The sequence below is a fragment of the Aestuariivirga sp. genome, from assembly GCF_020252405.1.
Lineage (GTDB): Bacteria > Pseudomonadota > Alphaproteobacteria > Rhizobiales > Aestuariivirgaceae > Aestuariivirga.
In genome coordinates, this window is sequence record NZ_JADCDA010000018.1 from 55475 (window position 1) to 136604 (window position 81130).

Consider the following 81130-nt stretch of genomic DNA (forward strand, 5'->3'; position numbering starts at 1 on the left):
GTGTCGCCGCGCGCGAAGCTGCCTTCCACCTTCTTCACCCCCGCCGGCAGCAGGCTCTTGCCCCTGGCAAGCGCCGCCGCGGCGCCCTCGTCGACCACGAGATGGCCGATCGGCTGCAGCGTGCCGGCAATCCAGCGCTTGCGCGATTGCAGGGCGGAGGCATTGGCCAGGAACCATGTGCAGCGCCCGCCATCCGCGATGCGCCTCAGGGGATGCATTTCGTGGCCGGACGCGATCACCATGTTGCAGCCCGCGCCCAGCGCGATCTTGGCGGCCTCGATCTTGGTGATCATGCCGCCGGAACCGACGCCGGACACGGGCTTGCCCGCCATGGCCTCGATCTCCGGCGTGATCTCCCCGACCACCGGCAGGAAGGCCGCGCCCTTCCGGTTGGGGGGTGCGGTATAGAGCCCGTCGATGTCCGAGAGCAGCACGAGGCAATCCGCGCTCATCATGGAGGCGACACGCGCGGCGAGGCGGTCATTGTCGCCATAGCGGATTTCGCTCGTCGCCACCGTGTCGTTCTCGTTGATGACGGGCGCCGCACCCTGTTCGAGCAGGGTGGAGAGCGTGGCGCGCGCATTGAGGTAGCGGCGGCGCTCCTCGGTGTCGGTCAGTGTCACCAGCACCTGGGCCGCCACGATGTTCCGTGTGCGGAGCGCTTCCGTCCAGGCCTGGGCCAGCGCGATCTGCCCCACGGCGGCAGCCGCCTGCTTCTGTTCGAGGCGCAGCGTGCCCCTGGGGAGACCCAGCGTGCGGCGGCCAAGCGCGATGGCGCCCGACGAGACGACGATGATCTCCGCCCCCTTCACCCGCCGGTCGGCCAGGTCGTCGATGAGCGAGGAGAGCCACGACGCCTTGATCGTGCCGGTCTTGTCGTCCACCAAAAGCGCCGAGCCGATCTTGACGACGATGCGCCGCGCCTTTTCGAGGCGGGACTTCACGGCCGCCACTCCTCCGTCGTGACGCCCGCCCCGTCATGAGCCTGGCCCGCACGGCGTGAGGCGCCGATCACCCCGAGCAGCTTCTTCATCGCCTCCGGCACGTTCTTCGTCGTGGCGCCCGAAATCAGCATCGGCGTTTTGCGAACGCGGCGCCTGAAGTCCCTGAGCTTCGCCTCGATCCCGTTCTCTGGCAGAAGGTCGGTCTTGTTGAAGGCGATGATCTCGGGTTTTCCGGCGAGTTCCGGCGAATAGCGCTTCAGCTCCTTGCGGATCACGCGATAGGCGGCCACGGGGTCATCGCCCGTCACGTCGATCAAATGCAGCAGCACCGCGCAACGCTCGACATGGCCAAGGAAGCGCGTGCCCAGGCCGTGGCCTTCGGAAGCGCCCTCGATCAGGCCGGGAATGTCGGCCAGCACGAAGCTCTGCATGCCAACGCGCACGACGCCAAGCTGCGGGTGCAGCGTGGTGAAGGGATAATCCGCGATCTTGGGCTTCGCCGCGGAAACGGCGGCGAGCAAGGTGGACTTCCCCGCATTGGGCAGGCCCAGCAGGCCCGCATCGGCGATCAGCTTGAGGCGCAGCCAGATCCAGCGCTCCTCGCCCTCCTGGCCGGGGTTGGCGTGGCGCGGCGCGCGGTTGGTGGAGGACTTGAAATGGGCATTGCCGAAGCCCCCATTGCCGCCCCTGGCGATGCGGAAGCGGTCGCCCAGCCTGGCGAGGTCCGCCACCATCGTCTCGTTGTCTTCCTCGAAGACCTGGGTGCCCACCGGCACCTTGAGCACGATGTCGCCGGAATTGGCCCCCGCCCTCAGGCGCCCCATGCCGTGACCGCCGGTCGCCGCCTTGAAATGCTGCTGATAGCGATAGTCGATCAGCGTGTTGAGGCCATCCACCGCCTCGATCCACACATCGCCGCCCTTGCCGCCGTCGCCGCCGTCAGGTCCGCCCATCTCGATGAACTTTTCCCTGCGGAACGAGACAGAGCCCGCCCCGCCGTCGCCGGAACGCACATAAACCTTTGCCTGGTCGAGGAATTTCATAGCGAAGCCTTGTAACGCGGGTTGGCGCGGGAGCTTAGCGCATGTTCCGGTCAGGTGGAATCACCTGGTCGGAACATGCGCCAGATCAACAGCTTGAGCATGATCTTATCGCAAAAGCGGTTCCACTTTGCGGATCATGCTTCACTCCCCTGTGGCCCATCGGCCACGTTTGCGCGCTGCTGTTGCATTGCACCATTTTGGCCCCCTTGAGAACACATTTGGCAGTTTTACGGGTGGTCCGCCCAGAACGGGTGAATATCCGGGGAAGATGATCGCAAGCATCCACAAGCCCATCCCGGCATTTACTGTGCAGAACGAAAGGCAAGAGATGAAGAAAAGACTGATCGCAGGATTGCTGTCCGCCGCTGTACTTTCTGGCGTTTCCGTTATACATGCCGAGGCGGCCTGCAAGGGCGCCACGCACTGCTATGGCGCCACCACGAAGACCACCCTCACCTCGAAGTCCACCGCGGCCCACCGGCGCCTGGCCCCGCCGAAGACGGCCTCCACCCAGCCGCGCAAGCGCGTGCAAGCCGCGTCGAAGGCCAATGCCGGAACGCGGCGCATCTCGGCCATCCGCCGCGGCAACACCGATGCGGCGGCGATCGTCATTCCCGCCAGCGCCACCGCCGCGCAGGGCAATGTCATCGCGCTGATCAAGGCCATGGCGCCGGGGCAGGGCGTTCCCACCTGGTTCGCGCTGCGCATTGCGCATGTCGAATCCAACTACAATCCCCACATGCGCGGCGCCCATGGCGAATATGGGGTGTTCCAGATGAAGTGTTCGACCGCCAGGGACATCGGCTTCAGCGGCGCCTGCGCGGCCTTGCTCGATCCGCGCACCAACATTCACTGGGGCCTCCGCCACCTGGCGATCGCCATCGGCAAGGCCGACGGCAACCTGCGGCTTGCAGCCTCCAAGCACAATGCGGGCTTGAGCCGCCGCACCATCGTGGCAAGCTACGTCGCCAAGGTGTTTTGATGCGCCGAGGGGGCGGGGGCTCATCGCCGCCGCCCCTTCGCCTCTTTCCAGGCTTGGCGCGTGAGCCGAAGCTTCATGTGCGGAACATCCGCCTGCCGCGCATTCGAATAGGCCGAGCCCTCTTCCGTTTCCACGAAGCCCAGACCCAGCAGAATGCGCCGCGAGGCGGCATTGCCGACATGATGGCTGGCAAGGAGTTCCTCGCGTTCCAGCATTTCGAAGGCATGGTCCGCCACGGCGCGCGCGGCCTCCGTGCCATAGCCCTGGCCCCAGTGCGGCTCCGCCAGCCAATAGCCCAGTTCGCCTTCGAGACCTATGACGCCGATCATCGCGTCACTCCGGGTGATCGCAAGGACCAGCGTATCCTCCGGCTTCCGCCGCAAATAGACGAAGAAGGCTTCCGCATCCTCGGGTCCGTAGGGGTGGGGGATACGGCCCGTCCAGCGCGACACATTCAGATTGTTCAGAGCCGGGATCAGCGCTTGCCGGTCCCGCTCCTCAAGCGGACGGAGCATCAGGCGGTCAGTCACGAGAATTGTCATGGGAGCCATCCAAACGAAAAGCGGAGAGGTGGTTGCCACCTCTCCGCTTCAACAGTTTCCAGGCGTGCCGGATCGGTGGATCCGGCGGATTTATATGTCCTGAGCCCGCCGGTTACTCAGCAGCGACGGCTGGGATCACGGACACGGTCTGCTTGTCGCCCTTGGTGCGGCGGAAGCTGACGACGCCGTTCACCACCGCGAAGATGGTATGGTCACGGCCAATGCCCACGCCGGTGCCCGGGTGAACCCTGGTGCCGCGCTGGCGGATGATGATGTTGCCGGCGATGACGGCTTCGCCGCCGAAGGCCTTGACGCCCAGACGGCGGCCCGCTGTATCGCGGCCGTTGCGGGACGAACCGCCTGCCTTTTTATGAGCCATGGAATCTTCTCCTCATCTCTCTCAGGCGCCTCAGGCGCGAATCTCGCGGATGGTCACCGAGGTCAGGTCCTGGCGGTGGCCGTTGCGGCGGCGATAATGCTTGCGGCGGCGCTTCTTGAAAATGATCACGCGCGGACCCCGGTCCTGGGATGCGATCTCGCCCACCACGGTGGCGCCGGCCACGTGCGGAGAGCCGATGCTGATGGCATCGCCGTCGGCGATCATCAGCACGTCCGCGAAGTTCACGGCATCGCCGGGCGCGCCCTCAAGCTTCTCGATCTGGATTTTGTCGCCGGCAGCAACGCGGTATTGCTTTCCGCCGGTCTTGATGACTGCATACATGTTGTTTCGTCCTTGTTGTCCCGCGCCCTTTGGCGGCGCCGGAAAACCCGTGGTCCGGAGCGCTTCAAGTGCCTGATTTCTCAAGCGAAATTGGGTTGCCTGGGGCAGCGCAAAACGCGCCTCGGGGGCAGTCCCCTCCGCGCGGATGGCCGGAGATAGGGGAAAGCCGCGTCGGAGTCAAGAAATTGGGGGCTTGGGCGTCGCGATCGGAGCTTTCGCCGCGTCAGACATCGTATCAAATTAGAAAGAATTTCGTGTTTTGGTTGCTTATGATCATTTTCCAGCGCTTTCGTTTTTTCCGGGCCTTGCGCCTGCTGCTGCCCGCATTCTTCGCCGCTTCGGCAATCTCGCCCGCGCCCGCCAGCGGGCGGAATGACGATGTTATGTTCCGCCCCACGGTGACGGCCGAAACGGCCGCTCCCGCGCCGCAGCCCATGGTGGTCGTGCGCATGCGGGGAACCGGGCAGTGCGGCAACCTCTGCCCGGAATGGATCATGGCCCAGGGCATTGTCACCCCCAACACGCCCAGGCATTTCCGCGACGTTTTGAGACAGCCCGGCGCGGACAAGCTGCCCGTGGTGCTTGAGTCGAGGGGCGGCGACCTCGATGCGGCGCTCGAAATCGGCCGCATGATCCGCGCCGCGGGGCTCACCACCATCGTCGGCCGCAGCGAGGTCGAAGGCTGCGGACCGCGCGAGGCGTGCAGCAAGGCGCAGCCGCTGAGGCTGTTCACGGGCTATGTCTCCTCTCCGGCCGAATGTTCGGGCAGCTGCCTGTTCGTGCTGGCAGGCGGCGTGCGGCGGGCCGGTTTCTGGATCACCGGGGCCAGCCTTCCCGCGCTGGACAGCTTCAAAACCCGCACACGCGGCGCCAGGGCCGGCAATCTGATAACCGACTATCTGGCCGATATGGGGGTTTCGGCGGGCCTCATCGTGCGCCTCCGTCAGGCGGGCGTCGGGCTGGACGGGTCCGCCATGCTGCGCTTCGGCTTGAGCACGGGCCGCGAGCGGGTGGAGGATTTAACCGGTTCCAGCATCTGCCTCGGCGCCAGCCCCGCGGCAAACTGCCTGATGCCCCCGCTCGACCCGGCGCAGGTCAGCGCGGCGGCAGCACCGCGAAAGCGGGCGGCGGCCCGGCCCGCGAACCCCGGCAGCCCCGGGAAGGTGATCATCTGGGGCGCTATCGACTAGCTCATGATCCGCAAAAGTGGAACCGGTTTTGCGATAAGATCATGCTCAAGCTATTGATCTGGCGCATGATCGTCCGGCGGTTGCGGGTGCGTGTGGGTGCGCCGGATCGCGCTTTTTGTCACCTCGCCCACGAAGGGGAATGCCATGGACCTCAAGAGAGTCACCGGCGCGCTGCATGTCGACGATGCCGATCTGTCGTCTTCCGTGTTCAACAATGCCAATCTGTCATCCAGCAGTTTCAATCAGATCGCGTTTTCGGGCGTGACCTTCAACGACTCCAACATGACCGGCCTTTTCATCAACGACGTCAATCTGTCCGGCAGCAGAATACAGAACGCCAACCTCTCCGGACTTGCCATAGCCGATTGCAACCTGGCCGGCGCCACCATCGATGGCGTTCAGGTCACCGATCTGCTGGCGGCCTACCGGCGCCAGAGCGGGACCTGAAAGCCCCAGCCCACCGCGCCTGCCCGCTCAGCACCGCCATCGCCAGCCGCTCTCGACCAACCGGCGTCTGAACTTTCCAGGGCAGAAATTTCAAAGCACAATCAATGGTTAGGCCCAGTCGCCCGGGTCAGCTTAAGCCGCTCCGCCGGGGTGGCGGGGCGGTTCTGCAGAGTCATCGGAGCGGGTGTCAGGCGATCTTGCGCACATCGACGAAGCGGCCGGCGAGGGCAGCGGCCGCGGCCATTTCGGGGGAGAGCAGGTGGGTGCGGCCCTTATAGCCCTGGCGGCCTTCGAAGTTGCGGTTTGACGTGGACGCGCAGCGCTGGCCGGGCTTCAGCTGGTCCGGGTTCATGCCGAGGCACATTGAGCAGCCGGGCTCGCGCCATTCGAAGCCGGCGGCCTTGAAGATCTTGTCCAGACCCTCGGCCTCGGCCTGTTCCTTCACAAGGCCGGAGCCCGGAACGATCATCGCATAGGCGAGGCGGCCGGACACCTGCCTGCCCGCGACGACCCTGGCGACGGCGCGCAGGTCCTCGATGCGGCCATTGGTGCAGGAGCCGATCCACACGACGTCGAGTTCGATGTCGGTCATTCTGGTGCCGGGCTTCAGGCCCATATACTCAAGCGCCCGCCATTTGGACTGGCGCTTGCCTTCGTCCGCGATCTCGTCAGGGTTCGGGATCGTGCCCTCGATCGAGATCACATCCTCGGGGCTGGTGCCCCAGGAGACGATGGGCGGCAGGCTCGCCGCGTCGAGCTTGATGACGCGGTCGAAATGCGCGCCCTCGTCGGTCCTCAGCGTGTTCCAATAGGCGACGGCCTTGTCCCAGGCCTCGCCTTTTGGCGCCATGGGGCGGCCCTTGAGGTATTCATAGGCCTTCCCGTCGGGTGCGATCATGCCGGCGCGCGCGCCGCCTTCGATGGTCATGTTGCACACCGTCATGCGGCCTTCCATCGAAAGGCCGCGGATCGCCTCGCCGGCGAATTCGATCACCGAGCCGGTGCCGCCCGCCGTGCCGATCTGGCCGATGACGGCAAGAATGATGTCCTTGGCGGTCGAGTGCTCCGGCAACTTGCCGTCCACCTCGACCAGCATGTTCTTGGCCTTTTTCTGGATCAGCGTCTGGGTGGCGAGCACATGCTCGACCTCGGACGTGCCGATGCCATGGGCCAGCGCACCGAAGGCGCCGTGGGTGGAGGTGTGGCTGTCGCCGCAGACAATGGTGGCGCCCGGCAGCGTGAAACCCTGCTCAGGGCCCACCACGTGGACGATGCCCTGGCGCTTGTCGCGTTCGTTGAAATAGCTGATGCCGAATTCGGCGGCGTTCCTCGCCAGCGTCTCGACCTGGATGCGGCTTTCATCTTCGGCGATGCCCTTGGAGCGGTCGGTGGTCGGAACGTTGTGATCGACGACGGCGAGGGTCTTTTCCGGGTGGCGCACCTTGCGGCCGGTCATGCGCAGGCCTTCAAAGGCCTGGGGGCTCGTCACTTCATGGACGAGGTGGCGGTCGATGTAGAGCAGGCATGTGCCGTCCTCGGCCTCATGGGCGAGGTGATCGTCCCAGATCTTGTCATAGAGCGTGCGCGGCTTAGGCATGGGGGTGATCGCCTTCGGAAAGAATGGATTTTGGAGCGTATTTAGCGGCTTGGAGCTTCAAGTCAAATCCCCGAAGGCTCACGCCGGGTTGATGCGGAAATCCGCCCCCTCGGGCAGCGTCTGGCCGCCGTCGACGATGATCGTCGTGCCGGTGATGTAGGAGGCCTCCTCCGAGGCGAGGAAGAGGGCGCAATTGGCGATGTCGCGCGGCGTGCCGAGCCTGCCCAGCGGCACGGCATCCTCCATCGACTTGATGAAGGCGGGCGAGCGGTGCATCTGCATGCCCGAGGTCAGGATGTTGCCGGGCTCAATGCCGTTCACCGTGATGCCGTAGCCGGAAAACTCCAGGGCCGCCGACTTGATGAAGCCGTTGATTCCGGCTTTCGACGCGGAATAGTGGCCATGGCCGGGGCTGGTCACCCGCGGGCCGGTGATCGACGAGGTGAAGATCATGCGGCCCGCCTTCTTCGCCTTCATGTGCGGCAGCGCAGCGCGGGCGGCGAGGAACGCGCCCTTCAAGTTCACCGCCAGCACCTTGTCCCATTCCTCGGGCGAGGTGTTCTCGATCAGCGTCCAGGGATAGATGCCGGCGTTCTGGACGAGGATGTCGAGGCCGCCGAAGCCATCGAGTGCCGTCTGCGCGGCGCGCTGGGCGTGGTCCATGCGCGAGATGTCGGTCTCGATGAAGAGGCTGTTGAGGCGCGCCGCCGTCTCCTTGCCGGCCTCCACCTCCGTATCGGCGATGACCACGCGCGCACCTTCCTCGACGAAGCGCCGGGCGATGCCCTCGCCGATGCCGCGCGCCGCACCGATGACCAGTGCGACCTTGCCTTCAAGCCGTCCCGTCATGCGAACCTCTGGCGGATCTGGAGTTTCAGGGTGTCGAGCAGCACCGCGGCGAGAACGAGGAGGCCAAGGATCACCTGCGTGTAATGCGCGGGCAGGCCCATCAGGTTGATGGCGGTGTGAATGGATGAGAGCAGCAGAACGCCGGCATAGACGCCCGGCAGCTTGCCCACGCCGCCCTTCAGGCTGACGCCGCCGATAACCACCGCGGCGAAGGCGTTGAACAGCATGCCGGTGCCCAGGTTCGCCGTGGCGCCACTCGTGCGGATGGCGAGCAGCCAGCCCGCGAGCCCCGCGATGGCGCCCGCCAGGATGAAGGAGATGAACATCAGCCTGTCGACCTTGATGCCGGCGCGGAAGGCCGCCACCGCATTGCCGCCGATCAGCGTAATATGGCGGCCGAAGGGCGTCCTCTGCATGATGAAGGAGAAGACGATGAAGCAGAGGATGGCGATCCATGCGATGAGCGGCACATAGAGCAACTGCTGGATGCCGACGATGCGGAGCGAGGGTGCGAGGTCCTGCGCCGAGCGCCCGCCCGAGACCGCCACCACAAGACCGCGGACCCAGATATAGGAGGCGAGCGTCACAATGAAGGCGTTCATCCTGAGCCTGATGGTGAAGACGCCGTTGAGGCAGCCGATGAGGCCGCCCACCGCAAGCGAGATGATGAGCGAGACGGGGATGACCAGCCATTCCGGCGTCAATGTCAGCCCCATGCCGATACCGCGCGAGCAGAACAGGATGCCGGTGATCATGGCGGCCAGCGCCGCGGTCGATTCCACGGAGAGGTCCATGTGCCCGGCGATGATGACGATGGCAAGCCCGATGGCCATGACGCCCACGAAGGTCGACTGCTCGACGATGTTGGCGAAGATGCCGATCTGGAAGAAGTTCGGCACGAAGATGGAGAAGGCGATCAGCACCACCGCCAGCATGAACCAGACGAGATGGTCAAGGATGAATTCGGCAATGGCCCGCTGGCGGGGTGAGGTCATGGTGTTCTCGTCCGCGTTCCGTTTCCCCTCTGCCGCCGCCCTGGCGAAGGCCGGGATGACGCCTTTGAGAGTGGTGATCGAATTGCCGTCACCGCGCCGGGGCGGGATGACGGCAAGAGGAGTGGAGTATCTCCGGGCCGCTTATTCCACCGGCTGGATCTTGTCGGCGGGCGCCTTCAGGTTGCCCCAGAAGCGCGGCTCGTCGACGTTCTCCTTGGTGATGGCGGCGCCCGGAATCTTGATGTTCGGGCCCCAGTTTTCGATGGTCATCACCGAATCGAGGCCGAGCACGTTGTAGTTGCCCGGCTTGATCTCCTGCTTGTTCACCACCTTGTCGGCGAACATGGCAAGGGCGGCGGCCTGGGCATAGAGCGGCTGTTCCACCTCGACGTTGAGCCAGCCCTTGCGGATCAGGTCGAGGCCCACGGGCGCGCCGTTCGACGAGATCATCATCACGTCGCCCGGTTTCTTGCCCTTGGCTTCGAGTGCCGCCACCGCGGCCACCGAAAGATGGGCGGCGTGCAGGAAGATCAGGTCGATGTCGGGGTTGGCCACCATCTGGTCCGACACGATGGTGCCGGCGTTGGAGGCTTCCCACTGCATGGCGGGCAGCGAGATGATCCGGACATCGGGGAACTCCTTCATTTTGTCCTCGAAGCCCTTCTGGATGTCGAGCGTGTAGGGGTCGGACGGGTCGCCCAGCACCTGCAGCACCTTGCCCTTCACCGCGCCGTTCTTCTCCTTCAGCAGGCGCTGGATCTCGCCCGCCGCCACCTGGCCGATCTCGATCGTGCCGGCGACGGAGGTGAGGTCTGACGGCGTCGAGGTGATCTGGCGGTCGAAGATCATGACCGGGATGCCCGCCGCGCGCGCCTTCTCGATCGAGGGGGCGAGCGCGTTGAAATCCACCGCGGCGAGAATGATCGCCGAGGGCTTCTGCAGGATGGTGTCGTTCATCTGGCTCTGCTGCATGTCGGTCTTGTTGTCGGCATTCAGCGTCACGACCTCATAGCCCACGTCATCCATGAACCTGGTTATGGCGGAGACCGACTCGGTCTGGAACTCGTCCAGCAGGGTCGGCACCAAATAGTAAATCTTGCCCTTCGAGTCTTCGGCGAAGGCGGGGGTGGCCACCGCCACCGCGGCGAGCGCGATGGAGGCAGTCAAAAGGCGGCGCAGTCGGTTCATGTTCGTCTCCTCTGTGTGTTGGTCTTGCAGTGGTTCAGCCTAATGGATTGGGCCGTTCGGCCTCGTTTCTTGGGCTTGGCCGATGACAGCCTCGCCGGTGATGAGCCCCACGACCTTGTCGGGGCTGGTGTCTCCCGTGGGCACGTCTCCCGCGACGCGCCCCTGGCGGATGACCACGATGCGGTCCGCCACCTGGAAGGCCTGCTGCATGATGTGGGTGATGACGATGACCCCGATCCCCTGGCCTGCGATACGCCTGATGAGGTCAAGGCCGCGCCTGGTCTGCTCGACGCCAAGCGCGGCGAAGGGCTCGTCGAGCAGCACCAGCTTGCCGCCCCAATGGGCGAAGCGGTTGAGCTCGATCGCCTGGCGCTGGCCGCCCGAAAGATGCTCGACATTGGTGCGAAGGCTGGGGATGCGCGTGCCGGCATTCTTGAGCGCCTGCGCCACCACGGCCTCCATCTCCTTTTCCCGCAGCACGGGGATGAAGCCCAGCCACGTCTTCACCATCTCGCGGCCCATGAAGAAATTGCCGACGACGTCGACATTGGTGCACAGCGACAGGTCCTGATAGACGGTCTCGATCCCTTGCGCCTTGGCCTCCGCCGGCGTGGGGAAGAAACGCTCCTCACCGTCGAAAACCATGCGGCCCGCGCTGGCCTTCAGGCCGCCGGAGATGATCTTCACCAGCGTCGACTTGCCGGCGCCGTTGTCGCCCAGCAGCGCCACCACCTCGCCCTTGCCCACCTTGAAGGAAACGCCCCGCAGCGCCTCGATCGCGCCGAAGTTCATGCGGATGTCGTCGAGTTCGAGAAGGGTGGGGAAGCTCATGCCACGCGGCTCCTTGCGAAGAGGGGGTCGTTTGCCGGGGCATCGGTCTGGCCCAAGCGCGGCGAGAGCACGCCTGAGAAGGCGAGCGAGGCCGCCCCGCGCAGCACCGCGTTCTGCCCCGGGGCGGAGCGCATGAGGCGCGGCGCCGTGCGCCCCTTGCGGTCGGCAACCGACGTCGGCAACGGATCGGCGGCGGAGACCAGCGCATCCAGCAGACCGTCATCCATGATGCCGCCGATCACCACGGTTTCGGGGTCAAAGAGGTTCTCGATGGTCACGATGGCGTTGCGCAGCAAAGGGGCTGCTTCCGCGATCCAGGCCCGCCGCCCGATGACGGGGCCGCGGCGCTGGAAGGCTTCCAGCGAGACATAGCGTTCGAGGCAGCCCTTGTTGCCGCAGGAGCAGAGCTGGCCATCGGGCACCAGCGGCATATGGCCGATCTCGCCGGCGTTGCCATGGAAGCCGCGCAGCGGCACGCCATCCTTCACCATGGCGCCGCCGAGGCCTAAGCCGAAATAGAGATAATAGAAGGCGCTCACATTGCGGCCCGCGCCGTGGAGGCTCTCGCCGAGGGCCGCCGCCGCCATGTCATTCTCGACGAAGGCGGCAAGCCCCGTGGCGTCCGACAGCCGCTGCGCCACGGCCACGCCGCGCCAGCTTTCGAGCGTCGTGGGTCCCACGAAACTCATCGACTCGACGTCGAATGGTCCGGGCATGGCAAGACCCGCGCCAACCAGCAGGCGGCCGCCGGTCTGGGCACGGAAGCCCTTCACCAGCCTGCCGATCTCGCGGAAGCTTTCTTCCGGGCCGGGTGGCGAAATGTCCAGCCGCCTCGCGGCGACGATCGCGCCGGCAAGGTCGACGAGGGCCGCCTCAATGCCAAGCGGCGTGACGTGAACGCCCACCGCATAGGCGCCCTGCGGGTTGAGGGTGAGGCTCATGGGCGGCGAGCCGCGGCTTTTCTTGTGGGCGCGCTCGCCGGAAATCAGGCCGAGCTCCTCGATCTCGCGGATGATGTTGGCCACCGTCTGGACGGTCAGGCCCACCCGCCGCGCGATTTCGGCGCGCTCGACCGGCCCATGCTGCCGGATCGCCTCAAGCACGATCCGCCGGTTGTACGGCCTGCCGAATTCCTGGTTCGTCCCCCTGAGGGACATGGCGTCATCCCTGCTTTTGGGCCGGATCATGCGCCGAATCCGGAATAATGCAAATGAATTTATAATTGACGCAGCAGTTGAGCGATCTGCGCGCCCACCAATTTTGCCTCTCCCGGCTTCAGGCACATGGGGTTGACCGTCACGATGCCCTTGTCACGCTGGGCGGGGTCCAGCGCCACGGCCGGCTCGCCTGCCTGCAGCCGGAGGCAGAGTTCGGTCGGGCTCATCCGGTCGGCGTCCAGCGTGATCTCGACGGCGGGCACCGCGCCCTCATCGTTGCTGCCGGTAATGGTGACAAGAAAGCCGTCGAGTTCCGCCGCCACCGTCTCGCAGTCCTTCAGCCAGCGGGCATGGCGCGCGGCGTCGCCTTCGGCGATGAACAGGCGGAGCGCGGTCAGGAGCCCGGCAATCTCTTCCTTGCCCGCCTTGCAGCTGCGCCCGATGCCGTGCGGCGGCGCGCCGCGCAGGCGGTGCTTCTCGATGAGGGTTGGCGGCGGCGACCACATGTCCCAGAAGATGTCGAGGTCGAGGTGCTGCAGCGCTGCCGCCATCACCAGGTCGCGCTGCCCGGCGAGGATGCCGCTTGCCTGTGGCCCACCCAGCGCCTTGCCGCCGGAGAAGGCGACGAGATCAGCACCCTCGGCGATGAAGCGGCGGAGATTGTCCTGTGGCGGCAATTGCGCCGCGGCATCGACGAGCACCGGCACGCCGCGCGCATGGGCCACGGCCGTGACCTCGGCCAGCGGCGGCCGGGACTGCGCATCGGCAACATAGAACACGCAGGCCGTCCGGTCGGTGATGGCGTCGTCGATCTCCCAGGCTTCGACATCGCGCACACCGGCCCCGGCATAGCGGTCGGGCAAACCCACCTCGACGATGGCAAGGCCCGCGGCGCGGATGGCATGGTCATAGAAGTTGCGCTGGCTCCGCGCCATCACGCACTCGCTTTTCATGCCTCTTGTGTCCGGCAGGCGGGCCATCCGGCCGGGGTCGAGCCCGGTGACGCAAGCAGCCGCGCCGATCAGCAGGCAGGCCGAGGCGCCCGAGGCCACATAGCCCGCTTCGGCCCCCGTCGCCTCCGCAATGATGCGCGAGGCCGCCGCCTGCAGCTCCGCGATGTCGACGCAGGCCTGCGAGGCCTCCGCCATGGCGGCGGAGACCTCGGGCCGCATGATGCCGCCCGACAGGCGCGTCGCGGCACCCTTCGCGTTGATGAGGGTGCGCACACCCAGTTCGCCATAGACCGTCACGCCACGCTCCCCATTCCGTTCAGCTTATGCGCGCGCCGTCAGGGCCGATCAAGCCAGTCGGCGATGGCTGGAAACTCCGGCCGGAAATAGGCGATCATCCGGCCTTGCGGTGCGCCGGTCGCCGCCTCGCCCCATGGCGCCACGCCATGCACGAGGTGGCGGTGCACCAGCACGGCATCTCCGGGCGAGGAGGGGAGTGCCGCGCGCTCGCACGCCGCGAAGACCTGCCGCCGCGCGTCCCGATAGGCAGTGGTGACGTCGATCCCGCGCCACGTCTCGGGAGGCTGGCCTGCGAAGGCCGCGGCGAACATCGCCCTCATGATCCGGTGCGAGCCCTTCCACACGGTCAGCGGTGCGGCATCGCGGGACTGCTCGGTGAGCGTCACCCCCAGTATATAGGCATGCGGTTCCCGGAGGCAGCGGCGCTTCTCCGGCCCTTCGGCGAGCAATCCGTCCACATGCGCGGCATCCCGGTTGCGGCGGAAGTTATAGGCGGCCGCGCTTTCCTCCGCCGAGGGCTGTGGATAGCCCGGATAGCAGACGGAGACCTGGGCGCGGTGCAGCGGCAGGCTGAGGCCCAGTTCGTCCCGCACGAAGTCCACCGCCGCTCCCGCCAGGGGCGGCCCACCGGACAACCGCCCGTCCGTGTCGTTGGGCAGCGCATCGACGCCGACGAACCACGTGCCGCCGCAGCGCAGCCAGTGGGCCTGTGCCGGGTTCCGCGCCGCCGCTGCCGCGAAGCTGCGGGCATGGCTGGCCCAGGCCAGCAACGGCGGCCCGGCCGCGAAGCGGAGGAAGCCATCGGCGAGAAAGCTGTCAAGAAGGCGCATGACCGTCCCCTGGCTCATGTTCCGGTCAGATGGAATCACCTGGCCGGAACATGCGCGAAGGTGACAAAACCGGCTTATAACTCGTCAATACAACTTTAGAGCGGCGGGCGGTCAATTGACTCCATTAGGATTTCCCTCCCCCTCGTGGGGAGGGGCAGGGGCGGGGGGCCCAGGAGTCCAATTCTCAAAGACCTGAGCCCGGGGACCCCCACCCTTAATCCCTCCCCACAAGGGGGAGGGAAAAGACCCCGATTCTGCATGACCGCCCGCCGCTCTAGAGAGTTGATTTGCCGTCATGCCTGACCCTCACCAAAAAGACCGCACGCCACGATCCCCCCACATTTCGACCACACCGGGCTGCCATAGGCGGGTCCGCACGCAACGGGCAAGCGGCCAGGGGGCCAGGGCTTGCCGCAACCAAGGGGCTCCGGCACATGAACATTCGCACCGCTCTTGCGGCAAGCCTGATTGTTGCCTCCACCCTGCCCCTCGCCGGCCTTGCCAATGCGGCGCCGCTGGCCCGCTCCGAGGTGGCCAAGCTGTTTCCCGGCCAGTTCGAGGCCCAGGTGAGAGGTTACCGCGTCAGCTTCACCGGCGCCCGCGGCGGCTCCATCACCGGCTTTGCCTATGGCCAGCAGGACACCGGCCGCTGGTATATGCAGGGTGCGGCACTCTGCGTCTCCTTCGACAAGTGGACCAGGGGCGAGGCCAAGTGCGGCCGCATCAGCCGGCAGGGCGGCTGGTATGTTGCCAAGGGGACGGACGGCGAGTTGCTGAAGTTCCGCCGCACCGACCTTGCCCAGAAATGATCACGCGCCAGATTGAAAGCTTGAGCATGATCTTGTCGCAAAAGCGGTTCCACTTTTGCGGATCATGCTTTAACCTCGCGCCCGGGGGGCCGTGACCGGACTGGAGACTTGACGGCGTTGCATTTTTCCAAGGCACTCAGCGCGATGCCGCGATTTTCCCTGCGCGCGGCGGCGGTCGCCATTTGCGTGAGCCTGCTGGCGGGCTGCGCCAGCCTGCCGAAGGGCGAACTCCAGACGCTGGGGTCGGAGGTGGTCCGGGAAAAAGTCGACTTCCAGTCGTTGGATGCCGATGCCAAGCGCGCCAAGGCCGCCTATGCCACCCCCGCCGCGATCCGTGCCGGTTATCCGAAGACGGTCCGCGTGGCCACGCCGGGCGGACGTGACGTGCAATATTTTATCGAGCGGGACGACAAGGCCAAGGTCCAGTACATCACTGTGCGCGGCACCACGGACGACACCACGCTGAGGGAAGATTTCGACACCAGGGTGCGGTCCGACCGCGCCACCAAGATCCCCGTCCACTCCGGCTTCGACCTTGATGCCCGCGCCGTGTGGGAGGATGCCCAGCCTCATCTCAGGAAAGGCTATCGGACCTATGTCGTCGGCCATTCCCTGGGCGGCGCGGTGGCGGCCATCCTCGGCGTCTATATGATCGAGGACGGCTACAAGGTGGACAAGATCCACACCTACGGACAGCCGCGTTTCACCACGTCCGATGGCGTCAAGCAGCTGGGCTTCCTGCCGTTGCTGCGGGTGGTTGACGAGAATGACCTTGTGCCGCTGCTGCCGCCCGGCATGATGGGCAGCAAAAAGTATGGCCGCTACGAGCATGTGGGCCCCGAGGTCATCCTGCTGGAAGGCCCGGACTACGTCTACCTGCCCGGCCCGGTGGCGACCGAACTCAGCTACGGCGAATTCTGGCGCGACCTGCACGTGGCGGACCTGAAGGACCACAATCTCGACAATTACATCCGCCGCATCGAGGACAAATTCGCGGCGAGCCGCCAGGTGGCCTATAATTCGCGCGAGAGCGACGTGGCCAAGAAGAAGGTGGTGGCAAGCCTGCAGCCCGGGCAGCAATGACCCCCGCCGAGGCCCTGGTCGCGGATGATCCGCTGCTCGAACTGCTGATCGGGCAGGTAGTGCAATGCGATCGTGTCTGTCCCGCCCCGCCGTTAACTTAACTTTTCGTTTACGATTGCCGGTGACCCCGCCCCAAGGCATATTTACGCCATATTAACGATATGGCTGGGGAACGGGGATGGGGAAGATCGCATGGGGGACGGCGCTGCTGCTGGGTTGCCTTCTGACATTCATCAGCCCGTCGTTGGCCAGCAGCAACCAGAAGCTCTCCGCCTTCGCCCGTGAATATTCCGAGACCCTGCCGCCCATCGGCTTCGTCGAATTCTGCCAGCGCAGCCCCGAAAACTGCCAGCCGGACGGTTCGCGCAGCCGGCGTGTTGCGATGACCGGGGAAAAGTGGCTCCTGGTGCGCATGGTCAACGCCTTCGTCAACGGCGCCATCGCCCCCGTCACCGACGAGACGCTTTATGGCACCGCCGAATACTGGACGATCCCGACCGACGCAGGCGACTGCGAGGACGTGGTGCTGCTGAAAAAGAAGATCCTGATGTCCAAGGGCATTCCGGAAGAGGCGCTGCGCATCACCGTGGTGCTGGACGAGCATGGCGAAGGCCATGCCGTCCTCACCCTCACCGCCGCGGCGGGCGATTACATCCTCGACAACCGCCGCAACGATATCCGCCCCTGGGGCGACACGGGCTACGCGATGCTGAAGCGCCAGTCGGCGCAGGACCCGCGCAAATGGGTATCGCTCGAACCGGCCCGCCCGCCGGGTGCGGCCATTGCCGGCACGGCCAGCAAGTAACCGGAACGCGCGCTCATGATCGGACTTCCCTTCCGCATCCTCTCCGCCATCGCCATCGCGCTGTTCTTCTCGAGCAAATGGGTGCGCCGGACGGTGGCGGCTGTCGTCGTTTCAGCCCTGATCGTGGTCTTCCAGAACCCTGAACTGACGCAGGCGCTCGCCGCTCCGGGCGCACACCACGGCCAGCTCCTGCGCGCCCTCTCGGCGCTGGCCGGGGCCTGAACCACGCCTGCGACCTTGCAGGCATGGACAGCCGCGGCCGCGGCGGGTAAACTGGCGTCATGCGCGGGGAGATTTTGGCAAGCGTCCGGAACATGCGCCGCTGGCTCGCCCGTGCGGTGGCGCTGACGCTGATCTTGCCCACGCTCATCGCCGTGCTGCCGCAACCGGCGCTTTCGGCATCCGCCGCGCTTGACCGCGATCTCCTGATGTCCGGTTGCGGCGAGGACGCGCCGCAGCGGCCAGACCGCCTGCCTCATCAAACGGCGCATGACCACTGCGTGCTGTGCGCCAGCCATTGCCCCGGCTGCGGCCCCAGCTCCGACAATGGATCGCCTGCCTTCGCTCACGCGCCGCGCCACAGCGGCATGCCGCAGGCCCTTGCCGCAGCTGCGCTGGGACGGCCACCTCATGCGCTTACCGCCGCAAACCCGCCGCGCGGGCCGCCTGCCCTCTCCTGAACCGGGCTTCTCCCGCCATGCCGGGAGAAGCCCGCACACCCACTCCACTTCAATATCGCGGCAAGCGTGAACCCCATGCCGGTCCTGCGCCGCCGCAAGGAGACCCGCATATGTCATTGTTCAAACAGACTGTCTTCGCATCAGCGCTGACGCTTGCGTCCGCGATCGGCATCGCACCCGGCGATGCGCATGAGATCAAGCTCGGAAACATCGTGATCCATCATCCCTGGTCGCGCCAATCCCCCAGGGCGGCGGATGTGGCCGCGGGCTACATGACCATCGCCAACACCGGCAAGGAGGATGACCGCCTCGTCAGGGCCACCTCGGAGATCAGCGCCAGCGCGCAAATTCACGACATGAGGATGGCGGGCGACGTGATGAGGATGGAAGAACTTCCTGACGGCATCGTCATTCCCGCCGGGGCCACGGTGAAGCTCAGGCCAAAGGGCCTGCACATCATGTTCACCGGGCTGAGGCAGCAGGTGATGGAGGGCGAGGAATTCTCCGGCACGCTGACCTTCGAAAAGGCCGGCACGGTGAGCGTCAATTATGAAGTGGCGGCACCCGGCGGCGATATGAGCGACATGCACTGACGGTGCTGCACGAAACGCGGACGGGAGGGCTGCACCCTCCCGTTCTTCCGGAACGAGGGCATGAAATTGAAAAACAAGCGCGCAATTCTCATCGCCGCCGTGGCGAGCATTCTGGTGGCGGGCGCCGCGGCATGGTTCGCGGATGACCTGCTGCGCGGCCCTAACCAATCCTCCGTTTTCGAGATCGGAGGTCCCTTCGTGCTGGCCTCCTCCAGGGGTGGCGTGGTCGATTCGAAGAAGCTGGCGGGCAAACCCTATGCGGTTTTCTTTGGTTTCACGCATTGCCCCGAGGTTTGCCCCACCACGCTCTACGAGATGAGCAACAGCCTCGCCGCTTTGGGCGATGTGGCGAAGGACTTCCGCGTGTTCTTCATCACCGTCGATCCGGAGCGCGACACGCTGGAAGCGATGAAGGACTATGTCGCCAATTTCGATCCGCGCATCGAGGCCCTGGTTCCCACCGAGGACCAGCTGAAGCAGCTCGCGCCGGACTTCCGCGTCTATTATGCCAGGGTGCCGACGAACGATGGCGGCTACACCATGGATCACACCGCCAGCATCTTCCTCTTTGACAGCAGCGGCAGGTTCAGCGGAACGATCAGCTATGGCGAGGCCGCGGAGATGCGGCAGGCCAAGCTCCGAAAGCTTCTGCTAAGTTGACCGGATGGCCGCCGCCGCGGGCTGCGGCAAACCGGCCACCTTCCCCGGCGCAACCTGCGCCAGACCCGGCAAATGCCGCTGCCCTGCGCCCGGTCGGCCCACCCGTTTTTCTGCTGCGGGAAGTGCTGGATCATGCTCAGCCTTGGGCAGGCCGCAGGCCGGCCCGCGCGGCGATCCAGCAGCTGGCGATGATGAGACCCGCCCCGGCCAGCGTCTGCCATGACACGGTTTCGCCGAAGAAGAACCAGCCCAGCGCGATGGCCCAGATGAAGGCCGTGTATTCGGTGCTGATCAGGTATTGCGCCTCGGCCCGCGCATAGGACCAGCTCATCAGATATTGGCCCGTCAGCGACAGGGCCGTCACCCCCACCAGCGGCAGCCAGCAGTCACGCGGCAGCAGGCTGGCAAGCCAGGGCGAAGCAAGGCTCATGATGATCAGCAGGCAGAGGTTCTGGAAGAACATGATGTCGATGGGCTTGGCAATCTGCGCCTGCTTGCGCGTGAGCACCAGGTTGAAACCGTAAAAGACGGCCGAGACCAGGATGGACAGCGTGCCGGGCAGTGTGTCCGGCGAATAGGCCGCGCCGCCGAACTGGCCCGCCACGATCACCGCGACGCCGGCAAAGCCCAGCACCGCCGCCCACGCCGCCTGGGCGCGGATCCGCTCGCCCAGCAGCAAAGCCGCGAGGAACAGGGCAAAGAGCGGCGCGATAAAGCTGAGCCCGATGGCTTCCGCGAGCGGAAGCCGCGCCAGGCCCCAGAAAAAGGTGACAAGCACGATGCCGATGATCGCCGCGCGCAGGGCATGAAGCCGCATCGCCCTCTTGTCCGGACGCACGCGTGACTTCACCGCCCAGCCGACGGCGGACGCGATTGTCGCCAGCAGGCTGCGCCACAGCACAATGTTATAGACGCCCGCCGCAAGCACCAGCGACTTCATGCCCGCGTCCATGGCGGAGAGCAGGAAGATCGCCAGCGTGCACACCAGCACCGGTATGGTTGCGGACGCGGTGCTCCTCACGCGCATGGTCCTCGGGTTCGAATCTGGCCGGGTCAGGACACTCTATGGCAGACAACGGCCCCGGCTCATAGCGCATGTTCCGGTCAGGTTGCCTCACCTGACCGGCAGGAACATGCGCCAGATCAATATCTTGAGCATGATCTTATCGCAAAGGCGGTTCCACTTTTGCGGATACTCTAGGCGCGCAGCACCGCCACGCCCTGCGGCGGCACCGTGGCGCTGCCCAGAACGGCCACATGCGTTCCCGGCACGCGCCAGCTCTCCTCGCCATAGTTGAAGGCGAAGAGCAGGCCGCCGCGCCGCCGGAGGCGGATGGCCTCCGGCAGGTCGAGCGTTTCGATCCCGGCCTTGCCGCAGGCGAGCTTCAGCGTGGCGTGCAGCAGTGCCTCATCGGGCCAGCAGGCAAGATAATGGTTCCGCCCCGCTGCCAGCAAAGCCGGGCCGCCGTCGGCGAAGCGGGCCAGGACGTCGGCACCCTGTGCCTCAACGTAATCGCGCCAGCGCTGCGCCTCGCCCTGCACCAGCCCTGTCACGCGCGCGCCGAGGCCGGGCCGCAGCGAGGACACTTCCAGAACCCGCAGCTTCGTCCGCGCGGCCAGCGGTCCCGGCGGAAGGCTGGGTGGAATGCCATAGCTGCGCGTCTTGGAGCCGGTGCGCGGGCCATAGAGCAGGATGCCGCCGGCGGCGGCGAAGGCCTTCTCCGCTTGTTCGCTCACGGAAAGCAGACTGGGCACGAGCACCAGCCGGTAGCCTTCCAGCGATGCGCCGGGCCGCACGAAGTCAACATCCAGCCCCAGCCGCCGCACGCCTTCGTACCAGCGGAAGACCAGTTCATGATAACGGAAGTCCGCGCCCTGCGGCTGAATGCGGGTGATCCACGAGGATTCGTAATCATAAACGATCGCCACCGGCGCTTTCCCCGTCGCGAGCAGTGCGCCCACGGCCTTCAACTCTCCTCCAACCGTTTGGGCCTCGCGCCCCCCTTGCGACAGTTCATGGAGGCCCGGCAAGTTAAGCCCGGCATGCATTTGCTCTTGCGCGAAAATGGCCTGGCGCCAGCGGAAATAGCTCACCACTTCCGCTCCATGGGCAAGCGCCTCCCACGTCCACAGCCGCACCATGCCGGGCTTGGGCGCCGGGTTCCACGGGGCCCAGTTCACCGGGCCCGGCTGCTGCTCCATCACCCAGAAGCGGCCATGGCCCACGCCGCGGTAGAGGTCATGGTGGAAGGGCGCGATGTCCGGGTGGGACGTCAGCGCCCAGCGGTTCTTTTCCGCTTCGGAGAAAGGAAAGCGCTCGACGAAGCCGATGGGATAGGAGTCCCACGAGGCAAGATCGAGGTTGTCGCCCACCGCCCAGTGGTCGAAATCATTGAAGAAACCCATGAAGTTGTGGGTGATCCAGCGGCCGGGCGAATGGGCGCGGATGATCCCGCACTGCATGGCGTCATAGGCCGCCACCTGCTCCGAATGGAAGCGCCAGAAGTCCAGCCGCGCGGCGGGGTTGGTCTCCGTCACCGCGAGGTTGGGCAGGCTCACCTGGTCGAAGCGGGTGACCTCCATCGACCAGAAGACATTGCCCCAGGCCTCGTTCAGCTGCTCGGGCGACTGATATTTGCGGCGCAGCCAGTCCTGGAAGGCTGCGAGGTCGGTGGCGCTCCAGGACAGGATCGAGTCATGGCAGCCATATTCATTGTCGGTTTGCCAGCCGACGAGGCCGGGGTGATTGCCATAGCGCCGTGACAGGATCTCGACAATGCGCCGGCTCTCCTCAAGGTAAGCCCTGGACGAGAAGGTGTAGTGCCGCCGCGACCCGAAGCCGCGCGGGCGGCCATCTTCGCCCACGGGGATCATCTCCGGATTGGCATCGACCAGCCACTTGGGTGGCGTGCAGGTCGGCGTTCCGAGCACGATCTTTAGGCCGGACCTCGCGAGCACGTCCATGGCGCGGTCGAGCCAGCCCCAGTCGAAGCGTCCGCGCTCGGGCTCGTAGCGCGACCAGGCGAACTCGCCGATGCGCACGAATTCGATGCCGATCCCGCGCATGCGCCGCGCGTCCTGTTCCCACCAGCTTTCCGGCCAGTGTTCGGGGTAATAGCAGACGCCGAGACTCACCTTGTCAAATCTCCATGGATGACCGCCACGCCGTCCTTGTCGAACAGGTGGCAGGCGGCGGGGTTGATGCCGATGTCGAGGGTGGAGCCTGCCGCCGCCTTGGCCAGCCCGTCGGCCTTCACCGCGATCCCGCTGCCATCGGCGAGCTGGGCGTAGAACATGGTCTCCGAGCCGAGGTATTCGGCGAGCCGCACCGTGGCGCGAAGCCCGCCGCCGCCGGCCGTCAGGTGCTCGGGCCGGATGCCCAGCGTCACCGGCTGGGCCGCTGTGACCGTTGCCCCGCGCCCGTCAAGCAACACGCGCGCGCCATCGCCCAGCACCACCTCGATGCGGCCATGGGCGGCGGGTGCTGCCGTTCCGGCGACGAAGTTCATCCTCGGACTGCCGATGAAACCGGCGACGAAGAGGTTGCGCGGCCGGTGATAGAGCTCCAGCGGCGAACCGGCCTGCTCGACCGCGCCGGCGTTCAGCACCACGATCTTGCCGGCCATGGTCATGGCCTCCACCTGGTCATGCGTCACATAGATCATGGTGGCGCGGAGATCGGCGTGCAGCTTGCCGATCTCGGTGCGCATCTGCACGCGCAGCGCGGCATCGAGATTGGACAGCGGCTCGTCGAACAGAAAAACCTGCGGCTCGCGCACGATGGCGCGGCCGATGGCCACGCGCTGGCGCTGGCCGCCCGAAAGCTGCGAGGGCTTGCGGTCGAGAAGGTGGGTGAGCTGCAGCATGTCCGCCGCGCGCCTCAGCCGCGCTTCGATGTCGGCTGGCTTGTGGCCCGTCATGCGCAGGCCGAAGCTGATGTTGTCCCTCACCGTCATGTGCGGATAGAGCGCATAGGACTGGAACACCATGGCCACGCCGCGGCCGGCGGGCTCCACATCCGCCATCTCGCGCCCGCCGATCGACAGCGAGCCCGAGGTGATGTCTTCGAGCCCCGCGATCATGCGCAGCAGGGTGGACTTGCCGCAGCCCGAGGGCCCGACGAAAACGCAGAACTCGCCATCGGCGATCTCAAGGTCGATGCCCTTGATGATCCTCACGTCGCCGAAGGATTTGGTGATGGCGCGGAGGGTGACGTCAGCCATGTCTCATCCCTTGGTGGCGCCGAGCGTGAGGCCGGCGATGAAGTGTTTCTGCATCAGGAAGAACATGGCGACCGGCGGCAGGGCCGCCACGATGGAGGCCGCGGTGATCAGCTCCCAGGCCACCTTCCACTGGCCCTTGAGCTCGTTCATGCCGGCGGTGACGGGCCGCACATCCGCCGACTGCGCCATGATGGTGGCCCAGAAATAATCGTTCCAGACAAAGGTGAAGATCAGCACGGAGAGGGCCGCGATGGCCGGCCGCATCAGGGGAAGCACGATGTGGCGGAAGATTTTCCACTCGCTCACGCCCTCGACCCTGGCGCTCTCGATCAGGGCGAAGGGCAGCGCCTTGATGAAGTTGCGCATGAACAGCGTGCAGAAGCCGGTCTGGAACGCGGCGTGGAACAGCACAAGGCCGGTGATGGTGTCATAAAGCCCCAGCCTCAGCGTCAGCTCGCGCACGGGGATGGCGAGGATCTGGAAGGGCACGAAATTGCCGGCGACGAACATGAAGAAGACGGCGAGGTTCAGCCGGAATTTGTAGACGGCCAGCGCAAAGCCGGTGAGGCAGGACAGCCCAACCGCGCCGATCACCGTGGGGATCGTGACCTTGAAGGAGTTGAGGATGTACCAGCCGATATTCGAGTTCTGGAACACCGAGGCATAGTTCTCCACACCCGCGAAGCGCGACGGCCAGCCAAAGTAATTGCCGGCGGCCAGGTCGGAGGAGGGGCGCACCGAGGTTACGGCGATGCCGATCAGCGGCAGGAGCCAGATGACGAGCGCGACAGGCAGCAGCGCCTTGTAGGAGAGCTGCAGCCAGGGGGGCGACTTCTGAATGGGGCGCGGAAACATCAGGCGTTCCTCTCCTGCATCAGCATGCGGGTGATGAACAGGCTGATGAACACCAGCATGATGGCGAAGAGGACAACCGCGATGGCGGCGCCATAACCCATGGCCGTGCCATATTCGGAGAGCGACTGCTCATACATGAAATAGGAGAGGACGCGCGTCGAGCCATAGGGGCCGCCCGCCGTCATGATGGAGACAAGGTCGAAGGAACGCAGCGCGCCGATCACGGTGACGACGAGGGCGATGAAGGTGGCGGGGCGCAGTTGCGGGAGCACGATGTGCCAGAGCATGGCGAAGCCCCTGGCGTTGTCCATGCGCGCGGCTTCCACCTGCTCCGGGTTGATGTTGTTGAGACCCGTCAGATAGAGAATCATGCAATAGGCGATCTGCGGCCACAGGCCCGCCGCGATGATGCCGAAGGTGGCGTAGCGCTCATCGGCCAGGATCGCTGTCTCGGTGCCGGTGAGGAAACCGAGGATGCGCGGCAGCAGGCCGAAGTCCGGCGCATAGAACCACGAGAAGATCAGCCCCACCACCACCTGACTGATGACGAAGGGAAAGAAGAACAGCGACTTGTAAAGCCGGATGCCGGTGACCGTCTGGTTCAGAAACAGCGCGATGGCGAGCCCCGCCGGAATGGCGAGGAGATAAAGCACAAGCCACCACACATTGTTCCGCAGCGAGGTGTAGAAGCTGTCGTCGTCCAGAAGGTCCGCGTAGTTGCGAAGCCCGATCCACGTCGCGGCGCCCAGCCCGTCCCAGTCATAGAAGCTGATCCAGACCGACTGACCGATGGGGATAATGACGTAGAGCAGGAAGAGAAGAGCACCCGGGGCAAGGAACAGCCACGGCGCAAGCCGCCGCTGAGACCATCGGGAGGAACGATGTGTGGCCATTGCCGCGCGCGCCCCGGGTGAAGTTGAAAGGGAGAGGCCGGTTGCCGCGCGGCAGCCCGGCCATCCTGCTTACTGGGCGTGGACCTTCTGTCGGGTCTTCTCGAGCCTGGCCAGAATTTTGTCGAGGTTCTCCGGTTTCACCATGAATTCCTGGAAACCTTCCATGCCGGCCTTGGCCATGTCGGCCGGTGCGTCACGGTCGAAGAACTGCGCCAGCGCATAGGCGGTGGACAGCATCTCGAAGCCCTGCCTGAGGAAGGGATCGTCACCCACCGACGACGTGTTGTTGGTGGGAAGCTGGCCCAGCGTGGCGTTCATCCTGGTCTGGGCATCCGGCGAGCCGAGATAGGCGAGGAACTTCCTGGCGTCTTCCTTGTTCTTCGCACCCGACGGGATGTGGAAGGTGTCGGTTGGCGCATCCTCGGCGCGCGGAACGCCGGGGGTGATCTCGGGGAACACCATGAAGCCCAGCGTGTCGTTGGTCATGCCGCCGTCCCTGAAGGTGGCCACGGCGAAGTTGCCCATCACATAGTTCGCGGCCTTGCCCTGGGAGAGCAGCGCCGCGGCATCCTGCCAGTCGATGGCGGCGTGGTTCGCGGTGGTGTAGGGCTGGATTTTCGCCCATTCGGCGAAGACCGCCCTCACGCGATCATCCGTCCACGGAATCTTGCCGTTGGCGAGGTCCATGTGGAAGTCATAGCCGTTCACGCGCAGGTTGAGATAATCGAAGATGCCGGCCGCCGGCCACAACGCCTTGGTGCCGGTGGTCAGGCAGTCGATGCCGGCCGCCTTGAATTTTTCGCAGTTCGAAACGAACTCGGCCCAGGTCTTCGGCGCCTCGGCGCCGGCCTTTTTATAGGCCTCCTTGTTGTAGTAGATGCCCCACTGATAATAGGTGTAGGGCACGCCCCACTTCTTGCCGTCGATGGTCATCGAGGTGGCGGCTGACTTCAGCTGGTCGTTGAAGCCATTGGCGGCCCAGACGTCGTCAACGGGTTCGAACAGCCCGGCCTTGACGAAGGGCGCCATGCGGTTGCCCGCATACCAGGCCGCAACGTCCGGCGGGTCGGCGGTGAGGAAGTTGCGGATCGCCGCCTTGTAGCCCTCATGGTCGAAGTTGTTCCACTTCACCTTGATGCCGGGGTTGGCGGCCTCGAAGCCGGCAATCAGCTCCTCCATCGCCTTCTTCGGCGCGGGGTCCGACTGGTCGGAATTGATGACGAGTTCACCGGCCAGCGCTGTGCCGGCGGAAAGGGCCATGGCGAAGCCAAGGCCTGTCAGGCCTTTCAGAATGTTCATGAATGTCCTCCCAATGCCGCCACCATTGGCGGCGAAGCCGTTCTGCATGCGGCGGTTTTTCATGCCGTCATGAATGCTTGACCATGCGCGTGATAATCGGCAAGTTTCTACCGGAACACCCCTCATTCCTTCCGGAATTCTAAGCATCATGCCGAAGCTCACGCGGCGACAGGCCGGTTACCGGGATGAAAGCGTTCCGGCCCATCCGGAGTTGAACCGGGGCCACCCCGTCGTGGTCTTTGGAGATCACCGCTTCTGCGCCGGCTCCACCCAGGAAGTGCGCCCCATGCCGCGTCCGCACATGCACAGCCAGGTGGAACTGAATTTCGTGCTCGGGGGCGCCATGACCTACTGGTTCGACGGGCGGGTGATGGAGCTCACCGCCGGCCGCCTCGCCCTGTTCTGGGGCATGATCCCGCACCAGGTGACGGACTGTTCGGCGGACGCCCGATTCGTCGTGCTCTACGTGCCCATGGCAAGCTTCCTCGAGCTCCCCGCGCTGAGCGAGCTGCGCTCCGCCATCTTCCGCGGGGCTGTCGTCGAGGCGCTCGACGTGAAGTCCTATGACCGCGACATTTTCCAGCAATGGCGCTCTGACCTCCTGCCGGGCGACCCGCAGCTGGAGCAGATCGTCAGGATTGAACTCTCCGCCCGCATTCAGCGGCTGGAGCGCGAAGGCTGGCGCGATCTGCGCGAACTCGCCCACCGCAATCCGCAGGCCGGGCACCTGGGCCATGACCATGACCGCGCGGTGAAGGTGGAGAAGATGGCGCAGTTCATCGGCGAGCGTGCGCTGGAGGATATCTCGGCCGATGACGTGGCGCGCGCCGTGGGGCTTCACCCCAACTATGCCATGTCGCTGTTCAAGCGTGGCGTGGGACTCACCATCAAGCAGGCCATCACCCGCCACCGGCTGGACATGGCGCAGTCGATGCTCATCGCCACCGGCCTCTCGGTCGCCACCATCGCCTTCGACTGCGGCTTCAACTCCCTGTCGAGCTTCTACACCGCCTTCGCCCAGCGCTTCCGCCAGAGCCCCGCCGCCTTCCGCGAGGCTTATGAACGCATCACCAGGCCAGCCTGACCTTATGATTTCGGAAACATTCGGCGCTGGCCGCGATTGATTTCGGGCCTGAGCGGACACAGTCTCCGCCCCATGGCAAACGCACCCCGCATCGCCTTCATCGGCGCCGGCTCCACCGTCTTCATGAAGAACATCGTGGGTGACATTCTCATGCGCCCGGCGCTGGCGAACGCCACCATCGCGCTGATGGACATCGACCCGCAGCGCCTGGCCCAGTCGGAACGCGTGGCGCGCAAGATCATCCGCTCGCTGGGCGTGAAGGCTGAAGTCGAAACCCATGCCAGCCAGCGCCGCGCGCTGGAGAATGCCGATTTCGTCATCGTCGCCTTCCAGATCGGCGGCTATGAGCCCTGCACGGTGACGGACTTCGAGGCGCCGAAGCGCTTCGGCCTGCGCCAGACCATCGCCGATACGCTGGGCGTTGGCGGCATCATGCGCGGGCTTCGCACCGTGCCGCACCTCTGGAGGGTCTGCGAGGACATGCTGGCCGTCTGCCCCAACGCCATCATGCTGCAATATGTGAACCCCATGGCCATCAACACCTGGGCCATTGCGGAGAAATATCCGCTGGTCCGCCAGGTGGGCCTTTGCCATTCGGTGCAGGGCACGGCCTGGGAACTGGCGCGCGACCTCGGGATTCCGGTGGAGGATATCCGCTACCGCGCCGCCGGCATCAACCATATGGCATTCTTCCTCGCCTTCGAGCACAAACAAAAGGATGGCGGCTACCGCAACCTCTATCCCGATCTGCTCCAGGGTTACGAGGACGGCCGCTTCCCCAAGCCGTCGCACTGGAACCCGCGCTGCCCCAACAAGGTGCGCTATGAGATGCTGAAGCGGCTGGGCTATTTCGTCACCGAAAGTTCGGAGCACTTCGCCGAATACACGCCCTACTTCATCAAGCAGGGCCGGGACGACCTGATCGAACGCTTCGGCATCCCGCTTGACGAATATCCGAAGCGCTGCATCGAGCAGGCGGCGCGCTGGTCAGCCGAGGCGGAGGAATTGCTCACGGCGAAAACCATCCAGGTCGAAGCCTCGCACGAATATGCCTCCTCGATCCTCAATTCCGTATGGACGGGCGAGCCCTCGGTGATCTATGGCAACCTGCGCAACAACGGCTGCATCACGTCATTGCCCGCAAATTGCGCGGCGGAAGCGCCCTGCCTCGTCGATGCCAGCGGCATCCAGCCCACCCACATCGGCGCCCTTCCGCCCCAGCTCACGGCGCTGATCCGCACCAATATCAACGTTCAGGAACTCACCGTCGCGGCACTGATGGAAGAAAAGCGCGAGCACGTCTACCACGCCGCCATGCTGGACCCGCACACCGCAGCCGAACTCGACCTTGACCAGATCTGGCAGCTGGTCGATGACCTCATCGCGGCCCATGGCGCCTGGCTGCCGGAGTGGCTCCGGCGCTGAGGCGGCGGGCCGCCGCTCCGAAGCCCGGCCGCTTGCGATCGGCGATCATGTCGCCCCCGTCGGCCCAATCGTCACGGATCGTGGCTTCCTTCCCGCAGTCTGTCCGTCCACCTGCCGGACGTCATGAACCTCCCGGATTGCATTCGTGTCAGCTGTCAGCGCATGTTCCGGTCTGGTGGACTCACCTGACCGGAACATGCGCCAGATCAAAAGCCTGACCATGATCTTGTCGCAAGAGCCGTTCCACTTTTGCGGATCATGCTTTAGGCCGGGTCACACCCAGCGGAAGACCACAACTGCCCAGATCATGGCGGCGGCAAGCGCGCCCCACAGGGGCGTTCCGAAGAAGGCCAGCCAGCCGAGAAAGATGAAAGCCGTTCCCAGATGCGTCATGAACAGGCGGTCGCCGCGCGTCGTCTCAAGCTGGAAGATGCCGCGCCGCGGAGAGCCGCCCGGCGAGACATATTCCCACACGCCCATGGCCAGGATCGAGCCGAAGAGGTAGAGGAAGAAGGCGATGGTCACCCGGTTCCACGCCATCCAGCTTCCCAGCGGCTGCTGCCACCACTCGGCCGAGAACATCATTGGCGTTTCCATCCTGAGGCCCTTCTCACACGCGGCCCAGGGCAAAGCCCTTGGCGATATAGTTGCGGACGAAATAGATGACGATCGCGCCGGGGATGATGGTGAGCACGCCCGCCGCCGCCAGCAGCCCCAGCTCATATCCGGACGTGCTGGCCGTCTTCGTCATGACGGCGACGATCGGCTTGGCGGCCACGGAGGTGAGGTTCTTCGCAAGCAGCATCTCCACCCAGGAGAACATGAAACAGAAGAAGGCCGCAACGCCGATGCCGGCCGAGATGGTGGGAAGGAATATCCTGACGAAGAAGGACGGGAATGAGTAGCCGTCGACATAGGCTGTCTCGTCGAGCTCCTTCGGCACGCCGGACATGAAGCCCTCGAGGATCCACACGGCGAGGGGAATGTTGAAGAGCGTGTGCGCCAGCGCCACGGCCCAGGGCGTGTCGAACAGGCCGACGGCGGAGTAGAGGTTGACAAAGGGAAGGACGAAGACCGCCGCGGGCGCCATGCGGTTGGAGAGCAGCCAGAAGAACAGATGCTTGTCGCCGAGGAAGCGGTAGCGCGAGAAGGCATAGGCCGCGGGAAGCGCTATCGCCACCGAGAGCACCGTGTTGATGACGACATAGGTGATCGAGTTGATGTAGGCGTTGTACCAGGTGGGATCGGTGAAGATCGTGCGGTAGCTGTCAAGCGTGAAGTCGCGCGGGAAGGCGCTGAACCCGCCAAGAATTTCGTTCGTCGTCTTGAACGACATGTTGAGCAGCCAGTAGATCGGCAGCATGAGGAAGACGATGTAGAGCGTCAGGACGATGTGGCGCTTGCGCATCTTACCTCGCCTCCTCGCGCATCATCAGCGTATAGAACAGCCAGCTGAGGAACAGGATGATGAGGAAGTAGACGATCGAGAAGGCCGCCGCGGGCCCAAGGTCGAAACCGCCCAAAGCCTTCTGGACGAGGTCGATCGAGAGGAACTTCGTGGTGCTGCCGGGCCCGCCGCCCGTCAGCACGATCACTTCGGTGTAGATCATGAAGGAATCCATGAAGCGGAGCAGGACAGCGATCGTCAGCACATGTTTCAGCTTCGGCAGCTGGATGTGGCGGAACACCGCCCAGGGCCCGGCGCCGTCGACCTTCGCCGCCTGGTAATAGGCGTCCGGAATGGCGACAAGGCCGGCGTAGCAGAGCAGCAGGACCAGCGATGTCCAGTGCCAAACGTCCATCAGCACGACGGTGAACCACGCGGATATGGGTTGCCGCGTGTAGTTGAACGGAATGCCGAGGGCGTTGATGCCCTTGCCGAGAAGGCCGATGTCCGGGAGCGCCATGATGTTCCACATGGAGCCGACCACGTTCCACGGCACGAGAAGCGGCAAAGCCACGAGAACGAGGCAGACAGACACCCACGGCCCCTGGCGCGGCATGCACAGCGCAATGGCGAGGCCCAGGGGAATTTCAATCAGCAGCACAAGGCCCGTGAAGACGAGCTGGCGCCGGAGCGAGGCATGGAACTCCCCGTCGTGGAGGATCTGTTCGAACCATGTCGTGCCCGACCAGAAGAACTCGTTGTTGCCGAAGGTTTCCTGGATCGAATAGTTGACGACGGTCATCAGCGGCACAAGGGCGTTGAAGGCCACCATCAGGAACACCGGCAGAACGAGCCACCAGGCCTTGTTGTTGACGGTCTTGTTCATCGATGCGCACCCGCCATCCAGCCGTCCTCGTAAACCTGGGTGTGCGCGGGATCGAAAGACAGGAAGGTGCTGCCGCGCGGCGCCTCGCCGCCTTCCTTCAGCAGCAGCTTGACGGTGTGGCCGTGGCTGCGGGTCTCGACGATGCGGTAGCGGCCGGCGTCGGACACCCTCACCACTTCCGCCGGAATTCCGGAGGAGGCGATCGACACGAATTCGGGCCTGACGCCCAGCTCGGTCCGGCCGCGGCTGTTTGCCGCTCCGATATTGGCCGCGTCCACCGGCGTTCCGCCGAACACCGCCTTTCCGCCGCGCACTTCGCAGGGCAGAACGTTCATTCCGGGAGAGCCGATGAAGTGGCCCACGAAAGTGTGCTGCGGACGCTCGAAAAGCTCCACGGGCGTTCCCGCCTGCACCACCTCGCCGAGATTCATCACGACAACCTGGTCGGCGAAAGTGAGGGCCTCGGTCTGGTCGTGCGTCACGTAGATCATGGTGCGCCTGGTGCGCAGGTGAAGCTCCTTGAGCTTGGAGCGCAACTGCCACTTGAGATGCGGATCGATCACCGTCAGCGGCTCGTCGAACATGATCACGTTCACATCCGGCCGGACCAGCCCGCGGCCCAGCGATATTTTTTGTTTGCCGTCCGCCGTCAAGCCCGATGCGCGCTTGTGAAGCGTCTTCGTGAGCTCCAGCATCCCGGCGACCTCGCCGACGCGCGACGCGATCTCGGCCTCGGGCACGCCGCGGTTGCGCAGCGGGAAGGCCAGATTGTCGAAAACCGTCATGGTGTCGTAGATGACCGGAAACTGGAACACCTGCGCGATGTTGCGGGCCTCGGGCGAGCTGCGCGAAACGTCCCGCCCGTCGAACAGGATTTTGCCCGCGGTCGGCGTCAGAAGGCCGGAGATGAGGTTGAGAAGCGTGGTCTTGCCGCAGCCCGATGGCCCCAGCAGCGCGTAGGCGCCGCCATCCTGCCAGGTGATGGTGAGACGCTTGAGGGCATAGTCCTCATCGGTCTGCGGATTGGCGGAGTATGAGTGGCGCAGGTTTTCGAGGCGGATTTCGGCCATCAGGACACGCGCTCGCCATTGGCTGCGAAGAACAATCCGCGGTCGATATCGACGTGCAGCCTGGCGTGCGCGCCAACCTCGAAGGGGTGAATGCCGTGCGACTGCGACACCCACGTCGCGCCGCCGACATCGAGATGGATGACGCTCTCCGACCCGGACAGCTCGGTGACCAGCACGCGGCCCTCGAGTTCGCCGGCCGGCGCTTCCGGCGGCAGCGGCGTCACATGGTGAGGGCGAATTCCCAGAATGTAGCGCCCGTCGCTTAAGGAACGCGCCGACGATCCCGCGGGCCACACCTTCCCGCCGAGCAGCTGAAGCTGAGAACCCCGCTTTTCGACCGGCGTCATGTTGATGGGCGGGTCGGAGAAGACCTGCGCGGACACAAGGTCTTTCGGCTCGCGATAGACCGAGGAGGTGGGCCCGAACTGGGTGACGCGGCCCTCATGCAGCGTCGCCGTGCCGCCGCCGAACAGCAGCGCCTCTACGGGTTCCGTGGTGGCGTAGACGACGATGGCATTGCGGCCGGCAAAGAGCCTCGGCAATTCGTCGCGCAGTTCCTCGCGCAGCTTGTAGTCGAGATTGGCGAGAGGCTCGTCGAGCAGGATCAGGTCCGAGTCCTTGACGATGGCGCGCGCGATGGCGGTGCGCTGTTGCTGACCGCCCGAGAGCTCCGAGGGCCGCCGCTTCAGCATGGGGCGCAGCCGAAGCAGGTCGGCGGCGGCCATGACGCGGCGGTCGATTTCGGCCTTGCTCATGGCGGCCACTTTCAGCGGCGAGGCGATGTTGTCATAAACCGTGAAGTTCGGGTAGTTGATGAATTGCTGATAGACCATCGAGACGTTGCGCTTCTGAACGGCGACATGCGTCACGTCCCTGCCGTTGAACCTGATCTGTCCCGACGTCGGCTGCTGGATGCCGGCCATGATCTGCATGAGCGTGGTCTTGCCGGACAAAGTGGTGCCCAGCAGCACGTTGAACGAGCCCTGCGGCAGCACGAGCGACGTCGGATGGATATGCGTGTCCGCGCCGACGCGCTTGGCGATCTCGATGAGTTCAAGGGCCATGAAGATCCGATCGGCAATAGGAACCTGGGGCAAGCCCCGACAAGGCTGGAGCGCGGGATTTCTCCCGCGCTCCACTGTTCCGGTTATTCCTGCCAGCGCTTGACGATTTCCTCATAAGCAATGGTCTGGCCGGGCTCCTTCTCGTTGGCGAGCTTTGCCTTCGGGCCATCGGGCCGGCCAAGCCAGTAGGACGGATCCTTCGGCTCCGAGAGACGCGGGCCGCATCCGCCATAGGTCTTGTTGGCCTTGTCCGCGGCTTCCATGCGGGCCATCACCTGCTCCATTTCGCCAGCGAGGCGGTCCATGGCCTCCTGCGGCGTGAAGGCGCCGGAGTTCACATCGCCGATCTGCTGCCACCAGAGCTGGGCGAGCTTCGGATAATCCGGCACGTTGATGCCGGTGGGCGACCAGCGCACGCGGTCGGGCGAGCGGTAGAACTCGACCAGTCCGCCCAGCTTCGGCGCACGGTCCGTGAAGGACTGGTGGCGCACCGTGCTGTCGCGGATGAAGGTGAGACCGACCTGGCTCTTCTTCACGTCGACCGTTTTCGACACCGCGAACTGCGCATAGAGCCACGCAGCCTTGGCGCGGTCGGCCGGCGTCGACTTCAGGATGGTCCAGGAGCCCACGTCCTGATAGCCGACCTTCTGTCCATCCTTATAATAGGGTCCGTGCGGCGAGGGGGCCATGCGCCACAGCGGCATGCCCTGGTCATCCACCGTGTTGTTGCCCTCCGACTTCGGCGCCACCATGGAGGCGGTGAAGGCCGTGTACCAGAAGATCTGCTGCGCAACGTTGCCCTGCGCGAGTGCCGGAAGCGACTGGTAGAAGTCGTAGTCGGCCGCCCCCGGAGGCGCGTATTTGCGCAGCCATTCATCCCACTTCGCAATGGCATAGACCGAGGCCGGGCCGTTGGTCTCGCCGCCGCGCGACACGGAGGCGCCGGAGGGGTTGCACGAGCCCTTCTCCATGCGGATGCCCCACTCGTCGATCGGCACGCCGTTGGGCTCGCCCTGGCTGCCGGCGCCGGCCATCGACAACCACGCGTCGGTCATGCGCCAGCCCAGGTCCGGCGCGCGCTTGCCGTAATCCATGTGGCCATAGATCTTGACGCCGTCGATCTCCTTCACGTCGTTGCTGAAGAACTCGGCGATGTCCTCGTAGGCCGACCAGTTGACCGGCACGCCGAGTTCGTAGCCATACTTGGCCTTGAATTTTTCCTTGATCTCGGGACGGTCGAACCAGTCTTTCCGGAACCAATAGAGGTTGGCGAATTGCTGGTCCGGAAGCTGATAAAGCCGTCCGTCCGGTCCGGTGGTGAACTTCGTGCCGATGAAGTCGGCGAGGTCAAGACCGGGGTTGGTCACGTCCTTCCAGTCGCCGGCCATCATGTCGGAGAGATTATAGGTCTGCTGCAGGCGGGAGTGCGTGCCGATCAGGTCCGAGTCGTTGACATAACCGTCATACAGGTTGCGGTTTGTCTGCATCTGAGTCTGGACGGCCTGCACCACTTCGCCCTCTCCGAGGATCTGGTGGTTCACCTTGATGCCGGTGATTTCCTCGAAGGCCTTGGCCAGAACCTTCGATTCATAGTCATGCGTCGGGATGCCCTCCGACAGCACGTTGATCTCCATGCCCTTGAAGGGTTCGGCGGCCTTGATGAACCATTGCATCTCCTTCAGCTGGTCGTCCTTGGACAGCGTGGAGGGCTGGAACTCGGAATCGATCCATTTCTTGGCGGCGTCGACGTCGGCAAATGCAGGACTTGCAACCGCCATCAGCGCCATGGCGGCGGCTGAGGCGAGATATTTCAGTCTCATGGTGGGTCCTCCCTTGATTGGCGCCTGTTGTTTGGCGCCTGCGGCAAACTATCATGTGAAAACAAATGAAGGTCAACCGGCAAAATTCGAACTATGCTGCGCTGCAATATTGCGCTAAACGAAAAAAAGTGAAATCATTCTCGACGCAAGCAATCGATCCCCTCTCCGCCGGGGACAGAGGCCGGCAGACAACGAAAGGCCCATACAGCGAAACGCCCATGGAGAACCTCAGTCCTCGCCAGCACCAGATTCTTGCGCTGTCACGGCAAGTTGGCAGTGTCGCGGTGGAGGATTTGGCGCATCGTTTCGAGGTCACGCCGCAGACCATCCGCAAGGACCTGAACGAACTCTGCGACTTGAGGTTGCTTGCCCGCACGCATGGCGGCGCGATTCTGACGTCGGGCGTCGAGAACCTCGCTTACGAGGCGCGTCGTCTGATGGCCGCCACCGAAAAGGTGGTGATCGGCCGTCACGCCGCGGGCCTCATTCCCAACAACTGCTCGCTGTTTATCAACATCGGCACGACGACCGAGGAGGTGGCCCGCGCCCTCATCCTGCATGAGGGGCTGCTGGTCATCACCAACAACATCCATGTCGCCACCATGCTGATGCCGCGCCCGAAGATCGAGGTGATCTTGGCAGGCGGGGTGCTGCGCCGGAGCGATGGCGGCATCGTCGGCGAGGCGGCGGCCGACTTCATTACGCAGTTCAAGGTGGATCACGCGGTGATCGGCGCCTCCGCCCTCGACGAAGATGGCGCAATGCTGGACTTCGACTACCGCGAGGTGCGGGTTGCCAAGGCCATCATGCAGAACGCCCGCAACGTCATGCTGGTGGCGGACGCCACGAAGTTCACGCGCACGGCGCCGGTGCGCATCGGGCAGCTGTCGGACGTCGATGTGTTTGTGACGGACAGGGCTCCGCCCGAGCCCGCCGCCGCCTATTGCGGGGACAACGGCGTGCGCCTCGAAATTGCCCATGAACACGCTTTGAGTGACATCACGAGGGACGCCGCCGAATGACCTATGACCTCTTTGTTATCGGCGGCGGCGTGAACGGCTGCGGCATCGCGCGTGATGCGTCGGGGCGCGGGCTCAAGGTCTTCCTCGCCGAGCAGGGTGACCTTGCATCGGGCACCTCCAGCGCCTCGACCAAGCTCATTCACGGCGGGCTGCGCTATCTGGAGCATTATGAGTTCCGCCTGGTGCGCGAGGCGCTGATCGAGCGCGAAGTGCTGCTGAAGGCGGCGCCGCATATCATCTGGCCTCTCCGTTTCGTACTGCCCTGTCACAGTGGCCTGCGCCCCTGGCCCATCCTGCGCATGGGCCTGTTCCTCTACGATCACCTCGGCGGCCGCAGGATCCTGCCCGGCACGCGCGGCGTGAACCTGCGCACCGACGTCACGGGTGAGCCGCTGAAGGACCAGTATGTGCGCGGCTTCGAATACTCCGATTGCTGGGTGGAGGACGCGCGCCTCGTCGTCCTCAATGCGCGCGACGCGCAGGCCAGGGGTGCGGTGATCCGCACCCGCACCAAATGCATCTCCGCGCGCCGGGTGGAGAGCGCCTGGGAGATGACGGTCGAAACCGCTGACGGCCATGTGGAGACGGTGCGCGCCAGGGCGCTGATCAATTCCGCGGGCCCCTGGGTCAGCGAAGTGCTGGGCGCGGTCGTCGGCCGCAACGACCCGGACAAGATCCGCATGGTGAAGGGCAGTCACCTCGTCGTCGAGAAACTCTACAACCATGACCGCTGCTATATCTTCCAGAACGCCGACGGCCGCATCTGTTTCGCCATTCCCTATGAGCGCGACTTCACGCTCATCGGCACGACAGACGAGGATCACAGGGGCGACCCCGGCAAACCCCACATCACTGACGCCGAGTCGGATTATCTGCTCGGAGCGGTCAGCGAATATTTCAGGAAGCCCGTGACCAGGGAGATGGTCCGCTGGTCCTATTCCGGCATCCGCCCGCTCTATGACGACGGCGCCTCCAAGGCGCAGGAGGCGACGCGCGACTATGTGCTGAAGCTCGATTGCCCGGAGGGCGGCGCTCCGCTGCTCTCGGTCTTCGGCGGCAAGATCACCACCTTCCGCCGCCTCTCGGAACACGCCATCGAAAAGATCCAGCCCTTTTTCCCCCAGATGGGCGGGCCCTGGACGCGTGATGCCGCGCTTCCCGGCGGGGACTTCGGCCATGACCGGGTGGAGCAGCATATCGCGGCACTCTCGGCGGAATATCCCTTTCTCGACAAGGTCACCGTGCGCCGCCTGTTCAAGGCCTATGGCACGGATGCCGCGCGCCTGCTTGGCGATGCGCGCTCCGCGTCCGACATGGGCCAGAGCTTCGGCCCCATCAGCGAGCGTGAGATCGACTGGCTGCGCGACAAGGAATGGGCGCGCAATGCCGATGACGTGCTGTGGCGGCGCTCCAAGCTCGGCCTGCACACCACGAAGGCGCAGCAGGAGGCCTTGCGCACCTATATGGCGTCGGCCAATGCGGTGCAGGACCTCAAGCGGGCGGGAGGCTGAATCATGGCGGACGTGATCCTCGCGATCGACCAGGGCACAACCTCGTCCCGCGCCATCGTCTTCGATGCGAAGCTGAAACCCGTCGCCATCGGCCAGCAGGAGTTCCGGCAGTTCTATCCGAAGTCCGGCTGGGTTGAGCACGATGCGGAGGAGATCTGGTCCTCCGTCATCGCCACCTGCAAGTCCGCGCTGCGCAAGTCGAAGGTGGAAGCGGCGGCGGTGAGGGCCATCGGCATCACCAACCAGCGCGAAACGGTGGTGATCTGGAACCGCCGCACCGGCAAACCCATCCACAAGGCCATCGTCTGGCAGGACCGGCGCACGTCGGATTTCTGCGCAACGCTGAAGTCGAAGGGTCTTGAGCCTCTGTTCAGCCAGAAGACGGGTCTGCTGCTCGACCCCTATTTCTCCGGCACCAAGATCCGCTGGCTTCTCGACAATGTGAAAGGCGCGCGCGCCAGGGCGGAAGCGGGCGAGCTTGCCTTCGGCACCATCGACTGCTTCCTCATCTGGCGCCTCACCGGCGGGCGCGTCCATGCGACGGACGCAACCAACGCCTCCCGAACGCTGCTCTACAACATTCACACGGGCGACTGGGACGCGGAGCTGCTGCGCCTCCTTGATATCCCGAAAAATCTTCTGCCGGAAGTAAAGGACTGCGCGGCTGACTTCGGCGCCACCGATCCGGCCCTGTTTGGTGCCGCGGTGCCGATCCGCGGCGTGGCCGGCGACCAGCAGGCCGCCACCATCGGGCAGGCCTGCTTCGAACCCGGCATGATGAAGGCCACCTATGGAACCGGCTGCTTCGCGTTGCTCAACACGGGCGGCACGGCCGTGCTGTCGCGCAACCGGCTGCTCACCACCATCGCCTATCAGCTTGACGGCAAGCGAACCTACGCGCTCGAAGGCGCCATCTTCATCGCAGGCGCTGCGGTGCAGTGGCTGCGTGACGGGCTGAAACTGGTGAAAACCGCGGGCGAGACCGGCAAGCTGGCGCGGCAGGCGGACCCCAACCAGCAGGTCTATCTCGTGCCGGCTTTTGTGGGCCTCGGCGCTCCTTACTGGAATGCCGAGGCGCGCGGCGCCATCTTCGGACTGACCCGCGCCACCACGGCGAGGGAACTGGCCCGGGCAACGCTCGAATCGGTCTGCTACCAGACGCGCGACCTGCTGGAGGCGATGCGCAAGGACATCGGCCACGCGCAGAGCACCATCCTGCGAGTCGATGGCGGCATGTCCGCCTCGGACTGGACCATGCAGCAGCTCGCCGACATGCTCGATGCGCCGGTTGACCGTCCGCCAATCCTCGAGACCACGGCATTGGGGGCGGCCTATCTCGCCGGACTGAAGGTGGGCATGTTCCCCGAGCCTGCGCGCTTTGCCAAATCCTGGAAAAAGCAGAAGCGCTTCACGCCGAAAATGAAGCCGGCGGAACGCGACGCGAAATACGCGGGCTGGCAGGACGCCATCCGCAAGCTCCTCGCCTGATCACGCCGCCTTCAGCACGAAGCGCGTGATGAACCGGAAAAACAGCGGATAGGGCAATGCCCGGAGGATGCGCAGGATGACCACGAAGCGGCGGGGATAGGCAATCTCGAAACGGCCCTCCGCCAGGCCTGCGATGGTGCGGCGAGCCGCCTCGTCCGGCTGCATCAGGAAGGGCATGTCGAAGTCGTTCTGCGCTGTCAGCGGGGTTGCCACAAAGCCGGGGTTGATGACGCTGATGCGCACTCCCTTCAGCTTCATCTCCGGTGCGAGGCATTCCGCAAGATTGATAAGCGCCGCTTTGGTCGGCCCATAGGCCGCCGCCTTGGGCAAGCCCATGAAACCCGCAACCGAGGCAATCCACGAAATCTGCCCCTTCCCCCGCGCCATCATGCGTGGCGCCACGGCGGCCAGACAGTTGACCACGCCGATATAGTTCGTCTCCATGGTATGGGCGAATAGTTTCGGATCGATACTGTCGATCGCGACCGGCGCGTAAGTGCCGGCCCCAAACACCACAAGGTCAATCGGCCCCAGTTCGGACTCGATACGGCCAGCGGCGGCCGCGCAGGCGTCTGCATCGGTCACGTCTAACGGTATCGGTACGACACCAGTTCCGAAACCGCCCAGCTTCTCGGCCGAGCGGGCTGATGCCGCGACCTTCACGCCCGCCGCCATGAGCTGCAGCACAATCTCCCGGCCGATGCCGGTGGACGCGCCGGTGACCCAGGCCGTCTTCCAGGGCAGCGCCTGCGCCACGCCTCAGATACCCACGAAGGGCTGCAGCAGGCGGGCGGCGAGGGACTTGAAGCGGGTGGGGCGCTCGGTGGCAACGAGGCAGATGCAGTCGCCGTCCCGCTCCACGACGGGGCGATGTTCGATCTCCTCGTCGAGGTCGGCAACGTCGCCCGCGGCGAAGCGGCCCATATGGTCAACATAGGCGCCCTTCAGCACCATGGTGATTTCCTCGCCGCCATGGCCATGCTCCGGCATGGCGCGCCCGGCGCCGATGCGCAACAGACGCAGCCGGCCCTGGGCGGAGGACCCGAGCTTCACCTCGAAAATCGCCACGCCGGGCGCCTTCGTCTTCCAGCCAAGCTCATCGAGGCTGGACACGGGCAGCAGGCCGGCCAATGGCCGCGGCACCGCCGCACGCGGCGCGGGAACCGGCAGGCGGTAGAGCCCCGCCTGCTCCAGCGCGGCGAAGGTGCGGTTGCGGCAGTCATCGGACACCGCCTCGACGCCGGCGCCTTCCAGAAATTCGCCGCCCAAAGCCTCAGCCGCGCGCATTCCACTGCGGCAGGCCGGGCAGACGGCGACATGCGCGGTCGCCACCACCGAAAAGGCCTCGCCGAGGGTGCCCGCCGCATAAGCAAGAAGCGTGCTGTCATCGAGATGATGGTTCGGTATCAAAGTCCGGTCTCCAGAATGCGGCGCAGGCGCCCATAAGCCAGGCGCATGCGCGATTTCACGGTTCCGAGAGGGATCGCCAATTTCGAGGCGATCTCGCTCTGCGGCAGCTCTTCCACAAAGGACAGGACAAGGATCTGCCGCTGCTCCTCGGGGATTTCCTGCAGGGCCCGGGCGACGAGCCCGTTCTCCTGCTTGCGGCCCAGCAGCTCCTCGCCCTCCGGCGCCTCCGACGGCTCGTCATAGTCGCCGAGTTCCGTCGTTGGCATATGCACATCGCGCCGGACCCTGTCGATGCGCAGGTTCCGGGCGATGGTGAAGACCCATGTCGTCACCGAGCCCTTGGACGGCTCGTAAAGCGCCGCCTTGGTCCACACCGCGATCATCGCGTCCTGCGCCAGATCCTCGGCCAGCTCGGCGGAGGTGTTCTTGCGCATCATGAAACTTTTGAGGCGGGGCGCGAAATGATCGAAAAGCTGGCCAAAGGCCTGCCGGTCGCGATTTTGCGCCACCCTTGTGATCAGCGAGCGGAACAGCGATTCGAGCCGCTGTTTCTCCTCGTCCTTACGCCTGTCTGCCAGTTCCATGACGGCATACATAGCACAATCCCCTGTTTGTCGAGGTTACGCTTTCATGCTAGCGGCGGATCACCTGATCCGTGCCCGTGGACGGGGCGTAGCGGAACCTAACAAGGAACAGGCCCAACGTGAAACCCCGCCACATCGCCGTCGTCGGATCCGGAATTTCAGGCCTGTCGGCGGCCTGGCTTCTGTCGCGGACCAACCGGGTCACCCTAATCGAGGCCGATGCCCGGCCAGGCGGCCACTCCAACACGGTGGACTGCGAGGTCCACGGCATTGACGTGTCGGTCGATACCGGCTTCATCGTCTACAATCCTCCGGCCTACCCCAACCTGACCGCGCTGTTTGCCCGGCTTAAGGTGCCTACAGTTCCCTCGAACATGAGTTTCGCCGTGTCCATGGGCGGCGGCGCTTATGAATATGCAGGCTCCGGCCTGTCCCAGCTCGTCGGTCAGCCGAAGAACCTGCTTGACCCCGGCCACTGGCGGATGATGCGCGACATTCCGCGCTTCTTCAAAACCGCGCTCGACCGGCTCCCGGCCCTTTCGGATGACGTGACGCTTGGCCAGTTCCTGAAGGCGGAGGGTTATTCCGACTGTTTCCGCGACCGGCATCTGCTGCCCATGGCCGGCGCCATCTGGTCCGCGGCGCCTGGCGCCATGTGCGATTATCCGGCGCGCGCCTTCATCCGCTTCTTCGAAAATCACGGACTGCTGCGGATCAAGAACCGGCCGCAGTGGCGCACCGTCAGGGGCGGCTCGCGCGAATATGTCTCCCGGATCATCCGCGATGGCGCCTTCGAAACAAGGCTCCGCACCCCCATCGCCGCCATCCGCCGCGGCCGCGCTGGTGTGACGCTGCGGGCCGTCAACGGCGAGGAACAGGCCTTCGATGACGTAGTGCTGGCCTGCCACGCCGACCAGGCGCTCGCCATGCTGTCGGACGCCTCGCCGGAGGAACGCCGCCTGCTGTCCTGCTTCCGCTATTCGCAGAACCGCGCGGTATTGCACCTTGACCAGCGGTTCATGCCGAAGCGCCGCCGCCTGTGGTCCAGCTGGAACTATCTCTCCGGCCTGCCGCCCCATGGCGCTGCCGCGAGTTCCGTCACCTACTGGATGAACAGGCTGCAGCCGCTTGCCGTCGATGTGCCGGTCTTCGTCAGCCTCAATCCGCTCGCCGAGCCGGATCTATCCAAGGTGCTTGGCGAGTTCGACTATGCGCATCCGGTCTTCGATCCGGCCGCCATGGCCGCCCAGCGCGAGATGTGGACGATCCAGGGCGCGCAGCACACGTGGTTCTGCGGCGCCTATATGGGATCGGGCTTCCACGAGGACGGCATCCAGGCGGGCCTCGCGGTGGCGGAGAGCCTCGGCTGCCTGAAGCGCCCGTGGTCGGTCGCCAATGAATCCGGCCGCATTCACCCCGGGCCCCAGGACCCGCGGTCGCCGGCCATTCAGGCGCCTGCCGCGTAATGGCCGAAAGCTGCCTCTATCACGGCGAAGTGGTGCACCGGCGGTTGAACCCGCTGCGCCACGAGCTGCGCTACCGGGTTTTCAACCTTCTGGCTGACGTCGACGGGCTTGACGCCATGTCGCGCCGCCTCAGGCTCTTCAGTTACAATCGCCTCAACCTCTTCTCCATCATGGACCGCAACCATGGCCCGGGTGACGGAACCCCGGTGCGCGATCATGCCTGGGCGCTGGTGCGCGCGGCGGATGGCGGAGACAAGGTGCGCCGCATCTTCATGTTCTGCTATCCGAGCGTGCTCGGCTATGTGTTCAATCCGCTCACCGTCTATTATGGCCTCGATGGCGAAGACCGGCTGCGGCTGATGATTTATGAAGTGAACAACACCTTCGGCGGGCGCCATTCCTATGTGCTGCCGGTGGGTGACGGTCTGGCCCGCACCGCGCCCAAGCATTTCTTCGTCTCGCCCTTCAACGCGGTCGAGGGCCGCTACACCTTCAACTTCACCGCGCCGGAAGAAAAGATGGCGCTGGGCGTGGCGCTCAGCGTCGGCGGCAAGCCGGTGCTCAAGGCCTATGTCAGCGGCAGCCGGAAGCCTTTGACGGACGGCAATCTGCTCCGCTCCTTCCTCGGCATTCCGCTCCTGACGCTGAAGGTGACGGGGGCCATTCACCTTCACGCCTTGAAACTCCTGTGGAAGGGCCTCAAACTCCATCGGCGGCCCGCCGGCCCGAACCACACCGTCGATTACCTTCCCGAGGTCCGTTCCCAGCCATGACCACCGAGACACTGCATGCCCGAGAGAGCCTGATCGGAAAGGCGATTGCCGCCGCCGGCCGGCGCATGATGCCGCGTGACCTCGCGGGCGGCCTGACGCTGACGCTGCCCTCGGGCCGCCAGCACCGCATCGGCTTCCAGAAGCCCGGCATTCACTGCGACCTCACGCTGCGCAGCTACCGCCCGGTGTTTTCAGCCATGCGGCGCGGTGCCATCGGTTTTGCCGAAAGCGTCATGCTGGGTGACATCGACAGCACCGACATCACCGCCGTGCTGCGCTTCTACCTGCGGAACCGTGACGCGCTGAACCGCGCGGGCAAGTCCGTTTTCTTCAAGAGCCTGGGCGATCGTCTGTTTCATATGCTGCGCCAGAATACGCGCGCCGGCGCCCGCCGCAACATCAGCGCCCACTATGATCTCGGCAACGACTTCTACAAGCTCTGGCTCGACCCGACCATGAGCTACTCCTCGGGCTTTTTCGGCGCCGGAGCGGAGACGCTGGAGCAGAGCCAGGCCGCAAAATACCGGCTGGTGATCGATGCGCTTGGTCTCAAGGACCGGTCGGACATTCTTGAGATCGGTTGCGGCTGGGGCGGCTTCGCCGAGGTTGCGGCGGATTGCGGACACCGCGTCACCGGTCTCACCATCTCGCGCGAGCAGCTGGACTATGCGCGCGCGCGGCTGGGCGGGCGCGCCGAGATCCGCTTCCAGGACTACCGCGACACGCCGGAGCAGTTTGACGCCATCGCCTCGATCGAAATGATCGAGGCCGTGGGCGAGGCGAACTGGCCGACCTATTTCAAGGTTCTGCATGACCGGCTGAAGCCGGGCGCCGCGGCTGCCGTGCAGGCCATCACCATCGACGAGACCCTGTTCGACGGCTATCGCCGCAAGGCGGACTTCATTCAGCGCTACATCTTTCCGGGCGGCATGCTGCCGCCGAAGCGCATCCTTTCCGAGCAGGCGAGGCGCGCCGGGCTGGGCTTCGACGCCTTCAAGCTCTTCGGGCAGGATTATGCCCGGACGCTGGTGCTGTGGCGCGAGCGTTTCGAGGCCGCCTGGCCCGCCATCGCAAGACTGGGTTTCGACGAAAAATTCCGCCGCCGCTGGTGCTACTACCTCTCTTATTGCGAGGCGGGCTTCCGTGAGGGCTCGATCGACGTCGGCATCTACCGTTTCCGGCGGGCCGGGTGATCGGCTTGCATCGGTTCAGCGTACTGCTGCCATGCTCAAGCGCAATGACACCGCTCCCTTCGATCTGCTCTCCTGGCTGGAGGGGCAAACCCACGCCACCGGCGTGTTCGAGGACCGCAAAGGCCGCGTCCGCCGCCGCTTCGCGGTGGAGCTGACCGGCACGCCGGAGGACAACACGCTGCGCCTTCACGAGCGGTTCGTCTTCGCGGATGGCGAGCGCCAGGAGCGCACCTGGGTGCTCACCCGCGGTGCTGACGGCGCGTTCACCGGGCGCGCGGAGGATTCGGCGTCGGACGCCCGGGGCCATTTCGCCGAAGACGTGGCCCACATGTCATCCGAGCTCAATCTCAAGGTTGGCAGGCGGCTGGTCGCGATGCGCTTCGACGACGCGTTCTATCCATCGGGGCCCGGCCTCGTGCTCAACCGCTCCACCATGAGCAAGTGGGGCATCCGACTGGGTCAGATTTTCATCCTGTTCCGCAAGGACGGTCAGCGCTCGCCGTAGAGCATGTCGTAAACGATGGGCCTCAGCGTCAGCATCAGGCTGTCGGCCATTGCGGCATGGCCTTCGGCTGTCGGGTGGAGGGCGCCCACCGTTTCCGAGAACACGGCTGCGGACGCCTTCTCGTCGATGTTTCCGAAACGGTCGCGGACCTTCTGGTTGATCGCCATATAGGCGTCGTTGAAGCTGCGCACCCAGCGCTGGCGCAGCGCATAAGGATAATTCTGCGTCGCCGGGTCATAGGGCCGCCAGCTGCCCTCGTCGCCCAGCAAGCTGGTCTGGCAGGTTTGCGTGTCGCGCGCGGCGGAACCGTAACAGGGGATCATCAGCTGCTCTGCCGGGTCGGCGATGCGCCTGATGTTCTGGGCGCAGAAACCATGGCCTTCGAACATTGTGTCGGCGTAGATGCGCCCGGCGAAGGTCCAGCCATGGTCGCCCGCGAGGTCGCGCATGCGGGTGTGGAGAAACGAAAACTGTTTGCGCACCTCGGCGAGGCGGTCCGGCCTGGCCGTGAGCCAGGAGGAAAACATGTCGAGTGACTGGTTGGCGGCGTAGCGGTCATCGCCGTCGCCATCCTCCGGCGAAGCCTCGCAGATTTCGCCTGCCTCATTGGTGACAAGGTCCGGGTAGGCCGAGAGTATGACGCGCGACGGGTCGAATACGCCATCGCCGGCGGAGGTGACGGGCGCCGTCCGCTCCAGTGCGGAGGCAAGCTGTGCATAGGCGTCCGGCAGGACGTCACGCATGCGCCTGGCGAATTCTTGGGCGTCGACTGTGGCGCCGAAGAAAGAGGCAATGGCGGAGGACGCGGAGTCGCGCAGCGACGCCCAGGCGACGACGCTGGAGAAGCCGATGTCATTGCCCCCAACCGACAGAAACACGAAGTCGAGCGGCCGGCGGAAATTATTGCCCGGGCAGGTGGGCAGCCCGCGCTTGACCTCCGGCCTGTCGCGGCACAGTTCCCAAATCAGGCGGTAGAGCTGCGAATCCTTTGCACCGCCCGCGATCTGTGGGGCCGCCAGCTGCGCCGAACGCTCGGCGCTGGCCACGCGTTCGACATAGCGTTGCGGACCGAGGATGCCATCCGCGATGCTGGCGCCGGAGCAGGAATAATCGAGGAAGGTGACGGAGGCCTGCGGGTTCTCGACCGCGATCTGCAGCGCGGCGCGCAGCTGCTGGCCGTAGAGCGAGCGGTGGCAGAGCTCATCCGTCCATTGCGCATTGCCGCCGGCATCGTTCTGGCGGCGGAGCGGATAAAAATTCCTGAAGCGGCGCGTGTCGCTGAACGCGACGGGGCTGTTGGGATTTCCCTCGCCCGAGGCGAAACTGTCGCCCAGCCCGGCGATCAGCAGGTCCCTGACGCGGGCCTCGGCGATGATGGGGGCCTCGCCCACCACATTGACCGAGATTTCCGCCCCGCCCGGATAGGGAAGTTCGACGCCGGGACCGCTCACCCGGTTGGCGCAGGCGGTCCGGGCGGCCAGCTGCCCGCCGATCCGCCATTCGCAGATCGCCGTGGCGGGCACATCCGGGCCGGACAGCCACATCTCGATCGCATGCGATTGCGGCACAACATAGGCATCAATTCCGCCGCAGGCGGAGTGCCTGCGCTTTTCCGCATCGTAGCACAACGCGTCCTGACCCCTGGCGGCCCAGCCGCGCCAGTCGAAATTCTGGCGCAGGATGTTGCTGAAGGCGATGTAGCGGTCATTGAGCACGCGCTCGGAGCCGGTGACGGAGGTGCGGGCGACGAGGGAATCCCGCTGATCCGAGGCCATGCCCTGCTGATCGACGTGGAGGAGATACTGGCGCCAGGCATTTTCATGGAGCTTGAAGAAGGCGGGGTCCTGGAACAGCCGGAACCGGTTGGTGACCTGCCACTCGATCTTGAACCGGCTGGTGGACAGGGTCTGCGCCCCGGCCGGAAGGGCGAGGGCGGAGAGCAGGAATGAAATCAAAAAAAACAGCCGGTGCATGAGGCGTTTCTTACACCGGAAACCCGGCCAAGTTTGGGCGGAGCCTGATGAAAATTATGAAAAATCGGGGCTGGCGCGGGCGATGATGACCCGGATGCCGGCGTCCATGAGCATTTTGTGGTTGGCATCGGTGAGGTTGTCGTCGGTGATGAGCGTTCCGATGCGGGAAAGCGGCATTATGTGGTTCCGGGCGCGCATGCCGAACTTGCGGCTGTCGGCCAGAACGATCACTTCATCGGCCCGCTCGAGCAAAAGCGCGGTTTCCCGCGCCACCAAAGGATGGGATTCCTGCATTCCCGCCGGCGCGATCGCCTGCGCGCCGAGGAAGAATTTCGACGCATAGAAATCCGGCGGGCCTGCCTGAGGCGAATGGACAATGGCCGGTTCGCGGTAGAGTTCGCCGCCGGCCAGCGTCAGGTGGCAGGCGCCGTTCTGCCACAACGTGGCGGCGAGCGGCATCGAATTGGTATATATTCTTACGCTCCGGCTGGCCAGCAGCAGCGCGAAGAGATAGCAGGTCGATCCGCCGTGGATGATCAACGCGTCGCCATCCTGCACCAGCGACGCGGCCTCCCTTGCAATGGCTTTCTTGGCGGCCACCCCCAGCATCTGGTTCTCGGTGAAGGGCCGGGCCGTGACCCCCTCAGGGCCGCCCGCCTCGGTTGCGGCAATGCCGCCGAAAACTTTCCTCACCGAGCCAGCCGCATGGAGTTTGGCGACGTCGCGGCGGATCGTGGCGGGGGATGCGTCGATCACCGCCTGCAGGTCGCGCACCGAGGCGAAGGGCCGGTCACGCAGGAGATCGAGCATCAGCTTGTGGCGCTCAGCTTCCGTCATCGCTAAACCTTGACGACATGAGCAACTCTGCTCACTTGTGCACTGCAAAAATCGCCCGAAGCTTTCAAACTAACTCACTTGACGCTTTTTGCTCACGGATGTTTATTATCGCTCACCGTTGAGGCATTGTAAACAGCACCGGCTTGAACCCGCGGACAAACCAAATCGCGGGCGGTGGTCGGCGGAATGGGGGCGAACAGATGCAAGCCGAGCAGATGAGTGCCGCCGCGGCAAGCGACGTTGCGCTCCCCATCGCGCTTGCCGGTATTTCCAAGTCTTTCGCCGGCATCAGGGTGGTGAATGACGTCAGCTTCGACATGCGCCCCGGCGAGGTGCATGCCCTGATGGGCGAGAATGGCGCGGGCAAATCCACCCTCATCAAGATCATGGCAGGCCTCCACCAGCCTGACTCGGGAGAGATCATGGTCAGTGGCAAGGCGGTCCGCTTCGCCTCGCCGAGGGAGGCTCATGCCGCCGGCATCGCCACGGTGCACCAGGAGCTGCTACTCTTCCCCGAACTCACAGTCGCCGAGAACATTTTCATCGGCCAGACGCCCAAGACAGCGCTTGGCGCCATCGACTGGACCGCCATGCGCCGCCGCGCCCGCCAGCTGCTCGATGAGCTCGACAGCGGCGACCTCGACATCGATCAGAAGGTCATCCACCTCTCCGTGGGCAACCGTCAGAGGATCGAGATTGCGCGCGCGCTTGCCCAGGATGCGCGCGTGCTGATCATGGATGAGCCCACCGCGGCGCTCGCCGAGCATGACGTGCAGCGGCTGATGAGCATCGTGCGGAGCTTGAGAAAGCGCGGCGTGGCGATCGTCTATGTCAGCCACCGCATGCCGGAGATTTTCGCGCTCGCGGACCGCGTCACCGTGCTGCGCGACGGCCACCTGGTCGGCACCAGGCCCGTCCCGGAGGTCGATGAACCCGCGCTGGTCTCCATGATGGTCGGCCGCTCCATCGACCGTCTTTACCCGGCCAAGCAGGGTAAGGATGGCGATGTCATGCTCGAACTCGCCGGCGTCTGCCACCGCGGCGCGGTGCGGGACATCTCCTTCCAGCTCCGCCGCGGCGAAATCCTCGGCCTCGCGGGCCTCGTCGGTTCCGGCCGCACCGAGACGGCGCTGACCATCTTCGGCGTCACGCCGGCCACCGCCGGGCGGATCCTGATCGACGGCAAGCCCGTCACCATCGCCTCGCCCGGGCAGGCGCGCGATCTGGGCATCGCCTATGTGCCGGAGGACCGCGCGCATCAGGGATTGATCCGTCCACAGACCATTGAGGACAACATCGCGCTCGCCAACCTCGGGCGGCTGACGCGGGGATTTTTTGTCGATGCCGCGAAGGTCGCGGCGGAGGCGCGCGGGGCCATCGCCCGCTTCGGCATCAGGGCGCGGGGGCCCGGGCAGCCGGTGCGCCAGCTTTCGGGCGGCAACCAGCAGAAGGTGGTGCTGGCGAAATGGCTCGCCACCAACCCGCGCATCCTGATCATGGACGAGCCCACCCGCGGCATCGACGTCGGCGCCAAGGCGGAAATCCACCAGCTGATGCGAAAACTCGCCGGGGAAGGCATGGCGATCCTGATGATCTCCAGCGAACTCCCCGAGGTTCTGGGAATGAGCGACCGCGTGCTGGTGATGAACGGCGGCCGCATCGCCGGCGAATTCGACAAGGCGCACGCCACGGCCGAGGCCGTGGGAACGGTGATGACGCGGAGCTACGCAAGGGAACGGGCGGCATGAGCAGCGCCGCCCTCTCCCCCGGGCGCTCCAATCTGCGGCGCTTTCTCACGGGCTATGGTCAGGAGATCGTGGTGCTGCTGTCCATCGCGGCGCTCTTTGCCGTGGTGGGCGCGGTCAGTCCGCGCTTCCTCTCGGACACCAACATCAATTCGATCTTTGCGGGCAACGCCTATATCGCCATCGCCGCCATCGGCATGTCGATGATCATCATGGCCGGCCACATCGACGTTTCGGTGGGCGCCCTCATCGGCGTGATCGCCACCATCGCCGGCACGCTGGCCGTGAAAGGCTATCCGGTCTGGATGGCGTGGAGCGTTCCCATTCTCTTCGCCATCGCGGTGAATGCCGGCGTCGGCACGCTGGTGGCCTATACGCGGATCCCCTCGATCGTGGTGACGCTCGGCATGCTGTCGATCCTCAAGGGCGGCCTCATCAGCGCCACCCAGGGCGAGTGGATCACCAACATGCCGGCCGAATTCATGATCGCCCAGATGCGGCCCTTCGGCATTCCCTCCGCCGTGTGGTTCATGGTGGCGCTCACATTCATCGCCGCTGTGTTCCTGCGCTACACCGACTTCGGCCGCGCGGTCTATGCCGTGGGCGGCAACATGGAGGCGGCGCGGGCGGCGGGCATCAATCCGGAACGGACGGTGATTGGCGTCTTCGCGCTGCACGGTCTCTTCGCCGGGATCGCGGGCATCCTGTTTGCCACGCAGCTGCAGGTGATCCAGTCCACCGTGCCGCCCAATCTCGAACTCACCGTCATCACCGCCTCGGTGATCGGCGGCGTCTCCATCCTCGGCGGCGCCGGAACGGTGATCGGCTCGACGCTCGCCGCCATCCTCTTCGCCTGCATCGGCTCGGCGCTGATCTTCCTCAATGTCTCGGCCTACTGGCTGCGCGCCGTGCTGGGCCTGATGATCCTCGCCACCGTGCTTGCCGACATGGCGCGCCGCCGGAGGGCCAGGTGACCGGCGCGCAACCGAAGTTGCTGCGGCACGAGACCGTCCTCGCGGCGCTCACCATGATCGCCATGGCCGTGCTCGCCTCGCTGTCGGACAAGTTCTTCACCGCCGACAACCTGCTGAACCAGGGCCGCCTGATGGCGGAGGTGGGCCTCATCTCGCTGGCCATGACCTTCGTGATCGTGACCGGCGGCATCGACCTGTCGGTTGGCTCCATCCTCGGGCTCACCGCCATCCTGCTCGGCGTATTCTGGAAGAACCTCGGGCTGCCGCTGCCCGCGGCCATTGTCCTCGCCACGGTCTGCGGCACTTTCGCGGGCTTTGTGAACGGCCTGATCATCACCCGCTTCGGCGTGCCGCCCCTGATCGCCACGCTGGCGACGCTTGCGCTCTACCGCGGCCTCGCGGAGGGCATCAGCGAGGCGCGCTCGGTGCGCGGCTACCCCGAGTGGTTCTTCTTTTTCGGCCAGGGCGAGGTGCTGGGCGTTCCCTTTCAGCTCTGGGTGCTGGGCCTCGCCACGGCGGCCGCCGCCGTGATCCTGGGGCTGACGCCCTTCGGCCGCGCCACCTACGCGATCGGCGCCAATGAGGTGGCGGCCCGCTTCTCCGGCATCCGCGTCAATGCGGTGAAACTCTGGATTTACACGGCGTCCGGCTTCTGCGCGGCGCTCGCGGCGGTGATCTTCGTGTCGCGCGTCACCACCACGCGCTCCGACATGGGCACCGGGCTTGAACTCGACGCGATCACCGCCGTCGTGCTCGGCGGCACCTCGATCTTCGGCGGGCGCGGCACCATCATCGGCACGGCGCTGGGTCTCGTCCTGATCCAGGCGCTGAAGAACGGCCTGGCGCTGTCGGGCGTCAAGGGCGACGGCGCCATCGTCGTCATCGGATTGGTTTTGATCGGCGCCATCCTCGTGGGTGCGCTGTTCGACAGGAACAGAGGCGGCTGACCAAGGGAGGCTGTCTCCGGCTCACCCGCCTGTGAGCAAGGAGACGAACATGGGAGAAACGACATGAAGAAACTGACGCTTGCCGCCATCGTGAGCCTCGGCCTGATGGGCGGCTCAGCCCTTGCTGCGTCCGCCTGGACCGGCGGCGACGATTTGCCGACCAACCCGCTCGCCTGCGACGGCACGCCGGCGGCCGCCGTTGCCAAACCCTTTGACGGCGGCATGCCGACGAACCCGCCGGACCGCAAGGGCAAGAAGATCACCGTGGTGGACGTGCCGAAGCTGATCGGCATCGGCTACTTCAACGCCACCTCCAAGGGCATCGCCGAGGCCGCCGCCGAACTCGGCAATGTCGATGCCAAGACCGACGGCCCCACCAAGGCCAACATCGACGAGCAGATCACCTTCATCGACAACTATATCACCTCGGGCGTCGACGGCATCCTGTTCGCCGCCAATGACCCCGTGGCCATCGCCCCGGTGCTGAAGAAGGCGCTGGAGAAGGGCATCAACGTCGTGGGCTATGACGCCAACTCGACGCCCGAGGCCCGCCAGTGGTTCGTGAACCAGGCGGAGTTCAACGGCATCGCCAAGGCGCTGGTCGACAACATGGCGAAGGAAGCGGGCGAGGATGCGGGCGTCGCCATCGTCACCTCGACCTTCACCACGCCGAACCAGGCGCGCTGGATCGCCGAGATGGGGGCCTATGCCGCGCAGTGCCACCCGAAGATGAAGTGGCTCGAGACGGTGGAAGCCCAGGAGGACAACAACCTGTCCTTCAACCAGGCCACCACCCTCATCAACAAATATGGCGATGACCTGAAGGGCATCTTCGGCATGACCTCGGTGGCGACACCGGCCTCGGCCGAAGCCGTGACCCAGGCCGGCAAATGCGGCAAGATCGCCATCGTCGGCCTGGCGACGCCGAACGCCATGAAGCCCTATGTCGAGAAGGACTGCGTGAAGTCCGTCGTGCTGTGGAACCCCGTCGACCTCGGCTATGCCGCCATGATGGTGCTCCGCGCGGTCGCTGACGGCACGCTGCAGCCGGGCGCCACCTCCGTGAAGGCCGGCAAGCTCGGCGACCTCCAGGTCATCAACGGTTCGGAAATCCTCCTCGGCTCGCCCTACACCTTCACCAGGGAAAACATCGGCCAGTTCGACTTCTGATCCCAACCCCGGGCGCGCCGGGCATTGTCCGGCGCGCCGCACCCATTTCGAAAGTGAAAGCGACATGAGCAATTCCTCCACCGTCCCCTCGCTGTGGGATGACGCCAGGGCCGCCACGCTGGATGAGCCGGGCCTCCTCCTTTATCGCTCCAACCTGCTGGGCGCGGATTTGCGCATCACCAATTTCGGCGGCGGCAACACCTCCGCCAAGGTCGCGGCGAAGGACCCGCTGACCGGCGAGCCCGTCACCGTTCTGTGGGTCAAGGGTTCCGGCGGCGACATCGGCTCGATGAAGCTCGACGGCTTCGCCACCCTCTATATGGACAGGCTGGAGAGCCTCAAGAGCCTTTACAAGGGTCTCGACCAGGAAGACGCCATGGTGCACGCGCTGAACCATTGCATCTTCGGCCTCAATCCCCGCGCGCCCTCGATCGACACCTGCCTTCACGGCTATGTGCCTTACCCGCACGTCGACCACGTTCATTCCGATGCGGTGATCGCCATTGCGGCGTCCGTGGATTCCGGGAGGCTGACGACGGAAATCTTCGGCGATGAAATGGGCTACCTGCCCTGGCAGCGCCCCGGCATCGATCTCGGCATCAAGCTGGGCGAGATGGCGAAGAACAATCCGCAATTGAACGGTGTCGTCCTCGGCAGCCACGGCCTCTTCACCTGGGGGCGCACCGCGAAGGAGTGCTACGACACCACGCTCCGCATCATCAATAAGGCCGCCGTCTGGCTGGACCGCAACGCCGCGAAGCCCGCCTTCAGGGGAGCGAAGGCCGAAGCGCTGCCCGATGCGGAGCGCCGCGCCGTGGCGCTGCGCCTGCTTCCCGAAATCCGCGGCCGCATCTCGAGGCACGAGCGCAAGATCGGTCACTTCGTCGATTCGCCCGAGGTGCTGGAATTCGTCAATTCCAACATGCTGGAGGAGCTGGCCCCGCTCGGCACCTCCTGCCCCGACCACTTCCTGCGCACCAAAATCCGCCCGCTCATCATTCCGCATGATGCCGATGGCGCGGCGCTGGACAGGCTGATCGAGGCCTACCGTGCGGATTACGCCGCCTATTACGGGCGCTGCAAGCACGTGGGTTCTCCGGCGATGCGCGATCCCAACGCGGTGATTTACCTCGTGCCGCGCGTCGGCATGCTGTCGTTCGCCAAGGACAAGGCCACGGCGCGCATCGCAGCCGAGTTCTACGTCAACGCCATCAACGTGATGCGCGGCGCCTCGGGTGTTTCGGCCTACAAGGGCCTGCCGGAGCAGGAGGCTTTCAACATCGAGTACTGGCTGCTGGAGGAGGCGAAGCTCGCGCGCATGCCGAAGCCCAGGAGCCTCGCCGGCCGCGTTGCCTTCATCACCGGCGGCGCGGGCGGCATCGGATCGGCCATCGCCTCGAAGCTGCTCTCGGAGGGTGCCTGCGTGGTGCTGGCCGACATCGACCAGGCCGCGCTGGATGAGGTGACGGCGGGCTTCGCAAAGACCCATGGCAAGGACAATGTGCGCGGCGTGAAGATGGACGTGACGTCCGAGGACGCCGTGGCGCAGGCCATGAACGGGACGGCGCTGGCCTTCGGCGGCGTCGACATCGTCGTCAACAATGCGGGCATCACCATCGCCGCGCCGGTGGAGGACACGACCCTCGACCTGTGGAACCGGAACCAGGCGGTGATGGGCACGGGCTATTTCCTTGTGGGCCGGGAGGGCTACAGGCTGCTGAAGCGGCAGAACCTCGGCGGCTCCATGGTGTTCATCTGCTCGAAGAACGCCGTCGCGGCCTCGCCCGGCGCCTCCGCCTATTGCGCCGTGAAAGCCGGTGAGCTGCACCTGGCGCGCTGCATGGCGCTGGAAGGCGCGCCCCACGGCATTCGCGTCAACGCGGTGAATCCGGATGCCGTGCTGCGCGGCTCCAAGATCTGGCAGGGCCCATGGCGCGAGCAGCGCGCGGCATCGCTCAACATATCGCAGGACGAGCTTGAGGAGCACTATCGCAAGCGCTCGCTGCTGCAGCGGTCCGTCTACCCGGAGGACATTGCCGAGGGCGTCTACTTCTTCGCCTCCGACCTGTCGAGCAAGTCCACCGGCAATTTCCTGAACGTCGATGCCGGCAATGCCGCCTCCTTCACAAGGTGATTCGATGAGCTTTGCGATCCCAGCCGATTTCATTGTCGCCGGGAATGCCCGGCACGCGGCGGCGCTGGCGGAGGACTATGAGGCCCTCGGGCGCCAGTTGGCGCGGCGCGGCATTTCCATCGCGGCGATGACGGAGCGGGCGATGTCGTACGCCGTGGCGGTCCCGACATGGGGTGTTGGCACTGGCGGCACACGCTTCGCGCGGTTTCCAGGCCCCGGCGAGCCCCGCAACATCCACGACAAACTGGAGGACTGCGGCGTCATCAACCAGCTGACGCGGCTGACGCCCAATGTCTCGCCGCATTTTCCATGGGACAGGGTGAAGGACTATAACGCGCTGCGGCAGGAAGCGGCGAGCCACGGGCTGGGCTTCGATGCGGTCAATTCCAACACGTTCCAGGACCAGCGGGGCCAGCGGCTGTCCTACAAATTTGGCTCGCTCACCCATGCGGACAAGGCGACGCGGATGCAGGCGGTGGAGCACAATCTCGAATGCATCGAGATCGGCAGGCAGCTCGGATCCGCCGCGCTCACCGTGTGGATCGCCGATGGCTCGAACTTCCCCGGCCAGTCCAATCTCAATGCCGCCTTCGACCGATATATGGACTCCCTGCGCATCATCTATGACGCACTGCCGAAGGACTGGCTTGTCTTCCTCGAACACAAGCTCTATGAGCCCGCCTTCTACGCGACCGTGATTTCCGACTGGGGCTCAAGCTTCATGGCCGCTCTCGAGCTGGGCCCAAAGGCACGCTGCCTTGTGGACCTCGGGCACCATGCTCCCAACACCAACATCGAACAGATCGTGGCGCGGCTGATTCGCGCCGGAAAACTCGCGGGCTTCCACTTCAATGATTCGAAATACGGCGACGACGACCTTGATTCGGGCTCCATCGACCCCTTTCGCCTCTTCCTGGTGTTCAACGAACTCGTCGATGCGGAGATGCGCCGGGCCGAAGGCTTTTCACCCGCCTACATGATCGATCAGTCGCACAATGTCACCGACCCGGTCGAGAGCCTGATGGCCTCGGCCGTGGAGATCCAGCGGGCCTATGTGCAGGCCTCGCTCATCGACCGCGAAATGCTGGAAGAGGCTCAGAACGGCAGCGACGCGATGCTGGGCCACCGCATCGTCAAGCAGGCCTTCATCACCGACGTGTCGCCGATCCTGGCGGAAGCGCGGCGGAGAAAGGGAGGCGCCATAGATCCGCTCGGCCTCTACCGGTCGAGCGGCTATCGCGCGGCGAAGACGAAGGAGCGGCCGCCGGCAGAGAGCACAGCCGCCGGCATCGTCTGAAGCATTTTCAGGTCAGGTGGATACCGGTTGACCGTCGAAACTGCGACCATACTAAAGAGATAGGGCAGGTTTCGAGTCCACTGAACCGAAACCCGCTCTATGGCGCGCGGCGTTTGCGAGAACGATCCTGAACTGCCCGACTTGGATCGCTTTTGTTTACCAGATCGGCAATAGCCGATCAGGGTGCCCGCCGCGTGCATGATCACGGCATGCCGACGAGCCAGGGCGAGCTTGTGCGCGATATGATGGATTGGTTCGCGGGCCGGGAAGATTTCTTGGCCCCCGACGAACGGACGGTGCGGCGTAAGGTGTCGGCGATCTGGAGGGAGTTGTTGCGTACTTGAAGAAAGAAGCCCGGCGTTTCCGCCGGGCTTCTCATGCATTAGTCGGCAAAAGCCGAAAGATCGACATGGCTCGAAACTCGGAGATGTTCGTCACCGAACCAATACATCCATGTCGGAGTGCGGCGGGCCGATATCTGGACCTCCATATCCTTCGACTGCGTCCACTTGGTGAATTCAAAAGGACCGATTTCGCCCGTCGATTTCACGTGGGAGCCGGAGCAAGGGTTCGCGTCAATCCCAGCGATTTCGACGACGCGGATTTTGCCGGTGAGACCAAGGTCAGAATCCACGCGCCAATGACGGAACCGTCCCGCCGCGTCAGCAACAGATTTAGCCGAAACGACTGAGATGGAGGCGTTGCGGAGCACGAAGTGCCGGGTGAGGCAATCGACGGACGCCATCAGTTCGTCCGTGACCGACGTCGAGGTCTTGAACTTCACCGAGACAGTGACCCCATCGTCGGCGATCAACGCCCCCTTGCTGTCGAAGTCCGCGAGCACATGGCGCGCGGCAGCCATCATGAGGTGCGTGAGGCTGTGGGACCGGGACAAGGCCGCGCGGCGAGGCGCATCCACTTCGAGGAGCGCCATGTTCCCGATCTCGACGTTGCCCACGCGAGTGCGGTCGACAATAACCCACGTTTCGCCACCCTCCTTGACTACGTTCAGAACGTTCGACGTCTCGTTGCCGATGGTTATGGTCCCAAGGTCATGGGGCTGGCCGCCGCCCGCCGGGCGGAAGATGTTCTGGCCGAAGGCGATCGCAGCCCGATGGGCGCTCTCGAACTTCATCGCGCGGATCGTGGTCGGATGAACCGTAAGGTCCGGGTACTGATTGAAGATGTTGGTCATGGACGGAGTCCTTTCTGAATTTGGATTGCGAGGGGCGCGCGCGACCGCCGGCGCTTGCGCGCCGACGGTCGCTCTTCCGTCAGTCGATTAGATGGCGACCGCCGAGAGCTTCAGCGGGCGCGAGGTAGACCCGCACGTAGTAGCGGTCCGATCCATCGAAGTTCGCTGCGTAGGCGCGCCGACGATGCATCATCCGGGTGTTCGAGTAGATCAGCAGATCGCCGGGCTCCGAGTAGATTTCCATCACCGACTTCGTCTTCGAGACGATCCGATGGAACTTGTCGAGCGCAGCCTGAGCATTCGCATCCGCACTGCTGATGTTCGCGGCATGATACCGAGAGTGCATCCGCCCAAGAGCATCGGGCACAAGGACCGGCACACCCGCCACCGCGATCTGGCCGCCCTTAAGGTGGCTGTCCGGCCAGCGCACGTCATACACGGGCGACTGAAGAATGCGCGCGGGCTCGGGACCGTGTGCGGCTTCCAGTTCCGGCAGAAGATCGTCCAGCGCCGCTGTCTCCATCGGGACGTCTGAGCGAGCGCGGAGGCACACGAACGCCTGATAGGGGTTCATGAACGGCGCGCCGGGCTTGAACCAGGCTTCGTGAAACATGGCCTGGTTCGCATTGTCGTTGTGCATACCGAGGTCGTTTGCCGACCCTTGGCTCGAAGCCGTCCCCTTGAGTTCCGCGACGGGCGCAACGGCACGGAGGATTAAGCCACGGTTTTCCGAGCCATAGGCAAAAGGCGTAAGTTCGGCCGCCTCCCCGAGAAGAGCGACCAGAAAGCCGATCTGCGTACGGACGTCGGATTCGACAACCGTCCCGTTGAGCGGCGTGGTGATCAGCGGGCAAGGGCGCGGGAGGCCCTTGACGATGATCTGGGGCACGTCCTCGTCGCTCAACATGCGAAGCGTGTGGTAGGTTTCCGGGAGGTATTTCTGAACCATGTCGGCAGCTTCACGGACGAAAGCCGACGGCTGGGCGTCGATCCGACCAAGGAGGAAGAGCGCTTGCGTGGCGCGATAGGCTCGCTCCTTCTCACTTTCGTTCAGTTGAACGAGCGCGCTCTTGGCGTTTCCATTCTTCGAGAACTCAAGCCGAACGGCCGGTTCGATGAGGAGCTTAGTCCGGCGTATCGGCTTCGGCAGGGACAGCAGGCAGTTTCGATTGAGCATCGTCGTGGTCTCCGAGGCCTGCAACCGACACCGCGTCGGCGCTTGGGCCGACACGCGAGATTTCACATATTTTGGTTGGGGTCAGACGGGTCCTACCTCCACACCACCATGGATGGGGCGAGAATGAGCAAGAACTAACCCCTTCTCATCTTGCAACAGAGGCCTGACTGGGGTAAGGGGGTTGAAATCTGATGTGAGGAATCCATGCCACGTCCGAAATCGCCGCTCGATTTGGTGTATTCTCCCGCCCGACATTTCCCGTACGTGGAATGGGCTGAACACGTCCGCACCTATAAGTACTTTCGTGTCCATGGCTTCAACGAGTTTCGCCGGTTAATTGGCAATAGCGATTATAGCACAGTTGAGGACGCTGATCTGGTGGGTCAGGCCAAGGAAATTGTGAAGCGGGATTGGGGTGCGCATCTTCCTCCGTCCAACAGCAACAAGGACGGAATCGAGCAGATCGGCTGCAACCAAGTTAGCCGGGTTCGCAAACATACGCCGGTTGCTTTTCAATCCGCCTGCGTAGCCATTGTTACATTGGAGCTGGCGCTGAAGCGTGCTCGTAGTTCTGTCGATATTTATCAGCATTCAGCGGATGATCCGCATGCGATCGCCATTTGCCCTGCACTCTTTCAGGTCGATGATTACGACAAAACGTTTTACTTGAATAAAATCGCATCGGACCCGATGAATCGTGCGGCTCTGGTTCAGGCTACGCTGCAGAGGCAGAGCCTTGGAAGGCGGCCTACCGACAATGTGTTTTTGGATATGGCGGGTGGCCGTCTCGTTACAGAATGGCTTGCATCGAAATTTCTTGATTTTTGGCGCGGCCAATCGACCCTGGCAACTGTATCTGTTTGTAAGCCACGTTTCGGAAACGGTTTTCGGAAAGTTAGTGACCTCGAAGTCCAAGTATTTCCATTGGCCTTATAGGCTAGCGAAAAGACAGGCCTATATCATATAGGCGCTTCTTGACGCGCTGTATGTTATCCTCGGTCGTCCGCCCAACCAATCTCCGAAACTCTGTTTCGCTGAGGTTGGCCAATTCGTGCCCATAGTAAATTCTGTTTCGGTAGAGCTCTTCGGTAATCTTTTCCAGATATCGTTCTTGCCCAAGCAACGTATCAACTGAGGCCTGCATTGCGGGGATTGGTTGCTGCCGTGTCTGATGGAGTGTCCCCATGGTTCGATCTCCTAATCTAGGTCCAGATCCAGCTGCCCCGTGTCAGATTTTACCAAAATATCTCTTAACGCCCGATCAACGATAAACGCGACAGAACGTTCCTGCCGTTCAGCGAGTTTTACGACTTTCTGGTGGGTTGCTTCATCCAAGCGAACGGTCACCCCAATTTTCTTGGGCTTCTTTTTCGCCGGAGCGTTAGAATCGCGTTGCATCATTGTGCATCACAATAATTCGATTCGCATCCAAAGACAAGAGCCCGCGACGCAATCGCGCGTCTGTTCCATGGTTTCATTAAGCTCCTGTCGGGATTGGATTTCAATAGTCACATGCTAAAGGACTATCTGGCCTGTATTCAAGTCAGTCTGCCACAATGCACGACACCGCTCTCAGCAAATTCCCGACCTGTTCGAGCCCAGCCCTCAAGGGATCGTCGAGCAGGTGGGCGTAGCGCTGGGTGGTTTGAACCTGCGTGTGGCCGAGCAGCTTGCCGATCATCGGCAGTGTCATGCCGCCCGAAACGAGCAGCGATGCGAAGGTGTGGCGCAGATCGTGGATGCGGACGGCGGGCAGTTCGGCCTTCGCCCGGACATCTTCCCAGAACCGCTTGATGTGCCGTTTATTGCCGCATGGCCATTGCCAAAAACCGGTTCCCACTTTTTGGCGCCATGCTTTTGAAGCGGCTTGCCTTGCGTCTCGCCCGGAAACACCCATTCGCAATCTTCGGGCACGCGCAGCCGGATCGTGCGCAGAGGCGCTGCTGCGGAAGCGCTGATCGGCGCGCGATGCAGGCGGCGCTGCTTCGTGGTGGCCGCTGGTTTGATCCAGACGGCGGCTTGCCGCAATCGAAAATCCAGAGTGAGGCGCGCGGTCGGACGGAAAACCGGGAACCACTTTTCCTCCCCGCGCCGGCCGCAGCACTCAGCCGCGGTCATTTCCAATCCGCGAGATGCTCTCGGTGGGTCTCCCTATGAATGGCGGGAACGGGTGCAAACGGGGCGGAAAGGCGAACCCGGAAGCCAGGCTGGAAACTGTCGGCTGGGCTCCCTACGCTCATGAAGCACGCGAAAGATTTCGACGGGACTGGGTTTAACGGCGCGATAGTAGATCACATGGACGGGATCGCCGACGGGTGCTTCCCGGCTTTCGTTTCGGCTGTGCCGGATGTGAAAGCTGCGAAGGTTTTCGGACAGATCGCTGCGATCCGCGGGGGAGGGGCAGCCCGGATCAGCCGCAACCCGCCTCATTGCCGCCGTCAGCAGCGCCCGGCAGCGTATTCGCGCCTCGGCGCCATGCATGGTCTCACGTGTTCGCAGCACTGAGGCGATATCGGCTTTGGCCGGTTCTGAAAGCCGATAGCGCCCCATTTCGGATCAACGCGCCGCCGGCGTGGCAAGGCCATCGAGAAAAGTGTTGAGGTCCTCGTCCTCGACGTCTTCGTATTCCCCGCGATCAAGCGCTGCGACCCCGGCGGTTATGCTTTGCCGAAGCCGTTCGAGCTTCAGTTCATCGGCTTTCAGCCGCTCTTGCCAGCCGCGCACCGCATCGCGCACCGCCTCGCGCACCGCCTCGCTGGCGTTCTGGTACTTGCCGATGCGGACATTTGATGTGCTACCAAAACCGGACAAGTTGATTCGCTATCGACATCCGTTCTTCATCACTGATCATGGCCTCCTGCACCCGCAATGTACGTCGCCCGCCGCGCCGGGCTTGCATGAGCCGGGCCTGGCATTCCAGCCCCGTGTCAGCATCCGGTCAGGCGGGCTCGGTCAGGCAGCCCCGGTCCGGCGGCGGGCGTTTCTCCCCTTGGGGCATGAGGCCTCATAGGTAAGGAGGCGCATATGGATGCCACATCCGGCAAGCTTGAACCGCCACCTGCCCGGCCCTATGCTGACGGAAGTTCTGCCCGCCGCGAGACAAAGACCATGAAATCCGCCGCCGTATCCTTGTTCCTGCTGCTTGCCGCAAGCGCTCTCGCGCCGGCGGGGGCTGGCATGGCAAAGCCCCTGGCGGGAGAAGCCTTCGGCGATTGGCTGCTGCGCTGCACGAAGACCAGCACCGGCGAGCAGGCCTGCGCGCTGCATCAGAGGATCATGGCCGAAGACACCCGGCAGCCCGTCGCGGCCATTGCCCTGGCCCGCAACAGGGACAGCAGGGAACTGCGCCTCGCCGCGGTTTTGCCGCTGGGGCTCGACATTCCCGCCGGCGTCACCGGCAAGGCGGGGGCGGTTACGCTGCCCCTCACCGTTCAGACCTGCGTGCGGCGCGGCTGCATCGCCAGCACCGCCGTGGATGAAAAGACGCTCGACGCGCTGCGCGGCGCGGATGGCTTCAGCCTCACCTTCAAGATGCGCCTCGTGGCGGAGCCCACCACCATCCCGGTTTCTCTGAAGGGGCTGGAGGCGGGGCTGAAGGCGCTCGACGCCAGGTGATGATATTGCCGCGCGCCTTGCCAGCATGGCGGTAAGGCCCTAGCTGACCTCCGTATGGCGTCCTTCCTGGCTGTCTTCATTCATGCCGCGCTGATGGCGGCTGTCATCCTGCGCGTTCTGCTGCGGCGGCCGGCGCGCGGCGTGGCTTTGGCCTGGCTGCTGCTTGCAATGATGGTGCCCTATGTCGGCGCGCTCCTCTATTTCCTGATCGGCGAACGCCGCATCTCCCGCGGACGCGCCGGGCGTCTTGCTCGCATGCAGGGCGACTTCCGCAAGATCACCGCGCCTCATCTGGCCGAGAACCGGCTGCAGCACGGTGGCGCGCGGCTGACCCACAAGCAGCAGCCGGTGGAGCGGGCGGCCCAAAGCTTCTTCGGCGCCCCGGCCTTCACCGGCAATTCCGTGACAGTCGCGTCCGACACCCTCGACATACTGAAGCATATGGCCGGCGACATCGATGCGGCGCGGAGCAGCGCGCTGGTGGAATTCTATATCTGGAACGAAGGTGGTCTGACGCGCGGCGTGCTGGAGGCCCTCATCCGCGCGGCAGGCCGGGGCGTGAAGTGCCTCGTGCTGATCGATGCCCTTGGGGCCGCCGGCTGGTGGCGGGGACCCGAACCGGACATGCTGCGCAAGGCCGGGGTGGAGTTGCGGGCGGCCCTGCCGGTGGGCCTGCTCCGCGGCCTCGCGGGGCGCGCCGACCTGCGGCTTCACCGCAAGATCGTGGTGATTGACGGGCGCCTCGCCTGGACCGGCAGCATGAACATGGTGGACCCGCGCTTCTTCAAGCAGGATTCGGGCGTCGGCGAATGGGTTGACGCCATGGTGCGCATCGAGGGGCCGGTGGCGGGCGCGCTGGCCGCCGTCATGATCAGCGACTGGGTGGCCGAAGGCGGCGTTACGCCGGAGCAGGTGGTGGCCGAGACCGGCCTTGAGCCCGCGGCGCCGCAGGGGCTTGCGTCCGTCCAGGTGCTGGCGTCAGGACCGGGCCAGTCGGGTGACGGCCTGCTGCAGATCATGCTGGCGCTGATCAATGCGGCGGAAAGCGAAGTGGTGCTGACGACGCCTTATTTCGTGCCGGAGGATTCGCTCATCACCGCGCTGCGCGGCGCGGCGGCCCGGGGCGTGAAGGTCATCGTGGTGCTGCCCCGGCGCATCGATTCGCTGCTGGTGCGGCATGCCAGCCGTTCCTTCTTCGACGAGGTGATCTCGGCGGGAGGCGAGATCCATGAGTTCAGGGGCGGGCTGCTGCACACCAAGTCGATCACCGTCGATGGCGGGCAGGCGATGTTCGGCACCGCCAATTTCGACATGCGCAGCCTGTGGCTCAATTACGAGGTGTCGCTTCTGGTCTATGACCGGGATGCCGTGGCCGCCATCCGCCGCCTGCAGCAGGGCTACCTCGACGATTCCAGCGCGGTGATGCTGGCGCCCTGGAACGAGCGTCCGGTGGGCGCGCGGCTCATCGAGTCGACCGTGCGGCTCATGACGCCGCTGCTGTGAATTCTGCGCCGCACAGAACAGAAAGCGAATCTTGCAATGCTTTGTGAAAGGCTTTGCAACAGCAGATTGTCACGCCACCTGCGGCGACCGGTAAAAAACATTGCGGATTCAACCGCTTGCTTCAGGCGAGCGGCATTCCACCGGCACATGGCAAAAAGCTTCATCGCAAAGCTATGCAGCGCCTTCGGACAGACCCTGAACGTTCTCTGACACACCGGTAAACTCAGACGATAAAGCTGGAGATAAAGCATTTTCAGGTCAGGTGGACACCGGTTGACCGTGGAAAGTGCGACAAAACAAATAGATAAAGCAGGTTTCGATACCACTGAACCGAAACCTGCTCTGGTCATAGCTGGCCTGCTCAAGTTGCCGCCCCGTTGCCCAAATCTCCGCCTCATTCCGAGCTCTCGGCCTTGATGAGGGCGTTCAGCGCCTGACGGTCGCCACTCTATTCCCGGCTGAATGGCCGCAAGCATCGCTGCGCCGCGGAAACCAATGTGCGGCGCACACAGGAAAGTCGCTTGACCATACGCAAGAAGCAAACATACGCTCCTATCATGGGCAAATAATTGCCCGATCGAACGGGAGGATCATATGAAATCTCTGTTGGCAGGCATTCTGGGCGCGATCAGCCTCGCCGCCCTTGCCTCGACCGCCTCGGCCGAAACGACCCTGGTCATTGCCACCGTGAACAACGGCGACATGATCCGCATGCAGGGCCTGACCGAGGACTTCACCAAGAACAATCCGGACATCAAGCTCGAATGGGTGACGCTTGAGGAGAACGTGCTGCGCGAGAAGGTGACGACCGACATCGCCACCAAGGGCGGCCAGTTCGACGTGCTCACCATCGGCACCTACGAAGTGCCTATCTGGGGCAAGAAGGGCTGGCTCGTGCCGCTGACGCAGATCGATGACCCGGCGGACCTGCTGCCCGCCATCGCGGGCGGCCTGACGGTGGACGGCAAGCTCATGGCCTCGCCTTTCTATGGCGAGAGCTCCATGGTGATGTACCGCACCGACCTGGTCGAGGCGGCGGGCGAGAAGATGCCGGAAGCCCCCACCTGGGCGGACATCAAGCGCATCGCCGGCAAGATCACCGACAAGGACAAGGAAATCTATGGCGTCTGCCTGCGCGGCAAGGCCGGCTGGGGCGAGAACATGGCCTTCATCACGGCCACCTCCAATTCCTTCGGCGCGCGCTGGTTCGACGAGAACTGGAAGCCGCAGTTCGATACCCAGGAATGGAAGGACACGCTCAATTTCTACCTCGACCTCATGAAGTCAGACGGGCCTCCGGGCGCGTCCTCCAACGGCTTCAACGAGAACCTCGCCTTGTTCAACGCCGGCAAGTGCGGCATGTGGATCGACGCCACGGTGGCCGCTTCCTTCGTGACCAACCCGAGGGACTCCACGGTTGCCGACAAGGTGGGCTTCGCGCTGGCGCCAGACAACGGCCTCGGCAGGCGCGGCAACTGGCTGTGGGCGTGGTCTCTCGCCATCCCCGCCGGCACCCAGAAGCAGGACGCCGCTCAGAAATTCATCTCCTGGGCGACGTCGAAGCACTACACCGAACTCGTTGCCGGAAAGGAAGGCTGGGCCAATGTTCCTCCGGGCACGCGCACCTCGCTCTACGCGAATCCGGAATATGCCAAGGTTCCCTTCGCCAAGATGACGCTCGACTCGATCAACTCGGCTGACCCGACCAGGCCCACCGTCAAGCCGGTTCCCTACGTCGGCGTGCAGTTCGTGGCGATCCCTGAGTTCGCCGGCATCGCGACGACCGTCGGTCAGATCTTCTCGGCGGCCCTTGCCGGCGAGAAGACCGCGGACGAAGCTCTCGCGGAAGCGCAGGACGTGACGCTGCGCGAAATGACCAAGGCCGGCTACATCAAGTAACCGAACCTCCCGCAACGGGGCTGCCCGACCGGAAACCGGGCAGCCATTCTCCCCCTCACTGGGTTTGAGCCATGGCAACGCAGCAGACACGCTCGATCGGCAGGATCGCCGTTGCGCCATCGGTTCTTGCCCTGTTCCTCTGGATGATCGTGCCGCTGGCCATGACCGTCTGGTTTTCCTTCCTCCGCTACAATCTGCTCGACCCCAACCCAGCCTGCTCGCTCATGACGCCGGGGGCGCTGCTGGACGCGGCGAACCGCTGCATGGCCGGCGCCGCCAACTATTATTACTTCCTCACCGACCCCGCCTTCTTCAAGGCCATGCGCAACTCGCTGCTGCTGGTGTTCTGGGTGCTCGTCATCTCCGTCGCCGGCGGAACGCTTCTGGCACTCCTGCTCGACCAGGCCATTTATGGCCGCAATGCCGTGCGCCTCATGGTCATCGCACCCTTCTTCGTCATGCCCACCGTGTCGGCTCTCGTGTGGAAGAACATGATGATGCATCCGGTGCAGGGTTTCCTCGCCTGGATCACGAAATCGCTGGGGCTGGGCGCCATCGACTGGTTCGCGCATTATCCGATGACCGCCATTGTCATCATGGTGTCCTGGCAGTGGATGCCCTTTGCAACGCTCATCATCCTCACCGCCCTTCAGTCGTTTGACGAGGAGCAGAAGGAAGCCGCGCAGATGGACGGCGCGCCGCCCCTGTCCTTCTTCTGGTACATGATCGTGCCGCATCTGGCGCGGCCCGTCACCGTGGTCATTCTCATCGAGACGATCTTCCTGCTCAATATCTTCGCCGAAATCTACGTCACGGGTTCGGGCGGCCGGGCGGGGAACCTGCCGTTCCTCGTCTATCACTACGGCCTGCTGTCGAACGATATCGGCGGCGCTTCGGCGGGCGGCGTCATCGCGGTCATTCTCGCCAACATCGCCGCCTTCTTCCTGATGCGCATGATCGGCAAGAACCTGGAGGCATGAGAGCATGGCGCGCGCCGTTCCCCTCCGCCGCAAGCTGATCTTCACGGGCCTCGCCTGGGGGTGCGGTTTCGTGATCTTCTTCCCGATCCTGTGGACCATCCTCACCAGCTTCAAGACGGAGGGAGAGGCCGTCGCCATTCCCCCAACCTTCCTGTTCTTCGACTGGACCCTGGAGAATTACGGCGTCGTGCAGGAGCGCTCGGACTATCTGAAGTTCGCGTCGAACTCCGTGATCCTGGCCCTGGGCTCCACGCTGATTGGCCTCCTCATCGCCGTGCCCGCCGCCTGGGCCATGGCGTTCGCGCCCGGCAGGCGGACCAAGGATCTCCTGATGTGGATGCTCTCCACCAAGATGATGCCGCCGGTGGGAGCGCTCATTCCGCTCTACCTGATCTTCCGCGACCTGAAACTGCTCGACAGCCACATCGGCATCATCATGGTGCTGATGCTGCTGAACCTGCCGATCATCATCTGGATGCTTTATACCTATTTCAGGGAGATCCCGGGCGAGATCCTCGAAGCCTCGCGCATGGATGGGGCCTCGATCGGCAAGGAACTGATCTATGTGCTCGCCCCCATGGCCGTCCCGGGCATCGCCTCCACCGTGCTGCTCAACATCATCCTGGCGTGGAACGAGGCTTTCTGGACGCTCACGCTGACGACCCGGAACGCCGCCCCGCTCACTCAGTTCATCGCCTCCTATTCGAGCCCGGAGGGGCTGTTCTGGGCCAAGCTTTCCGCCGCCTCCACCATGGCCATCGCGCCCATCCTCGTGCTCGGCTGGTTCGCCCAGAAGCAGCTCGTCCGCGGCCTCACCTTCGGAGCAGTGAAGTAACATGGGGGCCATAACGCTGAGGAACGTGAGCAAGGCCTTCGGAGACGCCGTCATCATCCCCGGCGCGGACCTCGAGATCGCGCATGGCGAATTCGTCGTCTTCGTCGGCCCTTCGGGCTGCGGCAAGTCCACCCTGCTGCGCCTCATCGCGGGGCTGGAAGATTTGACATCGGGCCAGATTCTGATCGACGGCGAGGATGTCAGCGGCGTGCCTCCGGCCCGGCGCGGGCTTGCCATGGTGTTCCAGTCCTATGCGCTCTATCCGCACATGAGCGTGCGCAACAACATCGCCTTCGGCCTCAGGATGGCCGGCATGCCCAAAGAGGAGATCGACGCCAAGGTGGCCAGGGCCGCGTTGACGCTGAACCTCACGGACTGTCTCGAGCGCAAGCCCCGCCAGCTGTCGGGCGGGCAGCGCCAGCGCGTGGCGATCGGCCGCGCCATCGTGCGCCAGCCCAAGTGCTTCCTGTTCGACGAGCCGCTCTCGAACCTTGATGCCGCGCTGCGCGTCAACATGCGCATCGAGATCATGCAGCTTCACCGGCAGCTCGACGCCACCATGATTTACGTGACGCACGATCAGGTGGAGGCCATGACCATGGCCGACCGCATCGTGGTGCTGAACAAGGGTGTGATCGAGCAGGTCGGCTCGCCGCTCGAACTCTACAACACGCCGAATTCCCTTTTCGTCGCCGGCTTCATCGGGTCACCGAAGATGAACTTCATCTCCGGGCCGTTTGCGGCCAGGCACAACGCCGCGACAACCGGCATCCGGCCGGAGCACATCGCCCTCACCGGCGCGGGCGGTGACGTTCAGGGCGCCATCATGCTCACCGAGCATCTGGGGGCTGACTCCTTCCTGCATATCGATGCAGGCGAGGCCGGCCGGCTCACGGTGCGCGCGCCGGGCGAGTATGGCGGCAAGCCGGGCGATGCCGTGGCGCTTCGCTTCGATGCCGCCCGTCTCCACCGTTTCGACAGCCAGGGAAAGGTTATCGTCTGATGCGTCTCAAGGGCAAGACTGCAATCGTCACCGGCGGCGCGCGCGGCATTGGCGCGGCCATAGCCGAAGGCTATGCGCGCGAGGGCGCGCGCGTCTGCGTGGCGGATATCAACTTCGCCGAGGCCGATGCGCTGGCGCGGAAGATCGGCAATGGCGCCTTCGCCCATGCCCTGAACGTCACCAGGCTGGACGAGATCAAGGCCTGCGCCGCCGAATGCGAGCGGCGCTGCGGCGGCATCGACATCCTCGTCAACAATGCCGCCGTCTTCGACATGGCGCCCTGGGGCGAGATCACCGAAAACAGCTATGACTTCGTCTTCGACGTGAACGTCAGGGGGCTGATCTTCATGCTGCAGGAGGTGGCGGAGAGCATGAAGCGCCGGGGCAGGGGCGGCAAGATCATCAATTTCGCCTCGCAGGCCGGCCGCCGCGGCGAGGCGCTGGTCGCCGTCTATTGCGCCTCGAAAGCCGCCGTCATCTCCATCACCCAGTCGGCGGGCCTGGCGCTCATTGCGCACAAGATCAACGTCAACGGCATAGCGCCCGGCGTGGTCGACACGCCGATGTGGGAGCATGTCGATGGGCTCTTCGCCAGATATGAGAACCGCCCCAGGGGCGAGAAGAAGCGCCTGGTCGGCGAGGGCGTGCCCTTCGGCCGCATGGGCAGGCCCGAGGATCATGTGGGCTGCGCCATCTTCCTCGCCTCCTCCGAAAGCGACTATGTGGTGGCGCAGACATACAACGTCGACGGCGGCCAATGGATGAGCTGACGGCTCGCCACCCGATTTGCGGAGAGAAGTGACATGACGAAGCTGAACCGCGCCAATCTGCCGAGTCTCAAGGGCGTCGCCGTGCCGAACTACCACGCCGCTGACCTCAGTCCCGGCATCCTGCATTTCGGCCTCGGCAACTTCCACCGCGCGCATCAGGCCGTTTATCTCGATTCGCTGTTCAACATGGGCAAGGGCCGCGACTGGGGCGTCATCGGCGCCGGCGTCCGGCCGGCCGACCGCGCTATGCATGATGCGCTGCGGCCGCAGGACTGGCTCACCACGGTCGTCGAACAGGAGGCGAACGTCAGCCGCGCGCGTGTGACGGGCGCGATGGTGGGCATGATTCCGCCGGAGGACCGCTCACGCATCGTCAGGCAGCTCGCGGATCCCGCGATCCGCATCGTCTCGGTCACCGTCACCGAAGGAGGCTATTTCATCGATCCTGCCACCGGCCAGTTCAACCCGGATTTCCCCGAGATCGCGGCGGACGGGAAGCATCCGGATGATCCGCATACGGTGTTTGGCCTCATCGCGCTGGGCCTCGGGAAGCGGCGCGGGGCGGGCGTCAGGCCCTTCACCGTCATGTCCTGCGACAACATCCCCCACAACGGCGTTGTGGCGCGCAATGCTGTCGCCGGAGTGGCGCGGCTGTGGGACAGGGGGCTGGCGGACTGGATCGCCGCGAACGCCGCTTTCCCCAATGGCATGGTGGACCGCATCACGCCCGCCACGACGGACCGCGAGCGAAAGCTCTGCGCGCAGGATTTCGGCATCGAGGACAACTGGCCGGTCTATTGCGAGGAGTTCATTCAGTGGGTGCTGGAGGACACATTCTGCAACGGCCGCCCGGAGCTGGAAGCCGCCGGCGTGCAATTCGTGCCCGATGTCACGCCCTTCGAGTTCATGAAGATCCGCATCCTCAACGGCGGCCACGCGGCGATCGCCTATCCTGCGAGCCTGCTCGACATCCACTTCGTGCATGATGCGATGAACCACCCGCTGGTGGCCGCATTCTTCGCCAGGATCGAGCGCGAGGAAATCATGCCGACCGTGCCGCCGGTGCCGGGCGTGGTGCTGGACGATTATTACCGCCTCATCCATCGCCGCTTCTCCAATCCGAAGATCGGCGACACCGTTCCGCGCCTGGCCTTCGATGGCTCCAACCGCCAGCCCAAGTTCATCGTGCCGGTGGCGCGGGACCGGCTGACGGCCGGAGGCTCCATCTCATCGCTCGCCTTCGAGTCGGCGCTGTGGTGCCGGCACTGCTTCGGCAAGTCGGAGTCGGGCAGGGACATCACGGCGGGCGACCCGATGTGGCCGCGCCTCACCGAACTGGCGGCCCGCGCAAAGGCCGATCCGCCGGTCTGGCTCTCGATGGACGACGTCTACGGCGATGTTGGCCGGTCCGAGGTCTTCCGCAAGGCCTTCACCAAAAGCCTCACTGACATCTGGTCCAAAGGTACGGCGAAGGCGCTGGCCGATTTCGCCGGGGCCTGACGCATGTTCCGGTGAGGCGGAATCACCTGGTCGGAACATGCGCCAGATCAAAAGCCTGAGCATGATCTTGTCGCAAAAGCGGGTTCCACTTTTGCGGATCATGCTCTATGCCTCGCTGGCCGCCAGTGCGGTTTTGCGGCTGAGGCCTGCCAGCGCCAGCCGTTGCAGCGTCGCCGCCGCAATGCCGGTGAGGACGCCGGTCGTCACCGTTGCGGCAATGCCCCAGGCGCCATAGTCCTGCATCCTCAGCAGCTCCGGGATCACCAGGTGGAAGAGATAGATGTGATAGCTCGCGGCCGCCACCGACATCACTCCGGGCAGAAGGACACGCGGCAGGCGGAGCGCCGGCAGGAACAGCAGCACGGCCATGACAGGTATCTGCAGCAGGTTCATCACCCAGGCCCCCGTCCAATTGCCGCCGAGAATGGCCGCGGTCGGGCAGATGACCGCAAGCGCCGCCAGCAGCAGCAGCTTCTGCGGCGTCCTTGTCGCGAAACAGGCGGCCCAGCCGAGCAGCGGCAGCCACAGCACATAGCTGAGCAGGAATATCTTGCGCGCGCCCACGTCATGGATCAGCGGCACGCCATAGCGCAGCCCGAAGGCCAGCAGCATGGCGGCGAAGGCCGTTGCGAAGGGCCGCCGCGCCACCGCGCGCCGAACCCCGCCGAAACAGAACAAAAGGGCGGTCAGCAGGCAGAGCTGCGCATAGGCCTCCACGAACCAGTATTGATAGGGCAGCATGCTGCCCTTCGCGGGATCGGCGAACCCCAGGTTGCCGGCGAGGAAGACCGAGGCCCACGGAATTTTCCGCCACGCCAGCGCAAAGCCCGCGGCCACCACCAGATAGGGGAGCAGGTTGCGCAGCATGGGCTTGAGGATGGCGGAGACGCGCCCTTCGAACAGGGCCTCGCGGTGAAAGCGCGCGAAGCCATGGCCCACCAGCATCATCAGCACCATGGCGCCGCCGGGAATGGGCCAACCCGAGGCATGATGCAGCACGATCAGCAGAATGGCCATGGCGCGCAGGGCGATGTGGCTCTCGATGTTCCCGAACCACGGGCGCTGCGGCGCGGCGTCGCGCGCCGCCATCGCATCGAGCCGCGCCACCGGCATGGCCTCCCATCCCTCGGGCAGCCGGCCCAGCCGCGCCTCGATGGCGAGCGCCACCTGCACATAGGCGAGCGAGTCGCCCTCAAGGCTTTCAAAACTGTCCCGCGGACCCACCGGGCGGGGATAAAGGGCGGCGCGGAAATCATGCAGCAGGCCGCGTGAGGGCGCGGCTGCGGCCGGCGGGGCATGGGCCGCCAGCGCGCGGTAGTCGATCTTGCCGCAAGCCAGCCGCGGCAGCGCGTCATGGCGCTCCACGCGGATGAAGCGCTGCGGAATGGCGGCGGCCCCGGCCGCCAGCCGGGTCACATCCAGCGCCGTTGCCTCCGCATGGATGGTGATCGCCCCGTCATTGCCCGTCACCGCGCAGGCGATGCCCTTGGCTTGCAGCGCCCATTCGATGGCCTCGTGCCCGATGCGAAGACCGGCAATCTTGGAGATGCGCTTTGCTCGGCCCATGATGCGGATGAACCCGGCCTCCGTCATCACCGCAAGGTCACCGGTCGCAAGCTCGTCGAGTTCCAGTCCGCGTGCGAGGTCGGCGCGGCTGGTGGCATAACCCATCATCACATTGGGGCCGCGGTAGAACAGCTGGCCCGCCTCGCCCCGCGCCGCATCGATGCGGAACGCGCCGCCCGGAATGGCAATGCCGATGCAATCGGCATGCGCCGTCGCGGCCCCGGGCGGCAGATAGGCCATGCGCGCCGTGGCCTCCGTCTGGCCATACATGGCGAAGAACCGGCCGCCATGGGCCTGCATGGCTTCGGCGTAGAGCGTCACCAGCTCCGGCGACAGCCGCCCGCCGGCACAGGTCATGCTGCGCAGCGCGGGCCACAGGCGCTGGCGAAAACCGATCCGCTCCAGCAGCTCGAATGTGTAGGGCACGCCGGCCATGCCGGTGCAGCCCAGTTCGGCCGCGGTCCCGATGAACCCATCGGCGATCACGCTGCCGCGGCAGAAGGCCAGGCTGGCGCCCGCCGCAAGGTGCGAATGGAGCACCGACAGGCCATAGGAATAATGGAATGGCAGCGTCTGCGCCGCCCGGTCCGCCGATGTGAGGCCGAGATAGGTGACGATGCTTTCCGCGTTGGCTGCAATGTTGCCGCCTGACAGCCGCACCCAGCGCGGATTTCCTTCGGTGCCGGACGTCGCCAGCATCAGCGCGAGGCCGGGGTGGATGCCGCCTTTGGGGCGCGTGCCGGTCTCCTCCATGCGCCAGTCAGCGCCCGCCGGCGTAAAACTGATCTCGGGCGAGAAGTCGCGATGGAAGGCGGCGGCGGCCGCGCCATCGCCCGGCGGCAGCAGCGCCACGGCATGGCCGGCCTTCAGGCAGGCAAGATAGCTGACGACAAAGCCGGTTGAGGGCTGCGCCGCAATGGCCACGAGCTTCTTTTGACCCTCAATGCGCCGCGCCAGGGCGTCCACCCGGGCAGACAGCCCGGCATAGCTCAGCACATGATCGGGGAAGACGAGTGCCGGCGCGTCATTGTCCGCCGCAAGATGCGCGAGGATGTTCAAGGCAACACTGGCTCCGTCCTTCGAATGGGCCATCGGCTGGGGGCCAATAATGGTTGTTCGGTTCAGCGCATCAGCTTACGCAGCGACTCGATGGCGATTTCAAGGTCGCGCCGCGCGGCGCCGGGTTGCGGTGGCGGCGCGGCTTCGCCGAACCAGCCAAGCCGGCCTTCGGCAACAAGGCGCGCAAACAGCTTGCGTCGGTCCGGCGCAACTTCGATGACGCCCGCATCGAACAGCCACCGCACGGGAGCCAGCAGCGGTTGCCGCACCTCGACGGCATTGCGGTAGAGCCAGCTGCCCAGCTTCCACTTGGCGTTCAGCGCCTGCGGCAGGCAGTAGACGGAGACGGGCTTTCCGCTCGCCAGCGCATCGGCCGCCATGGAGACCGAATCGCTCGTGACGATGATCGCGGCGGCCCCGGCGAGCGCCTCCAGGTAGCGGTTCCCGCCGCGCCCGAATATGCTCAGCCGGTGCGGCGCGGTGATGCGGCGTTCCAGCACCGCAATGGCGTCTGGCGGCGTGCGCGGGCCGGTCACCGCGTCGAGGGTCGCGCCGGTCCTCGCCGCATGGGCCAGCGCATCGGCGGCGAGCCTTTCTGCCGCCGCGCCGTCGAACAGGTCGGGGAAGGCCGGTCCGCCGATCGCCAGGGCGATCGGACCTGTGCGGCTGCTGGCGCCGGTCTCCAATCCTTCAGACAGGGGCATGGAGAGTTCCACCACATTGGCGGCGGCCGGAATGCGATATTGCGCGGTGGTGATGACGAGATCGAAATTCTTGGGAGAACCCGCCGGCCGGCCGAGACAGACGATGCGCGTGCCGGGCGAACGCCGCTTGATCTCGCGTGCGATCACGCTGGGCGAAGCCTCGGCGACGAGCACGAGGCCGGGCCACGGCGGCGAGACCTTGTCCCTCAGCAGCAGCTTCGAAAACACGGGAATGTCCGGCCCGGCGAAACGCAGCCTCCTCACCTCATGGGGCCAGCCCGTGGCCTTCGCCAGCGCCAGCATCTGATCGAGGTCGCCCTTACGCCCGCGCGACAGGATCCAGATCGTCGGGTCAGCGGACATTGGCCTCGCGCAGAACCGTTCGATAGCTGTCGAGCAGGCCGGAGAGGATGGCGTCCCAGCTGAAGCTCAGCGCCCGCGCGCGGGCCGCCCCGCCCATGCGAATGCGCAGGCCCCCGTCGGTTGCCAGCTGTTCGAGCCTCGCGGCAAGGCCCGCCTCGTCGCGCGCGCTGACCAGGTATCCCGTCTCGCCTTCCACCACGAGCGAGGTGCTGCCGCTGGCAATCGCGTTCACGGCCGGAAGCCCGCTCGCCATGGCCTCCAGCGTCACATTTCCGAAGGTCTCGCTTTCCGACGGGAAGAAGAAGATGTCGGAGGAGGCATAGGCCCGCGCCAGCTCCTGCCCATGCAGGAAGCCTGCGAACACGCCGTTCCTCAGCCCCGCCCTCATCGCCGCCATCTCCGGTCCGTCGCCGATCACCAGCGGCTTCACCCTGAGGCCGCGCGCGGCAAGCATGTTCATCACCCGCATGTAGACGGCGGTGTTCTTCTCCTTCACCAGCCGCCCGGCGAAGCTGACCGCCACCTCATTGTCCGCAATGCCGAGCGCGCGCCGCCACGCCATGTCGCGCCGCGCGGGCGAAAACAGCTCGCTGTCCACGCCGCGCGCCCACACCTCCACATGCCGCGACTGGCCCTGCGCGCGGATGATCTCCGCCATGGACTCGGAGGGCGGATAGACGCGGCGCACGCGGTTGTAGAAATTCTTCATGTAGCGGCGGCCGAGTTTCTCGAACAAACCCAGGCCATAGAAGCGCAGATAGGTGTCGTAGCGGGTGTGATAGGAGGCGACGACGGGCACGTTCCATTTTTCCGCCAGCCTCAGCGCCCGGTAGCCAAGGATGTCCGGCACCGCGATGTGGAACAGCGTGGGCCGGAAATCCGCCAGCCGTTTGCGCTGCGCTTCGGGCAGCCCCGTGGCGATGCGGTATTCCCTGCGCGTGGGAATGGCGAAGGAGGGCACGGGCACCAGCTCGCCGGCCGGTTCGAAGGCAGGCGTCTCCGCCACCGGCGCGAAGACCAGCACCGGCACGCCGCGCTTTTCGAGAAACGCCACGAGGCGGTTCAGCGTCAGCGCCACACCATCCTTTATATAGTTGTAGTTGCCCGTGAAAAGCGCCACCCGCAGCGCGTCCGCGGGCGGCCCTGACTCATGCGTCTCGTGAGGCGGGCTCAGGCCGCGGCCTTCATTTCGGCGAGCGGCGGCAGGCTGGGCGCGGCCTTCATCATCTCGACCGAGTCATGGCGGATGTAGTTTTTGTCCATGGCTTCCCTGATCTGGGCATCCGTCACCATGCCGGCCTCGTGGGCGCCCTTCAGCAGTCCGTAGAACAGCTGCTCCTGCTTCGGGTCCGGGTGCCTGGCATAGCGCCCGAGCAGCGCATGCTCGCCGAACATCTTGCGGCGCATGCGCATGATCCAGCCGATCACCGGCACGAACTCGGTCGGGGTGTAGTCGACCTTGAGGCCGGTCTTCCACGGCTGGGTGCGGCGGCGCGTGTTGTGGATCATCTTCGTGGCGGGCGTCAGCCTGTCGAAGTCGTTCCACGCGTTCTCGAACACGCCGATGGTGTTGGGATCTTCCATGAGGAGCGAGATCCACTGGTGATAATCGCGCTTGCCCTCGAACAGCTCGTTGAAACTCTTCTCCACGTCCCAGTGCTTCAGCCTGGCGCAGTCGAGCAGCATGACGGATGAGGCATAGGCGCCGTTCTTGAATTTGGAGCCGCGGCACATGATGGCCTTGCCCTGCATGTCACGCGTCAGGAGCTCCCAGACGTCCTGCACCGCGAAGACGTCCGGATCGACGACAAGGGCGCGGCCCTGGTAGCCCATCAGCTGCGGCGGCAGGAAGCGGGTAAGGGTGAAGGACTGCAGGTCATTCTCCAGCCACACGCGGTCGACGCCGTGGCGCTTGTAGGTCTGCCCGTCGCGCCTGGCGAAAAACGGATAGGCGTCCTTGTTCATGATCGTCACGTCGAACTCGCCGGCGTGGGCCGAACGCTTCATCGAATAGGCGGACACGATGGCGCCGATCGACTGCTTGTCGTTCGTCTGGATGAAGATGTGAGGCCGGGTGGCCCCGGCATTGCCGGTCGAAGCCATGACAATCCCCGAAACTGTTGCTGACAAGGGTTCCCTCTATCATGTACTGACCCGAACGTCCAACGCCGCCCGCGCGCGGCTCTCTGTCACAAGGTCCAAGTCTTTGCCGCAGAACGGAAATTTCGCCTGAAAAACCGCAGCCCGAAAACCTGGATCCTGACCAGCCCGCACTCCGGCGACAACACCCAGCTGCGCGCCCTTGCCGGCGCCCTGGGCTGGCCTGCTGAGTCGAAGCAGCTCCGCTACCGCCGCCATGAGGCCCTGCTGCGGCTGATGAGCCTGCCGACCCTGGCGGGGGTTGATCTCGCGGCCTCGAGTCCCCTTGAGGCGCCCTGGCCAGACCTCGTCATCTGTTCGGGCCGCGCCGCGGAGGCGGTGGCCTTCTGGCTCCGCAGGCGGAACCCGAAGCTCCGCATTGTCTTCGTCGGCACGCCCTGGGCCGCTCTCCCACGCTTCGACCTCGTCATCACCACCCCGCAATACCGGCTGCCGCAGGCGCCCAACGTGCTGCACAATCCGCTGCCCGTGCATGACGCAACGCCGGGGCGGCTGGCGGCGGAGGCGGCGCGCTGGGCGCCGCTGCTCGGCCACCTGCCGCAGCCCTTCACCGCGGTGCTGGCGGGCGGTTCGAGCGGCCCCTATCGCTTCACGCCGGAGGCGGCGAAACGCCTCGGCCGCGAGGCCTCGGCTTTGGCCTCATCCGATGGCGGGTCACTCCTTGTCACCACCAGCGCCCGCACCGGCGAAGCGGCAGCCGATGCGCTGCAGGCCGCCATAGCCGCTCCGGTTTTTTTCCACCGCTGGCAGCCGGATGCGGCGGACAACCCCTTCCACGCCGTCCTCGGCCTCGCCAGCCGCATTATCGTCACCGCGGACTCGATTTCGATGATGTCGGAGGCCGTCAGCACCGGAAAACCCGTGCTGCTCTTCGACATCGAGGAGGGGTCCTATGCCATCCGCCGCGATCTCGACTCCCGACGCATGGCGCCGCGCGGCCGCAGCCTCGGTGCGACCGTCTTCCGCCTGCTCATCAACCACGCGCCGCCGCGCTTCTCGCGTGACCTGCGCGTGGTCCACCGCCAGCTCGTCCAGTCGGGCCATGTGCAGTGGCTGGGCGGCCCGCCGGCCAACACCGCGCCGCAACCGCTGGAGGATGGCCTCGCCCGCGCCGTGGCTCGCATCCGCGGCCTTTTCGGCCTATGAGCGTGTCTCTTTCACCATTCTGGACGCCGCGATTCAAATGCCTGCCCCGCAAGACACCCGCCTCAGCCCCGGCGATCGCCTGACGACTTTGAAGGGTGCTGCCTGGAAGGCCCTGCTGGTGGCCGGCGAGGGCTTTGCCTACATGGTTGCGGGGCTTCCCATGGCGCTCCGCCGCGTGTTCCGCGGTAAGCCCACGCTGGCGCTGCCGCCCGCCGAATATCTTCACCGCTATTATGCCTGGGTCTACTGGCAGCTGCCATGGGGTCCGCTGAAGGCCATCGTCGCGGCCATCGTCTGGCCCATCGCGCTGCCCATTGCCGTTTTCGTTTTCGCGCGCCGCAATGCCCGCGCCGTCGCCCGGCGTTCGGGCGTAAGCCCGGCCGCGCAGGTCCTGGGCCAGGTCGAGATGGCGTCGCGCTTCGCGATTGCGCCTTTCTGGTACTACATGTTCGAGCTGCACCTGGCCGAGCGCAAGAAGCTTGCGCATCTTTATCTCACCGCGCATGAAACCATCGGTCCCGCCTATTCGCTGCTGCAGCCGCCCGAGGCTGCGGATGGCATGGACGACAAGATCTGGTTCGCCGGGCACTGCCATGCGCGGGGTGTCAGCGCCGTGCCCGTTCTCATGCATTTTTCGAAGGGCGGGCGCCAGCCGCTGAAGGGTGGCAGCGCCGTGCTGCCCGATGGCGATCTCTTCGTGAAGCCGCGCTCCGGCTCCGGCGGCCACCGCATGGAACGCTGGGATTTCATCGGCGGGGGCCGCTATCGCAACGCCCATGGCGAAACCATGACCCGCGGCCAGCTGATGGAGAAGCTCGCCCGCCAGTCGCTGAAGGACGATTTCCTCGTCCAGCCGCGCCTCGCCAACCATCCGGCCCTTGACGACATCTCGAACGGCGCGCTCGCCACCGTGCGGGTGCTCACCTGCCGCAACGAGCAGGGCCGGGCGGAGGCCACCAATGCCGCCTTCCGCATGGCCATCGGCAATCCGGTCGTGGACAATTTCCACCAGGGCGGCCTGGCCGCGGCGGTGGATCTGACGACGGGCGTCATCGGCATCGCCTCCGACATCGGCATCCGGCCGGACGTCGGCTGGCGCGACACGCACCCCGTCAGCGGCGTCCGCTTCGCCGGCCGCACCCTGCCGCACTGGCCGGAAGTGGTGGCGCTGGCGGTGAAGGCGCATGAGGCCTTCCCCGAGCGCGTGGTGGTGGGCTGGGACGTCGCCATGCTGGCGGACGGCGCCATGATCATCGAGGGCAATGGCAAGCCCGATCTCGACATCCACCAGCGCGCCGAGCGCGCGCCCGCGGGCGAAAGCCGCATCGCTCATCTCCTTGCATGCAATGTGAGCCTCCGCGCCTGAGGGACGGCGCGTTGCCGATGCGGCGGCGATTTGCTATGTCCGGCGCGCCGGCGCCGCTTTGAAAGTCCAGAGGTTATGCCCGTTCCCAATTCATTCGACATTCGCGTGGCCGTGCGCGAAATCATTTCGCATGGCTCGTTCGTGCTGCCGCGCGGGGTGGGCATCCGCTTCGAGCGCTGGTTCCGCGGCTACGAGGAGGTGAAGAAGCGCGATGCCGCGGACGCCGCAATCGTCTCCTTCGGCAAGAGCGGCCGCACCTGGGTGCGCGTGCTGCTGTGGCGCTATCTCGCCAGGAAAAACGGCTATGCCGGCGGCTCGATCTCGGGTTTCGATGAGTTCCGCGATCGCCGCCCCGGCGTGCCGGTGCTGTTCTTCAGTCACGACAATTACCTGAAGGATTATCTCGGCCATGACCGCAAGGCGGAGGTCTATGCCGGTCTTCCCGTGGTGCTGCTGGTGCGCGATCCTTGCGACACGGCGGTGTCGCAGTTCTTCCAGTGGAAGCACCGCATGGCGACGCGCAAGAAGGTCATCAACGGTTATCCTCTGGCGGACGACACCAGCGTCCATGACTTCATCGCCGGGGCGCAGGCGGGCATCCCGAAGATCGTCGAGTTCATGAATGACTGGGCCAGGGCACAGCCCCGGATGCAAAAGCTGCTGGTGGTGAAGTACGAGGACCTCCGCGCCGACACGAAGGGCCAGCTGCGCCGCATTCTCGAATTCCTCGGCCAGCATCCCGCCGATGCCGATCTTGATGACGCGGTGAGCTTCGCCTCGATCAACAACATGCGCCACATGGAAATCGAGAACGCCAGCAAGCCCGGCGCGCACCGCAGCATGAAGCCGGGCAATGCCGGCGATCCGTCGAGCTTCAAGGTCAGGCGCGGCAAGGTCGGCGGCTGGCGCGACTATGTGACGGAACAGCAGGCGGCCGCCCTGGACAGTTTGGTGCGCAACACGCTGAACCCGGTTTACGGCTACAGCGGTTGACCCGTCTGCTCCGGATGCGCCGGAAGGGGCGAAGCCGCGTGACACGGCTTCCGCGCTGTTTGTGGACGGCCTATTTCGCTGAAAGGATCACTGGGGCGCCGATGTTTGCCTTGAACATGCCGCGCCCGTGGGTCACTGCGACGAGCGTCTGGTTGTTCAGCCAGAACAGGTCGAAGACAGCGACATTGGCGGGGCCGTCGTTCGTCGCGCTCCACGTCGTACCGCCATTCTCGCTGGTGAAAAGCCCGACTTCCGTTCCCACAAAGACGCGGCTGGGATTGCCCGGCTGCGTCTCGATGGCAGAGATGGGGGTTGCCGGAAGCGAGCCGTGGATGTTGGTCCATGTGGCGCCGCCATTGACCGTTCGCCACAGATTGCCGCTATTTTAGCCGCCGAAGCCCGCGTAGACGGTGTTCGCCGGGTCCTTGCCGGGGGTGAGCGAAAGCAGCATCCGGCCGGTGGGCAATCCGGCGTTTTTCAGCGCAAAGCCGGGCTTGGCGGACGAGGCGTTCAGGCTGTTGTAGACCAGCCCCGACGCCGTGCCGAACCAAAGGTTATTCGAACCGCCGAGCGCGATCTCGCTGATGTAATCCCTCGCGGAATATACCTTCCGCCATTGCGGAACCGGGCTCTTGAGGTTCGTGCTTCGCCACAGTGAGGTGCTTCCGCCCCACATCGTATTGGGGTTCCATTTGTCGATTTCGAACGGGGCAGTGAACAGGGCTCTGCCGGCGCCGGCATCCGACAGGCCCTTGACGATGTCCACGGACGGTCCGGTTCCGTTGGTGGCCCGGTGGATCAGGAGAAAGATGTATTCGCCGTAGACGTAATTTCCGTCCGCCGGATCGATGGCCGACTCTCCGCCGTCACCGCCGGAGAGCAGGTTCCAGTCAACGCCGCTTCCGCGACAGACGAGATCGCCGTTGTTCTGCTAGGAGCCTGTCTGGAAAACAGCCTAGACGGCGGGGATAGAATTTGATTCACTCGGGTTATGAGCAAGACATTTCGATCGTGGGAAGTAGATCAGGCGTGGCTTTTGCCGGCTTCGGTTCATGACTTTGTGCC

General features: G+C 64.9%; 79 protein-coding genes (1 of these 79 only partly in view). 37 read left to right on the forward strand and 42 right to left on the reverse strand.

Features of this window, described 5'->3' with window-relative positions; all coding sequences use genetic code 11:
* Both proB and obgE read right to left on the reverse strand, forming a co-directional pair.
* Positions 1–953: the 5' portion of a glutamate 5-kinase gene (gene proB, locus IOC69_RS04115; protein WP_290542262.1), read on the reverse strand. Its footprint begins 184 nt before the window's first position; only the first 953 of its 1137 coding nucleotides appear in the window; it begins with the start codon at positions 951–953; the stop codon falls past the left edge of the window.
* A complete protein-coding gene (gene obgE, locus IOC69_RS04120) occupies positions 941–1987 on the reverse strand; it encodes a GTPase ObgE (protein ID WP_290542263.1) in 1047 nt (348 codons plus the stop codon). The genes proB and obgE overlap by 13 nt, the downstream gene beginning before the upstream one ends.
* 328 nt (positions 1988–2315) lie before the next feature.
* Here obgE and IOC69_RS04125 point away from each other — a divergent pair, with 328 nt between their 5' ends.
* Positions 2316–2969 carry a lytic transglycosylase domain-containing protein gene (locus IOC69_RS04125; protein WP_290542264.1) on the forward strand — a complete coding sequence of 218 codons (654 nt, stop codon included), beginning with the start codon at positions 2316–2318 and terminating at the stop codon, positions 2967–2969.
* Between the two features lie 20 nt (positions 2970–2989).
* On the opposite strand, the gene IOC69_RS04130 is transcribed toward IOC69_RS04125, so the two are convergent.
* The 3 genes from IOC69_RS04130 to rplU all read right to left on the reverse strand — a co-directional run bounded on the left by IOC69_RS04130 (position 2990) and on the right by rplU (position 4232).
* Positions 2990–3511: a GNAT family N-acetyltransferase gene (locus IOC69_RS04130; RefSeq protein ID WP_290542265.1), complete on the reverse strand. Its 522-nt coding sequence runs from the start codon at positions 3509–3511 to the stop codon at positions 2990–2992.
* Positions 3512–3623: 112 nt separating this feature from the next.
* The gene (gene rpmA, locus IOC69_RS04135) at positions 3624–3890 is read right to left on the reverse strand and encodes a 50S ribosomal protein L27 (RefSeq protein ID WP_290542266.1); all 267 of its coding nucleotides are present in this window, start codon (positions 3888–3890) and stop codon (positions 3624–3626) included.
* Positions 3891–3920: 30 nt separating this feature from the next.
* Entirely contained in the window at positions 3921–4232 is a 312-nt protein-coding gene (rplU, locus tag IOC69_RS04140; protein ID WP_290542267.1) for a 50S ribosomal protein L21, read from the reverse strand.
* Positions 4233–4615: 383 nt separating this feature from the next.
* On the opposite strand from rplU, the gene IOC69_RS04145 reads away from it, so the two are divergent.
* Positions 4616–5422: a hypothetical protein gene (locus IOC69_RS04145; protein WP_290542268.1), complete on the forward strand. Its 807-nt coding sequence runs from the start codon at positions 4616–4618 to the stop codon at positions 5420–5422.
* A gap of 144 nt (positions 5423–5566) precedes the next feature.
* Complete coding sequence (locus tag IOC69_RS04150) at positions 5567–5869, forward strand: pentapeptide repeat-containing protein (RefSeq protein ID WP_290542269.1); 303 nt, start codon at positions 5567–5569, stop codon at positions 5867–5869.
* Positions 5870–6056: 187 nt separating this feature from the next.
* Here the strand turns inward: IOC69_RS04150 and leuC are convergent, their stop codons facing one another.
* The 8 genes from leuC to IOC69_RS04190 all read right to left on the reverse strand — a co-directional run bounded on the left by leuC (position 6057) and on the right by IOC69_RS04190 (position 14566).
* Entirely contained in the window at positions 6057–7466 is a 1410-nt protein-coding gene (leuC, locus tag IOC69_RS04155) for a 3-isopropylmalate dehydratase large subunit (RefSeq protein WP_290542270.1), read from the reverse strand.
* 78 nt (positions 7467–7544) lie between these two features.
* A complete protein-coding gene (locus tag IOC69_RS04160; protein WP_290542271.1) occupies positions 7545–8315 on the reverse strand; it encodes an SDR family NAD(P)-dependent oxidoreductase in 771 nt (256 codons plus the stop codon).
* Positions 8312–9310: an ABC transporter permease gene (locus tag IOC69_RS04165; protein WP_290542272.1), complete on the reverse strand. Its 999-nt coding sequence runs from the start codon at positions 9308–9310 to the stop codon at positions 8312–8314. The genes IOC69_RS04160 and IOC69_RS04165 overlap by 4 nt, the downstream gene beginning before the upstream one ends.
* Positions 9311–9451: 141 nt before the next feature.
* Positions 9452–10489 carry a sugar ABC transporter substrate-binding protein gene (locus IOC69_RS04170; protein ID WP_290542337.1) on the reverse strand — a complete coding sequence of 346 codons (1038 nt, stop codon included), beginning with the start codon at positions 10487–10489 and terminating at the stop codon, positions 9452–9454.
* 48 nt (positions 10490–10537) lie between these two features.
* Positions 10538–11329 carry an ATP-binding cassette domain-containing protein gene (locus tag IOC69_RS04175; protein WP_290542273.1) on the reverse strand — a complete coding sequence of 264 codons (792 nt, stop codon included), beginning with the start codon at positions 11327–11329 and terminating at the stop codon, positions 10538–10540.
* The gene (locus IOC69_RS04180) at positions 11326–12486 is read right to left on the reverse strand and encodes an ROK family transcriptional regulator (protein WP_290542274.1); all 1161 of its coding nucleotides are present in this window, start codon (positions 12484–12486) and stop codon (positions 11326–11328) included. The genes IOC69_RS04175 and IOC69_RS04180 overlap by 4 nt, the downstream gene beginning before the upstream one ends.
* Positions 12487–12545: 59 nt before the next feature.
* Positions 12546–13736, reverse strand: a complete 1191-nt coding sequence (locus IOC69_RS04185; RefSeq protein WP_290542275.1) for an aminotransferase class V-fold PLP-dependent enzyme — start codon at positions 13734–13736, stop codon at positions 12546–12548.
* Positions 13737–13774: 38 nt separating this feature from the next.
* Positions 13775–14566 (reverse strand): hypothetical protein, encoded by a 792-nt coding sequence (locus IOC69_RS04190; protein WP_290542276.1) that lies wholly within the window; start codon positions 14564–14566, stop codon positions 13775–13777.
* 434 nt (positions 14567–15000) lie between these two features.
* Here IOC69_RS04190 and IOC69_RS04195 point away from each other — a divergent pair, with 434 nt between their 5' ends.
* The 7 genes from IOC69_RS04195 to IOC69_RS04225 all read left to right on the forward strand — a co-directional run bounded on the left by IOC69_RS04195 (position 15001) and on the right by IOC69_RS04225 (position 19196).
* Positions 15001–15375: a hypothetical protein gene (locus tag IOC69_RS04195; RefSeq protein WP_290542277.1), complete on the forward strand. Its 375-nt coding sequence runs from the start codon at positions 15001–15003 to the stop codon at positions 15373–15375.
* 144 nt (positions 15376–15519) lie between these two features.
* Positions 15520–16458 carry a lipase family protein gene (locus IOC69_RS04200; RefSeq protein WP_290542278.1) on the forward strand — a complete coding sequence of 313 codons (939 nt, stop codon included), beginning with the start codon at positions 15520–15522 and terminating at the stop codon, positions 16456–16458.
* Between the two features lie 178 nt (positions 16459–16636).
* A complete protein-coding gene (locus IOC69_RS04205) occupies positions 16637–17263 on the forward strand; it encodes a transglutaminase-like cysteine peptidase (protein ID WP_290542279.1) in 627 nt (208 codons plus the stop codon).
* Positions 17264–17278: 15 nt separating this feature from the next.
* Positions 17279–17485 (forward strand): hypothetical protein, encoded by a 207-nt coding sequence (locus tag IOC69_RS04210; RefSeq protein WP_290542280.1) that lies wholly within the window; start codon positions 17279–17281, stop codon positions 17483–17485.
* A gap of 92 nt (positions 17486–17577) precedes the next feature.
* On the forward strand, positions 17578–17943 hold the full coding sequence (locus IOC69_RS04215; protein ID WP_290542281.1) for a hypothetical protein: 366 nt from the start codon (positions 17578–17580) through the stop codon (positions 17941–17943).
* Positions 17944–18053: 110 nt separating this feature from the next.
* Entirely contained in the window at positions 18054–18536 is a 483-nt protein-coding gene (locus IOC69_RS04220) for a copper chaperone PCu(A)C (RefSeq protein ID WP_290542282.1), read from the forward strand.
* Positions 18537–18596: 60 nt separating this feature from the next.
* Positions 18597–19196, forward strand: a complete 600-nt coding sequence (locus IOC69_RS04225) for an SCO family protein (protein WP_290542283.1) — start codon at positions 18597–18599, stop codon at positions 19194–19196.
* Positions 19197–19332: 136 nt separating this feature from the next.
* Here IOC69_RS04225 and IOC69_RS04230 read toward each other — a convergent pair whose 3' ends face one another.
* From IOC69_RS04230 to IOC69_RS04255, 6 genes are all read right to left on the reverse strand, one after another.
* Positions 19333–20223 carry a DMT family transporter gene (locus tag IOC69_RS04230; RefSeq protein WP_290542284.1) on the reverse strand — a complete coding sequence of 297 codons (891 nt, stop codon included), beginning with the start codon at positions 20221–20223 and terminating at the stop codon, positions 19333–19335.
* Positions 20224–20393: 170 nt separating this feature from the next.
* Positions 20394–22331: a beta-galactosidase gene (locus tag IOC69_RS04235; RefSeq protein WP_290542285.1), complete on the reverse strand. Its 1938-nt coding sequence runs from the start codon at positions 22329–22331 to the stop codon at positions 20394–20396.
* Complete coding sequence (ugpC, locus tag IOC69_RS04240) at positions 22328–23419, reverse strand: sn-glycerol-3-phosphate ABC transporter ATP-binding protein UgpC (protein WP_290542286.1); 1092 nt, start codon at positions 23417–23419, stop codon at positions 22328–22330. Before ugpC ends, IOC69_RS04235 begins: the two co-directional genes overlap by 4 nt.
* Before the next feature lie 3 nt (positions 23420–23422).
* Positions 23423–24274 carry a carbohydrate ABC transporter permease gene (locus tag IOC69_RS04245; protein WP_290542287.1) on the reverse strand — a complete coding sequence of 284 codons (852 nt, stop codon included), beginning with the start codon at positions 24272–24274 and terminating at the stop codon, positions 23423–23425.
* Positions 24274–25167 (reverse strand): carbohydrate ABC transporter permease, encoded by an 894-nt coding sequence (locus IOC69_RS04250; RefSeq protein ID WP_290542288.1) that lies wholly within the window; start codon positions 25165–25167, stop codon positions 24274–24276. Before IOC69_RS04250 ends, IOC69_RS04245 begins: the two co-directional genes overlap by 1 nt.
* A 69-nt stretch (positions 25168–25236) precedes the next feature.
* The gene (locus IOC69_RS04255) at positions 25237–26466 is read right to left on the reverse strand and encodes an extracellular solute-binding protein (RefSeq protein ID WP_290542289.1); all 1230 of its coding nucleotides are present in this window, start codon (positions 26464–26466) and stop codon (positions 25237–25239) included.
* Positions 26467–26614: 148 nt separating this feature from the next.
* Here IOC69_RS04255 and IOC69_RS04260 point away from each other — a divergent pair, with 148 nt between their 5' ends.
* Together IOC69_RS04260 and IOC69_RS04265 are read left to right on the forward strand one after the other, a co-directional pair.
* The gene (locus IOC69_RS04260; RefSeq protein ID WP_290542290.1) at positions 26615–27550 is read left to right on the forward strand and encodes a helix-turn-helix domain-containing protein; all 936 of its coding nucleotides are present in this window, start codon (positions 26615–26617) and stop codon (positions 27548–27550) included.
* 72 nt (positions 27551–27622) lie between these two features.
* The gene (locus tag IOC69_RS04265) at positions 27623–28975 is read left to right on the forward strand and encodes an alpha-glucosidase/alpha-galactosidase (RefSeq protein ID WP_290542291.1); all 1353 of its coding nucleotides are present in this window, start codon (positions 27623–27625) and stop codon (positions 28973–28975) included.
* Between the two features lie 273 nt (positions 28976–29248).
* Here the strand turns inward: IOC69_RS04265 and IOC69_RS04270 are convergent, their stop codons facing one another.
* The 6 genes from IOC69_RS04270 to IOC69_RS04295 form a co-directional block, all read right to left on the reverse strand.
* Complete coding sequence (locus IOC69_RS04270) at positions 29249–29560, reverse strand: DUF2160 family membrane protein (RefSeq protein WP_290542292.1); 312 nt, start codon at positions 29558–29560, stop codon at positions 29249–29251.
* 25 nt (positions 29561–29585) lie between these two features.
* Positions 29586–30383, reverse strand: coding sequence for a carbohydrate ABC transporter permease (locus tag IOC69_RS04275; RefSeq protein WP_290542293.1), 798 nt, complete (start codon positions 30381–30383; stop codon positions 29586–29588).
* Between the two features lies 1 nt (position 30384).
* The gene (locus tag IOC69_RS04280) at positions 30385–31248 is read right to left on the reverse strand and encodes a carbohydrate ABC transporter permease (protein ID WP_290542294.1); all 864 of its coding nucleotides are present in this window, start codon (positions 31246–31248) and stop codon (positions 30385–30387) included.
* On the reverse strand, positions 31245–32318 hold the full coding sequence (locus tag IOC69_RS04285) for an ABC transporter ATP-binding protein (RefSeq protein ID WP_290542295.1): 1074 nt from the start codon (positions 32316–32318) through the stop codon (positions 31245–31247). The genes IOC69_RS04280 and IOC69_RS04285 overlap by 4 nt, the downstream gene beginning before the upstream one ends.
* Entirely contained in the window at positions 32318–33382 is a 1065-nt protein-coding gene (locus tag IOC69_RS04290) for an ABC transporter ATP-binding protein (RefSeq protein WP_290542296.1), read from the reverse strand. Before IOC69_RS04290 ends, IOC69_RS04285 begins: the two co-directional genes overlap by 1 nt.
* Before the next feature lie 83 nt (positions 33383–33465).
* Positions 33466–35202, reverse strand: coding sequence for an ABC transporter substrate-binding protein (locus IOC69_RS04295; protein ID WP_290542297.1), 1737 nt, complete (start codon positions 35200–35202; stop codon positions 33466–33468).
* A 218-nt stretch (positions 35203–35420) separates the two neighbouring features.
* Here IOC69_RS04295 and IOC69_RS04300 point away from each other — a divergent pair, with 218 nt between their 5' ends.
* Genes IOC69_RS04300 through glpK form a run of 3 tightly spaced genes read left to right on the forward strand, consistent with a single transcriptional unit; the run spans position 35421 to position 39223 of the window.
* Entirely contained in the window at positions 35421–36224 is an 804-nt protein-coding gene (locus IOC69_RS04300) for a DeoR/GlpR family DNA-binding transcription regulator (RefSeq protein ID WP_290542338.1), read from the forward strand.
* The gene (glpD, locus tag IOC69_RS04305) at positions 36221–37735 is read left to right on the forward strand and encodes a glycerol-3-phosphate dehydrogenase (protein ID WP_290542298.1); all 1515 of its coding nucleotides are present in this window, start codon (positions 36221–36223) and stop codon (positions 37733–37735) included. Before IOC69_RS04300 ends, glpD begins: the two co-directional genes overlap by 4 nt.
* A 3-nt stretch (positions 37736–37738) precedes the next feature.
* Complete coding sequence (gene glpK / locus IOC69_RS04310) at positions 37739–39223, forward strand: glycerol kinase GlpK (protein WP_290542299.1); 1485 nt, start codon at positions 37739–37741, stop codon at positions 39221–39223.
* Here glpK and IOC69_RS04315 read toward each other — a convergent pair whose 3' ends face one another.
* Genes IOC69_RS04315 through IOC69_RS04325 form a run of 3 tightly spaced genes read right to left on the reverse strand, consistent with a single transcriptional unit; the run spans position 39224 to position 41229 of the window.
* On the reverse strand, positions 39224–39979 hold the full coding sequence (locus IOC69_RS04315; RefSeq protein WP_290542300.1) for an SDR family NAD(P)-dependent oxidoreductase: 756 nt from the start codon (positions 39977–39979) through the stop codon (positions 39224–39226).
* 3 nt (positions 39980–39982) lie between these two features.
* Positions 39983–40633 carry a ChrR family anti-sigma-E factor gene (locus IOC69_RS04320; protein WP_290542301.1) on the reverse strand — a complete coding sequence of 217 codons (651 nt, stop codon included), beginning with the start codon at positions 40631–40633 and terminating at the stop codon, positions 39983–39985.
* Positions 40630–41229: a sigma-70 family RNA polymerase sigma factor gene (locus IOC69_RS04325; RefSeq protein ID WP_290542302.1), complete on the reverse strand. Its 600-nt coding sequence runs from the start codon at positions 41227–41229 to the stop codon at positions 40630–40632. The genes IOC69_RS04320 and IOC69_RS04325 overlap by 4 nt, the downstream gene beginning before the upstream one ends.
* A gap of 107 nt (positions 41230–41336) precedes the next feature.
* Between IOC69_RS04325 and IOC69_RS04330 the strand changes: the two genes are divergently transcribed.
* From IOC69_RS04330 to IOC69_RS04345, 4 genes are read left to right on the forward strand one after another with little or no spacing between them, the layout of a single operon-like run.
* A complete protein-coding gene (locus IOC69_RS04330; protein ID WP_290542303.1) occupies positions 41337–42683 on the forward strand; it encodes an FAD-dependent oxidoreductase in 1347 nt (448 codons plus the stop codon).
* Complete coding sequence (locus IOC69_RS04335) at positions 42683–43456, forward strand: DUF1365 domain-containing protein (RefSeq protein WP_290542304.1); 774 nt, start codon at positions 42683–42685, stop codon at positions 43454–43456. The genes IOC69_RS04330 and IOC69_RS04335 overlap by 1 nt, the downstream gene beginning before the upstream one ends.
* Positions 43453–44649 carry a cyclopropane-fatty-acyl-phospholipid synthase family protein gene (locus tag IOC69_RS04340; protein ID WP_290542305.1) on the forward strand — a complete coding sequence of 399 codons (1197 nt, stop codon included), beginning with the start codon at positions 43453–43455 and terminating at the stop codon, positions 44647–44649. The genes IOC69_RS04335 and IOC69_RS04340 overlap by 4 nt, the downstream gene beginning before the upstream one ends.
* A 31-nt stretch (positions 44650–44680) precedes the next feature.
* Positions 44681–45154 (forward strand): DUF3833 family protein, encoded by a 474-nt coding sequence (locus IOC69_RS04345; RefSeq protein ID WP_290542306.1) that lies wholly within the window; start codon positions 44681–44683, stop codon positions 45152–45154.
* On the opposite strand, the gene IOC69_RS04350 is transcribed toward IOC69_RS04345, so the two are convergent.
* The gene (locus IOC69_RS04350; RefSeq protein WP_290542307.1) at positions 45139–47127 is read right to left on the reverse strand and encodes a hypothetical protein; all 1989 of its coding nucleotides are present in this window, start codon (positions 47125–47127) and stop codon (positions 45139–45141) included. The two genes, IOC69_RS04345 and IOC69_RS04350, sit on opposite strands and share 16 nt — an antisense overlap.
* A gap of 54 nt (positions 47128–47181) precedes the next feature.
* Positions 47182–47964 (reverse strand): DeoR/GlpR family DNA-binding transcription regulator, encoded by a 783-nt coding sequence (locus IOC69_RS04355; protein WP_290542308.1) that lies wholly within the window; start codon positions 47962–47964, stop codon positions 47182–47184.
* Between the two features lie 200 nt (positions 47965–48164).
* On the opposite strand from IOC69_RS04355, the gene IOC69_RS04360 reads away from it, so the two are divergent.
* The 6 genes from IOC69_RS04360 to rhaI all read left to right on the forward strand — a co-directional run bounded on the left by IOC69_RS04360 (position 48165) and on the right by rhaI (position 56231).
* Positions 48165–49712 (forward strand): sugar ABC transporter ATP-binding protein, encoded by a 1548-nt coding sequence (locus tag IOC69_RS04360; protein WP_290542309.1) that lies wholly within the window; start codon positions 48165–48167, stop codon positions 49710–49712.
* The gene (locus IOC69_RS04365) at positions 49709–50683 is read left to right on the forward strand and encodes an ABC transporter permease (RefSeq protein WP_290542310.1); all 975 of its coding nucleotides are present in this window, start codon (positions 49709–49711) and stop codon (positions 50681–50683) included. Before IOC69_RS04360 ends, IOC69_RS04365 begins: the two co-directional genes overlap by 4 nt.
* Positions 50684–50736: 53 nt before the next feature.
* Positions 50737–51630 (forward strand): ABC transporter permease, encoded by an 894-nt coding sequence (locus IOC69_RS04370; RefSeq protein WP_290542339.1) that lies wholly within the window; start codon positions 50737–50739, stop codon positions 51628–51630.
* A 63-nt stretch (positions 51631–51693) separates the two neighbouring features.
* Positions 51694–52800 carry a substrate-binding domain-containing protein gene (locus IOC69_RS04375; RefSeq protein WP_290542311.1) on the forward strand — a complete coding sequence of 369 codons (1107 nt, stop codon included), beginning with the start codon at positions 51694–51696 and terminating at the stop codon, positions 52798–52800.
* Positions 52801–52864: 64 nt separating this feature from the next.
* A complete protein-coding gene (locus IOC69_RS04380; protein ID WP_290542312.1) occupies positions 52865–54934 on the forward strand; it encodes a bifunctional rhamnulose-1-phosphate aldolase/short-chain dehydrogenase in 2070 nt (689 codons plus the stop codon).
* Between the two features lie 4 nt (positions 54935–54938).
* The gene (gene rhaI, locus IOC69_RS04385) at positions 54939–56231 is read left to right on the forward strand and encodes an L-rhamnose catabolism isomerase (RefSeq protein ID WP_290542313.1); all 1293 of its coding nucleotides are present in this window, start codon (positions 54939–54941) and stop codon (positions 56229–56231) included.
* 382 nt (positions 56232–56613) lie between these two features.
* Here the strand turns inward: rhaI and IOC69_RS04390 are convergent, their stop codons facing one another.
* The gene (locus IOC69_RS04390; RefSeq protein WP_290542314.1) at positions 56614–57426 is read right to left on the reverse strand and encodes an alanyl-tRNA editing protein; all 813 of its coding nucleotides are present in this window, start codon (positions 57424–57426) and stop codon (positions 56614–56616) included.
* A gap of 79 nt (positions 57427–57505) precedes the next feature.
* Entirely contained in the window at positions 57506–58603 is a 1098-nt protein-coding gene (locus IOC69_RS04395) for a TauD/TfdA family dioxygenase (RefSeq protein WP_290542315.1), read from the reverse strand.
* Positions 58604–58807: 204 nt separating this feature from the next.
* Between IOC69_RS04395 and IOC69_RS04400 the strand changes: the two genes are divergently transcribed.
* Complete coding sequence (locus tag IOC69_RS04400) at positions 58808–59539, forward strand: hypothetical protein (RefSeq protein WP_290542316.1); 732 nt, start codon at positions 58808–58810, stop codon at positions 59537–59539.
* A 261-nt stretch (positions 59540–59800) separates the two neighbouring features.
* Here IOC69_RS04400 and IOC69_RS04405 read toward each other — a convergent pair whose 3' ends face one another.
* From IOC69_RS04405 to IOC69_RS04415, 4 genes are all read right to left on the reverse strand, one after another.
* On the reverse strand, positions 59801–60004 hold the full coding sequence (locus tag IOC69_RS04405; protein WP_290542317.1) for a hypothetical protein: 204 nt from the start codon (positions 60002–60004) through the stop codon (positions 59801–59803).
* Positions 60005–60146: 142 nt separating this feature from the next.
* Positions 60147–60707 (reverse strand): tyrosine-type recombinase/integrase, encoded by a 561-nt coding sequence (locus IOC69_RS04410; protein WP_290542318.1) that lies wholly within the window; start codon positions 60705–60707, stop codon positions 60147–60149.
* Positions 60708–60754: 47 nt separating this feature from the next.
* Entirely contained in the window at positions 60755–61153 is a 399-nt protein-coding gene (locus IOC69_RS13685) for a type II toxin-antitoxin system RelE/ParE family toxin (protein ID WP_366935499.1), read from the reverse strand.
* 6 nt (positions 61154–61159) lie between these two features.
* A complete protein-coding gene (locus IOC69_RS04415; protein ID WP_290542319.1) occupies positions 61160–61414 on the reverse strand; it encodes a type II toxin-antitoxin system ParD family antitoxin in 255 nt (84 codons plus the stop codon).
* A gap of 366 nt (positions 61415–61780) precedes the next feature.
* Here IOC69_RS04415 and IOC69_RS04420 point away from each other — a divergent pair, with 366 nt between their 5' ends.
* The 8 genes from IOC69_RS04420 to IOC69_RS04455 all read left to right on the forward strand — a co-directional run bounded on the left by IOC69_RS04420 (position 61781) and on the right by IOC69_RS04455 (position 70708).
* Positions 61781–62218: an invasion associated locus B family protein gene (locus IOC69_RS04420; protein WP_290542320.1), complete on the forward strand. Its 438-nt coding sequence runs from the start codon at positions 61781–61783 to the stop codon at positions 62216–62218.
* A 54-nt stretch (positions 62219–62272) separates the two neighbouring features.
* Positions 62273–63721, forward strand: coding sequence for a cardiolipin synthase (cls, locus tag IOC69_RS04425; RefSeq protein WP_290542321.1), 1449 nt, complete (start codon positions 62273–62275; stop codon positions 63719–63721).
* A gap of 594 nt (positions 63722–64315) precedes the next feature.
* Positions 64316–65620, forward strand: coding sequence for a sugar ABC transporter substrate-binding protein (locus tag IOC69_RS04430; protein ID WP_290542322.1), 1305 nt, complete (start codon positions 64316–64318; stop codon positions 65618–65620).
* Positions 65621–65691: 71 nt separating this feature from the next.
* Positions 65692–66600, forward strand: a complete 909-nt coding sequence (locus IOC69_RS04435) for a carbohydrate ABC transporter permease (protein ID WP_290542323.1) — start codon at positions 65692–65694, stop codon at positions 66598–66600.
* A gap of 4 nt (positions 66601–66604) precedes the next feature.
* Positions 66605–67435: a carbohydrate ABC transporter permease gene (locus IOC69_RS04440; protein ID WP_290542324.1), complete on the forward strand. Its 831-nt coding sequence runs from the start codon at positions 66605–66607 to the stop codon at positions 67433–67435.
* 1 nt (position 67436) lies between these two features.
* Positions 67437–68438 carry an ABC transporter ATP-binding protein gene (locus IOC69_RS04445; RefSeq protein WP_290542325.1) on the forward strand — a complete coding sequence of 334 codons (1002 nt, stop codon included), beginning with the start codon at positions 67437–67439 and terminating at the stop codon, positions 68436–68438.
* Positions 68438–69208 carry an L-iditol 2-dehydrogenase gene (locus IOC69_RS04450; protein ID WP_290542326.1) on the forward strand — a complete coding sequence of 257 codons (771 nt, stop codon included), beginning with the start codon at positions 68438–68440 and terminating at the stop codon, positions 69206–69208. The genes IOC69_RS04445 and IOC69_RS04450 overlap by 1 nt, the downstream gene beginning before the upstream one ends.
* Before the next feature lie 33 nt (positions 69209–69241).
* Positions 69242–70708, forward strand: a complete 1467-nt coding sequence (locus IOC69_RS04455; protein WP_290542327.1) for a mannitol dehydrogenase family protein — start codon at positions 69242–69244, stop codon at positions 70706–70708.
* Between the two features lie 105 nt (positions 70709–70813).
* Here IOC69_RS04455 and IOC69_RS04460 read toward each other — a convergent pair whose 3' ends face one another.
* From IOC69_RS04460 to IOC69_RS04475, 4 genes are read right to left on the reverse strand one after another with little or no spacing between them, the layout of a single operon-like run.
* The gene (locus IOC69_RS04460; protein ID WP_290542328.1) at positions 70814–73366 is read right to left on the reverse strand and encodes an AMP-binding protein; all 2553 of its coding nucleotides are present in this window, start codon (positions 73364–73366) and stop codon (positions 70814–70816) included.
* Positions 73367–73395: 29 nt separating this feature from the next.
* Positions 73396–74400 carry an ELM1/GtrOC1 family putative glycosyltransferase gene (locus IOC69_RS04465; RefSeq protein ID WP_290542329.1) on the reverse strand — a complete coding sequence of 335 codons (1005 nt, stop codon included), beginning with the start codon at positions 74398–74400 and terminating at the stop codon, positions 73396–73398.
* Positions 74390–75520, reverse strand: coding sequence for a glycosyltransferase family 1 protein (locus IOC69_RS04470; RefSeq protein WP_290542330.1), 1131 nt, complete (start codon positions 75518–75520; stop codon positions 74390–74392). The genes IOC69_RS04465 and IOC69_RS04470 overlap by 11 nt, the downstream gene beginning before the upstream one ends.
* 50 nt (positions 75521–75570) lie before the next feature.
* A complete protein-coding gene (locus tag IOC69_RS04475) occupies positions 75571–76503 on the reverse strand; it encodes a hypothetical protein (protein ID WP_290542331.1) in 933 nt (310 codons plus the stop codon).
* A 156-nt stretch (positions 76504–76659) separates the two neighbouring features.
* On the opposite strand from IOC69_RS04475, the gene IOC69_RS04480 reads away from it, so the two are divergent.
* From IOC69_RS04480 to IOC69_RS04490, 3 genes are all read left to right on the forward strand, one after another.
* Positions 76660–77706: an ELM1/GtrOC1 family putative glycosyltransferase gene (locus tag IOC69_RS04480; RefSeq protein ID WP_290542340.1), complete on the forward strand. Its 1047-nt coding sequence runs from the start codon at positions 76660–76662 to the stop codon at positions 77704–77706.
* A gap of 37 nt (positions 77707–77743) precedes the next feature.
* Positions 77744–79072 (forward strand): sugar-transfer associated ATP-grasp domain-containing protein, encoded by a 1329-nt coding sequence (locus tag IOC69_RS04485; protein ID WP_290542332.1) that lies wholly within the window; start codon positions 77744–77746, stop codon positions 79070–79072.
* A gap of 75 nt (positions 79073–79147) precedes the next feature.
* Positions 79148–80065 carry a sulfotransferase domain-containing protein gene (locus tag IOC69_RS04490; protein ID WP_290542333.1) on the forward strand — a complete coding sequence of 306 codons (918 nt, stop codon included), beginning with the start codon at positions 79148–79150 and terminating at the stop codon, positions 80063–80065.
* A gap of 70 nt (positions 80066–80135) precedes the next feature.
* Here IOC69_RS04490 and IOC69_RS04495 read toward each other — a convergent pair whose 3' ends face one another.
* Together IOC69_RS04495 and IOC69_RS04500 are read right to left on the reverse strand one after the other, a co-directional pair.
* Positions 80136–80327, reverse strand: a complete 192-nt coding sequence (locus IOC69_RS04495) for a hypothetical protein (RefSeq protein ID WP_290542334.1) — start codon at positions 80325–80327, stop codon at positions 80136–80138.
* Positions 80328–80450: 123 nt separating this feature from the next.
* A complete protein-coding gene (locus IOC69_RS04500; protein WP_290542335.1) occupies positions 80451–80831 on the reverse strand; it encodes a hypothetical protein in 381 nt (126 codons plus the stop codon).
* Positions 80832–81130 lie beyond the last annotated feature (299 nt).

Excerpts from the sequence above, each read along its gene's own strand:
- obgE (WP_290542263.1), bottom strand. The coding sequence starts at position 1,987 with ATGAAATTCCTCGACCAGGCAAAGGTTTATGTGCGTTCCGGCGACGGC.
- IOC69_RS04125 (WP_290542264.1), top strand. The coding sequence starts at position 2,316 with ATGAAGAAAAGACTGATCGCAGGATTGCTGTCCGCCGCTGTACTTTCT.
- IOC69_RS04130 (WP_290542265.1), bottom strand. The coding sequence starts at position 3,511 with ATGACAATTCTCGTGACTGACCGCCTGATGCTCCGTCCGCTTGAGGAG.
- rpmA (WP_290542266.1), bottom strand. The coding sequence starts at position 3,890 with ATGGCTCATAAAAAGGCAGGCGGTTCGTCCCGCAACGGCCGCGATACA.
- rplU (WP_290542267.1), bottom strand. The coding sequence starts at position 4,232 with ATGTATGCAGTCATCAAGACCGGCGGAAAGCAATACCGCGTTGCTGCC.
- IOC69_RS04145 (WP_290542268.1), top strand. The coding sequence starts at position 4,616 with ATGTTCCGCCCCACGGTGACGGCCGAAACGGCCGCTCCCGCGCCGCAG.
- IOC69_RS04150 (WP_290542269.1), top strand. The coding sequence starts at position 5,567 with ATGGACCTCAAGAGAGTCACCGGCGCGCTGCATGTCGACGATGCCGAT.
- leuC (WP_290542270.1), bottom strand. The coding sequence starts at position 7,466 with ATGCCTAAGCCGCGCACGCTCTATGACAAGATCTGGGACGATCACCTC.
- IOC69_RS04160 (WP_290542271.1), bottom strand. The coding sequence starts at position 8,315 with ATGACGGGACGGCTTGAAGGCAAGGTCGCACTGGTCATCGGTGCGGCG.
- IOC69_RS04165 (WP_290542272.1), bottom strand. The coding sequence starts at position 9,310 with ATGACCTCACCCCGCCAGCGGGCCATTGCCGAATTCATCCTTGACCAT.
- IOC69_RS04175 (WP_290542273.1), bottom strand. The coding sequence starts at position 11,329 with ATGAGCTTCCCCACCCTTCTCGAACTCGACGACATCCGCATGAACTTC.
- IOC69_RS04180 (WP_290542274.1), bottom strand. The coding sequence starts at position 12,486 with ATGTCCCTCAGGGGGACGAACCAGGAATTCGGCAGGCCGTACAACCGG.
- IOC69_RS04190 (WP_290542276.1), bottom strand. The coding sequence starts at position 14,566 with ATGCGCCTTCTTGACAGCTTTCTCGCCGATGGCTTCCTCCGCTTCGCG.
- IOC69_RS04195 (WP_290542277.1), top strand. The coding sequence starts at position 15,001 with ATGAACATTCGCACCGCTCTTGCGGCAAGCCTGATTGTTGCCTCCACC.
- IOC69_RS04200 (WP_290542278.1), top strand. The coding sequence starts at position 15,520 with ATGCCGCGATTTTCCCTGCGCGCGGCGGCGGTCGCCATTTGCGTGAGC.
- IOC69_RS04205 (WP_290542279.1), top strand. The coding sequence starts at position 16,637 with ATGGGGAAGATCGCATGGGGGACGGCGCTGCTGCTGGGTTGCCTTCTG.
- IOC69_RS04210 (WP_290542280.1), top strand. The coding sequence starts at position 17,279 with ATGATCGGACTTCCCTTCCGCATCCTCTCCGCCATCGCCATCGCGCTG.
- IOC69_RS04215 (WP_290542281.1), top strand. The coding sequence starts at position 17,578 with ATGCGCCGCTGGCTCGCCCGTGCGGTGGCGCTGACGCTGATCTTGCCC.
- IOC69_RS04220 (WP_290542282.1), top strand. The coding sequence starts at position 18,054 with ATGTCATTGTTCAAACAGACTGTCTTCGCATCAGCGCTGACGCTTGCG.
- IOC69_RS04225 (WP_290542283.1), top strand. The coding sequence starts at position 18,597 with ATGAAATTGAAAAACAAGCGCGCAATTCTCATCGCCGCCGTGGCGAGC.
- IOC69_RS04230 (WP_290542284.1), bottom strand. The coding sequence starts at position 20,223 with ATGCGCGTGAGGAGCACCGCGTCCGCAACCATACCGGTGCTGGTGTGC.
- ugpC (WP_290542286.1), bottom strand. The coding sequence starts at position 23,419 with ATGGCTGACGTCACCCTCCGCGCCATCACCAAATCCTTCGGCGACGTG.
- IOC69_RS04245 (WP_290542287.1), bottom strand. The coding sequence starts at position 24,274 with ATGTTTCCGCGCCCCATTCAGAAGTCGCCCCCCTGGCTGCAGCTCTCC.
- IOC69_RS04250 (WP_290542288.1), bottom strand. The coding sequence starts at position 25,167 with ATGGCCACACATCGTTCCTCCCGATGGTCTCAGCGGCGGCTTGCGCCG.
- IOC69_RS04255 (WP_290542289.1), bottom strand. The coding sequence starts at position 26,466 with ATGAACATTCTGAAAGGCCTGACAGGCCTTGGCTTCGCCATGGCCCTT.
- IOC69_RS04260 (WP_290542290.1), top strand. The coding sequence starts at position 26,615 with ATGCCGAAGCTCACGCGGCGACAGGCCGGTTACCGGGATGAAAGCGTT.
- IOC69_RS04265 (WP_290542291.1), top strand. The coding sequence starts at position 27,623 with ATGGCAAACGCACCCCGCATCGCCTTCATCGGCGCCGGCTCCACCGTC.
- IOC69_RS04270 (WP_290542292.1), bottom strand. The coding sequence starts at position 29,560 with ATGATGTTCTCGGCCGAGTGGTGGCAGCAGCCGCTGGGAAGCTGGATG.
- IOC69_RS04275 (WP_290542293.1), bottom strand. The coding sequence starts at position 30,383 with ATGCGCAAGCGCCACATCGTCCTGACGCTCTACATCGTCTTCCTCATG.
- IOC69_RS04280 (WP_290542294.1), bottom strand. The coding sequence starts at position 31,248 with ATGAACAAGACCGTCAACAACAAGGCCTGGTGGCTCGTTCTGCCGGTG.
- IOC69_RS04285 (WP_290542295.1), bottom strand. The coding sequence starts at position 32,318 with ATGGCCGAAATCCGCCTCGAAAACCTGCGCCACTCATACTCCGCCAAT.
- IOC69_RS04290 (WP_290542296.1), bottom strand. The coding sequence starts at position 33,382 with ATGGCCCTTGAACTCATCGAGATCGCCAAGCGCGTCGGCGCGGACACG.
- IOC69_RS04295 (WP_290542297.1), bottom strand. The coding sequence starts at position 35,202 with ATGAGACTGAAATATCTCGCCTCAGCCGCCGCCATGGCGCTGATGGCG.
- IOC69_RS04300 (WP_290542338.1), top strand. The coding sequence starts at position 35,421 with ATGGAGAACCTCAGTCCTCGCCAGCACCAGATTCTTGCGCTGTCACGG.
- glpD (WP_290542298.1), top strand. The coding sequence starts at position 36,221 with ATGACCTATGACCTCTTTGTTATCGGCGGCGGCGTGAACGGCTGCGGC.
- glpK (WP_290542299.1), top strand. The coding sequence starts at position 37,739 with ATGGCGGACGTGATCCTCGCGATCGACCAGGGCACAACCTCGTCCCGC.
- IOC69_RS04325 (WP_290542302.1), bottom strand. The coding sequence starts at position 41,229 with ATGTATGCCGTCATGGAACTGGCAGACAGGCGTAAGGACGAGGAGAAA.
- IOC69_RS04335 (WP_290542304.1), top strand. The coding sequence starts at position 42,683 with ATGGCCGAAAGCTGCCTCTATCACGGCGAAGTGGTGCACCGGCGGTTG.
- IOC69_RS04340 (WP_290542305.1), top strand. The coding sequence starts at position 43,453 with ATGACCACCGAGACACTGCATGCCCGAGAGAGCCTGATCGGAAAGGCG.
- IOC69_RS04345 (WP_290542306.1), top strand. The coding sequence starts at position 44,681 with ATGCTCAAGCGCAATGACACCGCTCCCTTCGATCTGCTCTCCTGGCTG.
- IOC69_RS04350 (WP_290542307.1), bottom strand. The coding sequence starts at position 47,127 with ATGCACCGGCTGTTTTTTTTGATTTCATTCCTGCTCTCCGCCCTCGCC.
- IOC69_RS04355 (WP_290542308.1), bottom strand. The coding sequence starts at position 47,964 with ATGACGGAAGCTGAGCGCCACAAGCTGATGCTCGATCTCCTGCGTGAC.
- IOC69_RS04360 (WP_290542309.1), top strand. The coding sequence starts at position 48,165 with ATGCAAGCCGAGCAGATGAGTGCCGCCGCGGCAAGCGACGTTGCGCTC.
- IOC69_RS04365 (WP_290542310.1), top strand. The coding sequence starts at position 49,709 with ATGAGCAGCGCCGCCCTCTCCCCCGGGCGCTCCAATCTGCGGCGCTTT.
- IOC69_RS04370 (WP_290542339.1), top strand. The coding sequence starts at position 50,737 with ATGATCGCCATGGCCGTGCTCGCCTCGCTGTCGGACAAGTTCTTCACC.
- IOC69_RS04375 (WP_290542311.1), top strand. The coding sequence starts at position 51,694 with ATGAAGAAACTGACGCTTGCCGCCATCGTGAGCCTCGGCCTGATGGGC.
- IOC69_RS04380 (WP_290542312.1), top strand. The coding sequence starts at position 52,865 with ATGAGCAATTCCTCCACCGTCCCCTCGCTGTGGGATGACGCCAGGGCC.
- rhaI (WP_290542313.1), top strand. The coding sequence starts at position 54,939 with ATGAGCTTTGCGATCCCAGCCGATTTCATTGTCGCCGGGAATGCCCGG.
- IOC69_RS04390 (WP_290542314.1), bottom strand. The coding sequence starts at position 57,426 with ATGACCAACATCTTCAATCAGTACCCGGACCTTACGGTTCATCCGACC.
- IOC69_RS04395 (WP_290542315.1), bottom strand. The coding sequence starts at position 58,603 with ATGCTCAATCGAAACTGCCTGCTGTCCCTGCCGAAGCCGATACGCCGG.
- IOC69_RS04400 (WP_290542316.1), top strand. The coding sequence starts at position 58,808 with ATGCCACGTCCGAAATCGCCGCTCGATTTGGTGTATTCTCCCGCCCGA.
- IOC69_RS04405 (WP_290542317.1), bottom strand. The coding sequence starts at position 60,004 with ATGATGCAACGCGATTCTAACGCTCCGGCGAAAAAGAAGCCCAAGAAA.
- IOC69_RS13685 (WP_366935499.1), bottom strand. The coding sequence starts at position 61,153 with ATGGGGCGCTATCGGCTTTCAGAACCGGCCAAAGCCGATATCGCCTCA.
- IOC69_RS04420 (WP_290542320.1), top strand. The coding sequence starts at position 61,781 with ATGGCAAAGCCCCTGGCGGGAGAAGCCTTCGGCGATTGGCTGCTGCGC.
- cls (WP_290542321.1), top strand. The coding sequence starts at position 62,273 with ATGGCGTCCTTCCTGGCTGTCTTCATTCATGCCGCGCTGATGGCGGCT.
- IOC69_RS04430 (WP_290542322.1), top strand. The coding sequence starts at position 64,316 with ATGAAATCTCTGTTGGCAGGCATTCTGGGCGCGATCAGCCTCGCCGCC.
- IOC69_RS04435 (WP_290542323.1), top strand. The coding sequence starts at position 65,692 with ATGGCAACGCAGCAGACACGCTCGATCGGCAGGATCGCCGTTGCGCCA.
- IOC69_RS04440 (WP_290542324.1), top strand. The coding sequence starts at position 66,605 with ATGGCGCGCGCCGTTCCCCTCCGCCGCAAGCTGATCTTCACGGGCCTC.
- IOC69_RS04445 (WP_290542325.1), top strand. The coding sequence starts at position 67,437 with ATGGGGGCCATAACGCTGAGGAACGTGAGCAAGGCCTTCGGAGACGCC.
- IOC69_RS04450 (WP_290542326.1), top strand. The coding sequence starts at position 68,438 with ATGCGTCTCAAGGGCAAGACTGCAATCGTCACCGGCGGCGCGCGCGGC.
- IOC69_RS04455 (WP_290542327.1), top strand. The coding sequence starts at position 69,242 with ATGACGAAGCTGAACCGCGCCAATCTGCCGAGTCTCAAGGGCGTCGCC.
- IOC69_RS04460 (WP_290542328.1), bottom strand. The coding sequence starts at position 73,366 with ATGGCCCATTCGAAGGACGGAGCCAGTGTTGCCTTGAACATCCTCGCG.
- IOC69_RS04465 (WP_290542329.1), bottom strand. The coding sequence starts at position 74,400 with ATGTCCGCTGACCCGACGATCTGGATCCTGTCGCGCGGGCGTAAGGGC.
- IOC69_RS04475 (WP_290542331.1), bottom strand. The coding sequence starts at position 76,503 with ATGGCTTCGACCGGCAATGCCGGGGCCACCCGGCCTCACATCTTCATC.
- IOC69_RS04485 (WP_290542332.1), top strand. The coding sequence starts at position 77,744 with ATGCCTGCCCCGCAAGACACCCGCCTCAGCCCCGGCGATCGCCTGACG.
- IOC69_RS04490 (WP_290542333.1), top strand. The coding sequence starts at position 79,148 with ATGCCCGTTCCCAATTCATTCGACATTCGCGTGGCCGTGCGCGAAATC.